The 114,447-nt window shown below is 64.4% G+C and carries 101 protein-coding genes, 2 other RNA genes and 3 pseudogenes (1 of these 106 only partly in view); 72 read left to right on the top strand and 34 right to left on the bottom strand.

Annotated elements, in window-relative coordinates; all coding sequences use genetic code 11:
* A protein-coding gene (locus LB535_RS16555; RefSeq protein ID WP_224632964.1) for a ribonuclease T2 family protein crosses the window boundary here: on the top strand, nt 1-744 show its 3' portion. It extends 267 nt beyond the left edge of the window; the window shows 744 of its 1,011 coding nt (coding positions 268-1,011); its start codon lies off the left edge, out of view; it ends in the stop codon at nt 742-744.
* 28 nt (nt 745-772) lie between these two features.
* Here LB535_RS16555 and LB535_RS16550 read toward each other — a convergent pair whose 3' ends face one another.
* Complete coding sequence (locus tag LB535_RS16550; protein WP_224632963.1) at nt 773-2,050, bottom strand: sensor domain-containing diguanylate cyclase; 1,278 nt, start codon at nt 2,048-2,050, stop codon at nt 773-775.
* 266 nt (nt 2,051-2,316) lie between these two features.
* On the opposite strand from LB535_RS16550, the gene ettA reads away from it, so the two are divergent.
* The 3 genes from ettA (at nt 2,317) to LB535_RS16535 (ending at nt 6,015) form a co-directional block, all read left to right on the top strand.
* Nucleotides 2,317-3,966: an energy-dependent translational throttle protein EttA gene (gene ettA / locus LB535_RS16545; RefSeq protein WP_140839641.1), complete on the top strand. Its 1,650-nt coding sequence runs from the start codon at nt 2,317-2,319 to the stop codon at nt 3,964-3,966.
* 40 nt (nt 3,967-4,006) lie between these two features.
* Nucleotides 4,007-4,774 (top strand): trans-aconitate 2-methyltransferase, encoded by a 768-nt coding sequence (tam, locus tag LB535_RS16540; RefSeq protein ID WP_224632962.1) that lies wholly within the window; start codon nt 4,007-4,009, stop codon nt 4,772-4,774.
* 119 nt (nt 4,775-4,893) lie between these two features.
* The gene (locus LB535_RS16535) at nt 4,894-6,015 is read left to right on the top strand and encodes a beta-ketoacyl-ACP synthase III (RefSeq protein WP_224632961.1); all 1,122 of its coding nucleotides are present in this window, start codon (nt 4,894-4,896) and stop codon (nt 6,013-6,015) included.
* Here the strand turns inward: LB535_RS16535 and LB535_RS16530 are convergent.
* Nucleotides 6,012-6,578 carry a methyltransferase family protein gene (locus tag LB535_RS16530; RefSeq protein ID WP_224632960.1) on the bottom strand — a complete coding sequence of 189 codons (567 nt, stop codon included), beginning with the start codon at nt 6,576-6,578 and terminating at the stop codon, nt 6,012-6,014. The two genes, LB535_RS16535 and LB535_RS16530, sit on opposite strands and share 4 nt — an antisense overlap.
* 184 nt (nt 6,579-6,762) lie before the next feature.
* On the opposite strand from LB535_RS16530, the gene LB535_RS16525 reads away from it, so the two are divergent.
* Complete coding sequence (locus LB535_RS16525; RefSeq protein WP_224632959.1) at nt 6,763-7,392, top strand: MOSC domain-containing protein; 630 nt, start codon at nt 6,763-6,765, stop codon at nt 7,390-7,392.
* A 40-nt stretch (nt 7,393-7,432) separates the two neighbouring features.
* On the opposite strand, the gene LB535_RS16520 is transcribed toward LB535_RS16525, so the two are convergent.
* The 3 genes from LB535_RS16520 to tsaA all read right to left on the bottom strand — a co-directional run bounded on the left by LB535_RS16520 (nt 7,433) and on the right by tsaA (nt 9,237).
* The gene (locus LB535_RS16520; RefSeq protein ID WP_224632958.1) at nt 7,433-8,275 is read right to left on the bottom strand and encodes an SDR family oxidoreductase; all 843 of its coding nucleotides are present in this window, start codon (nt 8,273-8,275) and stop codon (nt 7,433-7,435) included.
* Between the two features lie 144 nt (nt 8,276-8,419).
* Nucleotides 8,420-8,734: a DUF2293 domain-containing protein gene (locus LB535_RS16515; RefSeq protein WP_224632957.1), complete on the bottom strand. Its 315-nt coding sequence runs from the start codon at nt 8,732-8,734 to the stop codon at nt 8,420-8,422.
* Entirely contained in the window at nt 8,731-9,237 is a 507-nt protein-coding gene (gene tsaA, locus LB535_RS16510) for a tRNA (N6-threonylcarbamoyladenosine(37)-N6)-methyltransferase TrmO (RefSeq protein WP_224632956.1), read from the bottom strand. The genes LB535_RS16515 and tsaA overlap by 4 nt, the downstream gene beginning before the upstream one ends.
* A 139-nt stretch (nt 9,238-9,376) precedes the next feature.
* Here tsaA and LB535_RS16505 point away from each other — a divergent pair, with 139 nt between their 5' ends.
* Together LB535_RS16505 and metF are read left to right on the top strand one after the other, a co-directional pair.
* Nucleotides 9,377-10,399 carry an ArsR/SmtB family transcription factor gene (locus LB535_RS16505; RefSeq protein WP_095768972.1) on the top strand — a complete coding sequence of 341 codons (1,023 nt, stop codon included), beginning with the start codon at nt 9,377-9,379 and terminating at the stop codon, nt 10,397-10,399.
* Nucleotides 10,399-11,316, top strand: a complete 918-nt coding sequence (metF, locus tag LB535_RS16500; protein ID WP_224522885.1) for a methylenetetrahydrofolate reductase [NAD(P)H] — start codon at nt 10,399-10,401, stop codon at nt 11,314-11,316. The genes LB535_RS16505 and metF overlap by 1 nt, the downstream gene beginning before the upstream one ends.
* A 371-nt stretch (nt 11,317-11,687) precedes the next feature.
* Here the strand turns inward: metF and LB535_RS16495 are convergent, their stop codons facing one another.
* A complete protein-coding gene (locus tag LB535_RS16495) occupies nt 11,688-12,608 on the bottom strand; it encodes a DMT family transporter (RefSeq protein WP_224632955.1) in 921 nt (306 codons plus the stop codon).
* Nucleotides 12,609-12,824: 216 nt separating this feature from the next.
* Between LB535_RS16495 and LB535_RS16490 the strand changes: the two genes are divergently transcribed.
* A complete protein-coding gene (locus tag LB535_RS16490; protein ID WP_224544844.1) occupies nt 12,825-14,045 on the top strand; it encodes an alanine racemase in 1,221 nt (406 codons plus the stop codon).
* Between the two features lie 87 nt (nt 14,046-14,132).
* Here LB535_RS16490 and LB535_RS16485 read toward each other — a convergent pair whose 3' ends face one another.
* Entirely contained in the window at nt 14,133-15,311 is a 1,179-nt protein-coding gene (locus LB535_RS16485; protein ID WP_224632954.1) for a lytic murein transglycosylase, read from the bottom strand.
* 183 nt (nt 15,312-15,494) lie between these two features.
* Complete coding sequence (locus LB535_RS16480; protein WP_140839671.1) at nt 15,495-16,286, bottom strand: GH25 family lysozyme; 792 nt, start codon at nt 16,284-16,286, stop codon at nt 15,495-15,497.
* 234 nt (nt 16,287-16,520) lie between these two features.
* On the opposite strand from LB535_RS16480, the gene LB535_RS16475 reads away from it, so the two are divergent.
* Nucleotides 16,521-17,903 carry a serine hydrolase domain-containing protein gene (locus LB535_RS16475; protein ID WP_224632953.1) on the top strand — a complete coding sequence of 461 codons (1,383 nt, stop codon included), beginning with the start codon at nt 16,521-16,523 and terminating at the stop codon, nt 17,901-17,903.
* Nucleotides 17,904-17,913: 10 nt separating this feature from the next.
* Here LB535_RS16475 and LB535_RS16470 read toward each other — a convergent pair whose 3' ends face one another.
* Genes LB535_RS16470 through LB535_RS16460 form a run of 3 tightly spaced genes read right to left on the bottom strand, consistent with a single transcriptional unit; the run spans nt 17,914 to nt 23,539 of the window.
* A complete protein-coding gene (locus LB535_RS16470) occupies nt 17,914-18,579 on the bottom strand; it encodes a class I SAM-dependent methyltransferase (RefSeq protein WP_224632952.1) in 666 nt (221 codons plus the stop codon).
* Nucleotides 18,576-19,874 (bottom strand): DUF3419 family protein, encoded by a 1,299-nt coding sequence (locus LB535_RS16465; protein ID WP_224632951.1) that lies wholly within the window; start codon nt 19,872-19,874, stop codon nt 18,576-18,578. Before LB535_RS16465 ends, LB535_RS16470 begins: the two co-directional genes overlap by 4 nt.
* 32 nt (nt 19,875-19,906) lie before the next feature.
* On the bottom strand, nt 19,907-23,539 hold the full coding sequence (locus LB535_RS16460) for a hydantoinase B/oxoprolinase family protein (RefSeq protein WP_224632950.1): 3,633 nt from the start codon (nt 23,537-23,539) through the stop codon (nt 19,907-19,909).
* Between the two features lie 174 nt (nt 23,540-23,713).
* On the opposite strand from LB535_RS16460, the gene LB535_RS16455 reads away from it, so the two are divergent.
* From LB535_RS16455 to LB535_RS16425, 7 genes and pseudogenes are all read left to right on the top strand, one after another.
* Nucleotides 23,714-23,926 (top strand): hypothetical protein, encoded by a 213-nt coding sequence (locus tag LB535_RS16455; protein WP_095768981.1) that lies wholly within the window; start codon nt 23,714-23,716, stop codon nt 23,924-23,926.
* A gap of 131 nt (nt 23,927-24,057) precedes the next feature.
* Complete coding sequence (locus tag LB535_RS16450; protein ID WP_140839681.1) at nt 24,058-24,777, top strand: J domain-containing protein; 720 nt, start codon at nt 24,058-24,060, stop codon at nt 24,775-24,777.
* Nucleotides 24,774-25,541, top strand: a complete 768-nt coding sequence (locus LB535_RS16445) for an N-acetylmuramoyl-L-alanine amidase (protein ID WP_224632949.1) — start codon at nt 24,774-24,776, stop codon at nt 25,539-25,541. The genes LB535_RS16450 and LB535_RS16445 overlap by 4 nt, the downstream gene beginning before the upstream one ends.
* 185 nt (nt 25,542-25,726) lie before the next feature.
* The gene (locus LB535_RS16440) at nt 25,727-26,428 is read left to right on the top strand and encodes a lytic transglycosylase domain-containing protein (RefSeq protein WP_224632948.1); all 702 of its coding nucleotides are present in this window, start codon (nt 25,727-25,729) and stop codon (nt 26,426-26,428) included.
* A 136-nt stretch (nt 26,429-26,564) separates the two neighbouring features.
* Nucleotides 26,565-26,961, top strand: an RNA gene (rnpB, locus tag LB535_RS16435) — RNase P RNA component class A.
* Between the two features lie 157 nt (nt 26,962-27,118).
* Nucleotides 27,119-27,394 (top strand): type II toxin-antitoxin system ParD family antitoxin, encoded by a 276-nt coding sequence (locus LB535_RS16430; protein ID WP_224632947.1) that lies wholly within the window; start codon nt 27,119-27,121, stop codon nt 27,392-27,394.
* A gap of 78 nt (nt 27,395-27,472) precedes the next feature.
* Nucleotides 27,473-27,688: pseudogene (locus tag LB535_RS16425) on the top strand (type II toxin-antitoxin system RelE/ParE family toxin); the annotation flags it as partial.
* Between the two features lie 5 nt (nt 27,689-27,693).
* Here the strand turns inward: LB535_RS16425 and LB535_RS16420 are convergent.
* A complete protein-coding gene (locus LB535_RS16420) occupies nt 27,694-28,809 on the bottom strand; it encodes a cystathionine gamma-lyase (RefSeq protein WP_224632945.1) in 1,116 nt (371 codons plus the stop codon).
* Between the two features lie 388 nt (nt 28,810-29,197).
* On the opposite strand from LB535_RS16420, the gene mraZ reads away from it, so the two are divergent.
* The 21 genes from mraZ (at nt 29,198) to LB535_RS16315 (ending at nt 55,192) form a co-directional block, all read left to right on the top strand.
* Complete coding sequence (mraZ, locus tag LB535_RS16415) at nt 29,198-29,656, top strand: division/cell wall cluster transcriptional repressor MraZ (RefSeq protein ID WP_140839693.1); 459 nt, start codon at nt 29,198-29,200, stop codon at nt 29,654-29,656.
* Entirely contained in the window at nt 29,653-30,669 is a 1,017-nt protein-coding gene (gene rsmH / locus LB535_RS16410) for a 16S rRNA (cytosine(1402)-N(4))-methyltransferase RsmH (protein WP_224632944.1), read from the top strand. Before mraZ ends, rsmH begins: the two co-directional genes overlap by 4 nt.
* 4 nt (nt 30,670-30,673) lie before the next feature.
* Nucleotides 30,674-31,069, top strand: a complete 396-nt coding sequence (locus LB535_RS16405) for a hypothetical protein (protein WP_095768987.1) — start codon at nt 30,674-30,676, stop codon at nt 31,067-31,069.
* Complete coding sequence (locus LB535_RS16400; RefSeq protein ID WP_224632943.1) at nt 31,066-32,787, top strand: peptidoglycan D,D-transpeptidase FtsI family protein; 1,722 nt, start codon at nt 31,066-31,068, stop codon at nt 32,785-32,787. Before LB535_RS16405 ends, LB535_RS16400 begins: the two co-directional genes overlap by 4 nt.
* Before the next feature lie 54 nt (nt 32,788-32,841).
* A complete protein-coding gene (locus LB535_RS16395) occupies nt 32,842-34,296 on the top strand; it encodes a UDP-N-acetylmuramoyl-L-alanyl-D-glutamate--2,6-diaminopimelate ligase (RefSeq protein ID WP_224632942.1) in 1,455 nt (484 codons plus the stop codon).
* Nucleotides 34,293-35,726, top strand: coding sequence for a UDP-N-acetylmuramoylalanyl-D-glutamyl-2,6-diaminopimelate--D-alanyl-D-alanine ligase (locus tag LB535_RS16390; protein WP_224632941.1), 1,434 nt, complete (start codon nt 34,293-34,295; stop codon nt 35,724-35,726). Before LB535_RS16395 ends, LB535_RS16390 begins: the two co-directional genes overlap by 4 nt.
* A gap of 26 nt (nt 35,727-35,752) precedes the next feature.
* On the top strand, nt 35,753-36,835 hold the full coding sequence (gene mraY, locus LB535_RS16385; RefSeq protein WP_095768991.1) for a phospho-N-acetylmuramoyl-pentapeptide-transferase: 1,083 nt from the start codon (nt 35,753-35,755) through the stop codon (nt 36,833-36,835).
* A gap of 10 nt (nt 36,836-36,845) precedes the next feature.
* Nucleotides 36,846-38,246, top strand: coding sequence for a UDP-N-acetylmuramoyl-L-alanine--D-glutamate ligase (gene murD / locus LB535_RS16380; protein ID WP_224544827.1), 1,401 nt, complete (start codon nt 36,846-36,848; stop codon nt 38,244-38,246).
* On the top strand, nt 38,246-39,397 hold the full coding sequence (ftsW, locus tag LB535_RS16375; RefSeq protein ID WP_095768993.1) for a putative lipid II flippase FtsW: 1,152 nt from the start codon (nt 38,246-38,248) through the stop codon (nt 39,395-39,397). Before murD ends, ftsW begins: the two co-directional genes overlap by 1 nt.
* A 6-nt stretch (nt 39,398-39,403) precedes the next feature.
* A complete protein-coding gene (gene murG, locus LB535_RS16370) occupies nt 39,404-40,528 on the top strand; it encodes an undecaprenyldiphospho-muramoylpentapeptide beta-N-acetylglucosaminyltransferase (RefSeq protein ID WP_224632940.1) in 1,125 nt (374 codons plus the stop codon).
* A complete protein-coding gene (gene murC, locus LB535_RS16365; protein ID WP_140839709.1) occupies nt 40,525-41,931 on the top strand; it encodes a UDP-N-acetylmuramate--L-alanine ligase in 1,407 nt (468 codons plus the stop codon). The genes murG and murC overlap by 4 nt, the downstream gene beginning before the upstream one ends.
* A complete protein-coding gene (gene murB, locus LB535_RS16360; protein ID WP_224632939.1) occupies nt 41,928-42,893 on the top strand; it encodes a UDP-N-acetylmuramate dehydrogenase in 966 nt (321 codons plus the stop codon). The genes murC and murB overlap by 4 nt, the downstream gene beginning before the upstream one ends.
* Nucleotides 42,894-43,206: 313 nt before the next feature.
* On the top strand, nt 43,207-44,133 hold the full coding sequence (locus tag LB535_RS16355; protein WP_095768997.1) for a D-alanine--D-alanine ligase: 927 nt from the start codon (nt 43,207-43,209) through the stop codon (nt 44,131-44,133).
* Complete coding sequence (locus LB535_RS16350) at nt 44,121-45,065, top strand: cell division protein FtsQ/DivIB (RefSeq protein WP_224632938.1); 945 nt, start codon at nt 44,121-44,123, stop codon at nt 45,063-45,065. Before LB535_RS16355 ends, LB535_RS16350 begins: the two co-directional genes overlap by 13 nt.
* Nucleotides 45,062-46,369, top strand: a complete 1,308-nt coding sequence (gene ftsA / locus LB535_RS16345) for a cell division protein FtsA (protein ID WP_224632937.1) — start codon at nt 45,062-45,064, stop codon at nt 46,367-46,369. Before LB535_RS16350 ends, ftsA begins: the two co-directional genes overlap by 4 nt.
* A gap of 67 nt (nt 46,370-46,436) precedes the next feature.
* Nucleotides 46,437-48,098: a cell division protein FtsZ gene (gene ftsZ / locus LB535_RS16340; protein WP_224544820.1), complete on the top strand. Its 1,662-nt coding sequence runs from the start codon at nt 46,437-46,439 to the stop codon at nt 48,096-48,098.
* A 356-nt stretch (nt 48,099-48,454) separates the two neighbouring features.
* Nucleotides 48,455-49,402: a UDP-3-O-acyl-N-acetylglucosamine deacetylase gene (gene lpxC / locus LB535_RS16335; protein WP_140839717.1), complete on the top strand. Its 948-nt coding sequence runs from the start codon at nt 48,455-48,457 to the stop codon at nt 49,400-49,402.
* Between the two features lie 201 nt (nt 49,403-49,603).
* Entirely contained in the window at nt 49,604-50,473 is an 870-nt protein-coding gene (locus LB535_RS16330; protein WP_140839719.1) for an outer membrane protein assembly factor BamD, read from the top strand.
* An 8-nt stretch (nt 50,474-50,481) separates the two neighbouring features.
* Entirely contained in the window at nt 50,482-52,155 is a 1,674-nt protein-coding gene (recN, locus tag LB535_RS16325; protein WP_224632936.1) for a DNA repair protein RecN, read from the top strand.
* A gap of 137 nt (nt 52,156-52,292) precedes the next feature.
* Nucleotides 52,293-54,500: an NAD-dependent DNA ligase LigA gene (gene ligA / locus LB535_RS16320; protein WP_224632935.1), complete on the top strand. Its 2,208-nt coding sequence runs from the start codon at nt 52,293-52,295 to the stop codon at nt 54,498-54,500.
* Nucleotides 54,500-55,192, top strand: coding sequence for a DUF2461 domain-containing protein (locus LB535_RS16315; RefSeq protein ID WP_224632934.1), 693 nt, complete (start codon nt 54,500-54,502; stop codon nt 55,190-55,192). Before ligA ends, LB535_RS16315 begins: the two co-directional genes overlap by 1 nt.
* Nucleotides 55,193-55,216: 24 nt before the next feature.
* On the opposite strand, the gene LB535_RS16310 is transcribed toward LB535_RS16315, so the two are convergent.
* Complete coding sequence (locus LB535_RS16310) at nt 55,217-55,975, bottom strand: SDR family NAD(P)-dependent oxidoreductase (RefSeq protein ID WP_095769006.1); 759 nt, start codon at nt 55,973-55,975, stop codon at nt 55,217-55,219.
* Nucleotides 55,976-56,153: 178 nt separating this feature from the next.
* Between LB535_RS16310 and LB535_RS16305 the strand changes: the two genes are divergently transcribed.
* From LB535_RS16305 to LB535_RS16255, 11 genes and pseudogenes are all read left to right on the top strand, one after another.
* Complete coding sequence (locus LB535_RS16305; protein ID WP_224632933.1) at nt 56,154-57,563, top strand: aldehyde dehydrogenase family protein; 1,410 nt, start codon at nt 56,154-56,156, stop codon at nt 57,561-57,563.
* The gene (locus LB535_RS16300) at nt 57,541-58,380 is read left to right on the top strand and encodes an N-formylglutamate amidohydrolase (protein WP_224632932.1); all 840 of its coding nucleotides are present in this window, start codon (nt 57,541-57,543) and stop codon (nt 58,378-58,380) included. Before LB535_RS16305 ends, LB535_RS16300 begins: the two co-directional genes overlap by 23 nt.
* 71 nt (nt 58,381-58,451) lie before the next feature.
* A complete protein-coding gene (locus LB535_RS16295; protein WP_224632931.1) occupies nt 58,452-59,036 on the top strand; it encodes a helix-turn-helix domain-containing protein in 585 nt (194 codons plus the stop codon).
* 198 nt (nt 59,037-59,234) lie between these two features.
* A pseudogene (locus tag LB535_RS16290) lies at nt 59,235-59,900 on the top strand (ABC transporter ATP-binding protein); the annotation flags it as partial.
* Nucleotides 59,901-59,942: 42 nt separating this feature from the next.
* Nucleotides 59,943-61,097 (top strand): ABC transporter substrate-binding protein, encoded by a 1,155-nt coding sequence (locus tag LB535_RS16285; RefSeq protein WP_224632929.1) that lies wholly within the window; start codon nt 59,943-59,945, stop codon nt 61,095-61,097.
* Between the two features lie 16 nt (nt 61,098-61,113).
* Entirely contained in the window at nt 61,114-61,818 is a 705-nt protein-coding gene (locus LB535_RS16280) for an ABC transporter ATP-binding protein (protein ID WP_224632928.1), read from the top strand.
* A gap of 6 nt (nt 61,819-61,824) precedes the next feature.
* Nucleotides 61,825-62,724, top strand: coding sequence for a branched-chain amino acid ABC transporter permease (locus LB535_RS16275; RefSeq protein ID WP_224632927.1), 900 nt, complete (start codon nt 61,825-61,827; stop codon nt 62,722-62,724).
* Nucleotides 62,725-62,739: 15 nt separating this feature from the next.
* Nucleotides 62,740-63,837, top strand: coding sequence for a branched-chain amino acid ABC transporter permease (locus tag LB535_RS16270; protein ID WP_224632926.1), 1,098 nt, complete (start codon nt 62,740-62,742; stop codon nt 63,835-63,837).
* Nucleotides 63,838-63,859: 22 nt separating this feature from the next.
* Nucleotides 63,860-65,254, top strand: a complete 1,395-nt coding sequence (locus tag LB535_RS16265; protein ID WP_224632925.1) for a glutamine synthetase family protein — start codon at nt 63,860-63,862, stop codon at nt 65,252-65,254.
* A gap of 224 nt (nt 65,255-65,478) precedes the next feature.
* A complete protein-coding gene (locus LB535_RS16260; RefSeq protein WP_224632924.1) occupies nt 65,479-66,207 on the top strand; it encodes an AzlC family ABC transporter permease in 729 nt (242 codons plus the stop codon).
* Entirely contained in the window at nt 66,204-66,500 is a 297-nt protein-coding gene (locus LB535_RS16255) for an AzlD family protein (RefSeq protein WP_140806929.1), read from the top strand. Before LB535_RS16260 ends, LB535_RS16255 begins: the two co-directional genes overlap by 4 nt.
* Nucleotides 66,501-66,948: 448 nt before the next feature.
* Here LB535_RS16255 and LB535_RS16250 read toward each other — a convergent pair whose 3' ends face one another.
* The 3 genes from LB535_RS16250 to LB535_RS16240 form a co-directional block, all read right to left on the bottom strand.
* Complete coding sequence (locus LB535_RS16250) at nt 66,949-68,793, bottom strand: aminopeptidase P family protein (protein ID WP_224632923.1); 1,845 nt, start codon at nt 68,791-68,793, stop codon at nt 66,949-66,951.
* A 97-nt stretch (nt 68,794-68,890) separates the two neighbouring features.
* Complete coding sequence (locus LB535_RS16245; protein WP_224632922.1) at nt 68,891-69,763, bottom strand: 50S ribosomal protein L11 methyltransferase; 873 nt, start codon at nt 69,761-69,763, stop codon at nt 68,891-68,893.
* Nucleotides 69,764-69,842: 79 nt separating this feature from the next.
* A complete protein-coding gene (locus LB535_RS16240) occupies nt 69,843-70,427 on the bottom strand; it encodes an SCO family protein (RefSeq protein ID WP_224600803.1) in 585 nt (194 codons plus the stop codon).
* Nucleotides 70,428-70,656: 229 nt separating this feature from the next.
* Between LB535_RS16240 and LB535_RS16235 the strand changes: the two genes are divergently transcribed.
* From LB535_RS16235 to LB535_RS16225, 3 genes are all read left to right on the top strand, one after another.
* A complete protein-coding gene (locus tag LB535_RS16235) occupies nt 70,657-71,085 on the top strand; it encodes a CreA family protein (protein WP_224549666.1) in 429 nt (142 codons plus the stop codon).
* Nucleotides 71,086-71,149: 64 nt separating this feature from the next.
* Complete coding sequence (locus LB535_RS16230; RefSeq protein WP_224632921.1) at nt 71,150-71,818, top strand: DapH/DapD/GlmU-related protein; 669 nt, start codon at nt 71,150-71,152, stop codon at nt 71,816-71,818.
* Between the two features lie 297 nt (nt 71,819-72,115).
* Complete coding sequence (locus tag LB535_RS16225; protein WP_224522895.1) at nt 72,116-72,610, top strand: low affinity iron permease family protein; 495 nt, start codon at nt 72,116-72,118, stop codon at nt 72,608-72,610.
* 8 nt (nt 72,611-72,618) lie between these two features.
* Here LB535_RS16225 and LB535_RS16220 read toward each other — a convergent pair whose 3' ends face one another.
* Nucleotides 72,619-73,485 carry an SDR family NAD(P)-dependent oxidoreductase gene (locus LB535_RS16220; RefSeq protein WP_224626217.1) on the bottom strand — a complete coding sequence of 289 codons (867 nt, stop codon included), beginning with the start codon at nt 73,483-73,485 and terminating at the stop codon, nt 72,619-72,621.
* A gap of 171 nt (nt 73,486-73,656) precedes the next feature.
* Between LB535_RS16220 and LB535_RS16215 the strand changes: the two genes are divergently transcribed.
* The gene (locus LB535_RS16215; RefSeq protein ID WP_140626825.1) at nt 73,657-73,938 is read left to right on the top strand and encodes a hypothetical protein; all 282 of its coding nucleotides are present in this window, start codon (nt 73,657-73,659) and stop codon (nt 73,936-73,938) included.
* 3 nt (nt 73,939-73,941) lie between these two features.
* On the opposite strand, the gene LB535_RS16210 is transcribed toward LB535_RS16215, so the two are convergent.
* Entirely contained in the window at nt 73,942-74,517 is a 576-nt protein-coding gene (locus tag LB535_RS16210) for a TMEM175 family protein (RefSeq protein ID WP_140839754.1), read from the bottom strand.
* A 136-nt stretch (nt 74,518-74,653) separates the two neighbouring features.
* Between LB535_RS16210 and LB535_RS16205 the strand changes: the two genes are divergently transcribed.
* Nucleotides 74,654-75,862 carry an MFS transporter gene (locus LB535_RS16205; protein WP_224632920.1) on the top strand — a complete coding sequence of 403 codons (1,209 nt, stop codon included), beginning with the start codon at nt 74,654-74,656 and terminating at the stop codon, nt 75,860-75,862.
* 32 nt (nt 75,863-75,894) lie between these two features.
* Here the strand turns inward: LB535_RS16205 and LB535_RS16200 are convergent, their stop codons facing one another.
* From LB535_RS16200 to LB535_RS16190, 3 genes are all read right to left on the bottom strand, one after another.
* On the bottom strand, nt 75,895-77,367 hold the full coding sequence (locus tag LB535_RS16200) for an MATE family efflux transporter (protein WP_224632919.1): 1,473 nt from the start codon (nt 77,365-77,367) through the stop codon (nt 75,895-75,897).
* Nucleotides 77,368-77,470: 103 nt separating this feature from the next.
* Nucleotides 77,471-78,943: an esterase-like activity of phytase family protein gene (locus LB535_RS16195; RefSeq protein ID WP_224632918.1), complete on the bottom strand. Its 1,473-nt coding sequence runs from the start codon at nt 78,941-78,943 to the stop codon at nt 77,471-77,473.
* 274 nt (nt 78,944-79,217) lie between these two features.
* The gene (locus LB535_RS16190; protein ID WP_224632917.1) at nt 79,218-80,243 is read right to left on the bottom strand and encodes a LacI family DNA-binding transcriptional regulator; all 1,026 of its coding nucleotides are present in this window, start codon (nt 80,241-80,243) and stop codon (nt 79,218-79,220) included.
* Between the two features lie 196 nt (nt 80,244-80,439).
* Here LB535_RS16190 and LB535_RS16185 point away from each other — a divergent pair, with 196 nt between their 5' ends.
* From LB535_RS16185 to LB535_RS16165, 5 genes are all read left to right on the top strand, one after another.
* A complete protein-coding gene (locus LB535_RS16185) occupies nt 80,440-81,471 on the top strand; it encodes a Gfo/Idh/MocA family protein (RefSeq protein WP_224632916.1) in 1,032 nt (343 codons plus the stop codon).
* Complete coding sequence (locus LB535_RS16180; protein ID WP_224632915.1) at nt 81,468-82,376, top strand: sugar phosphate isomerase/epimerase family protein; 909 nt, start codon at nt 81,468-81,470, stop codon at nt 82,374-82,376. Before LB535_RS16185 ends, LB535_RS16180 begins: the two co-directional genes overlap by 4 nt.
* 106 nt (nt 82,377-82,482) lie before the next feature.
* Entirely contained in the window at nt 82,483-83,490 is a 1,008-nt protein-coding gene (locus LB535_RS16175) for a substrate-binding domain-containing protein (protein ID WP_224632914.1), read from the top strand.
* Nucleotides 83,491-83,566: 76 nt separating this feature from the next.
* The gene (locus tag LB535_RS16170) at nt 83,567-84,358 is read left to right on the top strand and encodes an ATP-binding cassette domain-containing protein (RefSeq protein ID WP_224632913.1); all 792 of its coding nucleotides are present in this window, start codon (nt 83,567-83,569) and stop codon (nt 84,356-84,358) included.
* On the top strand, nt 84,355-85,413 hold the full coding sequence (locus LB535_RS16165; RefSeq protein WP_318012306.1) for an ABC transporter permease: 1,059 nt from the start codon (nt 84,355-84,357) through the stop codon (nt 85,411-85,413). Before LB535_RS16170 ends, LB535_RS16165 begins: the two co-directional genes overlap by 4 nt.
* Before the next feature lie 9 nt (nt 85,414-85,422).
* Here LB535_RS16165 and LB535_RS16160 read toward each other — a convergent pair whose 3' ends face one another.
* On the bottom strand, nt 85,423-88,113 hold the full coding sequence (locus LB535_RS16160; protein ID WP_224632911.1) for an ATP-dependent helicase: 2,691 nt from the start codon (nt 88,111-88,113) through the stop codon (nt 85,423-85,425).
* A gap of 182 nt (nt 88,114-88,295) precedes the next feature.
* Between LB535_RS16160 and LB535_RS16155 the strand changes: the two genes are divergently transcribed.
* Nucleotides 88,296-90,608, top strand: coding sequence for a glucose/quinate/shikimate family membrane-bound PQQ-dependent dehydrogenase (locus LB535_RS16155; protein ID WP_224632910.1), 2,313 nt, complete (start codon nt 88,296-88,298; stop codon nt 90,606-90,608).
* Nucleotides 90,609-91,728: 1,120 nt separating this feature from the next.
* Here the strand turns inward: LB535_RS16155 and LB535_RS16150 are convergent.
* Complete coding sequence (locus LB535_RS16150) at nt 91,729-92,166, bottom strand: hypothetical protein (RefSeq protein WP_224632909.1); 438 nt, start codon at nt 92,164-92,166, stop codon at nt 91,729-91,731.
* Nucleotides 92,167-92,406: 240 nt separating this feature from the next.
* Between LB535_RS16150 and LB535_RS16145 the strand changes: the two genes are divergently transcribed.
* Nucleotides 92,407-93,309: a dienelactone hydrolase family protein gene (locus LB535_RS16145; protein ID WP_224632908.1), complete on the top strand. Its 903-nt coding sequence runs from the start codon at nt 92,407-92,409 to the stop codon at nt 93,307-93,309.
* Between the two features lie 9 nt (nt 93,310-93,318).
* On the opposite strand, the gene LB535_RS16140 is transcribed toward LB535_RS16145, so the two are convergent.
* On the bottom strand, nt 93,319-94,245 hold the full coding sequence (locus LB535_RS16140; RefSeq protein ID WP_411969576.1) for an EamA family transporter: 927 nt from the start codon (nt 94,243-94,245) through the stop codon (nt 93,319-93,321).
* 88 nt (nt 94,246-94,333) lie between these two features.
* Between LB535_RS16140 and LB535_RS16135 the strand changes: the two genes are divergently transcribed.
* The gene (locus tag LB535_RS16135; protein ID WP_224549736.1) at nt 94,334-94,810 is read left to right on the top strand and encodes an Lrp/AsnC family transcriptional regulator; all 477 of its coding nucleotides are present in this window, start codon (nt 94,334-94,336) and stop codon (nt 94,808-94,810) included.
* A 60-nt stretch (nt 94,811-94,870) separates the two neighbouring features.
* Here LB535_RS16135 and LB535_RS16130 read toward each other — a convergent pair whose 3' ends face one another.
* Nucleotides 94,871-95,068: a hypothetical protein gene (locus LB535_RS16130; protein ID WP_140839787.1), complete on the bottom strand. Its 198-nt coding sequence runs from the start codon at nt 95,066-95,068 to the stop codon at nt 94,871-94,873.
* A 145-nt stretch (nt 95,069-95,213) separates the two neighbouring features.
* Complete coding sequence (locus LB535_RS16125; RefSeq protein ID WP_224632906.1) at nt 95,214-95,699, bottom strand: thioesterase family protein; 486 nt, start codon at nt 95,697-95,699, stop codon at nt 95,214-95,216.
* Between the two features lie 151 nt (nt 95,700-95,850).
* Here LB535_RS16125 and LB535_RS16120 point away from each other — a divergent pair, with 151 nt between their 5' ends.
* Together LB535_RS16120 and LB535_RS16115 are read left to right on the top strand one after the other, a co-directional pair.
* Nucleotides 95,851-97,269, top strand: coding sequence for an FAD-binding oxidoreductase (locus tag LB535_RS16120; RefSeq protein ID WP_224632905.1), 1,419 nt, complete (start codon nt 95,851-95,853; stop codon nt 97,267-97,269).
* Between the two features lie 2 nt (nt 97,270-97,271).
* Nucleotides 97,272-97,769, top strand: coding sequence for a hypothetical protein (locus LB535_RS16115; RefSeq protein ID WP_224632904.1), 498 nt, complete (start codon nt 97,272-97,274; stop codon nt 97,767-97,769).
* 27 nt (nt 97,770-97,796) lie between these two features.
* Here LB535_RS16115 and LB535_RS16110 read toward each other — a convergent pair whose 3' ends face one another.
* A complete protein-coding gene (locus LB535_RS16110) occupies nt 97,797-98,765 on the bottom strand; it encodes a Dyp-type peroxidase (RefSeq protein ID WP_224632903.1) in 969 nt (322 codons plus the stop codon).
* 196 nt (nt 98,766-98,961) lie between these two features.
* On the opposite strand from LB535_RS16110, the gene LB535_RS16105 reads away from it, so the two are divergent.
* A complete protein-coding gene (locus LB535_RS16105; protein ID WP_224632902.1) occupies nt 98,962-102,882 on the top strand; it encodes an AsmA family protein in 3,921 nt (1,306 codons plus the stop codon).
* 36 nt (nt 102,883-102,918) lie between these two features.
* Here LB535_RS16105 and LB535_RS16100 read toward each other — a convergent pair whose 3' ends face one another.
* A complete protein-coding gene (locus tag LB535_RS16100) occupies nt 102,919-103,347 on the bottom strand; it encodes a MarR family winged helix-turn-helix transcriptional regulator (RefSeq protein ID WP_224522827.1) in 429 nt (142 codons plus the stop codon).
* Nucleotides 103,348-103,518: 171 nt separating this feature from the next.
* Between LB535_RS16100 and LB535_RS16095 the strand changes: the two genes are divergently transcribed.
* Nucleotides 103,519-105,324, top strand: a complete 1,806-nt coding sequence (locus LB535_RS16095) for a chloride channel protein (RefSeq protein ID WP_224632901.1) — start codon at nt 103,519-103,521, stop codon at nt 105,322-105,324.
* Here LB535_RS16095 and LB535_RS16090 read toward each other — a convergent pair.
* The 4 genes from LB535_RS16090 to LB535_RS16075 form a co-directional block, all read right to left on the bottom strand.
* On the bottom strand, nt 105,321-105,548 hold the full coding sequence (locus LB535_RS16090; RefSeq protein WP_140545388.1) for a ribbon-helix-helix domain-containing protein: 228 nt from the start codon (nt 105,546-105,548) through the stop codon (nt 105,321-105,323). The genes LB535_RS16095 and LB535_RS16090 overlap by 4 nt on opposite strands.
* 8 nt (nt 105,549-105,556) lie before the next feature.
* Nucleotides 105,557-105,754: a DUF4169 family protein gene (locus LB535_RS16085; RefSeq protein ID WP_224626165.1), complete on the bottom strand. Its 198-nt coding sequence runs from the start codon at nt 105,752-105,754 to the stop codon at nt 105,557-105,559.
* Between the two features lie 9 nt (nt 105,755-105,763).
* On the bottom strand, nt 105,764-106,294 hold the full coding sequence (locus LB535_RS16080; RefSeq protein ID WP_224632900.1) for an SspB family protein: 531 nt from the start codon (nt 106,292-106,294) through the stop codon (nt 105,764-105,766).
* A 116-nt stretch (nt 106,295-106,410) separates the two neighbouring features.
* Nucleotides 106,411-107,094: a TetR/AcrR family transcriptional regulator gene (locus LB535_RS16075; RefSeq protein WP_095764764.1), complete on the bottom strand. Its 684-nt coding sequence runs from the start codon at nt 107,092-107,094 to the stop codon at nt 106,411-106,413.
* A gap of 187 nt (nt 107,095-107,281) precedes the next feature.
* Here LB535_RS16075 and LB535_RS16070 point away from each other — a divergent pair, with 187 nt between their 5' ends.
* On the top strand, nt 107,282-108,487 hold the full coding sequence (locus LB535_RS16070) for a multidrug effflux MFS transporter (RefSeq protein WP_095764765.1): 1,206 nt from the start codon (nt 107,282-107,284) through the stop codon (nt 108,485-108,487).
* 47 nt (nt 108,488-108,534) lie between these two features.
* Here the strand turns inward: LB535_RS16070 and LB535_RS16065 are convergent.
* Both LB535_RS16065 and ssrA read right to left on the bottom strand, forming a co-directional pair.
* A pseudogene (locus LB535_RS16065) lies at nt 108,535-109,078 on the bottom strand (AAA family ATPase).
* Between the two features lie 100 nt (nt 109,079-109,178).
* Nucleotides 109,179-109,539, bottom strand: a transfer-messenger RNA (tmRNA) gene (gene ssrA / locus LB535_RS16060).
* Nucleotides 109,540-109,705: 166 nt separating this feature from the next.
* Between ssrA and LB535_RS16055 the strand changes: the two genes are divergently transcribed.
* The 6 genes from LB535_RS16055 to LB535_RS16030 all read left to right on the top strand — a co-directional run bounded on the left by LB535_RS16055 (nt 109,706) and on the right by LB535_RS16030 (nt 114,419).
* Complete coding sequence (locus LB535_RS16055) at nt 109,706-110,017, top strand: DUF2853 family protein (protein WP_042644091.1); 312 nt, start codon at nt 109,706-109,708, stop codon at nt 110,015-110,017.
* Nucleotides 110,018-110,160: 143 nt separating this feature from the next.
* Nucleotides 110,161-110,955: a thymidylate synthase gene (locus LB535_RS16050; RefSeq protein ID WP_095764767.1), complete on the top strand. Its 795-nt coding sequence runs from the start codon at nt 110,161-110,163 to the stop codon at nt 110,953-110,955.
* Between the two features lie 388 nt (nt 110,956-111,343).
* Nucleotides 111,344-112,138, top strand: a complete 795-nt coding sequence (modA, locus tag LB535_RS16045; RefSeq protein WP_224632899.1) for a molybdate ABC transporter substrate-binding protein — start codon at nt 111,344-111,346, stop codon at nt 112,136-112,138.
* 22 nt (nt 112,139-112,160) lie between these two features.
* Nucleotides 112,161-112,865, top strand: coding sequence for a molybdate ABC transporter permease subunit (gene modB / locus LB535_RS16040; protein WP_224632898.1), 705 nt, complete (start codon nt 112,161-112,163; stop codon nt 112,863-112,865).
* Nucleotides 112,862-113,974, top strand: a complete 1,113-nt coding sequence (gene modC, locus LB535_RS16035; RefSeq protein WP_224626156.1) for a molybdenum ABC transporter ATP-binding protein — start codon at nt 112,862-112,864, stop codon at nt 113,972-113,974. The genes modB and modC overlap by 4 nt, the downstream gene beginning before the upstream one ends.
* Nucleotides 113,975-114,062: 88 nt before the next feature.
* On the top strand, nt 114,063-114,419 hold the full coding sequence (locus LB535_RS16030) for a winged helix-turn-helix domain-containing protein (RefSeq protein WP_095764771.1): 357 nt from the start codon (nt 114,063-114,065) through the stop codon (nt 114,417-114,419).
* The last annotated feature ends 28 nt before the right edge of the window (nt 114,420-114,447 follow it).

Below are 114,447 nucleotides of genomic sequence, written 5' to 3'. Positions count from 1 at the left end.
TGCGGCCACGTCAACGGCGGCAGCGCTGCGACCATGCCGGCGCCTTCCGGCCAGGCCAAACCGTCGCCGTCAGCCTCCGGAAAACCCGAATATGTCTTTGCGCTGAGCTGGCAGCCGGCTTTCTGCGAGACCAAGGCGAGCAAGCCCGAATGCAAGGCACAGAGCCCGAGCGAGTTCGATGCCTCGCACTTCACGCTGCATGGGCTGTGGCCGCAGCCGAACGGCAATTTCTATTGCCAGGTCTCGGCGAACGACAAGGCCAATGACAATCCGGCGCATTGGGGAGACCTGCCGCCGGTCGAGCTCGACGCAAAGACGCGTGCCGAGCTCGACCAGGTGATGCCGGGCACTGCCTCCAAACTGGAGCGGCACGAATGGATCAAGCACGGCACCTGCTACGGCAAGAACCAGCAGGACTATTTCTCCGACGCGCTGAACCTGATGCGGGCGGTGAACGCCTCGGTGGTGCGCGATCTGTTCAACAAGAACATCGGCAAGCAGCTGACGTCGGATGCGATCCGCGGCGCCTTCAACCAGGCTTTCGGTCCCGGCGCCGGGGATCGCGTACGCGTGTCGTGTCTGGTCGATCCGTCGAGCGGCAGGCGTATGATCGGCGAGATCACGCTCGGCCTGTCCGGTCCGATCGGCCCGGACAGCAAGCTGGCCGATCTCCTGATGGCGTCGGCGCCGACAGCCAGGGCCGGTTGCCCGAAGGGCACGGTCGACGCGATCGGTTTTCAATAGGCGAGAATTTTGGTCAGCCCGTTCTTTGTCAGGCTGATCGGGAGGCCGCCTGCAGGATGATAGCCTCGCTGCCAGGTTCGCCGACCACGCGGTCGCGGCCGCTCAACTTCGCCTTGTAGAGGCGCTGGTCGGCCAGCGCGAAAATGTCGGCAAGACAGCGCGTCGTCTCGCTGACGGTGGAGACGCCGGCACTCACGGTGATGTTGTAGCGGCCGGTATGCGCCGAGGTCTTCGTGGCGTTCCTGATAGTCTCGCCGAGCAGCCTGGCCGGCGCGTGCGACTGTTGCGTCAGCACGGCGAATTCCTCGCCGCCGATGCGGAACACCTGTTCGTTGCCGCCGACGGTCTCGGCCAGCAGGGCAGCCATCGATTTCAGCACCTTGTCGCCCTCGGCATGACCGAAGCTGTCGTTGATCGACTTGAAATGGTCGACGTCGACAATGAGCAGGCTGAGCGGCTTGCCCATCCTGATGGCCGACGACACCGCGGACTCGCCGTCGGCATCGAAACTGCCGCGATGCAGCAGGCCGGTGAGGCCGTCGCGGCCGACATATTTGATCAGCGCTTCGTAGCGTTCGCGATAGGTGAGGGCGTCGAAAATGTCGGAGAGGCCGCGCGGCACAGCGACATCGTGGTCTTCGACCCATTTCAGATAGGCGACGAGCATACCGCTATAGGCAAGCGCGGCGCCCATCTTTGCGAACCAGCCGCCGAAGAAGACCTCGAGCGGCGCGCCGGCGACGAAATGCAGCGCGGTGAAGAAGCCGGCCTGATCGAAGGTGAGCACGCAGGCGACCGATGCGAGGATGCGCATGAATGGCCTAGCGCGCAGATAGCTGCCGAGCTTCTCGTAGAGCAGGATGATCAGGATGGAGTCGACGAAGAGCAGCGAGGTGCCCCAGACCATCAGCCAACCCATCTCGTCGATGAAGGCGATGTCGGGAAGCTTGCCGCTTGGAAGTGGAGCGATCGCGTGCAGGCGCAGGACCAGCACCAGCCCGATCATCACGGCGTTGCCAAGCAGCAGGCCGTAGATCGGCTGGCGAACCGTCGCCGCATCTTCCTTCATGTAGAGCAGAAGCAGCATGACGAGCTTGCCGGAGAAGAGCACGGCGGAGCCCGGCGACACCAGCCCGAACGGCAGCGCGACATAGAAGACGCTGGCAAGGTAGGTTTCGAGGAAATGCATGACGCCGAGCGCGCAGATGAACACGCCAAGCCCGATGCGGCGCCGGAAACGGAAAAGCGTGACCATGGCGCCGAAATAGAGAACCGCTTCGGCAAGGAGCAGGGCACCGTTCAGCACGTCGTCGATCCGATCCTTCCCCGAAACCGCAGCATGGCCGCGATTTCCCAACCTAACATCGTTTTGAAGGCGAATGGTTAAGCTCTGATTTCGCACGATCGCGAGAGCGCCGAAAAAGCCCTGAGTGAATTTGGGCGCCGCAAACCGGCGAATCCGCGCGGATTGGCGCGTTTCGCGCCGAAAGCGATTGCCGTTCGACGCTTCATCGCCTACATAGCGCCCAATCCCCATCCACCTTGACACTTCAGTTTCCAGGGAAAGCGCGCGTGGCTCGCCAGTTCATCTATCACATGTCCGGCCTGTCGAAGGCCTACGGCACCAAGAAGGTGCTCGATAACGTTCACCTGTCCTTCTATCCGGATGCCAAGATCGGCATTCTCGGCCCCAACGGCTCGGGTAAGTCGACGATCCTGCGCATCATGGCCGGGCTCGACAAGGAGTTCCAGGGCGAGGCATGGCTGGCCGAGGGCGCCACTGTGGGCTATCTGGCGCAGGAGCCGCAGCTCGACAACACCAAGACCGTGCGTGAGAACGTCATGGACGGCGTCGCCAGGAAGACCGCCATCATCGAGCGCTACAACGAGCTGATGATGAATTATTCCGACGAGACGGCGGACGAGTCGGCCAAGCTCCAGGACGAGATGGACCGGCTCAATCTTTGGGACCTGGAGCAGCAGGTCGAAATGGCGATGGATGCGCTGCAGTGTCCGCCACCTGACTCCGAAGTGACCAACCTGTCGGGCGGCGAGCGCCGCCGCGTGGCGCTGTGCCGGCTGCTGCTCGAGCAGCCCGACCTCTTGCTGCTCGACGAGCCGACCAACCATCTCGACGCCGAGACCACGCAATGGCTGGAAAAGCATCTGCGCGACTATCCCGGCTCGGTGCTGATCATCACTCACGACCGCTACTTCCTGGACAATGTGACCGGCTGGATCCTCGAGCTCGATCGCGGCCGCGGCATCCCTTACGAGGGCAATTACACCAAATATCTCGACGCCAAGGCCAAGCGCCTGATCCAGGAAGGCCGCGAGGACGACGCCCGCCAGAAGTCGATCTGGCGCGAGCGCGAGTGGATCCAGTCCTCGCCCAAGGCGCGCCAAACGAAGTCCAAGGCGCGTATCAAGGCCTATGAAGAACTGGTCGAGCAGTCGCAGAACCGCAAGCCGACCGACACGCAGATCGTCATCCCGTCGAGCGAGCGCCTCGGCAATCTCGTCATCGAGGTCGAAGGCCTCAACAAGGGCTTCGGCGACGAACTCCTGATCGAGAACCTTTCGTTCAAGCTGCCGCCGGGCGGCATTGTCGGCGTCATCGGCCCGAACGGCGCCGGCAAGACGACGCTGTTCAAGATGATCACAGGCCAGGAAACGCCGGATGCCGGCTCGATCCGCAAGGGCGAGACAGTGCGGCTCGGCTATGTCGACCAGAGCCGCGACGCGCTCGACCCGAACAAGACGGTGTGGGAAGAGATCTCCGGCGGCGCCGAAGTCATCAAGCTCGGCAAGCACGAGGTCAACAGCCGTGCCTATTGCTCGTCCTTCAACTTCCGCGGCGGCGACCAGCAGCAGAAGGTCGGCAACCTGTCGGGCGGCCAGCGAAACCGCGTCCACCTGGCCAAGATGCTGAAGGGTGGCGGCAACGTGCTTCTGCTCGACGAACCGACCAACGACCTCGACACCGAGACGCTGGGCGCGCTGGAAGACGCGCTGGAAGCCTATGCCGGCTGCGCCGTCATCATCAGCCACGACCGCATGTTCCTCGACCGCATGGCCACCCACATGCTCGCCTTCGAAGGCGACGCTCATGTCGAATGGTTCGAAGGCAATTTCGAGGAATATGAGAAGGACAAGCTGCGCCGCCTGGGCGCCGAAGCGGCGACTCCGCACCGCATGACCCACAAGCGGCTGACGCGGTAGGATCAGTCCCCAAGGGCGGCGAACAAAGCAGGGTTCTCACATGGCTGACTGGTCCGCCGCCCAATATCTCAAATTCGAGGATGAGCGCACGCGGCCCGCGCGGGACCTGGTGGCGCAGGTGCGGGTCGATTTTCCGCGCTGCGTCGTCGATATCGGCTGCGGTCCGGGCAACTCGACCGAGCTTCTGGTCGAGCGCTGGCCGGACGCCGAGGTGAACGGCTTCGACACCTCGCCCGACATGATCGAGAAGGCGCGGGCGCGGCTGCCGAATGTCAATTTCGAGCTGGCGGATGCCGCCGGATGGCAGCCCCAGCATCCCGTCGACGTCATCTTCGCCAACGCCGTCTTCCAGTGGCTGCCGGAGCATCCGGCGGTGTTCCAACGGCTGACGGGATTGCTTGCGCCCGGCGGCGCCCTGGCCATCCAGATGCCCGACAATCTCGGCGAGCCTTCGCACCGACTGATGCGCGAGACCGCGGCGGAAGTGCCGTTTGCGGGCAAGCTCGAGGGCGCGGCGCGCGCGCCGCTGCCGCCGGTGTCATTCTACTACGATCTTCTGTCGCCGCTCGCCGACCGGCTCGACATCTGGCATACCATCTACAACCATCCGCTGGCCGATGCCGAGGCGATCGTCGAATGGGTAAAGGCGACGGGGCTGAAGCCCTTCCTCGATCCGCTCGATGCGGATGAGAAGAAGCTGTTCCTCGACAGCTACACCGCCAAGATCGCCAAAGCCTATCCGAAAACGGCTACCGGCAAGGTGCTGCTGCGCTTCCCGCGCATCTTCATCGTGGCCAAGCGCGCTTGAGCATTCACCACCTGAATGCCAGCGGTGGTTGTCGAATTAAGCTGGAATAAACCGGGCAAATGCGACAAGTGTAGCGCCTCGCCTCGGCACAACTTGGCGCCCCCTCGGACGGATTGGACATGCATCGCGTCATCATCAGCGGCATCGGCGCCGAAATCCCTGAACCCGTCATCACCAATGAAGAGCTGGTCGCAAGCTTCAACAACTGGGTCGATACCGAGAATGCGCGCCGCGCCGACACCGGCGAGCCGCTTTTGCAAAAGTCGGACAGCGACTTCATCGTGCATGCCTCGGGCGTGAGAAGCCGTCATGTAATCGAGCGTGAGGGTATTCTCGACCCGACCCGCATGTCGCCGCGCATTCCGGCGCGGCCCGACGACGCGCTGTCGCTGGAGGCGGAGTTCGGCCTCGCCTCGGCCAGGAAGGCGCTTGCCCATGCCGGGGTCGACGGGTCGGACATCGACCTGGTGATCTGCTCGGCCTCGCACCACCAGCGGCCCTATCCGGCCATCGCCATCGAGATGCAGGAGGCGCTGGGCACCAAAGGCGCCGGCTTCGACATGGGGCTTGGCTGCTCTTCCGCCGCGGCGGCGCTGCATGTCGCGGTCAACCTGGTGAGGGCAGGGGCGCACAAGCGCATCCTGGTGTCGACGCCGGAGATCATCACCGGGCATCTCAACTTCCGCGACCGGCAGACGCATTTCATCTTCGGCGACGCCTCGGTCGCCATGGTCGTCGAGGGGCTGGCGCAAGGCGAGAAGCGGCCAGGACGTTTCGAGGTGCTCGACACGCGCACCTGGACGCAGATGTCGAACAACATCCGCACCAATCTCGGCTATTACACGCGCACCGCCCAGAACGATCCCTACATGATCAACCTGGAAGGCAACCTCATCAAGCAGGTCGGCAACAAGGTGTTCAAGGAAGTCACCGTCGCCGGCCAGAAATTCATCGTCGAGTTCCTGGCCGAGCACGGGCTGACGCCGGCAGGCATCCGCCGCTTCTGGCTGCATCAGGCCAATGCGCGCATGAATGCGATGATCCTGAAACTGTCCTTCGGTCACGACGTCGACCATGACCGCGCGCCGATGGTGCTGGAGCGGCTCGGCAACACCGCCGGGGCCGGCGCGATCGTGGCGCTGTCGGAGAACCATGCCGACATGAAGGCCGGCGATTTCGGCCTGATCTGCGCCTTCGGCGCCGGCTATTCGATCGGCGGCGCGCTGCTCAGGATGCTTTAAGCCGGCGCGAAGGGCACCAGCATCGGCACGCGCCTGGCGTAGTCGTCATAGGCCGGGCCGAGCTCGCCGCGCAGGAAGCTCTCTTCCAGCCGCGCCTTGACGACGACGCCGACGAGCAGCAGCGCGGCGCCGGCAATACCCCATACGGTGCCCTTGACGGCCATGGTGGCGAGGACAGACAGCAGCAGCCCGGCGTAGATCGGATGGCGGACCAGGCCGTAGGGGCCGGTATCGACCACGCGATGATCGGCCTTGGCCGTGACGTTTGCCGACCACAGGCGGCCGAGATGCAGGCGCGCCCACCAGGCGAAAGCGATGCCGATGGCGATCAAGGCGACGCATATCCAGGCTTCGGCAAGCGTCGGCGTCCACAGCCGCAGCCGGCCGGCATAGCCGTGCGCCGGCACGAACAGCAGGATGGTGCCGGCGAGCCAAAGGACCCGATAGCGCGCCTCCGACTTGAGATCGGCGCGCTTTTGCGCTGGATCTGCCCAGCTAGCGGCAAGGAGCCAGGATACCACCCAGAACAGCCAAAGCGCCGCTACAGCGTGTCCGACCTGCATGATCGAGCCTCCTCCCTCCCGATATAGCGCGCATCGTTTATGACGGCCGCACGGCGGCAATGCGACCCGTGTGCAGCGGGGCGGCGTTTTCTGGTAATAACGTCGTGATCGCCATCAAACGATGTGATCGGATCATCAGCGCTTTCGACTGGACCGCCTTCTCAGCGGCCTTTAGACCAGCGGCATGCAGGAAACGAACCTAGAGCTTTTTCCAGCGGCCGAACCGACAATCGACATCGTGCCCGGCCGCAAGCTGACGGCAAAGGCGGCGGCGCTCTATGCCGCTCCGCACGATCATTTCGAGACAAAACGGGTGGAGGAACTGCGGCTCGGCTTCGACGGCATCGAGGGCGATTTCCATGCCGGCGCAACGCGGCGGTCGGGCGGGCGCGAGCCTTGGTATCCGCGCGGCACCGAAATGCGCAACGAGCGGCAATTGTCGCTTGTGGCCGCGGACGAGCTCGCCATCATCGCGCAACGCATGGGGCTCGAGCAGATCAAGCCGGAGTGGATCGGCGCCAATCTTGTGGTCGAGGGCGTGCCGCATCTTTCGATGCTGCCGGCCGGCTCGCTGATGTTCTTCAAGGGCGGCGTGACGCTCAAGGTCGACGGCCAGAACAAGCCGTGCCGGTTCGCCGGGCAGTCGATCGCCGAGCATGTCGGCGCAGCGGATCAGGAGGCCACCGCGCTGCTCTTCCCAAAGGAGGCGAAACGGCTGCGCGGCCTTGTCGCCTGGGTCGAGAAGCCGGGCGTCATAAGAGCTGGCGAAGAGATTTCCATCCGGGTGCCCGAGCAGTGGACCTATCGAGCCTGAACAAAGAGGCCGCGCCGCTTTCGCGGCGCGGCGTTCGCGGTTAGGCCGCCTTGCGGTTCTTGTTGGCGCCCTGCGCCATTACCGAGACGTGATCCCATTTCTCCCAAGTGGCGATGCGGTTGGCATATTCCTGCCGGATCATCGGCAGTCCGCCGTCGCCGAAGAAGACCCTGAGCGGCGGCTCGGCGGCATCGACGATCGCCAGCATCGCCGGGCCGGTCGCTTGCGGATCGCCAGCGACGGAACGGCTGCGGCGCTCGGCCATCGCTGCGCGGACCGGCTCATAGGCGTCCAACGGCTTGGAGACCCTGGCCGACGGCCCGGCCCAGTCTGTGGAGAAGCCGCCCGGCTCGACCAAGGTCACGTGAATGCCGAACTCCGCGACCTCGAGGCTGAGCGACTGGCTGAAGGCTTCCAGCGCCCATTTTGAGGCGTGATAAAGGCCGAGCGAGGCAAAGGCGTTGACGCCGCCGATCGAGGAGATCTGGATGATGTGGCCTGAGCGTTGCGCCCGCATGACGGGAAGCACGGCCTGGGTCACCCAAAGCGCTCCGAAGACGTTGGTCTCGATCTGGTCGCGCGCCTCCTGCTCCGTGACCTCCTCGATGGCGCCGAAATGGCCGTAGCCGGCATTGTTGACGACCACGTCGAGCCGGCCAAAATGCCTGTGCGCTTCGGCAATCGCGGCGTCGACCGCCTGTTTATTGGTGACGTCGAGCTGCATGGCAGCAACCTTGTCGCCATATTTCTTCACGAGATCGGCAAGCGTGCCTGCGTCGCGCGCGGTTGCGGCGACGCGATCGCCGCGGGCGAGCGCGGCCTCGGCCCAGACGCGGCCAAAACCCTTCGACGATCCGGTGATGAACCAAACCTTATCAGTCATGATCTGCTATCCTTGCCCAGAGGGCGATGAATTCGGGGGTAAACGGAGGAATCTCCGTTTATCCCCATGTACGGCGCCGCCGCCGTTTTTCCAGAGGCGGCACCCGAATTAATTGGCGGGATGCGGCGTAGAGGGCGCAGACGCCTATTCGTCCTCTTCGTCTTCCTGAAGCAGGCGTGTAGCGCGCCAACGGGTGAGCACCTCATTGGTCCGCCCGATGACGAAGAAGCGCGCCGAATCCCGGTCATAGCCCTCGGCGAGCAACTTCTCATAATCTGTGTGGACATGGCGGACATGGGCGATGGTGGCCAGCCATACCGCGATCGTCGGGGGCAGGGTCTTCATATGCACGGAACCGGCGTCGGCGCGGATCTTTTCCATGTCGGCATAGGGCGCAAGCGGCAAAAGTGCGGTCAGCGCCTTGGCGATGGCACGGCGGCGGCCGGTGGGGGCGCTCATTTCTCGTCTCGCCCGGCAATCGTCGCTTCCGGGAAGGCATCCGTGGAAGCGTAATAAGGCTTGATGTCGATGACCGGTGTGCCGTCGAGCACATCGATGGCGTCGATCTCGATCCGACCGGCCTCGATGTCGAGCGCGGCGAGCTTCGCTACATGCAGGCCGACAGGGTTGGGCCGGGCAGGGGAGCGCAGCGAGAAAACGCCTTTCGCTTCAGCCGCGTGGCGCGGTTTCTGCACAATCAGATTCCGCGGCGCGTGATGGAGCCAGGACAGGATGACGACGTGGCTGGCGCGTTCCAGGTTTTGCAACCCCAGGCGATAGGGCTGGTCGATCAGGACTGTCGCGGTTCGCCCGGTTTGCCGGGCGGCGCGCATGTTCTTGGGGCAATCCTCGCGACTGGTCCATGGTGAGACGATGCGGCCGATGAAGACCACTTGGCCGTCCGGCGGCAACTGCGCCGGGTCGGCAGCAAGAAGCATTTCACCTTGGCGTGTCTCAAACATCCTGTTCATCCCGCCCAGAAACCGCCTGCCGGCGCGGATCGCGGCTGCGCCATTTTCTTGTCCGGAAGCGACATAGCGCTTGCCAGGGTATCAAAATCGACATAAACATATCTTTATATCTTTCAACGAGAGCCCGCTCATGCATGTCTCGCTCGACACAATGGTAGATACATTGAAGGCGGCGGCCGAATCCAGCCGGCTGCGCATCCTGGTGCTGCTTTCACGCGGGGATCTCACCGTCTCCGACCTCACCGAGATCCTCGGCCAGTCGCAGCCGCGCGTCTCGCGGCACCTCAAGCTGCTGCTCGATGCCGGGCTGATCGGCCGCTATCAGGAAGGGTCCTGGGCTTTTTTCAGGCTGACCGACATCGATAATTCGCGCGATTTCGTCCAACGTCTGGTCTCGGCCATAAGCGAGGCCGATCCGCAGGTGGTGCGAGATCTCGAGCGGCTGGCGGCGGTCAAGCGCAAGCGGCAGGACCGGGCTGCCGAGTATTTCTCCGAGAATGCCGCGAGTTGGGATCATATCCGCTCGCTGCATGTGCCGGACCGCGCGGTGGAAGCGGCACTCATCAAGCTCGTCGGCAAGCGGCCGTTCCAGTCGATGCTCGACCTCGGCACCGGCACGGGCAGGCTGCTCGAAATCTTCGCGCCGCTCTACCGGCGCGGCGTCGGCATCGACATGTCGCGCGAGATGCTGAGCGTGGCGCGCGCCAATCTCGACAAGGCCGGCATCGCCAATGCGCAGGTACGCCAGGGCGACATCTTTTCGCCGCCGGTCGAGCGCAACGCCTTCGATCTCGTCACAATCCACCAGGTGCTGCACTATCTCGACGATCCCGCGCGCGCCATCGCCGAGGCGGCGAGGCTGCTCAGGCCATCAGGCCGGCTGATCGTCGTCGACTTCGCGCCCCACGCGCTCGAATTCCTACGCGACCAGCACGCCCATATGCGGCTGGGCTTTTCCGACCGGCAGATGTCCGACTGGTTCGCCGAGGCCGGCCTCGATCTCGAGGACAGCCAGGAATTCGAGCCGCGTGGCGGTAACGAGGCAAGGCTTACGGTGAAGCTCTGGCTCGGCCGCGATCGGCGACTGCTGATCGCCGATCCATCCAATGACTCGCTACCCGCCAAGGCATATCCAATGGGGGAAACAGCCTGATGAACCAGTTCCGCTTTTCCCGCCGCCCCGACATCGGTGACAAGGTCCGGGTCTCGTTCGAATTCTTCCCACCGAAGACCGACGAGATGGAAGCAAGGCTCTGGGACACGGTTACAAAGCTGGAGCCGCTCAAACCGAAATTCGTCTCGGTGACCTACGGCGCCGGCGGTTCGACCCGCGAGCGCACGGCGCGCACGGTCAAGCGCATCTTGAACGAGACGACGCTGACGCCGGCGGCGCACATGACTTGCGTCGATGCCGCGCGCGATCAGGTCGACACGGTCATTCGCGAATTCGCGGATATGGGCGTCAAACGTTTCGTCGCGTTGCGCGGCGATCCGGCGGCCGGTGTCGGCGCAAGTTACCACCCGCATCCCGATGGCTATGCCAATGGCGCCGAACTGGTCGGGGCGCTGAAGAACGCCGGCGATTTCGACATCTCGGTCTCGGCCTATCCGGAAAAGCATCCGGAAAGCCCGGATTTTGCCACCGACATCGATATGCTGAAGCGCAAGGCCGACAATGGCGCGACGCGGGCGATCACCCAGTTCTTCTTCGACAACGACCTTTACGAGCGCTATGTCGAGCGGGCGCGCCGCGCCGGCATCTACATCCCGATCGTGCCGGGCATCCTCCCGGTGCATAACTTCACCCAGGTCGCCAATTTCTCGTCGCGCTGCGGCGCGCTGGTGCCGGCCTGGCTGGCCGAGCGCTTCGAGGGGCTGGAGAACGACCCGCAGACGCATGCCCTCGTGGCCTCCGCCGTGGCCGCCGAACAGGTGCTCGACCTTGTCGAGCGCGGCGTCGGCGACTTCCATTTCTACACGATGAACCGCGCCGATCTCGTCTTTGCCGTCTGCCACATGATCGGCATCCGCTCGCATGAGACGGAGGCGGCGGGTTCGGCCGCCGCATAGGGCAGGCTGCAACGGAAAAGGCCGGGTAGAACCCGGCCTTTTCGAACTGTTTGGACTATATCTCGGTACTGGTCTTCCCGGTTTTGGCGGGTCAGGGAAGAACACCTATGATAAGGGCACCGATGAATGCGAATGCGGCACAAATCATCAACGCGTTGATCGGCCTCGTCAGTCCCATGCCATAGCCTCCTCTTCAGAGCTATGGCCGGAATCTAGAGTCATTTGGGTTACAGGCAAGCGGAAAACGTGCTGCAATGCGACATGATTGTGGGATTTGCGACTTCCGATTTATCGTTAGCCGTTGAAACTCTTCGGCAAAAGCCGCCTCAAGCGTTGTGAATAAATTGTGGCGGAGCCGTGGCATGACACCGCTACCATCGCCCAAACAGGCGACCGTCTATGGTGACCAGGCCGAGTCCGATCAGCGTCATGCCGCCGATTTCGAACAGGGCCAGCCGTTCGCCGAGGAACAGGAAGCCGAGCAGCACCGCACTGACCGGCACGACCAGGGTGACCAGCGAGGCATTGGTGGCGCCGGCCGAGGCGACGAGGTTGAAATAGAGGATGTAAGCAAAGGCGGTTGAAAGCAGCGCCAGGCCCAAAACCGCGGCCCAGACGGGCGGCGAGACCGAGAAAAGCCCCGCGGGGCCATACGCAATCAGCACGAGCGGGATCATGATGATGGTCGATGCGGTCAGCTGTCCGGTGGCAATGACGGGCGATGGCGCGCCCTTGAAGCGGCGCGCGATCATCAGGGCGACGGCGTAGGAGATCGAAGCGCCGATCAGTGCGAACTTGGCCCACACCGGTCCGCCAAGCCCGGCAAGCAGGCCAGGTCCGATCATCACCGCGGTGCCGGCGACACCGAGCGCGATGCCGGCGAACTTGTTCCAGGACAGCTTCTCGTCGGTGGTGAGCGCATTGGCCAGGATCAGCGTCCAGAACGGCGTCGTGGCGTTGAGCACCGAAGCGACGCCGGCGCCGAGCTGCGTCTGGCCGGCGAAGATCAGCGAGAAGGGCACGACATTGTTGGTGAGCGCCAGCAGGAAGAACAGGCCGGCATGCGGGAAGGCGAGCCGGAACGAAGGGCCGCGGGCTGCCAGATAGAGGTGAAGTGCCGCCGCGGCGATGGCGACGCGAAACAGCACCAGCGCCAGCGGATGGATCTCGGAAACGGCGATGCGGGCAAAGAAGAACGAACCGCCCCAGATCGCGCCGAGCAGGAGAAGCTGCGCCCAATCCTTGAGCGTCATCGCTCCGCGCGTCGGCGCGGCGCCGGCCGTAATCGACATGTCCCGTTCCTCCCCGGGGCCGATCGCAACCTCGGCCCGTAAAGCATCTCAAGAACCGATATCGGGTTCGGCGGCAAGAGCCACCCGAAACATGACCGCTGGTTTAGCGTCGCCAAAATGTGCAGCAGGCCGCTCCGGATCGCCAAGACACAGAACTGTTTTCTTTGGCGGCTAGCTAGGATTAATTGTGCGCGCTCCAGACCTGAGGATTCGTCCATGCAGCGATTCGAAAATGCCCGTGAGGCGGCACTGGCGCTTCGTCCCGACGACCCGGTCTACTGTTTCCGCCCGCAGGTGTTGAAGGAGGATGCCCTGCAGTTCATGGGCATGTTTCCCGGCAAGACCGCTTATGCGGTCAAGACCAATGGCGAGCAGATCGTTCTCAAGACGCTGGTCGAGGCCGGCGTCAGCGCCTTCGATGTCGCCTCGCCCGGCGAGTTCGCCGCCGTGCGCGCCGTCTCGCCCGACGCCGAGATGCTCTACATGCACCCGGTCAAAGCGCAGTCGGACATCAAGCTGGCGCTTGAAAAATACGGCATCCGGGTGATCTCGCTCGACCATGAGGACGAGATCACCAAGCTGACGCGCGTCGTGCGTGCGCTCGATATCGACCCGGGCGCTCTCACCGTCTTCGTGCGCATCCAGACCAAGGGCCACGCGGCTTACGAGCTGTCGAAGAAGTTCGGCGCCGGGCCGGCCAATGCGGTCGAGCTTGCCGAGCGGCTGAATCGCACGGGCTACAAGGTCGGCCTCTGCTTCCATGTCGGCAGCCAGATCGAGGATCCCGATACCTATGAACGTGCGCTCGCCTCGGCGGACTGGGTGCGCAACCGCCTGACCTTCGACATTGCCGGCCTGGATGTCGGCGGCGGCTTTCCCGCCGAATACGGCCACGACCCCAATCGCAGGCACATCGAGATGCCGTCGCTCGGCCAATTGATGTCGCGGCTCGCCGGCGACCTGAAAGAATATCAGTTCGACCAGATGCCCCTGGTGGCCGAGCCCGGACGCGTGATCGTGGCGCGGTGCCTGTCGCTGATCGTGCGGGTGCTGTTGCGCAAGGGCAAGCGGCTCTACATCAATGACGGCATCTGGGCCTCGCTGTCGGATTCATGGACCGGCAAGATCACGCTGCCGGCCCGCTTCATTCCCGATCCCGCGATCCGTACCCGCAACGGCGACGAGAAAACCATCGTACCGTTCAAGGTCTGCGGCGCGACCTGCGATTCCGTCGATATCCTTTCCAGGCCATTCTGGCTGCCGGAAACGGTCGACACCGGCGACTGGATCGAGATCGGCCATATCGGCGCCTACTCGCTGTCGCTGAGGACCCGCTTCAACGGCTTCTTCCCAGACACATTTGTCGAGGTGACGACGCCGTTCGACGAGGGCGATGCACCGCAGGGCTTTGCCAGCCTGGAGACGATGGCGGATTAGGAGTAGGGAGTAGCGAATAGCGAATAGTGTGTAAGCGAAAGAAGCGCCGGCCAACCCTATTCGCTACTCTCTATTCGCTATTCGCTCTCACAATTTCGCCAAAAGCTCCGGCGTCGGCCAACCATCCACCGGCAGGCCAAGCCGCATCTGCTCCTTGCGGACCGCTTCGCGCGTGTTGGTGCCCAGAATGCCGTCGACGGTGCCGACGTCGTAGCCTTTGGCCTCGAGCTTGGTCTGCAGCGCCTTCATCTGGTCACCGCTCAGGCCTTGCTCGGGCGTGCGCGGATCGAATTGCGGCGCGCCGGCAAGGCGGGTCGCAAGCACTGCCGCCGTCAGCGCGTAGGTGAAGGACTGGTTCCATTCCAGATAGACGTCGAAATTGTCGTAGGTCAGGAAAGCGGGACCCTTGCGGCCCATCGGCAGCGCCAGACCAGCCTTGAGACCATTGTCGATGAGCGGGTTGCCGTTGGGTTCGGTGACACCCCATTGCGCCCATTGCGACAGCGGCAGCTTGTTGGTGCGGCCGGTCTGGTCCCATGGCATCTCGTCGGGGACGCGCACTTCCTGGACCCAGGGCTGGTCGCGCTTCCAGCCGCGCGACATGATCTTGTCGGCCGTGGTCATGATGACGTCCGGCACGCTGTTCCTCAGATCGACCTTGCCGTCGCCGTCGCCGTCGACGCCGCGCGCCAGATAGTCGGTCGGCAGGATCTGCGTCTGGCCGATCTCGCCGGCCCAGGCGCCCTTGACGTCGGCGGGCAGCACGCCGCGGTCGATCAAGGTAAGCAGCGGCACCAATTGCTGCCGAAACAGCTGGGGACGGCGGCAATCATACGAAAGCGTCACCAGCGCATTCAGCGTATGGAAGTCGCCCTGGACGGCGCCGAAGTCGGTCTCCAGCCCCCAGAAAGCAGCGATGATGGCCGGCTGGACGCCGAACTCCTTGTCGGCGCGGTCGAAGATTTCGGCATATTTCTTCAGATTGGCCGCACCCTGCTTCAGGCGGTAGGCCGAAATCATTCGGTTGGCGAATTCGGTGAAAGTCTGGGTGAAGACACCCTGGGCGCGGTCGCGCGCCAGCGCCCGCTGATCGATGGTGGCGTCCTCCAGCGCGTCGAGCCCGACGGCGCCGACGCCGGCTGCCTTGGCTTCTGCCGCGACGCCCTGTTTCCAAGCCTCGAAATCGCCGCCGCATTCCTGCGCCGCCGCGGGCATCGCAAGCGCGCCGACGAAGAGCGCCGCCAGGATTTCAACGCGCAATCGCATCGCTTTCCTTTCGAGACCGGCGCATGACCCGATCGCGACCCCGGACGGGATCGGACGGGCGCATGCGAGGATTTCAAAGCTCCGGAGCCTCGCCAGGCACTCGCACGAGTACGCCGCTCCAGATTACCAGCGGTTGCATGTTTCGCCGCCCGCCGTGTCGAAAAGCAGGCGCGGCGGCCGATGTCAACGGGTGTTCTGCCGCAGCCACTTCTTCCAGGCAGCTTCCGAGCCGTTGAAGACGTTGATGTCGGACTTGCCGGTCATGCCGGGCACGATGCCGGTGCCGGTGTACTGCCAGAAGGTGAAGGGGTGGCTGCCGTATTTCTCGCGCGGATGGCCGGCGACCGAGCGCAGCCAATAGGGATAGCCGCGGAAGGTCGCCAGTTGGTTGTCGTCGAAGAAGTCGACCGAGGTGTAGATGATCGGCTTCTTGCCGTAATAGCGCTCGACCATTTGCAGGAAGACGGTCATCTCGCTGCGCACCGTGGCCGGGTCGGGGCGCAGCCTGCAGGTCGGCGATTTCGGGTTCCATTCCATGTCGAGCACCGGCGGCATTGCCGACGGGTCTCTCGGGACATTGGCGATGAACCAGCGCGCCTGGGTTTCGGCCGGCGTGCAGAAATAGAAGAAATGATAGGCCGCGCGCGGGACGCCGGCGGCCCTTGTACGCGCCCAGTGCTCGTTGAAATAGTCGTCGAAACGATCGCCGCCCTCCGTCGCTTTGATGAAGGCAAAGGAGATGCCGCTGGCCTTGGCGGTCGGCCAGTCGATCGAGCTCTGGTATTTGGAGACGTCCGTGCCGTGGATGGCGTAGGTCCATGGCGCGCCGCTGTCCCACTCATGCGGCTTGGAGTCCTCGAATTTGGGCGCGCGCACGGCAACCGCCTGCGACGACGGCGACAATGGTGAGAGGTCCTCCACAGTCGAGCAGGCGCCCAGCAGCGTAAGCATCAGGATGGCCGCAAGACGGCGCATGATATTCCCCGAGCCGGGATCAGCCGGCCGCTGATGGGTCCTTCATCGATGGTGGTCGCTTACGCGGGCCCCCTCCAGACGATCGCCCCACAAGACCGTCCTAGTTGCTCATTTGATCGCCGAACATGGTTGATAATCCATTGACGGCGCTCGACGATGCTGGCGATTTTGCGGAAGCAATGGCGGCAAATCGATGACATAAATCGAGCCGGCGAATCTAAAAGGCGGGGAAAGATGCGGGCCGTCGTGAAGTTCATCAAATGGCTGCTTGGGCTTGTGATCCTGGCGGTGGCGGCGCTCTTCGCCTGGCTCTATTTCGCGCCGCCAGAACTCATCCGCGTCGGCTCCGGCTACTCGGCCAAGATCGTCTGCTCGAACGTCTTCATCGCCGGCCGGGACGCCAAAGAGGTCCTGGCCGTCGATGTGCAGGCACCAGGCCATCCGCTGCTGAAGCTAATGAAGGTCTCCGTCGATAAGGAAAGGGGACTGGTTTCGGCCGGCCTGCTTTGGGTTTTCGGCAAGAGTGTCGCGGTCGAGCGCGACGGCGTCGGTTGCGCGTCGGTTGCCGACGGCGACACCGGCAAGGCAAGGCAGACGTCGCTGCGCGCCGCGCCGCCGACCGCGGCGCAACCCGACGCGCTCTGGCCCGATGGCGAGCGGGTCGATGCTTCGCAGCACCCCGAAGTCGCGAAGATCGTCGACGATGTCGCCATGGCCGGCACCGGCATGCGCGCCATCGTGGTGGTGAAGAACGGCCGGATCATCGCGGAGCGTTATGGCGAGGGCTTTTCGGCCAAGACGCCGCTGCTTGGCTGGTCGATGACCAAGACGGTGAATGCCGCGATCGTCGGCACGCTGGTTAGGGACGGCAAGCTGGCGCTCGATAACAAGGGGCTCTTCGCACCGTGGAAGGCCGATGGCCGCGCCGCCATCAGCCTTGCCGACATGATGGCGATGTCAAGCGGGCTGGCGTTCAACGAGGATTACGGCGACGTCGCTGACGTGACGCGCATGCTTTATCTCGAACCGGACATGGCTCACTTCGCCGCGGCCCAACCTCTGACCGGCGAGGTGGGAAAAGTGTTTTCCTATTCGAGCGGTACGGCGGTGATGCTGTCGCGGCTGTGGCAGGACGCGATCGGCGACAAGGCGAAGGCGTTGGCATGGCCGCGTACGGCGCTGTTCGATCCGCTCGGCATGAAGAGCGCGGTGCTCGAGATCGACGAGCAAGGCACCTTCGTCGGCTCGTCCTATCTCTATGCCACGGCGCATGACTGGGCTCGCTTCGGCCAGTTCCTGCTGCAGGGCGGCGCCTGGAACGGAAACCAGATCCTGCCTGCCGGTTTCGTCGACTGGATGCGCGAGGCCGCACCGGCCTCAAAGGTGTATGGCAAAGGCCAGGTCTGGATCGAGGGGCCGGGCGATGAGGAAAATCCCGGCGCGGGCGTCACTGCAGGCCTGCCCAAGGACACCTATTGGATGGAAGGCCATGACGGCCAGACGGTGGCGATCATTCCGTCCGAGCAGTTGGTGGTGGTGAGGCTAGGTCTGACGCCGCGCAAGTTTGGCTATCGGCCACAAGCGATGGTCAGCGCGCTGGTGAAGGCCCTGCACTGATCGCGTTCTTTTATTTGCGGGATCCGATCACGGCCATCCAGGCGTACCCGCGATAAAGCGTTCTGAAGCGGAAGGTTGCGCCAGTGCGCTGCGATTCCGATTCAAGCACGTCGCGCAGCGAGGCGCGCGGCGCGACATGGAATTTCCGCAGCCAGCCGCGCAGCAGGGAGCGGAACCAGTGCGGCAGGCCTTCCTGTTGGCCGAAATCGACGACATGCAGCGAACCGCCGGGCGCGAGCGCCGCAAGGGCTGCCGAAACCGTCTTTTCCCAGCCGGGGATCATCGACAGCGAATAGGACACGAAGACGCGGTCGAACTGCGCGATGCCGAAGAGCGCCATGGCATCGAAGTCGGTTGCGTCGCCACGCGACAGCCTGACTTTGTCGGACAGGCCTTCGCGAGCAATGGCCGCGCTAGCCGTCTCCAGCATCTCGGCCGAGATGTCCAAACCGAAGAAGCGCGCATCCGGATAGCGGCGGGCGGCAAGCGCAATGTTGCGGCCGGTGCCGCAGCCAAGCTCCAGCACGGTGCCGCCTTGCGGCACGTCCAGCCCGTCGATCAGCCGGTCGCGGCCGAGCAGGTAGTATTTGCGGGTCAGATCATAGATATGGCGCTGCCAGCGGTAGACGCCGTCCATCAGTTCGGCATGGCTGGCCGGCAGCTCCGTCGTGCTCATGCCGGCCGCTTCACATAGAGATGGAAGCCGCCATAAATGGCCGAGCGGTCTTTTGCCGAAAATTCGCGCGAGGCGTCGGCCTCGTAGGTCCACTGGTCGAGCAGCGAACTGGAGACACGGCCGGGCAGGAGGCTAGGTTCGGCCGCGGTGCGGAAGATGACGCGCGCGCCGGCCGAGGCTGTGCGGGTGATCTCGGTCCACAGCGCGTTGAGCAGGTCGTCGGTCATCCAATCCTGGGCGTCGAGCAGGACGAAACGGTCGACGGTGCCGGCATCCTTGGCGGCCAGGAACTTGATCAGATTGGCGTGGTGGATGGCGACGCGATCGATGTTGTCGCGGATCGTCTTGTAATTGCGCTCTTCCAGATAAGCAGGCAGCGCCGCTTCGCCGGGTTGCGGGTAGCGGCGGGCAAAGGCCTGCCAGGCGAAATAGTTGTTCTTGAGCGGGAAATCGCAGGCGAGCTTTTCAAGGCGCGCCTTGAGCACGCTCGCCATCGAGCCGTCGCCAGAGGTGATCAGCGAGTCATACTGCGCCGGCGGGATGCCGAGGCCGAACAGCGAAGCTTTGCGCGAGGTCGCCCAGCGCAGCAGCTTCTTGTCGAAGACGGGTGCCAGTTCCTCATTGAAGAAGCGGCGCTGCTCGCTGATGTTCCCGGCCTTCATGATGCCGGCGGGATCGACGCCGAACAGTTTTGCGACGCGATGGCCCATGGCGATGAACAGGCCGAGCAGGCCGGTCTGGTAGAAGTTACGGTCGAAAACCGAGATGCGGCGCCGGCCGCGCCAGTTGCGGCGTTCCCAGTAATGGCGGCTGACCGGATCGAGATGCGGCGCGATGAAGCGATCATAGGCATCGGAATTGTGGCTGGTGCCGGCGGCGCCGAAGAAGCGGAACAGGTCGCCCTGCGACGGCAGGTGGCGCACCGCTTCCAGCTTCATGCGGTTCAGCGCGACATGCGCGGCATTGAGATCGACGGCGTCGATCTGGGCCGGCGTGCGGGTCAGGTAAGCCAGGATGTTGCAGCCGCCCGAGGCGATCGTGACGACTCGGTCCCCGGCGCCAAGTTGCATGGCCTCCATGTCGACATCGGGATCTTCCCAGATCTGCGGATAGACGAGGCCGGAGAACAGGAAGGCGAAGAGCCGCTCGGAAATGCCGTCCTTCGACAATGCCCGGTTCTGGTAGACGGCCTTTCCGACTTCCTTGCCTCGACGATAAACGAGTTCTCCGGATACGTCCGACATGGAAAGGTGATTCCCCATTTGCTTTGGCGCAAGCGGGTAGCGCAGCGGCATGACAGGCAGGTGACAGCCTGTTGACGCTGTTCTTACGCTTTTCCGAACGCTCCCGGTGTCGGCGTGGTGACGATGACGGCCTCGCCGGTATCGAGCGTGGTCTGGTCGCAGGCCTTCAGGATGTCGACCGAGCCGTCATTGCGCCTGACCTTGGTCGAGCCCGCCTCGCCGTCACCGCCGCCGTCGAGGCCCTGGGGCGGGCGATTGCGGTGCGAGGACAGAATCGCGCATTCCATCTTTTCGAGGAAGCGGATGGTGCGCCTGGTGCCGTCGCCGGCATTCCACTTGCCCTTGCCGCCGGAATCCTTGCGGATATGGAAGTCTTCCAGCACGACGGGGAAGCGCAGTTCCAGCACCTCCGGATCTGTGAGGCGCGAATTGGTCATATGGGTATGGACGCCGGACGTGCCGGCAAAGCCCCGGCCCGAATTCATCCGGCCGGCCGGCGAGCCGGAGCAGATCGTCTCGTAATACTGGTATTTCTTGTTGCCGAAGGTGAGGTTGTTCATCGTGCCTTGGGCGTTGGCCATCGCGCCCATCGCGCCGAACAGCGCGTTGGTGACATGCTGCGAGGTTTCGACATTGCCGGCGACGACGGCCGCGGGATAGGACGGCTTGAGCATGCAACCATCCGGAATAACGATGTTGATCGGCCTGAGGCAGCCGGCATTCATCGGGATCATGTCCTCGACCATGACGCGGAAGGCATAGAGCACCGCGGCGCGGGCGACGGGCTCCGGCGCGTTGAAGTTGTTCTTCATGACAGGCGACGTGCCGGTGAAATCGACGGTCGCCTCGCGCCTTTGCCGGTCGACGGTAATCTTCACCTTGATCACCTGGCCGGTGTCGGTGGGATATTCGTAGGCCGCGCTGTCGGGAAGCCGCTCGATCACGCGGCGCACGCTCTCGGCGGCATTGTCCTGTACGTGGCCCATATAGGCCTCGACCACATCGAGCCCGAAATGCGCGACCATCTTGCGCAGCTCCGCCACGCCCTTTTCGTTGGCGGCGATCTGCGCCTTCAAGTCGGCGATGTTCTGGACGGGATTGCGCGCCGGATAAGGATGGTCGGTCAGCAGCGTTTCCAGCTCCTTCTCGCGGAAGCGGCCGCGATCGACGATGCGGAAATTGTCGAACAGTACGCCTTCTTCGTCGACCGTTGTCGCAAGCGGCGTCATCGAGCCCGGCGCGGTGCCGCCGACATCGGCGTGATGGCCGCGCGAGGCCGCCCAGAACAGGATTTCCTTGCGGGCGTCGTCAAACACCGGCGTCACCACGGTGATGTCGGGCAAATGCGTGCCGCCATTATAGGGCGCGTTGAGCGCGAAGACGTCACCGGGATGGATATCGCCGGAGTTCAGGCGGATGATTGTCTCCACCGAACGGTCCATTGAACCCAGATGCACCGGCATATGCGGCGCGTTGGCGACCAGCGCGCCGTGGCGGTCGAACACGGCACAGGAGAAGTCGAGCCGTTCCTTGATGTTGACCGAATAGGCGGTGTTCTGCAGCGTCACGCCCATCTGTTCGGCGATCGACATGAAGAGGTTGTTGAAGACCTCCAGCATCACCGGATCGGCCTCGGTGCCGAGTGCCGCGGCACGCGTCTTTCTTTCTGTCCGGCGTATCACGACGTGATTGAGACCGGTGATTTCGGCGCGCCAGCCCGGCTCGACAACGATGGTCTGGTTCGGCTCGATGATAAGCGCGGGCCCGGCGACAGTGTGGGACGGCCGCAGGCCTTCGCGGCGATAGACGCCGGCCTCGTGCCAGCGGCCTTCGGTGTAGATGCGCCGGCTTTCCAAGGGTTTGGCGTCAATTCCTGCCGGTCCGGCGAGCGCCGGGGCTTCAGCCTTGTCCTGTCGGGCGACTTCCATGCCTTCGACGGCGACGGTCTCGACGACGATCGGCTTGTCGTCATAGACGAAACCGAACTGCGCCTTGTGCGCGGCCTCGAAATCGCTTCTGGCGCGGAAGATCGAGCCATGCTCGAAATTCACCGGCAGCGCCGTATCGGTGCCGTCATAGCGGATATGCAGGACAGGCCTCGTTGAAACCGCGTCCCCGGCAATGCCTTGCTCGCCGAGCTCGGTAATGACGTCGCCGCGCAGTGCCGCGATGAGTGCCTCGATCGCCGCGCGGGATTCTTCGGCAAGCGGCTGCAGCAGACCCTGTTGGCGCGAGGCGAAGACCGACGAGAGGCCGATGCCGTAAGCCGAGAGAAGGCCGGAGAAGGGATGGATGAGCACCGCTTCCATGCCGAGCGCATCGGCGACCAGGCAGGCGTGCTGGCCGCCGGCGCCGCCAAAACAGTTCAAAAGATATTCGGTGACGTCATAGCCGCGCTGCACCGAGATCTTCTTGATGGCGTTGGCCATGTTCTCGACGGCGATGGTGACAAAGCCTTCGGCGACCGCCTCGGGCGTCCGGCCGTCGCCGATTTCGGCGGCAAGCGCCGCGAATTTTTCGCCAACCGTGCCGATGTCGAGCGCTTGGTCTTGGCCCGCGCCGAAAATCGCCGGAAAGAAATCGGGCTGCAATTTGCCGAGCATGACATTGGCATCGGTGACGGCGAGCGGGCCGCCGCGCCGGTAGGCGGCAGGCCCGGGATTGGCACCGGCAGAATCCGGGCCGACGCGGAAGCGGCCCGCCTCATAGTGCAGGATCGAGCCGCCGCCGGCGGCGACGGTGTGGATGCGCATCATCGGCGCGCGGATGCGAACGCCGGCGACCTCGGTGTCGAAAGCGCGCTCATATTCGCCGTCATAGTGGGCGACATCGGTCGACGTGCCGCCCATGTCGAAGCCGATGACCTTGTCGAAGCCGGCGAGCTTCGCCGTCTCGACCATGCCGACGACGCCACCCGCCGGTCCCGAAAGCAGCGCGTCCTTGCCCTGGAACATGTCGGCGGCGGTGAGGCCGCCCGACGACATCATGAACATCAGGCGCGGTCCGGCGCCCAGTTCGCCGGCCACCCGCTGCACATAGCGCGACAGGATCGGCGACAGATAGGCGTCGACCACCGTGGTGTCGCCGCGGCCGACCAGCTTGATGAGCGGAGAGACCTCGTGAGAGACCGAGATCTGGCTGAAGCCGATCTTGCGGCAGACTTTCGCCACGGCCTTTTCGTGGTCCGGGTATTTCCAGGCGTGCATGAAGACGATGGCGACCGCGTCGATGCCGTCGGCCTTCGCCTGCTCGATCGCTGGGCGGCAGGCCGCGATGTCGAGCAGGCGCTCGACGCAGCCGTCGGCGCGCACGCGTTCATTGATCTCGATCACCCGCTCGTAGAGCTGCTCCGGCAGGATGATCTCCTTGGCAAAGATATCCGGCCTTGCCTGATAGGCGATGCGCAAAGCGTCGCGGAACCCCTTGGTGATGAGCAGCAGCACACGGTCGCCCTTGCGCTCGAGCAGCGCATTGGTGGCAACGGTCGTGCCCATTTTGACGTCGCCGATCGCGTCGGCGGAAATGGCGGCGCCGGCTTTCAGGCCCAACAGGTCGCGGATGCCCTGGATGGCGGCGTCCGCATACGCCTCGGGATTTTCGGACAGGAGTTTTCGGGGGTGCAGCCGGCCCCGCGGATCACGGCCGATGACGTCGGTAAAGGTGCCGCCGCGGTCGATCCAGAAGTCCCATTTCCCAGTTCCCACGGCTGCCGGCATTCTGCTTATCCATAATCTCTTTGGCGTATGTTGTGTTAGTTCGGGATTTCGGCGCCAGCAATCGCTAGTTGATGTTACACGTGGAAATGCAACGTTACGAAACCGGCAGCTGGCTGATGCATTTCCCCTGCGACCGCTCACCGAAATGTGAGCGTCTGTCGAAGGAGAGATAGCATGAAGAAGCTCATTCTGGCGTCGGTCTCGGCGCTCGCCCTGCTGGGGGTCGCGGCTTGTAGCGACAGTGGCACCGGCACTGACAATACCACCACCCAGAGCACCAATCCGCCGGCCAACGAACAGCCGATGAAACCGGCTTCGCCCGACGCTTCGAAGCCTGCTGAACCGGCTCCGGCAACAAAACCGGCTCCTACCGCGCCTGCGCAGTAAGGGCCGTCCCACAATCGAAGAAGGCCGGCACTGCCGGCCTTCTTTTTGCGCCGTCGATCCCGCGCATCGCCGGTCAACTGCGGCATCGTCCCGGCTTGATAGAACCGCCCGGTTCGCTCTATGAAGCCGACATGTCGATTTGGGACCGCCTTGGCGACTTCATCGCTCGTGTTTCGTCGTCGGCGTCCTCGGGCGTCGCGGACGTCGTTGAAGCTGTGCGCACCGTGTTTTCCGGCGATCCGGACTTGCGCCGGCGCGTAGCCTTTTCGGTGGCGATGATCGCGCTCTCGGCCAAGATGGCCAAGGCCGACGGCATCGTCACGCAGGACGAGGTGCGCGCCTTCCAGGACATCTTCGAGGTGCCGCCGAGCGAGACGCGCAACGTGGCGCGGCTTTACGACATCGCCAAGCAGGACGTCGCCGGGTTCGAGACCTACGCCCGGCGCATGGCGCAACTCTGCGGTTCCGGCCATGCCAACTGCATGATGCTGGAAGACATACTCGACGGCCTATTCCATATCGCCAAGGCTGACGGCCTGATCCATGAGAGGGAAGGGCAGTTCCTGCATCGGATCGCGGAGATCTTCCGGATCGATGAGGCGCATTACGAGACGATCCTGTCGCGGCACGTCAATCTCGGCGCCGCCGATCCTTACGTCGTGCTGGGCATCGAGCGCGGCAAGCCGTTCGAGGAAATCAGGAAGCGCTACCGCAAGCTGATCTCGGACAATCACCCCGACAGGTTGATCGCACGCGGCTTGCCGCAAGAATTCATCAAGATCGCCACGACCAGGGTCGCGGCGATCAATGCCGCCTATGAAATGATCGAGCGGGGCCTCAGGCACGCATGAGCGGTTTCCTGCCCGACCAGCCAGGTGCCGAGGTCCGGGTGTCGCCGAATTTCGGTCCGCGCCGCGAGACGCTGCGGCCCGACATGATCGTGCTGCACTATACCGGCATGGCAACCGGCGCCGGCGCCGAGGCGTGGCTGTGCGATCCAGCAAGTGAAGTGTCCTCGCATTATCTTGTCCACGAAGATGGCCGCATCATCCAGATGGTGCGCGAGAGCGATCGCGCCTGGCATGCCGGCAAGAGCTCCTGGCTCGGGCGCACCGACATCAATTCCTGCTCGGTCGGCATCGAGATCGTCAATCCCGGGCATTCACTGGGCTACAAGGCCTTTCCGAGGCGGCAGATCGACGCCGTGATCGATTTGTGCGCGGGCATCGTGGGCCGTTATTCCATCCCAGCGACAAGGGTGCTTGCCCATTCCGACGTGGCGCCGGGCCGCAAGGTCGACCCGGGCGAAAAATTTCCGTGGAAGGTTCTGTTCGCGGCCGGTATCGGTCACCTCGTACCGGCGGCGCCGATAAAACCGGGCGCCGCGTTGAAGGCCGGCGACACCGGCTCCGATGTCGAGGCGCTGCAGTCGATGCTGGCGCTCTATGGCTATGGTATTGAGATATCGGGTATTTACGACCGGCAGACGGAAATCGCGGTGGCGGCGTTCCAGCGGCATTTCCGGCGGCGGCTGGTGGATGGCGTGGCCGACAATTCGACGATCCGCACGCTGCAGAGGCTCCTGACTTCCGTTACGGCAGCCTCCGCCAAATAGTCGCGATAAGGTCATTAAATTACAACCCGTTACTTAAAGTGAATTGCGCCGCCTTCATTGCCGCCAATTCTGTCGCCAAATGCCTCTCCCGCAAGTTGTTGGACGTCTAGCCCCTCTGATGCTCCGATGTTGAATTGACACAACTGCGCGAAGTTCTTCGCGCGGTTCTAACAGAACAGGATTACATGCAGAAATTGACCGTTGTAGCGGCAGCCGTTGCTGCCGGAGTAATAAGCTTTGCCTTCAGTCCGGCAAACAGCGCCCCCTTAAGCCTTAGGGCAGACAATGGCCTTGCCGTCGCCCCTACGACCAAGGCTGCCCCGGCGAACAAAGCGCCAAAGATCAAGAGAGCCCCGGCTAAGGTGCAGAAGGCCGCCGCGACCAAGGCGGCGAAATCGACGGCCAAGCGCGCCAAGCGCGTCAGAAAGACGATCGATCTCACCACGACAGCCTCGATCCCCGCGGGCAAGATCGCTCTGGCGACACCCGCCGCACCCGGCGGCGGCCAGTATTCGTCGATCATTGCCCGCTATGCCGCGAGCTACGGCGTGCCGGTGTCCCTGGCCAGCGCCGTCATCAAGATCGAAAGCAACTACCGGCCGAATCTGGTCGGCAGCGCCGGGGAGATCGGCCTGATGCAGATCAAGCCGGCCACGGCGCGCATGATGGGTTACACCGGTTCGGCCAAGGGGCTGTTCGATCCCGACACCAATATCAAATACGGCATGAAGTACCTCGCGATGGCGCAGGGTCTCGGCGGTGGCACCACCTGCGGCACGATCCTGAAATACAATGCCGGCCACGGCGCGACGCGGATGAATCCGATTTCGGCCGCCTATTGCAGCAAGGTGAAGGTGCAGATGGCAGCGCTGGGTTCGCCGGCCTAAGCTCGTCCGCCGAAGTGGATTTGGGCGACGCGTGTCTGTTTCAAGCGCGTCGTTGTCCCAAACCGCTGCGCATTTGGGCGACGGCAACAGCTTTTTCGTTTGCGTTTTCAGGCGGGAATCCCTTTATACGCCCTTGTCAGCTGGCCGGGCGGCCGCGCCCGCGCGTGCCGAAAGGTTGCGGGTGAGGAAAGTCCGGGCTCCATGGAGACACGGTGCCGGCTAACGGCCGGCGGGGGCGACCCCAGGGAAAGTGCCACAGAAAGCAAACCGCCGCGGCTTCGGCCGCGGCAAGGGTGAAAGGGTGGGGTAAGAGCCCACCGCGCGACTGGCAACAGAAGCGGCAGGGCAAACCCCACCGGGAGCAAAACCGAATAGGGGCGGTGCGAAGGGAAACCTTCGAGGGCTGTTTCCGGCCCACCGTCCGGGTAGGTTGCGTGAGGCGCATGGCGACATGCGCCCAAGATGAATGGCCGCCACGTTCTCGCCGCGAGGCGAGGGCCATACAGAACCCGGCTTACAGGCCAGCTGGCATTTTTCTCGTAGCGATAGCTGAACGGGATCAGGAGGTTACGCCGAAAGGCGTGCCTTCCGATTCAAGCATTCTGCAAGACAGCTTCCCCGGCGTGGTCGAACCTGTCCTTGAAGCTGGTGCGATTAAATCGCACCTTCGGGGAAGAGCAGGAGTGCATCATGGGCCAGGTCGATAAACGCAGTATCACGCTTTCACCGGAACTGGCGGCCGCGGTCGACGATGTCGTCGCGGCTGGCGAATACGCCTCGGCCAGCGAGGTGATCCGCGAGGCGCTCAGGCAATGGAAGGAGCGGCGCGACTTGCTAGGATACAGCGTCGAAGAGCTGCGGAAACTGGTGCAGGAGGGGATCGACAGCGGGCCTGGCCGGTTCGTGTCCATGGAGGAGATCAAAGCTGAGGCGCGCAAGCGATTTCGGTCTGGCGGAACGGTATGACACTTGTTACGCATCGTTCGAACTTCGCACGCCGAAGAGGATTTGATCGCGATTGGGTAGTATGGTGCGCGTGATAGCGAAGCCGCAGTGGACCGACTGCTCGATCGCATCGAAAACCGTTGGCAACTCGCCATCTATCCGTCATCTGGTCCCTTACGCGACGATATCACTCCGGGCATTCGCCATCTCATCGTCGGCGAATATCTAACCTTTTACCGCATTGGAGAGGATGCGATCGAAATCCGCGTGCTGCACGGCCGGCGCAAGATCGAGGCTGACGATCTGATTAAGTAGGCGGACTAGGCGCCGATCTTGTCCAGAGATTCCTCGATCGCCTGCCAAAGCTCCTCGACCGGCTCGCAGCCGATGGCCAGGCGAACGAAGCCCGGCGGAACGGCGTCGCCGCGTTTCGAGCGCCGCTCGGCCGATGTGTGCACGCCGCCGAAGGACGTTGCCGATTCGATCAGCGCGCAACCGTCGATGAACGCCTCTGCCTGTTCTTCGGAGGCCAGCTCGAACGAAATCAGGAAGCCGAAGCGCTCCATCTGAGCGCGCGCCAGATTGTGCGAGGCATCGCCCTCGAGCCCGGGAAAGCGCAGGCCGCTGACGGCGCGATGACCCTTCAGCCGCCGCGCGATGGTTTCAGCCGACGAACACATGCGATCGAAGCGCACTTCCAGCGTTTCGAGGCCGCGATGCACCAGCCATGCCTCGAACGGTCCGGGGATGCCGCCGACCGTCTCGCGCCAATCCTTCACCCTGGCGACAATGTCGGGGTTGCGGCTGGCGACATGGCCGAAGAGAACGTCCGAATGGCCATTGATCGCCTTGGTGTCGGCCGAGACCACGATGTCGGCGCCAAGATCGAGCGGGCGCTGGCCGAAGGGCGTCATCGTCGTGTTGTCGACGATCAGGGTTCCGCCTTGCGCATGGACGGCGTTGGCGACGGCGGCGATGTCGCAAATGTCCAGTCGCGGGTTCGACGGACTTTCAACGAAAACCGCCCGGTAGCCGGCGAAGCCGCCATCGAGCATGCTTTCCGTCGGCCTCAGGTCATAAGCGACGCCGAGCGGTTTCAGAAAACGTTCGGCCAAGGCCCGTGTCGTGTGATAGCCGTCCGACGGCAAGAGGATGCGGTCGCCCGATTTGACGAGCGCGAACAAAGCCGCGGAAATCGCGGCCATTCCCGACGGAAAAATAATGCATTGCGCCTCTTCCAGATGGCCGAGCGCGTGCTCGACTGCATGCCAGGTCGGGTTGCTGAAGCGGCCATATTGATCGAAACCCGTCGCATCGCCCGGTGCGTGGAAGATCGAGGCCATGGTCAGCGGCAAGGGAATGGGATCACCCTTGGCGAAATCGGCGCTGCGCAAATGGGCAAGTGTTGCGGCGCGTGACTTCGCAGTGTCGGACATCGGCTCGATCCTTTGGGCAGAAAACTTCAACCGACGCTATGCGCGCCGGCTGTGCGCGGCAAGCTGGGTCTTTTTGGGCCAGAGGGCTCTAAACGCTTCGTTAGGCTTAATGGACGATAAAGACGAGACGTGTCTTCAGCCTGCGCTTTCTGGTTGTGCGCGTTTGTTTGTGATGCCTGCTCCCGTTGACGCCCATAGTGCCCCATGATATCCCATTCAGATCAAGCTTTCGTTCCGCGTCAGGGTGAAGCGTACGCCAATCGGGCAGCCGCGGCGGCTGCGCGTTTGTCGGTTTTCGCCCCGGTGAATGAAGCGATTTGCCGCAAATGCGGCAGGGGCGCGGAGAACAACATGAGGGGTGCAGCGGCAACAGCGGCTGTAGCGTTTATTGGACCGGTTTCTGTCAAACACGGTGAGCAAGATCGATGCGAAGGGACGGGTGTCCGTTCCGGCGCATTTTCGCGCCGTGGTGCAAAAACGCGGCTATTCGGAACTCTACGCGCTACGCTGCCTGGATCTGCCGGCCATGGATGTCGGCGGGCTCGACCTGCTCGACCGCTACGAGCAGCGGATCGCGCTGGAGGATCCCTTTCTGCAGACGGCGGACGACATGTCGTTCTTTTGCCATGGCGACGGGACATTTCTGAAGCTCGACCAGGACGGCCGCATCACCATGACCGATTTCATCCGCGAGCATACGGGCATCTCGAACGAGGTGGCCTTTGTCGGCCGCGGCAATTTCTTTCAAGTCTGGGAGCCCGGACGGCTTGCCGCCTATGGGGCGCAGGCGCGGGCCAGGCTTTTGCAGCTTCGGCAGGGGACGAAGCCCGGGGAGCGATCGGAATGATGGCTGGCCACGGCGATGACCCTCACGCCGTTGGCGGACCGGCCCGTCACATTCCGGTCCTCCTTGCCGAGGTGATCGACGCGCTTGCGCCGAAGGCCGGCGAGACGATCGTCGACGGGACATTCGGCGCCGGCGGCTACACCAGCGCCATCCTTGATCGCGGCGCCTCTGTCGTCGCCATCGACCGCGACCCGGACGCGATCGCGGCGGGCAGGGCGCTCGAACGACAGTCCGGCGGCAGGCTGAGGCTTGTCCAGGCGCCGTTCTCAACGCTGGACGAGCATGTCGAGGGCGCCGACGGCGTGGTGCTCGATATCGGCGTTTCCTCGATGCAACTCGACCAGGCGGAGCGGGGCTTTTCCTTTCGCGCCGACGGGCCACTCGACATGCGCATGGCGCAGGCGGGTCTCTCTGCCGCCGACGTCGTCAACACCTTCAAGGCGGGCGACCTTGCCCGCATCTTCGGCTTTCTCGGCGAGGAGCGCCATGCCGGCCGCATCGCGCGCATGATCGAGAGCCGTCGCGAGAAGAAGCCCTTCGAACGCACGCTCGATCTCGCCCACGCCATCGAAACCCATATCGGACGCGGGCCGAAGGACAAGATCCATCCGGCCACGCGTGTCTTCCAGGCGCTGCGCATATTCGTCAATGACGAGCTTGGCGAGCTCGCAAGGGCGCTGCTGGCTGCCGAGCGGGCGCTGAGGCCCGGCGGACGGCTAGCTGTGGTGACGTTCCATTCGCTGGAAGACCGCATCGTCAAGCGCTTCATCGCCGACCGCTCCGAGGCGGCCAGCGGCTCGCGGCACATGCCTGACGCGCCCGTGCGCATTGCGACCTTCCGCAAGGCCGGCGGCGGCGTGACGGCGGGAGAGGCCGAGCTGGACGCCAACCCGCGGGCGCGCTCGGCCAGGCTGCGCGCCGCGATCCGCACCGAGGCGCCGGCGCGCGCCGGCGATTTTTCGATTTTCGGCCTTCCAAAGCTTCCCGCCGTCGAGCGGCCGGGGGAGAGGTGAGCACGTGTTTCGTACCAGCGACATAGTCCTGATCGCCGTCATGGTCTCGGCCGCGGCGCTGACCTACAAAACGAAGCGCGAAGCCGAAGAGCAACAGGCGGCCGTGCAGAAGATCCAGGCGCAGATCCACTACGAGGAAGAGACCATCGATCTCCTCAAGGCGGACTGGAGCCTGCTCACTCAGCCGTCGCGACTGCAGAAGCTTGCAGACGTCTATAAGAGCCAGCTCGGGCTCGAACCGGTCAACGCGCACCAGATCGGCGGGCTCGACGACATTCCGGTGAAACCCGTGACCATCGAAGACCTCTCCTCGCAGCAGCTTGGCGGCATGGCCGACAATTCGGGCAAGGAGCCCTCGGACGGCAAGGATCCGGTGGTCACCGGGAGCACCGTTCAATGATCGGCCTTCCAAGGATCGGCGGCCTGCTGACGCGCCGGAAGAAGCAGGTTGAGGACGGCTCGATCGTCGTCGACGCCGCCCGCAAGGCGACTGGCGGCAAGGCCAAGACGCGCATCGTCATGACCATGGCGGTGTTCTTCACCATTTATTCGACAATCGCCGGCAGGCTCGTCTATCTCGGGCTGCAGAATCCCGATCTTTCGGGCGGCCCGGAGAACCGCGTCACTGCATCACGTCCGGATATCGTCGACCGCAATGGCGAGGTGCTGGCGACCGACATCAAGACCGCGTCGCTGTTTGCCGAGCCGCGCCGCATCGTCGACGCCGACGAAGCGATCGAGAGATTGTCGACCGTGCTGCCGGAGATCGACTACGAGCAGACCTATCGCAAGCTCAAGAGCGGCGCCGGCTTCGTCTGGTTGCAGCGCCAGCTGACGCCGAAGCAGCAGGCCGACATCCTGGCGCTGGGCGTTCCCGGCCTGGGCTTCCGCACCGAAAAGCGCCGCTTCTATCCGAGCGGCGAGACCTCGTCCTATATCGTCGGCCTCACCAACATCGACAACCAGGGCATCTCCGGCATGGAGAAGTATATCGACGAGCAGGGGCTGAGCGACCTGCAGGCGTCGGGGCTCGCGGTGGCCAAGGATCTCAAGCCGGTCAGGCTTTCGATCGATCTGCGCGTCCAGCATGTGGTGCGCGACGAGATCGCCGCAGGCCTTGAGCGCTATCGCGCCATCGGCGCCGGCGCCGTCGTGCTGAACATCAAGACCGGCGAAGTGATGGCCATGGCCTCGGTGCCGGATTTCGATCCGAACAATCCGTATAATGCGCAGGAGAAAGACCGGCTGAACCGCATGTCGGCCGGTCTTTACGAGATGGGCTCAACCTTCAAGAGCTTCACCTCGGCCATGGCGCTCGATTCCGGCAAGGCGACGATGACGAGCCGCTTCGACGCTTCGCATCCGATCCGGGTCGGCCATCAGGCCATCCACGATTTCCACGGCAAGAACCGCGTGCTGTCGCTGCCGGAAGTGTTTCTCTTTTCGTCCAACATCGGGTCGGCCAGGGAGGCCGAGCTGGTCGGCATCGAAGGGCACCGCGAATTCCTGCACCGCCTCGGCATTCTGGACCGGATGCAGACCGAACTGCCGGAGGTCGCCCGCCCGACCGAACCCAAGGTCTGGAAACAGGTCAACTCGTTCACCATCGCCTTCGGCCACGGCGTGTCGACGACGCCGCTGCAGGCCGCCGTCGGCTGCGCGGCGCTGATGCAGGGCTATCTGATCGAGCCGACATTCCTGGTCCGCAGCGAGGAGGAGGCCATGGCGGTGGCCAAGAGAGTGGTCAGCGACAAGACGGTCGAAGGCATGCGCTACCTCTATACGCTCAACGCCGAGAAGGGCTCGGCCAGAAACGCCAGGGCCCCCGGCTACCGGGTCGGTGGAAAGACAGGAACGGCCGAGAAGGTCATCAACGGCCGCTACTCCAAGGAGTTGAACTTCAACACCTTCGTCGCCGCCTTCCCGATGGACGATCCGCAATTTCTGGTGTTCACGATCGCTGACGCTCCTCATCCGGAAAAGCCCGGGATGACCGACGTCGCTGCCAACAATGCGGGAGTTATGGCTGGCAATATCATCAGGCGTTCTGCGGCCATGCTTGGCGTGAAGCCAGATTTCAGCCATGAAAATGGTGCAACGCTGGTTTCCTATCAGTGATTCTTGGGGCGCGCCGGCAACTGCGCGCTATTTTGTTGCGGTGAACGGGACTCAATGCATCTAAAAGATCTAGCCGGTATCCTGCCTGTCGAGGGAACAGCTTTCCCCGATCTGGAGGTGACCGGACTTTCCTCCGATTCCCGCGCGGTCAAGTCCGGCGTCGTCTTCTTCGCGCTTGCCGGCAGTAAGGCCGACGGCTCGGCCTATGCGGCCGACGCCGCGGCCTGCGGCGCCGCGGCGATCGTCACCGGCAAGGGCGCGAGCGTCTCCAGCCTGTCGATCCCGGTCCTTGCCGTCGATGATCCGCGCCTGGCGCTGGCGCTCAGCGCGGCGCGCTTCTTCGGACGCCAGCCGCAGACCATGGTCGCCGTCACCGGCACCGCCGGCAAGACATCCGTCGCCGCCTTCACCCGCCAGATCTGGGAGCAGGCGGGTTTTGCCGCCGCCTCGATCGGCACGACCGGCGTCGTAGCGCCCGGCCGCAACGAATATGGCTCGCTGACGACGCCCGACCCGGTGGCGTTGCACCGATTGCTCAAGGAGCTGGCGGATGCGGGCGTCACCCACGCCTCGATGGAAGCTTCGAGCCACGGCCTCGACCAGCGCCGCCTCGACGGGGTGAAGCTGGCGGCCGGCGCTTTCACCAATCTCGGCCGCGACCACATGGATTACCATCCGACAGTGGAGGATTATCACCGCGCCAAGCTGCGCCTGTTCGACACGCTGCTGCCGAAGGGCGCGCCCGCCATCGTCTTTGCCGACGATCCGTGGTCGGAGCCGACCATCGAAGCCGCGAAAGCGGCGGGGCTGGAAGTGCTGACCGTCGGCCGCCATGGCGATTTCCTGACGCTGAAGCGGGTCGAGCATGAGCGGCATCGCCAGCGCGCCGAAATCGTGGCCGACGGCGTGCTGCACGAGGTCGACCTGCCTTTGGCCGGCGATTTCCAGATCGCCAACGCGCTGGTCTCGGCCGGGCTTGCTATCGCGACTGGAACACCCGCGGGCAAAGCCTTGGCGGCATTGGAGAAATTGAAGGGTGCGCCGGGCCGGCTCGACCTCGTCGGCGCCACCGCGGCCGGCGCTCCCGTTTATGTCGACTACGCCCACAAGCCCGATGCGCTGGAGAATGTGCTGACCTCGGTCCGGCCTTTCACCACGGGCCGCGTCGTCGTGGTGTTCGGCTGCGGCGGCGACCGCGACCGGGGAAAAAGGCCGATCATGGGCGAGATCGCGACCCGGCTCGCCGATGTCGTCATCGTCACCGACGACAACCCGCGCACCGAAGTGCCCGAGACCATCCGCGCCGCGATCCTTGCTGCCGCGCCCGGCGCCATCGAGATCGGCGACCGCCGCAAGGCGATCCGCGAGGCGGTGGCGATGCTTCGCGCCGGCGACACGCTCATCGTCGCCGGCAAGGGACATGAGGAAGGCCAGACCGTCGGCACCGAAACCTTTCACTTCTCCGACCATGAGGAAGTGCGTGAGGCGCTCAAGGAGCGTGCCGCATGAACCTGCTGTGGACGTCGGAAGCGCTCGTCGAAGCCATGGGCGGCAGGCCGATCGGCTTGCTGCCGGAGGGCATCACCGGCATTTCGATCGACAGCCGCAGCCTGGAGCCGGGAAACGCCTTCTTCGCCATCAAGGGCGAAGCGATGGACGGCCATGATTTCGCGACAGCGGCGGTCAAAGCCGGAGCGGCGGTGCTGGTCGTCGCCGAGGGCAAGCTGCCGTCGCTCGGCCGGCTGACGGCGCCGATGATCGTCGTGCAGGACGTGCTTGCAGCGCTTGAGAAGCTCGGCGTCGCGGCCCGCGTCCGCTCGAAGGCCAGGACCATCGCGGTCACGGGATCGGCCGGCAAGACGACCACCAAGGAAGCGCTGCGCCATGTGCTGTCGGCGGTCGGCAAGGTGCACGCTTCGGCGCAGTCGTTCAACAACCATTGGGGCGTGCCGCTGACGCTGGCGCGCATGCCGCAGGACTGCGACTATGCTGTCTTCGAGATCGGCATGAACCATCCGGGCGAGATCCGGCCGCTGGTCAAGATGGTCAGGCCGCATGTCGCCATCGTGACCATAATCGCCGCCGCTCATCTCGGCTTCTTCAAGAATCTCGACGAGATCGCCATGGCTAAGGCCGAGATTTTCGAGGGAATCGAGCCGGGTGGCGCCGCGCTGCTCAACCGCGACGATCCACGCTGGAAGCTGCTCGGCAAAATGGCGAAAGAGGCGGGTGTCGAGCATGTCTTCGGCTTCGGCGAAAATGTCCGCTCGGCGTTCCGCCTTGTCGGCTGCGAGCTTCATGCCGACCATTCCGACATCGCCGTCAAGATCGGCAAGAGGGATCTGAGCGCCCGTGTAGGGGCGCCCGGCCGCCATATCGTGCAGAACGTGCTGGCGGTGCTGGGCGCCGCGCAGCTGGTCGGCGCCGACCTCGACAAGGTCGCGGCGGCACTGGCAGATCTTTCGGCCGAGCGCGGGCGGGGCCGGCGCCATATCCTGCATCATCCCAACGGGCCGATCACGCTGATCGACGAGAGCTACAACGCCAATCCGGCGTCGATGGCGGCGGCAATGGCGCTGCTCAACGCCACGCCGGTCGCGGGCGAGGGCCGGCGCATCGCCGTGCTCGGCGACATGCTGGAGCTCGGCAGCCATTCGGCAGATCTCCACGCAGCGCTTGCCAAGCTGATCGTCGGCACGGGCACGCGCAACGTCTTTCTCGGCGGGCCGGAAATGCAGGCGCTGGCCGAGGCCCTGCCGTCAGACATTGCAACCGAGTATCGATCGGGAGCGGAAGAACTGAAGCCGATCGTGATCGCCGCGCTCAGGCCCGGCGACGTGGTGATGGTCAAGTCGTCGAAGGGCATCGGGTTTTCAAAGCTGGTCGAGGCATTGCTCGGCAAATTTCCGGCGGAAGCCACAAACATTAAGCCGGCCTAGGTCGGGCTCCGGGGGACGGAAGGACCATGTTCACACTGCTCGTCGATTTCGCGGACAAGATCTCGTTCTTCAACGTCTTCCGCTACATCACTTTTCGTACAGGTGGCGCGCTGATCACGTCTGCGCTGATCGTCTTCATCTTTGGGCCGACGATCATCAATTCGCTGCGCCTGCGGCAAGGCAAGGGCCAGCCGATCCGCGCCGACGGCCCGCAGACGCATTTCAAGAAGGCCGGAACGCCGACCATGGGCGGGCTGATGATCCTGTCCGGCATCATCGGTTCGTCGCTCTTATGGGCAAACCTGTCCAGCATCTATGTCTGGGTCGTGTTGCTGGTCACCGTCGGCTTCGGCTCGATCGGCTTCTACGACGACTATCTCAAGGTCACCAAGCAGTCGCATCTGGGCTTCTCCGGCAAGGCCCGCCTGGCGATCGAGTTCGTCATCGCCGCCATCGCGGCCTGGGTGATCATGCATAACGGCCAGGCGCCGTTCTCGTCGTCGCTGACCTTTCCCTTCGCCAAGGAATTCCTGATCAACCTCGGCTGGTTCTTCGTGCCGTTCTCCTGCTTCGTCATCGTTGGCGCCGGCAATGCGGTGAACCTGACCGACGGCCTCGACGGCTTGGCGATCGTGCCGATCATGATCGCGGCGGCGTCCTTCGGCGTCATCGCCTATCTTTCGGGCAACGCGGTGTTCGCCGAATATCTGCAGATCCATTTCGTTCCCGGCACCGGTGAGCTCGCCGTCGTGCTCGGCGCGGTGATTGGCGCGGGCCTCGGCTTCCTTTGGTTCAACGCGCCGCCGGCCGCGATCTTCATGGGCGACACCGGCTCGCTGGCGATGGGCGGGCTGATCGGCACCATCGCGGTCGCTACCAAGCACGAGATCGTGCTGGTGATCGTCGGCGGCCTGTTCGTGGTCGAGATCCTGTCGGTCATCATCCAGGTCGGCTATTTCAAGATGACCGGCAAGCGGGTCTTCCTGATGGCGCCGATCCATCACCATTTTGAAAAGCTCGGCTGGACCGAAAGCCAGGTGGTGATACGCTTCTGGATCATTGCCGTCATCCTGGCGCTGGTCGGCCTGTCCACCCTCAAGCTCAGATAGGACTCGCTGCTTGATCCCCGCTGCTTCCTTTTCAGGCAAACGCATTTCGCTCTTCGGGCTTGGCGGCTCGGGGATCGCCACCGCGCATGCGCTGATCGCAGGCGGCGCCGAGGTGCTGGCCTGGGACGACAATCCGGACAGCGTCGCCAAGGCAGCGGCCGCGGGGATTACGACCGGAGATCTGCGCGCGGCCGACTGGCCGCATTTCGCCGCCTTCGTGCTGTCGCCGGGGGTGCCGCTGACGCATCCGAAGCCGCATTGGACGGTGGAGCTGGCGCGCGGCGCCGGCGTCGAGGTGATCGGCGATATCGAGCTGTTCTGCCGCGAACGCAACAGCCACGCGCCGGCAGCACCCTTCATCGCGATTACCGGAACCAACGGCAAGTCGACGACGACGGCGCTGACGGCGCATATCCTGAAGTCGGCGGGCCGCGACACGCAGATGGGCGGCAATATCGGTCGTGCCGTCATGACGCTCGATCCGCCCGAGCCGACGCGGCACTATGTGGTCGAGTGCTCGTCCTACCAGATCGATCTCGCGCCCTCCATCAATCCGACCGCCGGCATCCTGCTCAACCTTACGCCAGACCATCTCGACCGGCACGGCACGATGGCGCATTATGCCTCGATCAAGGAGAGGCTGGTCGCCGGCAGCGACACCGCGATCGTCGGCGTCGACGATTCCTGGTGCGCCCAGATCGCCGACCGACTGGAGCGCGCCGGCCGGCAGGTCATCCGCATTTCCAAGCGCCTGCCTTTGACGGACGGCTATTTCGCCGACGGTACCAATCTGATGGAAGCCGTGCACGGCCGCTACAGCCGCGTCGCCTTCCTCGAAGGCATCGGGTCGCTGCGCGGCCAGCACAACGCGCAGAACGCGCTGGCCGCCGTCGCCGCGTGCCTGAGGATCGGCCTCGATCTCGGCGAGATCCAGGCCGGCCTCGAGAGCTTCCCGGGGCTGGCGCATCGCATGGAGCAGGTCGGCCGCAAGGACCATGTGCTGTTCGTCAACGATTCCAAGGCGACCAATGCCGATGCGGCCGCACCCGCGCTGTCGAGTTTCAACCGCGTCTACTGGATCGCCGGCGGCCTGCCCAAGGAAGGCGGCATCGAGCCGCTGCGCGGCTTCTTCCCGCGCATCGCCAAGGCCTATCTGATCGGCGAGGCGGCGCCAGCCTTCTCGGCGACGCTCGGCGAGGCAGTACCCTACGAAATATCCGGAACGCTGGCGGCGGCGGTCGAGCATGCCGCCAACGACGCGGCAAAGGACACCGGCGGCGAGGCCGTGGTGCTGCTTTCGCCGGCTTGCGCCAGTTTCGACCAGTTCAAGAATTTCGAAGTTCGCGGCGAAGCCTTCAGGCAAGCTGCGACTGCTATTGATGGGGTGAAATCCATCGGAGGGCCACGTTGATGCAAAGCCGTCTCGACAAAAGTCCTGTCGCCACCTGGTGGTGGACGATCGATCGCTGGTTCCTGGCGGCATTCCTGTCGCTGATGGGACTGGGCATCGTGCTGTCCTTCGCCGCAAGCCCGGCGGTGGCCGAGCGCATCGGCCTCGACAGCTTCCACTTCGCCACACGCCAGATCATCTTCACCATCCCGGCGCTTATCGTGATGCTGGCAGTCTCTTTCCTGGAGGCGCGGCAGATAAGGCGCATGTCGCTGGTGATGATCTGCATCATGCTGGTGCTGATGGTGGCGGTGCTCTACATCGGCGTCGAGGTGAAGGGAGCACGGCGCTGGGTGTCGCTTGCAGGCCTTTCCATCCAGCCGTCCGAGTTCCTGAAACCGGCCTTCGTCGTCATCTGCGCCTGGCTGTTTGCGGAGCACAGGCGCCAGCCCGACATTCCCGGCAATCTGTTCGCCATGCTTTTGCTGGCGCTGGTCATCTCGCTTCTGGTGGCTCAGCCCGATCTCGGCCAGACCATGCTGGTGCTGGGCACCTGGGGCGTGATGTTCTTCATGGCCGGCCTGCCCTGGTTCTGGATCGTCGCGCTGGGGGCTGCCGGGGTCGGCGGCGTGTTCGCGGCCTATACGGTATTTCCGCACGTCGCCGCGCGCATCGACAAGTTCATGACCGGCGAAGGCGACACCTTCCAGGTCGATATGGGCCGCGAGGCGCTGATCAATGGCGGCTGGTTCGGCGTCGGCCCGGGCGAGGGCACGGTGAAGCGGGTCATCCCCGATAGCCACGCCGACTTCGTCTTCTCGGTCGCCGGCGAGGAGTTCGGCCTCATAATGTGCTTCTTCATCATGTCGATCTTCGCCTTCATCGTGCTGCGCGGCCTGAGCATCGCGCTCAAGGAACAGGACGATTTCACCCGCTATGCGGTGGGCGGCCTCGTCACCGTCTTCGGCCTGCAATCGGCCATCAACATGTGCGTGAACCTGCAGCTGATGCCGGCCAAGGGCATGACGCTGCCCTTCATCTCCTATGGCGGCTCCTCGCAGATCGCCATCGCCGTCTCGATGGGCATGGTGCTCGCCTTGACGCGCAAGCGTCCGGAAAAGCGCAAGCAGATGGGCTTCGTCCTTTCGCAGCGCGCAATGCCGGCGGAATGAGGCAGGATGGCGAAGGGTGTCATCCTGCTTGCGGCCGGCGGAACGGGCGGACATCTGTTTCCGGCCGAGGCGCTGGCGCATGAGCTGATCGAGCGCGGCTGGAAGGTGCATCTTGCCACCGACAATCGCGCCGAGCGCTATTCCCGCCATTTCCCGGCAGCCGACATTCACACCATCCCCTCGGCAACGCTGGGTTCGAAGAACCCAGTCGCCATGCTCTCGGCCTTCTGGAAGATCTGGCAGGGCGTGCGGGAGGCCGGCGGTGTAATCGCCAGGATCAAGCCGGAGGCTGTCGTCGGCTTCGGCGGCTATCCGACGCTGCCGCCGCTCTATGCCGCGACAAGGCGAAAAGTGCCGACGCTGATCCATGAGCAGAACGCCGTCATGGGCCGCGCCAACAAGGCGCTTGCCGGCCGCGTGGATGCGATTGCCGGCGGTTTCCTGCCGGAAGGCGCAAGCGCTGACGGCGCAAAGACGGTGACCACCGGCAATCCGGTCAGGCCGCAGGTCCTCGATGCGGCGAAAACGCCTTACGTGGTTTCGAACGAGGGCGAGCCGTTCCGCTTCCTGGTGTTCGGCGGCAGTCAGGGCGCGCAGTTCTTTTCCGATGCCGTGCCGGCGGCGATCGCGCTGCTGCCGCAAGACCTGCGCAAGCGGCTGGTCATCACCCAGCAGGCGCGCGCCGAGGATGTGGCGCGGGTGAAGGCGGCCTATGCCGATCTCGGCGTCGACGCCCAGGTTTCGCCCTTCTTTACTGACATGGCGGCGCGCATCGGGGCGGCGCATCTGGTGATGTCGCGTTCCGGCGCCTCGACGGTTTCGGAAATCGCCGTCATCGGCCGGCCGGCACTGCTGGTGCCTTATCCGCACGCGCTCGACCACGATCAGGCGGCGAATGCGGCAGCCCTTGCCGCCGCCGGGGGAGCCGAGCTCCATCCGCAGTCGACGCTGTCGGCGGCGCGCATCGCCGAGCTGGTCGGCGGGCTGGTCAAGGACCCGAACCGGCTGGCGACCATGGCCGCCGCCGCCCGCTCGGCCGGGAAACCGAACGCGGCGCGGTTGCTCGCCGATCTGACAGAGGCTATTGCGTCCGGCAAAACGGTTTCGGACTACAGGAGGACGCGCCCATGAAGATGCCGCAGACGATCGGCCTTGTGCATTTCATCGGCATCGGCGGCATCGGCATGAGCGGCATCGCCGAGGTGCTGCACAATCTGGGCTACAAGGTGCAAGGGTCCGACCAGGCCGACGGCGCCAATGTGCAGCGGTTGCGCGACAAGGGCATCGAATGCTTCGTCGGCCACAAGGCCGAGAATGTCGGCGATGCCGAAGTCGTGGTTGTTTCGACCGCGATCAAGAAGTCCAACCCGGAGCTCAAGGCCGCGCGCGAGAAGCTTTTGCCGATCGTGCGCCGGGCCGAGATGCTGGCCGAACTGATGCGTTTCCGCCAGGCGGTCGCCATCGGCGGCACGCATGGCAAGACGACGACCACCTCGATGGTGGCGACGCTGCTCGAGGCCGGCGGGCTCGACCCGACCGTCATCAATGGCGGCATCATCAACGCCTACGGCACCAATGCCCGCATGGGCGACGGCGAGTGGATGGTGGTCGAAGCCGACGAGAGCGACGGCACCTTCCTGAAACTGCCGGCCGACATCGCCGTCGTCACCAACATCGATCCCGAGCATCTCGACCACTATGGGAGCTTCGACAAGGTGCGCGAGGCGTTCCGCCAGTTCGTCGAGAACGTGCCGTTCTACGGTTTCGGCGTGATGTGCACCGACCATCCGGAAGTGCAGGCGCTGGTCGGCCGCATCGAGGATCGGCGCGTCATCACCTATGGCGAGAACGCGCAGGCCGACGTGCGCTTCACCAATCATCGCATGCAAGGCGCGATTTCCGAATTCGATATCGTCATCCGCGATCGCAAGGGGCGGGGCACGACGTCGATAAATGACCTGCGCCTGCCGATGCCCGGCCGGCACAACGTCTCCAACGCGACGGCGGCGATCGCGGTGGCGCATGAGCTTGGCCTCTCGGCCGAGGCGATCAAGAAGGGCCTTTCGTCCTTCGCGGGCGTCAAGCGGCGCTTCACCCGTACGGGCTCGTGGAACGGTGTCGAGGTGTTCGACGATTACGGCCACCACCCGGTCGAGATCGCGGCGGTGCTGAAGGCCGCGCGCAGCGCGACCAAGGGGCGTGTCATCGCCATCGCGCAGCCGCATCGCTTCACCCGGCTTCACGATCTCTTCGAGGAATTCTCGGTCTGCTTCAACGACGCCGACACGGTCATGGTGGCGCCGGTCTACGCGGCCGGCGAGGAACCCATCGAAGGCGTGACTTCCGACGCGTTGGTGTCGCGCATCCGCTCCGGCGGCCACCGCGACGCACGCTATATCGATGGTCAGGCAGCAATCGCGCCCGCCATTCGCGAGCTTGCCAAGCCCGGCGATTTCGTCGTCTTCCTCGGCGCCGGCAACATCACGCAATGGGCCTATGCGCTGCCCAAGGAACTTGGTGGGACGCCCTCATGATGCGCGGCCAGGACCTGATCGATAAACTCGGCGACAAGCTTGCCGGCCTGCGCGGCCGTATCACGCCGAACGCCGAGATGGACAAGATCACCTGGTTCCGGGCCGGCGGCCTCGCCGAGGCGCTGTTCCAGCCGGCCGACGAGGAGGACCTCGCGGCCTTCCTGCGCGCGGTGCCGGAAGAGATACCGGTCGTGGTGGTCGGCGTCGGCTCGAACCTTCTGGTGCGCGACGGCGGCATTCCGGGTTTTGTCGTCAGGCTCTCGGCCAAGGGTTTCGGCGAGGCCGAGACCACCGGGCCGATCACGATCAAAGCCGGCGCGGCGACGCCGGACAAGCGCCTCGCGGCGGTGGCGTATGAAGCCGGCATTGGCGGCTTCCATTTCTATCACGGCATTCCTGGCGCTGTCGGCGGCGCGCTCAGGATGAATGCCGGCGCCAACGGCGTCGAGACGCGTGAGCGGGTCGTCGAGGTGAGGGCCCTGGACCGCAGGGGCAATCTCCATACGCTGAGCAATGCCGATATGGGCTATGCCTATCGCCATTCGTCCGCGCCTGCAGGACTGATCTTCACCTCGGCCATTTTCGAAGGGTTTGCGGAAGACAAGGCGGCGATCAAGGCGGCAATGGATGCCGTGCAGAACCATCGCGAGACGGTGCAGCCGATCAGGGAGAAGACCGGCGGCTCGACCTTCCAGAATCCGGAAGGCACCTCGGCGTGGAAGGAGATCGACAAGGCCGGCTGCCGCGGGCTGATGATCGGCGGCGCGCAGATGTCGCCGATGCATTGCAACTTCATGATCAACACCGGCACGGCCACCGGCTACGACCTCGAATATCTGGGCGAGACGGTGCGGGCGCGGGTGCTCGAGAATTCGGGCATCCGGCTGCACTGGGAGATCAAGCGCCTCGGCAATTTCAGGCCCGGCCATGCGGTGCAGGAGTTTCTCGGGCAGCTTCTTTAGCTTAGGCTTAAGTTCATGTGATGCTTGAACTTCCAGTGATCTGAAACAGCCGTAGAACCGTTGCCTCAAAGACTCACAATTCACTTTTTGCGGCTGTTTTCGCGGAAAGTGAATCTCTCGGAATCATAGGTACTTGCCAGCGAATCAACTCTCTGATTCTCTGCCCTAAAGCGTTTCCTGATTTGAGTCGTTCGACGCGTTAAGCCGCGTTTTCCGTCTGGGGGGGGCAACCTGCCGGAGCGCTCGGACTCAATGTTTGGAAATGCGGTGCGGGAATATCGGTTGCAGGCCCGGCGTGAGAGGGGATGACGGGATGAAGAAGAAGCATGTGGCTGTCCTCCTGGGTGGATTCTCCTCGGAGCGGCCCGTGTCTCTGTCCTCGGGGAAGGCGTGTGCGGATGCGCTCGAGAATGAAGGCTATCAGGTCACCCGGGTCGATGTTTCGCGCGATGTCGGGTCTGTGCTTGCCGAGCTCAAGCCTGACGTCGCCTTCAACGCGCTGCACGGCCCGTTCGGCGAGGACGGCACCATCCAGGGAATTCTCGAGTATCTCGCAATTCCCTACACCCATTCGGGTGTGCTCGCTTCGGCCTTGGCCATGAACAAGGAACAGGCCAAGAAAATCGCCAAGGCGTCCGGCATTCCGGTTGCGGAGTCGAAGGTGGTCAACCGCTTCGCCGTCCAGAACAAGCATCCGATGAAGCCGCCTTATGTGGTCAAGCCGGTCAATGAGGGGTCGAGCTTCGGCGTGGTCATCGTGCATGAGGGGCAATCGCATCCGCCGCAGGTGATCGGCTCCACGGAATGGCAATATGGCGAGATCGTCATGGTCGAGCGCTACATCCACGGACGTGAATTGACCTGCGCGGTGATGGGCGATGTGGCGCTCGGCGTCTGCGAGATCATCCCGACTGGGCATTCCTTCTACGATTACGATTCAAAATACGTTCCCGGCGGATCAAAACACGAAATCCCTGCTAAAATTTCACCGAATATTTACCAAAAAATACAGACACTGGCCCTCAAGGCTCATCTTGCCATTGGTTGCCGGGGCGTTTCCCGATCGGACTTCCGTTACGACGACCGTCACTCCGAAAACGGCGAGGTTGTCTGGCTCGAGGTCAACACTCAGCCGGGCATGACGCCGACGTCTCTGGTGCCTGAAATCGCCGCGCAAGCGGGGCACTCGTTCGGCGATTTGTTGAGTTGGATGGTGGAGGACGCTTCGTGTCTGCGTTGAGGTTGGGACAGGGTAATGGCGTCGGCGCGGCTGGTCTCGCGCTGTTCGGTATGTCGCTGTCATTCGACCGTCTCGTGCTGCCGCGTCAGCTTCGCCGGCCGATGCGCGTGCTGGGGCGTTTGTGCGGCGGCGAGTATGAGGCGCCGCGCTTTTCGGCGGCGATCCTTTCCGCTGCGCTGATCGCGTCCAGCAGCGCCTACGGCGCCTATCTCGGCGGCTACGCCGACAGCATCGTGCAGGGCGTGACGGCGCGCACCGGCTTTGCCGTCGACCAGATCAAGGTGGTCGGCAACCGCCAGACCTCCGAGATCGATGTGCTCGACCGGCTCGGCCTCGACGGCTGGACCTCGCTGATCGGCTTCGACGCCGAGGCCGCGCGCGAGCGCATCGCGACACTGCCGTGGGTCGAGGGAGCCGCGGTGCGCAAGATATACCCGCATACGCTGGAAGTACGCATCGAGGAGCGCCAACCCTTCGCGCTTTGGCAGCAGGGCACCTCGGTGTCGGTCATCGAGCGATCGGGCGAGACGATCGCGCCGTTCTCGGGCGGCAAGCAGGCGCTGCTGCCGCTGATCATCGGCACCGGCGCGCCGGCCATGGCGCCGGCGTTCCTCGCCAAGATCGAGCGCTATCCCGAGCTTGCGGCGCGGGTCAAAGGCTATATCCGGGTCGGCGAACGGCGCTGGGACCTGAGGCTGGAAAACGGCATCACGATCAAGCTGCCGGAAGACGGCGAGGACCAGGCGATCGCCGAGCTCGTCAAGATCGACCATGACAACGGATTGCTGACCCGCGACATCGCCGCCGTCGACATGCGGCTTTCCGACCGGCTGGTCGTGGAGCTGTCGCCGGAAGCGGCGACACAGCGCGAAGCAGCGCTCAGCGACAAGCCGAAGTCCCTGGCCACGCGCAAGGTGGAGAGAAAGATATGAGCTGGCTTGGCGGCGGCAGCGACGCTTCTTCGCGCCGGTCGGGCACGCTCACGGTGCTCGATGTCGGCTCCAGCAAGGTTTGCTGCGTCGTGGCGAAGCTGAAGCCGAATGAGGACGGCAAGCTGCTGCGCGGACGTTCGCATCGCATCCAGGTGATCGGCATCGGTCACCAGAAATCGCAAGGCGTGAAGTCCGGCGTGGTGGTCGATCTCGATCGCGCCGAGCATGCCATCCGGCTTGCCGTCGATGCGGCCGAGCGCATGGCCGGGCTCACCGTCGATTCCCTCATCGTCAACATGACGGCCGGCCGGCTGAAGAGCGAAGCCTTCTCGGCGACTATCAATCTCGGCGGCCATCAGGTCGAGGAAGTCGACATCAAGCGCGTGCTCGCCGCCGGTGCCAAACAGGCGCTCAGGGCGGAGCGCGAGGTGATCCATTCGCTGCCCGTCGGTTTCTCGCTCGACGGCGAGCGCGGCATGCGCGATCCGCGCGGCATGATGGGCGATGCGCTTGGCGTCGACATGCATGTGCTGACGGGCGACGCGGCGCCGATGCGAAATCTGGAGCTTTGCATCAATCGCTCGCATCTGTCGGTCGAGCGCATGGTGGCGACGCCCTATGCCAGCGGGCTTGCCTCGCTGGTCGACGACGAGCTCGAAATGGGCGCAGCCTGCATCGATATGGGCGGCGGCACGACGACCATCTCGGTCTTCTCGGAGGGCAAGTTCGTCCATGGCGACGCGATCGCCATCGGCGGCAACCATGTGACGCTCGACATGGCCAAGGGCCTGTCGACCTCGCTCGATGCCGCGGAACGGCTGAAGGTGATGCATGGCTCGGCGCTGCCCGGCAGCGCCGACGACCGCGACCTCGTCTCAATCCAGCCGATCGGCGAGGAAGGCGATGTGCCGCTGCAGATCCCGCGCTCGGTAATGACGCGCATCATCCGCGCCCGTATCGACGAGACGCTGGAGCTTCTGCGCGACCGGCTGAACAAGTCCGGCTACGGCAATGCCGTCGGCAAGCGGGTGGTGCTCACCGGCGGCGCAAGCCAACTCGCCGGCCTGCCGGAAGCGGCGCGCCGCATTCTCGGGCGCAATGTGCGCATCGGCCGGCCGCTCGGCGTCGCAGGCCTGCCGGAGGCGGCCAAGGGACCGGCGTTCTCGACCCCGGTCGGACTGATGATCTATCCGCAGATGGCGAGCTTCGAGAGCCATTCGGCGAAAGGACTTTCCGGTTTCAGGATGACCGGAACGGGCGGAAAACTGCATCGCGTGAGTCAGTGGTTGAGAGACAGTTTTTAATTTGACGGGGACAGCCCCATAGGCGGCCGCAGCGGCGAGGCGGCGGGAAAGGCAAAGGACGGAGACAATGACCATCAATCTGCAGAAGCCGGACATCACCGAGCTCAAGCCACGCATCACCGTGTTCGGTGTCGGCGGCGGCGGCGGCAATGCCGTGAACAACATGATCACAGCCGGCCTGCGCGGCGTCGAGTTCGTGGTGGCCAACACCGACGCGCAGGCGCTGACGATGTCCAAGGCCGAGCGGCTGATCCAGCTCGGCGCGCATGTCACCGAAGGCCTCGGCGCCGGCTCGCAGCCGGAAGTCGGCCGCGCGGCGGCGGAAGAGTGCATCGACGAGATCATCGATCATCTCTCCAACACCCATATGTGCTTCGTAACCGCCGGCATGGGCGGCGGCACCGGCACGGGCGCCGCTCCGGTCGTTGCCCGCGCGGCGCGCGAGAAGGGCATCCTCACCGTCGGCGTCGTCACCAAGCCGTTCCATTTCGAGGGTCAGCGCCGCATGAAGACGGCCGACATGGGTATCGAGGAACTGCAGAAATGCGTCGACACGCTGATCGTCATCCCCAACCAGAACCTGTTCCGGCTGGCCAATGACAAGACCACCTTCGCCGATGCCTTCGCAATGGCCGACCAGGTGCTCTACTCGGGCGTCGCCTGCATCACCGACCTGATGGTCAAGGAAGGCCTGATCAATCTCGACTTCGCCGACGTCCGCTCGGTGATGCGCGAGATGGGCAAGGCGATGATGGGCACGGGCGAGGCTTCGGGCGAGGGTCGCGCGATGGCCGCCGCTGAAGCCGCCATCGCCAACCCGCTGCTCGACGAGACCTCGATGAAGGGCGCCAAGGGCCTGCTGATCTCGATCACCGGCGGCCGCGATCTCACCCTGTTCGAGGTGGACGAGGCCGCGACCCGCATCCGCGAGGAAGTCGACCAGGACGCCAACATCATCCTGGGCGCCACCTTCGACGAAGAGCTGGAAGGCGTGATCCGCGTGTCGGTCGTCGCCACCGGCATCGACAAGTCGGCGGCCGAAATCGCGGCTGCGCCGATCTCGATCCGCGCGCCGCAGAAACCGGCCGCCCGCCCGGCGGCGGCTCCGGTGGCCGAAATCCGCCCCGCTCCGGTTCAGCCGCAGGCCTATGAGCCGCGCGCGGCCGATCCGGTCGCGGAGGCGATCCAGCTTGCCGAGGCAAATGCCGCCGCCATGGCGCACCCGCGCGCCGTGCCGATGGACGACTTCCGGCCGCAGAGCAAGATCTTCCAAGCCCCGCCTGCGCAGCCGCAGCCGCAGCCGGTGGTGCCGCAGCAGGTCATGCAGCAGCCCGCGCCGCAGCGCGAGATGCCGCAGCCGGTGGCCGCGGCGCCGCAGCGTATGCCGCGCGTGGAAGACTTTCCGCCGGTGGTAAGGGCTGAAGTCGAAGCCAAGAGCCGGCCGGCGGACCATGAGAACAGCGGTCCGATGGGGCTGATCAAGCGGCTGACCAACGGCCTTACCCGCCGCGAGGAAGAGCCGGCCCGGCTCCAGCCGGCGCAGCCGCGCGAGCCGAAGCTGCGTCAGGCCGCGCCCGAGATGCGCCGTCTCGCCAGCCAGGATCCTGCGCTCTATGCGCCGCGCCGCGGCCAGCTCGACGACCAGGGCCGGCTCACGCCGCAGGCCCGCACAGTCCAGGAAGACGACCAGCTGGAAATCCCGGCCTTCCTGCGCCGCCAGGCCAACTGATCGATACGGCGGACCGCCAATCGTTAACGGTATATAACAGTTGTTAACAGGCAGACGAGAAATCGTCTGCCTGTTGCTTTTGCAAAAGACATTTAAAACAAGGCTTTACGAGCTGTTTCTGACGCATTTCCGTGGTTACACGGGGTAAGAAACCGTGATTTGGAGTCTCCAGGGCAGGCCATTATCTTCGCCACGGACTAAAGTCGGTTTGCCGGGATTCGGGGAGTAACCCTGCCTGCCGATTATACAGAGCCGCATGCTCTTGCTTATTTTGCCGCCTTTGCGCGAGCGTCAGACCATCAGTCTGGCTGCAAGATACCCAAGGCCGATGGAGCGGACGCAGGCATTCAGGGCGTATGGGGTTACTCTTGCACGACTATCAGACGACAGTGAAATCGCGCGTGACGCTGGCTGGCATCGGCGTCCATAGCGGCAAAACCGTGACCGTTCATTTCCTGCCGGCCGATGCCGATACGGGCATCGTCTTTCATCTTTCGAATGGCGGCGAAGCCCGCGAGCTCCGCGCCCTGGTCGCGGAAGTCGGCGCCACCGATCTCTGCACTATGCTTGGCGATCCGGCCGGCGATCATATCGGTACCGTCGAGCATCTGATGGCCACAGTGTTCGGTCTCGGCATAGACAATTTGATCATCGAGATCGACGGTTCGGAAGTCCCCATTCTCGACGGCAGCGCCATGGCCTTCGTCGAGGCCATCGACCAGGCCGGCATCGAGACGCTGGCGGTGAGGCGTCGCTACATCCGTGTCGTCAAGCCGGTGCGCGTGGAAGCCGGCGCGTCCTGGGCGGAGTTCCGCCCCTATGACGGCACGCGGTTCGAGGTCGAGATCGATTTCGAGAGCCCGGCAATCGGCCGCCAGCAATTCGCCTCCGACATCAATCCCGACATCTTCCGCCGCGACATCGCGCGGGCTCGCACATTCGGCTTCATGAAGGACGTCGAGAGGCTTTGGGCCGCCGGCTACGCGCTCGGCTCGTCGCTCGAAAACTCGCTTGTCATCGGCGACGACAACCGCGTCATCAATGTCGGCGGGCTGCGCTATCCCAACGAATTCGCCCGTCACAAGACGCTCGATGCGATGGGCGATCTGGCGCTGGCCGGCGCGCGCTTCATCGGCTGCTTCCGCTCCTATCGCGGCGGCCACCGGATGAATGCCTCGGCATTGCGCCGGCTGCTTTCCGACCGGACGGCCTTCGAGATCGTCGAGACGAGACGTCGCGAGCGCGGCCGCGTCGCCGAGATGATCGCCGTCAGCGGGCCGGTTTACGCGCCCTGGGTGATCTGATTCTTAACCGTTTTCTGGCTTTGTGGTCAGGCTTGTGTTGCATGGCTGCATCACAGGGCCGCCAAAATGCGCGGCTTTGGCCATAGCGTCGGCCTGCCACAAAAATGTGCGATTGGCCGGACATAGCGTTGCCGGGCAAGGGGATAATGGTTTATGGCTTCGGCCCGGACCGAAACGACGCCGAAGGGGCGGAATCCAAACATGTTTTTTTCGCGAGTTGGTCAATCGGTAGCGCCGCGTCGGGGTGTTTTGCTGGCGCTGTCGGTGGTTGCTCCCGCGCTCGTGCTGTCGGCCTGCATGTCCTCCGAGAAGGATGTCAACCTGGCGACCTATGTCGACCAGACCGAGCCGGCCGACGTTCTCTACAACCAGGGCCTGGCCAACATGAATGCCGGCCGCCTCGATGAGGCGAGCAAGAAGTTCGACGCGGTCGACCGCCAGCATCCCTATTCCGAATTCGCACGCAAATCGATGGTGATGGGCGCTTTCGCCGATTATCGCGCCGGCAATTACGACGAGGCGATCGGTTCGGCCAAGCGCTACCTGACCCTCTATCCCTCGACAGACGACGCGGCTTACGCACAGTACATCATCGGCCTCTCCTACTATCGGCAGATCAAGGACGTCACCCAAGATCAGAAGGAAGCGCGCCAGACCATCCAGACCATGCAGGATCTGGTGACACGCTGGCCGAACTCCGAATATGTCGGCGACGCCAAGGACAAGATCCGCTTCGCCAGCGACCAGCTCGCCGGCAAGGAGATGCAGGTCGGCCGCTACTATCTCGAGCGCCGCGAATACATCGCCGCCGTGAAGCGTTTCCGCACGGTGGTCGAGAACTATTCCAACACCCGCCATGTCGAGGAGGCGCTCGCGCGCCTGACCGAGTCCTACTATGCGATGGGCCTGACCTCGGAAGCGCAGACGGCAGCGGCGGTGCTTGGTCACAACTATCCGGACAGCCCGTGGTACAAGGATTCCTACAAGCTCCTGCAGAGCAACGGGCTTGAACCCCGCGAAAATGCCGGATCGTGGATTTCCAAGGCCGGGAAGCTGATCACCGGCGCCTGAAACTTGCGATGCTGTCCAGACTGTCGATCCGCGATATCGTCCTGATCGAGAAGCTGGACATCGACTTCCTGCCTGGGCTTTCGGTGCTGACCGGCGAAACCGGCGCCGGTAAATCCATCCTGCTCGATGCGCTGTCGCTGGCGCTTGGCGCGCGCGGCGATGCCTCGCTCGTTCGCCATGGCGCTGCGCAAGGCCAGGTCATTGCCGTGTTCGACGTGCCGCGCAACCATCCGGCACGCGCGTTGCTCGCCGGAAACGACATCGAGGACGATGGCGACATCATCCTGCGCCGCGTGCAGACGGCCGATGGCCGCACCCGCGTCTTCGTCAACGACCAGCCCTCCAGCGTCACCCTGATGCGCGATGTCGGCCGCGCCCTCGTCGAGATCCATGGCCAGCATGACGAGCGGGCGCTGGTCGATCCCGGCGCGCATCGCGAATTGCTGGACAGTTTCGGCGGCCATCTGGGCGCCGTGCGCGGCACGGGCGAAGCCTGGCGGTACTGGCGAAACTGCGAGCAGGAGCTTTCCCGGCATCGCGCCAAGGTCGAGGCGGCGGCGCGCGAAGCCGATTATCTGCGCGCTTCCGTGGCCGAGCTCGCAAGACTCGACCCGCAGCCGGGCGAGGAAACGGAGCTTGCGGAGTTGCGCGCGACGATGATGCGCGTCGAAAAGATCGCGGCCGAGATCCATGATGCGCAGGATGTGCTGTCGGGGCCGTCCTCGCCCTTGCCGCAACTCGCCAGTCTGTTGCGGCGGCTGCAGCGCAAGTCCAGCGAAGCCCCCGGCCTGCTCGACGACGTGGTGAAATCGCTCGACGACGCGATGATCTCGCTCGACGCCGCGCAGTCCGGCGTGGAAGCGGCGCTTCGCGCCACCGAATATGATCCGCAGCGTCTGGAGAAGGCGGAAGAGCGTCTGTTTGCGCTGCGCGCCGCCTCGCGCAAGCACAGTGTCGCGGTAGACGATCTGGCGCAGCTGCGCGACACGATGGTGGCCGATCTTGCCGACCTCGATGCCGGCGAGGAGCGGCTGCACGCGCTGGCCAAGCAGGCCGCCGCGGCGCGCGAGGCCTACGATATTTCCGCGGCGCAGCTGTCGTCGCTGCGCCATGCGGCGGCGGCGGGCCTGACCAAGGCTGTCATGGCGGAACTGCCGGCGCTCAAACTCGAACGGGCCGAGTTCATCGTCGAGATGGGAAGCGATACCGAAAGCCGCATGGAAGAAGGCATCGACGAGGTCGAATTCTGGGTGCGCACCAATCCGGGCACCCGGCCGGGACCGATGATGAAGGTCGCTTCCGGCGGCGAGCTCTCGCGCTTCCTTTTGGCGCTGAAGGTGGCGCTGGCCGATCGCGGCTCGGCGCCGACCCTGGTGTTCGACGAGATCGACACCGGCGTCGGCGGCGCGGTGGCCGACGCCATCGGCCAGCGGCTGGCGCGGTTGTCAAAGCGGGTGCAAGTGCTTTCCGTGACGCATGCGCCGCAGGTCGCTGCGCGCGCCGCCACGCATTTCCTGATCTCGAAATCCGACGGCAAGGACCGCGTCGCCACCGGCATTGCCGAAATGGACCGCGCGGCGCGCCAGGAGGAAATCGCGCGCATGCTGGCCGGCGCCACCATCACCGACGAAGCGCGCGCGGCAGCGGAGCGGTTGCTGCGCGAGAATACGGCTGCCGCATAGAAGGTTGGGCCTCTTCGGTTCCAATCCGAGTCAGCAGGTGGCTGCATCGTGCTGTTCAGCAATGATTTTTGCGCAAGCCCACTCCCTGCCGTCAAATCCTGATTTATAGTGGCGCGCCACAATCCAAGGACTGATGCATGTCGGAAAAACCCGTCGATTCGTTGAGCGAAGGCGAAGCCGCGGATGAGCTGAAACAACTGGCGGCGGAGATTGCCGAGCATGACCGGCGTTATCACACCGAGGACGCGCCGACGATCACCGATGCCGAGTACGATGCGCTGCGCCGGCGCAACCTCGCCATCGAAGAGCGCTTCCCCGATCTCGTGCGCGAGGATTCGCCGACGCGGCGGGTCGGCGCCCCGCCCGCGGAGGGCTTTACCAAGGTGCGGCACGCGGTGCCGATGCTGAGCCTCGCCAAGGCCTATACCGACCAGGACGTCGCCGATTTCATCGAGCGCGGAAGGCGCTTCTTCGACCGCGACAAGGAGCTCGACATCGCCTTCACCGCCGAACCGAAGATCGACGGGCTGTCGGCCTCGTTGCGCTACGAGAACGGCGTGTTCGTGCAGGGCGCGACGCGTGGCGACGGCACGGTCGGCGAGGACATCACCGCCAATTTGAAAACGATTGCCGACATTCCTAAGAAGCTGCAGGGTTCGGGCTGGCCGGAAATCATCGAGATCCGCGGCGAGGTCTACATGACCTATGCCGAATTCGAGGCTTTGAAGCAGCGTTCAGCGGCGGTCGGCGGCCAGGATTATGTCAATCCGCGCAACACGGCTGCAGGGTCGCTGCGCCAGAAGGATCCATCGGTCACCGCCAGCCGCAATCTGAAATTCTTCGCCTATGCCTGGGGCTATACGACAGCGGACCCAGCGCCGACGCAGTTCGATTCCGTACAGAAGTTCAAGGAATGGGGCTTCAAGGTCAGTCCGCTGATGGTGCGGGCGAAGTCGATCGACGACTTGATCGCGCATTACCACCGCATCGAGGAGCAGCGCTCCTCGCTCGGCTACGACATAGACGGCGTCGTCTACAAGGTCGACCAGCTCGAGCTGCAGCGCCGCTGGGGTTTCGTCACCGGCGAGCCGCGCTGGGCGGTCGCCCACAAATTCCCGGCCGAGCAGGCGATGACGACCGTCGAGAGGATCGACATCCAGGTCGGCCGTACCGGCACGCTGGCGCCGGTGGCGCGGCTTGCGCCGGTCACGGTTGGCGGCGTGGTGGTCGAGAATGTCACGCTGCACAACGAAGACTATATCAAGGGCTTCGACAGCAACGGCCAGCCGATCCGCGACGGCATCGACGTGCGTATCGGCGACACGGTGGTCATCCAGCGGGCAGGGGATGTCATCCCGCAGATCGTCAGCGTCGTCATCGATAAGCGGCCCGCTGGCGCGGTGCCCTATGAATTCCCGCATACCTGCCCGGTCTGCGGCTCGCCGGCGACGCGCGAGATCAACGAGAAGACGGGCAAGGAGGATTCGCGGCGGCGCTGCACCGGCGAGATGATCTGCGCCGCGCAGGCGGTCGAAAGGCTGCGTCACTTCGTGTCGCGCGGCGCGCTCGACATCGAAGGCCTCGGTGCCGAAAACATCGACCTGTTCTTCAATTCGGGGCTGGTGAAGACCGCCGCCGATATCTTCACGCTGAAGGACCGAAGGCCCGCCGTCACCAGGGCGCTGGCCGAGCGACGGGAGGAGCAGGCGCGGCTGCGCGAGGAAGCCTCGGGCAAGGCGCGCAAGAATGTTCGCAGCGTCGAGGAGCGTAATTATGAAGGTCTCGACAAGTTGTTTTCGGCCATCGACGCGCGCCGCGAGCCGGAGCTCGACCGTTTCATCTTCGCGCTCGGCATCCGCCATATCGGCGAGACGACGGCGGCCGTGCTTGCCCGCCAATTCTCGACCATCGAGGAGCTGATCCGTATCGGCAAGGAGACGGCGAAGGCCGGGGATCCGCACAGCGTCTTCCCGTCGATCAACGGCATCGGCGATACGGTGATCAACGCGTTGCGCGACTTCTTCGGCAATGAGCGCAATGACGACGTGCTGGACGCCTTGCTGGCGCAGGTTCATCCGAAACCCTACGTCATGGAAATCTCGGCCGGCAGCGAAGTCTCGGGCAAGACGGTGGTGTTCACCGGCTCGCTGGAAAAGATGACGCGCTCGGAAGCCAAGGCGATGGCGGAGCGGCTCGGCGCCAAGGTCGCGGGCTCGGTTTCGGCCAAGACCGACCTGGTGGTGGCGGGTCCCGGCGCCGGCTCGAAGCTGAAAGTTGCGAGCGATCTCGGCATCGAGGTGATCGACGAGGATACCTGGCTGCAGCGCATCGGCAGGGGCGGCTAATGACTGGCGCGTTCAAGGGTTTTGGGCCGAAGGCCATTCCGTTCCTGAAGGCGCTCGACTTCCACCAGAGCCGTGAGTGGTTCCAGGAAAACCGCGACCTTTACGACAGCGAGCTGCATGGGCCGTTCTGCGATCTGGTCGAGACGCTCACAGAGCGTTTCGAGGCGGCCAAGCTCGGCTTGCGCGGCGACCGCAAGAAATCGCTGTTCCGCATCAATCGCGACGTGCGCTTTTCCAAGGACAAGCGGCCCTACAACCGGCATCTCTCGGCGATTCTGTCGCCCGACGGCACCAAGATGGAGCAGGGGGTCTTCTATGTGCATATCGGTCTGGAGCGCTGCTTTGCCGGTGTGGCCTGGTGGCAGCCGGCGCCGGAACTGCTGCAGGCGATGCGCAAGGCCATCGTGACCAAGCCGGCCGCGTTCCGCGGCATGGTCGCATCGCTCAAGAAGGCCGGCCTCGCGCTCGATGCGGAAGACCGCCTGAAGCGGGTGCCGCGCGGTTTCGAGGATGTCGGTGACGAGGATCTCGCCGAGGCGGTGCGCAACCGGCATTTCGTGGTCCGGCACGACCTCGATCCGGCGACGATCCATTCGCCGGCGCTGGTCGACGATCTCGTCGGCTTCACGCTTGGCGCCAAGCCGCTGCTCGACTGGGGCCGGGCGATCCAGGGGACGGCTGTCGCGGCCTGACGCCGCCTCCGGCTGTCGCCGGGCTTACATCCGCATCAGCAGGCCGCCGTCGACGGCAAGCTCTATGCCGGTGATATAGCTCGCGGCGTCCGAGAGCAGGAAGAGCGCGGCGTTTGCCATGTCCTGCGGCGTGCCGATGCGGCCGAGCGGCGTATAATTCGCCACGGCGGCGCGCTTTTCTTCGGTGTCCCAGCGCGCCTGCAGCGGCGTCAGCGCCATGCCGGGGCAGATCGCGTTGGAGCGGATGCCGTCGCCGGCAAGCTGCATGGCAAGCGACTTCGACAGCGCGCAGACGCCTGCCTTCGAGGCCTGATAGGCATCCTGAGGCTTCGGGTCGCCGCGATACCACTGAATGGTCGAGAAATGCACCATGGCGCCGCCGCGGCCGCCGGCGCGCATCTGCGGAACGACCGCGCGTGCGGTGTGCACGAAGGATTTCAAGTTGATGTTGAAGACCTGATCCCAGACATCGAGGTCCATTTCGAGCGCCGATTTGTCGCGGCCGAACCACAATACGCCGGCGACATTGGCGAGATAGTCGATGCCGCCACGCTCGCGGCCCGCCGCACCGATGGTCCGTTCTACGAAGGCCGCGTCGGTCAAATCGCCCTGGGCGAAGGTGAGCCGGTCGTCATACGAGGCGAGGGAGGCCGGACGCGGCTTGATGTCGATGGCGGTGACGGAGGCGCCGGCATCGAGCAGCGCCAGCGCGATCGCTTCGCCCATCCCGCCGCCAGCTCCGGTGACGACCGCATGCCGGCCCGTGAAATCATAGACGACCATTCATTTCCCTTCGGTTCTTGCTGCAAGGCGCGGCGCTATCTCTGCGCCAAGGCGCGATGGCGGGACAATAGGGGCCGACAAAAAATCCATCAAGCCGTATTCGAAAAAATTTGCCAAAATAGAAAATCACGATATCGTGCCGTGGCTGACAGCTTCCTTTTGGGTGGATTCCAAGACCATGACCCTGCATTCCGGCGCGCGGACCTTCTCGGTGACCTCTCCTGTCGACGGCTCGATCTATGCCCAGCGCAACTATGCGGACGGGGCCGCGATCGAGGCGGCCGTCGCCCGCGCTCGCGCGGCGCTGCCGGGCTGGCGGCGCACGCCGCTGGCCGAGCGCCTGGCGATCCTTCTGCGCTTCGGCGAGGAGATGAAGGCGCGCGCCGCTCCGCTGGCCGAGGCGGTGGCGTGGCAGATCGGCAGGCCCTTATGGCAAGCCGACGAGACGCCGCGCTTGGCGCTGATCGGCGAATTGCTTGCCGGTGCCGCGCCCGAGACGCTGGCCGACACGCCCTATCCGTCGGACGAGAACATCCGCCGCTATGCCAAGCCGGTGGCCGGCGGCCTACATCTTTCGATCTGCGCCTGGAACTACCCGACCGCCATGCTCGGCTATCTGGTCACGTCGCCGCTTGCCGCGGGCAATGTGGTGATCTTCAAGCATTCGCCGCAGACGCCGCTGATCGCGGAGCTCGCCGAGGAGGCTTTTCGCGCGGCCGGCGGGCCGGAAGGGGTCTTCCAGTGTCTGCACCTCGACCATCCGGATGCGGAGCGGCTGATCGCTTCCGGCATCTTCAACGCCGTCAATTTCATCGGTTCGGTCAATGGCGGCCGGCGCGTGCATGCGGCGGCGGCCGGCAACTTCACCCAGGTCCATCTCGAGCTTGGCGGCAAGGATCCGACCTATGTGCGCTCCGACGCCGACCTCGAGGCGGCGGTTCCGCTGATCGCAGAGGGCACCTATTCCAACGCCGGCCAGTCCTGCTGCTCGGTGGAGCGAATCTATGTCGACGGCCTGATTCACGACCGTTTCGTCGAGGCGCTGGTCGCCGAGACGGCGAAGTGGTCGATCGGCCATCCGATCGCTGAAAAGCCGATGGTCGGCCCGGTGGTGCGCGCGGTCGCGGCCGACACCATCCGCGACCTGACCGAAGGCGCGGTGCGAGCAGGGGCGAAGCGCCTGATGCCGCAGGATGGCGCGCGCAAGGCGGCAAGCCTCGGGACCGCCTATGTCGCGCCGGAGGTGCTGACCGGCGTCGACCACAGCATGCCGATCATGCGCGACGAGCTGTTCGGGCCGGTGGCCTGCGTCCAGGCCGTCGGCGGCGACGACGAGGCGATCGGCCTGATGAACGACAGCGACTACGGCCTCAGCGCCTCGATCTGGACGCGCGATGTCGAACGCGGCGTGGCCTTGCTCGACGAAGTCGAGGCCGGCACCGTCTATCTCAACCGATGCGATCACGCCGACCTTTATCTGCCCTGGGGCGGCATCAAGAATTCCGGTCTTGGCCGCGCCAACGGGCGCGCCGGCCTCATCGAGGCGACGGCGGCGAAGGCTTATCATGTCCGCTCCGTCATCGCCTGACCGCCAGCGGCATCCGGTCGTGCGGGACCTTGAAAAGCTTGGCGACGAGGCCGTCGCGGCGCTTGCCGCGGCCGGGGTGGAACGATTGCTGCCGGATGCGGCCAGCCCCTATCTTCTGATTGCCGAGCATGCCGGCAACGTCGTGCCGGCGCCGTGGCGCGACCTTGGCCTGGCGGAGCCTTATCTCGGCACGCATTTCGCGGTGGACATCGGCGTCGGCGCGCTGACGCGCCGGCTCTCGCGAACGCTGCGGGCGCCGGCGGTGATCGCGCGCTATTCACGGCTGTTCCTCGACTATAACCGCCCCGCCGAGGAGTGGGACTTCATGCGTCCCGACCTCGGCGGCATCCCGGTGCCGGGCAATCTCGCTGTGGACGCGGCGGATGCGAGGCTGCGCAAGCTCGTCGCCTGGGCGCCGGTCGAACGGGCAATCATCGAAGCCGCTGCCGGCAGGCGGGCGCTGATCTCGGTTCACTCCTTCACGCCGGTGATGGGCGGCGTGAAGCGCAATGTGGATATCGGCGTGCTGTGGCGGGAACAGTCGCCCTTCGTCGCCTCGGTGCTGAAAACGCTCAGGGCCCAAGGCCCGGAAGCAGGCTTCAGAATCGGCGATAATGAACCTTACGACTGGCGCCAGGCTGTCGGCTACACCTTGAACCGGCACGGGCTGCAGCAGGGCCGGCCCTGCCTCTACCTCGAGCTGCGCAACGACTTGCTTGCCGATCCGGAAACTTTCGAACGCGTCAGCCACCTCCTGGAGGCTGCCTTTGCCACCGTCGCGATATCCCTATGGCCGCAATCAGCCGTAGCCGTCTGAAGGCTGGACGCTCAAATATCGGAACGCTAGAGCTTGTCGAATTGGAAACACGGCAGCCAAGGGCGTGGACGATGCAAGGCAATGTGGGCAGCAAGATCCGCGACGCGCGCAAGCAGCAGAACATCACCTTGCGCGATCTCAGCGAGCGCTCCGGCCTTTCCGTGTCCCAGCTCTCGAAGCTGGAGAACGGCAAGGCCAGGCTGACCGTCGACATCGCGCTGATGATTGCCGGCGTGCTGCACGTGCCGGTGGCCTCCTTCCTGTTCAGCCCGAAGCCCGGGCCGCAGGCGCGCCGCTCGATCACGCGCGCCGGCAGCGGCATCCTGCACGAAGGCAACGCTATGGAATTCGAGGTCTTGTGCAGCGATTTCCGCGACAAGACCAATATTTTCTGGCGCGTGACGCTGCGCGCCAGAACCTTCGAGGAAAACGGCGGCTGGCGCAGCCATTCGGGTGAGGAGTTCATCCATGTGCTAAGCGGCAGCCTGCAGCTCCACACGCTCCACTACGACCCGACCGTCCTGCAGCCCGGCGACAGCATCCTGTTCGACGGCGAAATGCAGCACGCCTATGTGGCGCTCGGCGACGAGCCCGTCATCATGCTGATGTCGAACACGGTGCCGCGCGACGGGCTGCCGCCGGGAGCAGGCGTCTGACCGACGGGCCCCAGTCCTTCCGCTCAAGAATTTTTCTAGAATGGAAAAAAATACTTGTTATGGAAAAGTCGGGGGACTAGCATCCTTTTGACCGGCCGACAGGAGAACAGCCAGCGGCGGGAATGGGAGAGATGACCGATGCTATCGGTTGGGGCAGTCAGCAAGACATTCGGCGGCGTGCAGGCGTTGCGCAGCGCCTCGCTGACCTGCGAAGCGGGCGAGATCCTCGGTCTCATCGGTCCGAACGGCGCCGGCAAATCCACCCTCGTCAACGCCATTTCGGGCGTGCTCAAGCCGGACAGCGGCAGCGTGCGCCTCGCGGGCGAAGAGATCACCGGCCGCAGCCCAGAGCATTGCGCGCGGGCAGGGGTCGGCCGCACCTTCCAGACCATCAGATTATTCAAGGACCTGACTGTACGGCAGAATGTCGAGGTCGCGCATATCACTTGTCGGGCCGTGCGCCCCGATGCCGCCATGCGCATCGGCGTCGATCAGCTTCTGCAGCAATATGAGCTCGCAGGCTTCGCCGACAGCCCGGCCGGAACGCTGCCCTATGGCAGCCAGCGCCGGCTCGAGATCGCACGCGCGCTGGCGCTTGGGCCGTCGCTGTTGTTGCTCGACGAACCGGCCGCCGGTCTCAACGAGGCCGAGTCGGAGACGCTGGCCATCGCCATCGAAGGCATTCGCCGCGACGTCGGCTGCGCGACCATCGTCATCGATCACGACCTGCGCTTCATCAACCGGCTCTGCGACCGGCTTTGCGTGATGGACCAGGGCCAGGTGATCGCTTCGGGCGAGACGGAAGACGTGTGGCGCGATCCGCGCGTCATTGAGGTCTATGTCGGGCAGTCAGAGACGTCCTGAAGGCCCGGAAGAACAACCGCAATGAGAGGAAGGAGGGGTAGAATGGAAAAGATTTTGCTGGGAGCCGCGGTGCTGACCGCGGGACTGCTGCAGGCCGGGCATGCAGGCGCCGCCGATCTGAAGATCGGGCTTGCGGTCGCCATGACCGGCGCCTACGCGCCCTATAGCGAGGCCGAGGGCGCGCGCTGCATGGCCGACAGGCTGAACAAGGCCGCAAGCGCGAACGATCCCAAGGTCGAGCTGATGATCGAGGACAACCGCTCCGATCCGCAGCTTTCGGTCTCGCTCGGCCAGAAATTCCTCGATGCCGGCGCGCAGGTGATCACCGGCGTGCCGTTTCCCGATGCGCTGATCCCGATGGCGCAGACCGCGCAGCCTTATGGCGCCACCGTGTTCTCGGCGCCGAACACGCAGCTCGAGATGCAGCAGGCTGGGCTCGACAACTTCATCGCCGGCGCGGTGCCCGATCCGATCAATGCCTCGGCCACCGCCAACGCGCTTTACGGCAAAGGCGCGCGGACCGTCGCGCTGATGGTGTCACCCGATGCCGGGTCCTACTCGGAGAAGCTGCCGGAGTGGTTCGGCGAGGTGTTCGAGCATCTCGGTGGCAAGGTGGTCGGCAAATTCAACTATTCCTACGGCACCACCGACTGGTCCCCGCAGATCGCCTCGATCAAGGCGTTGCCACAGAAGCCGGACGCGATCCATATCTGCGCAGTGCTGCCCGATGTCGGCATCCTGATCCGGCAATTGCGCGCCAACGGCTACGAGGGGTGGGTGGCGGGCTGCGATGCCTTCGACGACAAGTCGCTGGAAGGCACGGTCGGCGATCCGAAGTCGCTGGAAAAGGTGATGTTCGCGACCCATGGCGCGACCGGCGTCGACGGCCCGATCGACAAGTTCCTCGCCCAGTGCAAGGCCGATGGCTACAAGATCAACGGCATCTTCGACGCGCTCGGCGCCGACATGGTGCAGATCAGCTACGAAGCGGCGAAAAAGGCCGACACCGTCGACCCCGCCGCCTTACGCGAGGCGATCCGCGCGCCTGGCGGCTATCCGGGCACCACGGCGCCGACGATCTCCTTCGCCGAGAAGAAGGGCTATCCGGTCAAAGCTGTGCCGGTGATGGGCTTTGCCGACGGCAAGCGAGTGCTGATCACCGACACGCCGCCGACCTTCGTTCCGGCGCTGAACTAAGCGGGGCCGGGAACACGTGCTGAAGGTCGAGAAGCTTGTCGTGCGCTATGGCGCCGTCACGGCGGTGCGTGAGTTGTCGCTCGAGGTCGGGCAGGGCGAGCTTGTCGCCCTGCTCGGGCCCAACGGCGCCGGCAAGAGCTCGACCATTAACACGCTGACCGGTCTGGTGACGCCGGCTTCGGGCCGCATCGTGCTCGACGGCAAGGACATCTCGCATGTCCGCACCGAGGACCGCATCCGCGGCGGACTGACCGCGACGCCGGAAGGCCGGCACATCTTCTCCAACCTGAGCGTCGGCGAAAACCTGCGGCTAGGAGCCGCGACAAGGCGCGACCCCGCCGGCGTGCGCCAGGACATCGAGCGGTTCCTGTCGCTGTTCCCGGTGCTGTCCGAACGCTTCGGCCAGGCGGCCGGCACGCTTTCGGGGGGCGAGCAGCAGATGCTGGCGATCGCCCGTTCGCTGATGTCGCGGCCGAAGCTGCTGCTGCTCGACGAGCCGTCGCTCGGGCTCGCGCCCAAGATCGTAGCGCGCATCTTCGATTTCATCGGCGAACTCAAGGCGCAAGGGCTGACGCTGCTGGTGGTCGAGCAGAACGCCAAGCAGGCGCTGCGCTTCGCCGACCGCGTCTATGTCGTGAGCTCGGGCACGCTGCGCTATGCCGGACCGCCGGCCAGGCTCGCCGACGAGCACGGCCTGTTCAACCTTTATATCGGCGGGTAGGCGGCGATGGATTACGCCTTGCAGCAACTCCTCAACGCGCTCGCCTTCGGTGCGGAATATTCCCTGGTGGCGCTCGGGCTCGCCGTCGTCTTCTCGATCATGGGGCTGGTGAATTTCGCCCATGGCGAGATCATCGGGGTCTCGGCCTACAGCGTGTTCCTGGCTGCCGCGCTCGGGCTGACCTCGCCCTTCGTCGCGGTGCCGCTTGCCGTCGGCATGGCGGCGCTGGCGGCGGTGGTGTTCGAACGCGTCGCCTTCCGGCCGGTGCGCTATGCGCCTACCACCACCGGGCTGCTCACCGCCTTCGGCGTGTCGATCGTGGTGCAGAACCTTTTCATGCTTTTGGTCTCGCCAAAGCCGCAGTCGGTCTCGATCCTCAACGGCTTGAACCAGATGTGGTTCTTCGGCCCCTTCGCCGTCTCCTCGCTGCAAGTGATGGAACTGATCGTGTCGGGCCTGACCATCCTTGCGCTCGTGCTCTTCCTCAACCGCTCGACGCTCGGGCTCGCCATTCGCGCTGCCGCGCGCGACTTCGCCACCGTGCGGCTGATGGGGATCAAGGCAAACCGGGTGATTGCCACGGCGTTTGCGATTTCGGGCGCGCTGGCGGGCATCGCCGCCGTCTTCATCCTGGCGCGGCGCGGCAGCGTCTCACCCGATCTCGGCTTCGGCCTGGTGCTGAAGGCCTTTGTCGCCTGCGTCATCGGCGGCTTCGGCTCGCTGCCGGGTGCTGCGGTCGGCGGCATGCTGCTCGGCTTCATCGAAGTCGGCCTGCTCGTCGCGCTGCCGCAGGAATATGCGGGCTTCCGGGACGCGCTCACCTACGCCATCATCGTCGCGCTGCTCGTCTACCGGCCGGAAGGCCTGCTCGGCCAGCGCATCGAACTCGGCGACAAAGAGATTTAGGGCGGGAGATCTGACGTGGCAGGCTCCGAACTCTCGCAAGCGGTCGAAAAGATGGCGGCCCCGGCCGCCACCGCGCAGCCCGGCAACGCGATCCTCCGCTCGCTGATCGGCGGGCTGGTGACAGCGCTGCCGGTGCTGGCGATCGGGCTCCTGGTGCTGAACTTCGCGCCGACCTACTACACCTTCCTCGCACTCGGCGCCTTCGTAAACCTGATCGTCGTGGTCGGCCTGCAAGTGTTCATGGGCAATTCCAACATCGCCAATCTCGGCCACAGCGCCTTTGTCGGGCTCGGCGCCTATAGCGTCGCCATCCTGTCGACGCCGCTTGCCATGAAGAAGCTGTCGATCCCCAACGCGCCGTTCGGCTTTGCGACGCTGGAGCTCGATCCGGTTTCGTCGGCGCTCATTGCGCTCTTGGTGGTCGGCATCGTGGCGCTGGTCAGCGGCAAGGTGATCAGCCGGCTGTCGGGGGTCGCTGCGACCATCGTCAGCCTGGCGCTGCTGATCATCGTCCATTCGGTTTTCCTCAACTGGACCAATCTGTTCAAGGGCAACCAGGCTTTCTTCGGCATTCCGAAAGTGGTCGGCCTGCCGTGGATGCTGGTCTTCGCGGTGATGGCGATCGTGGCGGCGCGACTGTTCAAGGACAGCCGCTGGGGCTTGCAGCTGCGGGCCAGCGCGCAGAGCCCTCAGGCTGCGGCTGCGCTCGGCATCGATGCGAAGAAACTGCGGCTCATGTCATGGGTGCTGTCGGCGCTGATCTGCGGGCTCGCCGGCGTGCTCTACGCCTATTTCGCCGGCACGATCAGCCCAAAACTGTTCTATTTCCAGATGATCTTCAACACGCTGGCGATGCTGATCCTCGGCGGCATGGCAACGGTGACTGGGGCGGTCACCGGCGTCATCGTGCTTTCGATCGGGCTGGAATTCATCCGCAGCATTGAGTCCGGCGTGACGGTCGCGGGTATCCAGATGCCGCAGCTGCTCGGCCTGTCGGGCGTGGCGCTCGGCGTTGTCATCGTGCTTTGCATGGCGTTCCGGCCGAGCGGCATCAGCGGACGGCACGAGCTCGACGAGCTGCTCTCGCTTCTTTTGCGGCGCAGCGCCAAATAGCTTTTCCTGGTGGAGGTTGAACGTGGAATTTGAGGACAGGGTGGCGGCGTATGCGCCGAAGCTCGAGGCGCTGCAGGCCGAGCTTGCATCGCGCGGCGTCGAATTCGTCGAGGTGCATACGGTCGACACGTCGGGCGTCGTACGCTCCAAGATCGCGCCGCTGAAGCTCTCCACAGCCGGTGAGTCGATCAATGCCATCCTCTATTGCGTCACGCATGGCGACGGCCAGCCGATGGGCGACGTCGCCTTCGCCTCGCCGAGCGCCAATGAGGAGAACGGCTTTCCTAATATCAAGGGTATCATCGATCCGGACACAGTGGTGCAGCATGGCTGGAAGCCGAAATTCGCCTCCGCCATCACGCGCTCCTACATGCTGGACGGCTCGATCTGCCCGTATGATCCCCGCGGCGTTCTGGCGCGCGTCGAGGAGCGCGCGAGGGCGCTTGGCTATGAGCCGAAATTCGCGCTCGAATACGAGTTCGGCATTTTCCACGCCGACCATGATCTGATGCGCGCCGGCCGTTATCGCGAGCTGAAGCCATGGGGCCATTCGCTGATCAACTACGACCTCGTGCGCAGTGGCGAATACCAGGATTTCGCCGCCGAGTTCATTACGCGCATGAAGAGCATCGACATCGGCGTCGCCTCGCTGGTCACCGAATATGGCTACGGCATGTATGAATACGCGCTGACGCCGAAGAGCGCGTTGGCGGCGGCGGATGCCGCGATGCGCGCCAAGCTGCATCTGCGCGAGCTGTGCGCCGAGCGTGGCTTGGTGGCGACCTTCATGACGCGCTTCCAGCCGCCGGGCAAGGAAAGCGCCTGCGGCGCGCACCATCATGTCAGCCTGTGGCGGGACGGCAAGCCGGCCTTCGCGGCTGGACCGAACCGGCTGACGCCGGTCGGCGAGAAATTCCTCGCCGGCGTGCTCAACCGCATGCAGGAGACCCATATTTTCTTCCGGCCGACGGTCAACTCCTACCGCCGCTTCGATCGCGGCGCGTGGTCGCCGGAAGACGTCGCCTGGGGCTTCGAGAACCGCACCGCGCCGATCCGCGCCATCACCACGCCAAACGATGCCGCGTGCCGGTTCGAGCACCGGGCGCCTGGCGCCGACGTCAATCCCTATCTCTCGATCGCCGCGATCCTGGCGGCCGGCTGCGAAGGCATCGAGAAGGATTTACCGCTCGAGGCGTCGGTGACGAGCAACCTCGCCAATCTCGACAAGCCGAAGCTGCCGCGCACGCTGAATGCTTCTATTGAAGCCTTCGCCGCATCCGATTTCTGCGCCGAGGCGTTCGGCGAAGCGTTCCGCGACAACTACGCCGAAAGCCGCCGCGCCGAGCAGGCGGCCTTCGATGCCTGGCAGGCCTCGCACATCACGGACTTCGAGTGGCAGCGCTATTTCGTCAGCTGAGCTGCCTAAAGATTCCAACGTTTCGCAACCCGGCGATCAGTTCCGCTGATCGCTGGGTCAAGCGAATTGGTGTGACATTGGAGGCGACGCTCTCTAAATCAACCCGCTCTTAAAGCGCGTCGCGCTGAACGAATCCAGGCGACGCGCTTTAAGTCTTTTGTTGATGCATGTCGTTGTCCCAGAACCGCTGCGCACTTCTGGGCGACATGCACGAGGAGCGGCGCATGGCAGCGGAAGCAATCTCTGAAGGCAGAACGGGCGGCGATTTCTGGGACGGCGTGCGGCTTTCAATGCCGGTGGTCGTCGCCTCCGCGCCGTTCGCGATCCTGTTCGGCACGATCGCCGTCGACAATGGGTTTTCCGTCCTCGAAGCCTTCCTGATGAGCGCCATGATCTATGGCGGCGCCAGCCAGATGGTCGGCATCGAACTGTTCGGCCAGCATGTCGCGCCATGGCTGATTGTGCTGTCGATCTTCGCGGTGAACTTTCGCCACGTGCTCTATTCGGCCGGCATCGGCAGGCGCATCGCGCATTGGCCGGTGCTGCAGCAGGCGCTCGGCTATTTCATCCTGACGGATCCGCAATTCGCCATCGCCGAGGCGAGGGCGGAGTCCGGCCGTCCCGTCGGCTTCGTCTGGTATCTGGGGCTAGGCCTGCCGGTCTATGTGTTCTGGGTTATCGAAAGCGGATTGGGTGCGGTGTTCGGCAAGCTGATCCCCGACACGCATGCGCTGGGCATCGATTTCCTTTTGCCGATCTATTTCCTGGGCCTGGTGCTCGGCTTTCGCAAACGGCCGCTCTGGGCGCCCGTCGTCGCCGCCAGCGCCGTCGCCTCGATCATCGCCTACAGAACTGTCGGCTCGCCCTGGCATGTCTCGATCGGCGCGGTCGCCGGCATCGTCCTGGCGGCGATCCTGCCGCCGCATCACAGCGGCGTGGGCAAGCGGCCATGAGCACGACCTTCTGGATCATCCTGGCCGGCGCCGTCGCCACCTATCTGACCCGCGTCGGCGGCCACCTCGTCATCTCGCGCTTTGAGACCATCCATCCGCGCGTCGAAGCTGGGCTCAACGCCGTGCCGGCCGCGGTGCTGACGACCTTGGTGGCGCCCGAGCTGCTGCATGCCGGGCCCGCTGAGTGGGCGGCGCTGATCGTCACCGTGCTGGTGTCGCTGCGCGGCGGCCTGATGGCGATGTTTCTGGCTGGGGCCGCTGTCCTGATTCTGGCGAGGCAGTTCGTTGGATAGCTTTCCATCCTGAATGGCTGGCGCTGCCCCTCATTGTCCTGCCCGTCCTCCGCAGCAGCTTCGGAGGATGAACTGGGCATTTCTCGCTGTGGAGCGCTAGGGGATGCACACATTTCCCAAGCGGCTGGTCTTTGGACGATAGCGTGCATAGCAGCTTGGCGCATGCATTGTCTTACGCTGCGCTGGTCGACCTCCACTCCGTCTCGGCTTCGCCGAGCCACCTCTCCCCCGATCGACGGGGGAGAGGAAGGGCGCCGAGCTTTTTGCCGCCAACGCTCGTCCAGCAAGGCTCCCTTCCTTTCCCTCCGGAGGGGGGAAAGGTGGCGCTGCGAAGCAGCGACGGATTGGGGGAACCACGTGGCAATCAAGGCTTCGGCCTGATCAGTCGCGCCAGTCACAGAAGATGTGTGCATGGCGTAGCCGTCGAACCGGGAGACAGAAGCTCACCTCAAATCTTCGCATCGTGCGGCAGCGGTGCTGTCGCCTTCTCCAGCCAGGCCAGCGTTTCGCCGTCGACCATCGGGCCGATCTCGGCCAGCACCCGGGCATGATAGCGGTCGAGCCACTGCAATTCGTCCCGGTGCAACAGATCGGTGCGGATGAGCCGCTTGTCGATCGGCGCCAGCGTCAGCGTCTCGAAGCCGTGCATGGCGATGTCGCCGCCCTCGATCTGCTCCGCCGGCGTGACCAGGATCAGGTTCTCGATGCGGATGCCGTAGGCGCCTTCCTTGTAGTAGCCCGGTTCGTTGGACAGCATCATGCCGGCAAGCAGCTTTTCTGTGCCGGTGCGGGCGATGCGCTGCGGCCCTTCATGCACGGCGAGGTAGGAGCCGACACCGTGGCCGGTGCCGTGGGCGAAGTCGCAGCCATGCTTCCATAGCGCCACGCGGGCAACGGCGTCGATCTCCGAACCGCGCGTGCCGGCGGGGAAACGCAGCGTCGAGATGCCGATCATGCCCTTCAGCACGAGGGTGAAGCGCTCGCGCATCTCCTCGCTCGGCTGGCCGATCGGCACGGTGCGGGTGATGTCGGTCGTGCCGTCCTGATACTGGCCGCCGGAATCGAGCAGGAACAGCTCGCCGCTCTCAAGCTTGCGGCTGGTGGCGCGCGAGACGCGGTAGTGCATGATCGCGCCGTTCGGGCCGGCGCCGGAAATCGTGTCGAAGGAGACGTCGCGCAGCGGCATCTGCGTTTCCTCGCCGGTCTGCCGGCGCACCTCCTCAAGCTTGGTGACGACGGCGATTTCGTCCAGCGTGCCGGGCTTCTGGCGGTCGAGCCAGCACAGCAGCCTGGCGACCGCGGCGCCGTCGCGGCGATGCGCGGCGCGGCTGCCGGCGATCTCGGCCTGGTTCTTGGTCGCGCGGGGGATACGCGCCGGGTCGGCCGCCAAGACGACCGTGCCGCCATTGTCCTCGATCAGCATGCGGAGCTTCTCCGCCGCCAGCACCGGATCGAGCGCGATCTTGGCGCCGTCCTTGGCTAGCGCGACGATGGCGGCTTCGAACTCGCCCGGATCATGCGGATCGGCAAGCTGGGTGAGATAGGCTGCGACCTGGCGCGGGAATTTACGCTGGTCCATGAACAACTGATGCTTGCTATCGGCGGCGAGGATGGCGAAGCCGAGCGCCAGCGGCGTATGCGGCACGTCGCCGCCACGGATGTTGAAGGCCCAGGCTATCGAGGACGGATCGGTCAGCACCGCATGGGTGGCGCCGTCCTTTTCGATCGCGCCCGCCAGCCGCTTGAGCTTGTCCTTGGCGAGCTCGCCGGCAAGATTCTGCGGATGGATCTCGACAGGCGCGCGCGGCGGGTCCGGCTGATCCGTCCAGATGATGTCGATGGGATTCCTGTCGAGCGGCACCAATGTCGCGCCGGATTGCTCGGCCGATGCCTTCAGCGCCTTGATCTCGCCGATCGTGTGCAGCCAGGGGTCGAAGCCGAGCCTTGCGCCCTTGCCGAGATTGTCCTTGATCCAGCTGGCCGGCGGATTGTCGACAAGGCTTTCGACGGTGAAGATCGACAGGTCCACCTCGCCCCGCACCTGCAGCGTGTAGCGGCCGTCGACGAAGATGAATGCGCGGTCGCGCAGCACGATCGCGACGCCGGCCGAACCGGAAAAGCCGGTCAGCCACTTCAGCCGCGCCGAGCGGTCGGCGACATATTCGCCCTGGTGCTCGTCCGCGCGGGGAACAAGGAAGCCATCCAAACCATTCTCAGCCAGCCATTGCCGCAGCTGCGCCACACGCGGCTTACCGACGGCAGGATCACCAGCGGAATCAAAGGTCTGGAACATTTTTGGCCTCTCTTCGATGCTGTTGCGAGCGTAGCGCATGACCCCGGAAATCGGAATCGATTTCGGCAGGGCCAGATCGGCTGGATGCAACCCGGCCTCAGCGCTTGAGGTGGATGGTCACCCAGCCCTCGCGATGCAAGGTGCGCACGTGGCGGAAGGCTTGGCCGACATAGGCCGAGATCACCGCGTCGCGCTGCCGGTCGAGGATGCCGGAGAGCACCAGCGAGCCGCCGAGACTGATGTGCTTGGCCATTTCGGGCGCGAGCCGCATCAGCGGCCGGGCCAGGATGTTGGCGACGATGAGGTCGAAAGGTGCGCGCCTGGCGAAGATCGGATGATGGAAGCCGGGCGCCGTCACCGTCTCGACCAGCGCCTTGACGTGATTGAGGCGGGCATTGGCGGCGGCGACGCGGACGGCGACCGGATCGATGTCGGTCGCCAGCACCGGGATATGCGCGAGCTTGGCCAGCGCGATGGCGAGCACGGCGCTGCCGGTGCCGAGGTCGAGCGCGTTGCGCGGCCGCTCGCGCAGCACCACCTGCTCCAGCACTTCGAGGCAGCCGGCGGTGGTGCCGTGGTGCCCGGTGCCGAAGGCAAGGCCCGCCTCGATCTCGATGGCGAGGTCGCCACTGCGACGCTTGGCCCGGTCATGCGAGCCGTGGACGAAGAAGCGTCCGGCGCGGACCGGCTTCAAGCCTTTCAGCGAGCGCGACACCCAGTCGACGTCGGGAAGGACCTCGCGCTCGATCGCCTTCGGCAGGCCGAGACCGGCGAGGACATCCCTGACCCGCGCCTCGATGGGATCGATGTCGCCATCGGCATAGAGCGACACTTCATGGATATCTTTTTCCTCGTCGAGCTCCAGCACGGCGATCGGCAGGCCGTCATCCTCGAACGCTGCGTCCAGCGCCGCGAAGATGCGGTCGGCTTCAATCTTGTTGGCGGTAAGATGGAGTCTGGTTTGCCCCATCAGAAAGATTCTTGTTTGAACATGATCTTTTCCGAAAACCGGTTCCTACTTTTTGCGGTCGCTGACCTTCGGTTCGGGATCAGGTTTGCCCACCCGCAGCCAGCCGCTTCAGCTTGGCTATCGCGGTGTCGGCGCTCTCCCCATAGGCGATGGTGCCGGCGAAATCGCCATTGGCGTTGAGCAGCAGCACCGAGGCCGTGTGGTCCATCGTGTAGTCGCCGTCGCCAGTGTCGACCTTCTTCCAATAGATACCGAAGGCCTTGGCCATGGCATGCACCTTGTCCGGCTCGCCGGTGATGCCGGTGATCCGGTCGGAGAAGTTGCTGACATAGGTGTTCATCGTCTCCGGCGTGTCGCGTTCCGGATCGACGGTGACGAAATAGGCGCTGAGGTCCTTGCCGCTGTCGCCCATCGTCTTCAGCCAGCCGGCGAGCTCAAACAGTGTCGTCGGGCAGACTTCAGGGCAATGGGTGAAGCCGAAGAACACGACGCTGGGGTGTCCCCTGAAGGCGGCTTCGGTGATCGGCGCGCCTTTGTGGTCGACCAGCGTGAAGGGCGCGCCGAAGGGCTCGCCGCCATAGTGGCCCCGGTACCAGTCGAATGTCAGCCAGCCGATGCCCGCCGCCATCAGGACGAGAATGCCGACCAGGATTGAGCGCATCATCAGTGAATGTCCGTTGCTTTGGCTGGAAGCCAGTTCGGCGACAGTCTTAGCGGGTCGGCGCCGGGCGCGCAAAGATGTCGCGTTGCCGCAAGCCGCCGGGCGGGCCGATCGGCTTGCAAACGCCACGATCCTGTCCCACCTGACGTCGGCAAACTGAACCGAGGAGGTTTCCTTGCGAAAACTGATCGGCTTGTTCGCCGCCTGTCTTGCCCTGAGCGCCGGCGCGGCCATGGCTGACGAAGTGGGTAAAGTGGGTGTCGACTGGGTCGGCAACGACATCATGGTCGATGCGATCAAGGACCCGAAGGTCGACGGCGTCACCTGCCATGTCGCCTATTTCGACCGCAGCATCATCGACCGGCTGCATAAGGGCAACTGGTTCGAGGATCCTTCCGATTCGTCGATCTCCTGCCGCCAGACCGGGCCGATCACCATCGGCGACATCGACATGGGCGAGGGCGGCGAGGAGGTGTTCAAGCAGGGCCTCAGCCTGATCTGGAAAAAGCAGGTGGTGAACCGCATCTACGACAAGAAGAACGAGACGCTGATCTATCTGTCGCATTCGCGCCAGGTGCAGAACGGCTCGGCGAAGATGTCGGTCACGACCGTGCCGCTTTACGGCCAGAACGTGGTGTGGGCCAAGGGCAAGCCGCAATAGGCGATAGGCTTGGCGGGGGCAGGCCGCGCTTGCAGGGCCGTCCCCGCCGGCGTAAAGCCCCCTCATGGACCGTCCTGAAACCCTCGTCCTCAAGGATCCCGAGCCGCGCATCCATCCGACCGCGGAGCTGAAGGCATGCAAGCTTGGCCGCTATGCCTCGATCGGCGAGCGGGTGATCCTGCGCGAGGTGAGCGTCGGCGACTTTTCCTATTTCGAACGCCATTGCGAGGCGATTTACACGACGATCGGCAAGTTCTGCTCGATCGCCGCGAACAGCCGCATCAACGCGCTCGAGCATCCGATCGAGCGGCTGACACAGCACAAGGTCAGCTACCGGCCGAACGAGTATTTTCGCTGGCTGGGCGTCGACACGGCTTTTCGCGCGCGACGGCAAGCGAAATCGGTCAGCATCGGCCATGATGTCTGGATCGGACACGGCGCGGTGATCATGCCGGGTGTCGCGATCGGCAACGGCGCGGTCATCGGCGCCAATGCGGTGGTGACACATGACGTCGCGCCCTACACGATCGTCGCAGGCGTTCCGGCAAAGCCGCTGCGCCGGCGGTTCTCCGCCACCGTCGCTGCGCGCATCGAAGCCCTCGCCTGGTGGGACTGGCCGCCCGAGAAACTGGCGAGCGCAATCCCCGACATGCAGGCCATGCCGATCGAAGCCTTTCTCGATCGCTGGGAAGAAACGCTCATCGACACGGGCAGAACGCAGTCGGACACATGACCGGCGCTGACTGACCGGTGCCTTCCACTCTCGGAACTAAATGCCCCTTCCGCCATGCGGGGGTGGCGCAGCGGAAGGGGCTGGAGGTAAACCGCCGTGAAGCGGAAGGAACAGGCTTTCGGCCTGCACCGGCACTATTGCAAATAAACGGATAAGGTGTTTTTTCGCGAAACTGCGCTTTCTGCGTGTAGCCGATTGCGTACACGTGTCGGCACAAAATTCGATCCCGCGGAACCGGAGCGGGCGGCAGCTTGTTTCTTCGCAAATGCCAGCACATCCACGGTTCGAGGGACTTGCATGATCGAGAAGGTTTTTACGCGGATAGCCAACCAGGTGGCACATCTGGCGGGGCTGCCGCCCACCTTCGCCATCTGTGTGGCGATCGTGGTTGTATGGGCGTTGAGTGGACCGCTCTTCGGGTTCTCGGACACCTGGCAATTGGTCATCAACACCGGCACCACCATCATCACCTTTCTGATGGTGTTCCTGATCCAGAACACGCAAAATCGCGATGGCGCGGCGATCCAGGCCAAGCTGGACGAACTGATCAGGGTCAGCCGCGCCCATAACCATTTCATCGGAATCGAACACCTGACTGAGTCAGAAGTGGAGGAGATCCGCTCGAAATGCGAGGCGGCGGCAAAACGGCATGACAGCGAGATCGCCGAAAAGGCGGCCAAGAAGGCCGTCGCCGGAAAGAACGGTACCAGGCATGCGCCGAAGACCGCCGGCGCGGCCACAAAGAAGACCGCGGCCGGGAAGAACGCATCCAAGAAGAAAGCCGCGGCTTGACAGGGCCGTCAGCGGTTCATGAAGGCCGCGAAGGCATCCTTGTGATCGGGATGCCAGCGCGACAGGGCAGGGCGGTTCTCGATGATGTCTCCCATCGCCCAGGCCATTCGCTTTTCGTCGATCGGCCGCGTCACTTCGTTGTCCGGGCAGAGTATGTAGAAGTCGTCCTCCATCAGCGATGTCAGCATGAAGTCGATCACCTGTTCGCCGGTCCAGGCGCCGGCGGGCTTTTCCGTCGCGCCTTCGGTCAGGCCGGTATAGGTGAAGCCCGGGATCAGCAGATGCGCCGACACCTTGGCTCCCGGCTCGTTGCGCAGCGCATGCGCCAGTCCTTCGGTAAAGGTCTTCACGCCGGCCTTGGAGACGTTGTAGGCGAGATTGCCGGGCGGCGTGGTGATGCCCTGCTTGGACCCGGTGTTGATGATCAGGCCCGGCTTTCCGGCGGCGAGCATGCGCGGCGCGAAGGCTTCGACGCCATGCACGACGCCCCAGAAATTGATGTCCAGCAGCCGCTTCCAGGCGTCGCGGTTCTCCCACGGCTTGCCCGGATTGTTGCCGACGCCGGCATTGTTCATCAGCACCGACACCGCACCGAAGGCACCGTAAGCGAGCTCCGCGAGCCGGTCGACCTCTTCCGCCCTGGAGACATCGGTCGGGATTGGGAGGACGGCATCCTCGCCGCCGATCGCGGCGACCGCCTGCTTCGCTTGGTCGAGGCGCATGCCGCCGATGTCGGCAAGCACCACCTTCATGCCCATTGCCACGAACCGTTTTGCGGCGGCAAGGCCGATGCCGCTGGCGCCGCCGGTGATGACGGCGACATTGCCGGAGGCGAAGGCGGGCAGGGCGGTCTGGATCTGGGCGTCGCTGGTCATGAGTTCCATCCTTGTTCGGGTCGGGCCGAACTTAACGCCAGGCGCCGCCGAGGCAAGGCCGGTTCGTCCGGTGATTACGGCGAAAGCCGCAACGGGTTGACGGCGAAAGCCGCAACGGGTTGACCATCGCAGCGCACGCCGCGCATGTTGTCCCAAAAAGGAGTTCGGCATTTGACCGACTGGATCGGAATCCTGAAGGAGCAAACCGTCAACGGCGACCAGATGAGCCGCGAGGTGCCGAAGATGCTCGCCAATCCCGACATCAGCGAGACGCAGGTGAAGACGCTGTTTGCGGCGCTGGAGAAGCAGGCGGATTTCGCCGAGAAGCTAAGGCTGGCGCTGGAGAAATTCGGCCATGACTTTCCGATCATCAAGGCGGCCGAGAGGCTGGAGGAGCGCTATGCCGACCTTGCCGCCTCGGCGGCGGAAAAGCTGAAAACCATGCGGAAGTAAGCGTTATTTCTCGACCAACCGTTCGAAGCGCTTGTCCGGCACAAACCAGATGGTCGCTACAAGCACATAGATCGCCACGCTTATCCACTGGTTGAGGAAGCTGAGCAGGACTGCGGCGATATAGAGCGCCAGCGAGATCTTGCCTTTGTTGTCACGGCCGACGGCCTTGGCGAAAGTCGTGTCGGCGCCGTGCAGATGGCGCAGCTTGAGGACCAGGATGGTGTAGGCGACGGCGCAAAGCGCGAGGTCGATGCCATAGACGGCGACCGGTACGGGCGCGAAGTGGTTCTCTCCCATGAACGCGGTGGTCACCGGCATCAGCGACAGCCAGAACAAAAGGTTCAGGTTGGCCCACAGCACGCGTCCATCGACCCGCTGCACGGTGTGGAACATGTTGTGCAGGTTGTTCCAGTAGATGCCGACATTGATGAAGGACAGCACATAGCAGAAGAAGACCGGCCACAGCGGCAGAAGCGCTGAGAAATCTTCGCCATGCGGCACTTTCAGCTCCAGCACCATGATGGTGATGATGATGGCGACGACACCATCGGTGAATGCCTCGACCCGTCCCTTGCCCATGGTTCCTCCTCGTCGCCGACAAAAGCTACGCGAGGATTTCGCACAAGACCATCCTGTCAGGATTGTCAGGAGGACATTCGGTGGCTGGAACAGCGCCATTATATAGGCGTTGGGCTTGCAACCCCCGGAGGTTGCCATGACCAGCTACGCTCAAACCATGACGCGTGACAATGAGCTTGGCGGCGGCGCCGCAATGGCCGTCGTCGCCGCCATGATCGCCGCGCTTTTTGCTGGCAGCACAGCGCTGACGCCGCTTTACGTGATCTACAAGCAGGCCTTCGGCTTCTCGCAGGTCACGCTGACGCTGGTTTACGCCGTCTATGTGGTCGGCAATCTGGCGGCGTTGCTGTTTTTCGGCCGCCTGTCGGATGTCGTCGGCCGCCGCCCCGCCGCGCTAGCGGCGATGGGCGTTGCCGTGGTCAGCGCGTTGTTTTTCCTCTTCGCCGAAAACCTCGCCTGGCTCGACATCGCCCGTATTCTCAGCGGGCTCGGCATCGGTGTCGGCGCGGGGGCGGGCACCGCCTGGCTGGCCGAGCTGATCGAAGGCAAGGACAAGTCGCGCGCCGCCGTCATCGCCACCAGCACCAACTTTGTCGGTCTCGGGGCCGGCGCACTCATGTCGGGGCTGCTCGCCCAATATGCGCCCTGGCCGCTCAGGCTGACATTCGCCGTCTATCTCGTCCTGCTTGCGCTGGTGACCCTGCTGATCTGGCGCACGCGGGAAACCGTCTCCAGGCCCGGACGGTTTTCCGAGGTCTCGCTGCGGCCGCGGCTTTCGGTTCCGGACGATATCCGCGCGCAGTTCGTGGCGCCGGCGGTGACCGGCTTCGGCGCCATGGCGCTGGTCGGCTTCTACGCGGCGCTGGCGCCGAGTATCCTGGCGCAGCAGGTGCATGTGACCAATCATGCCGAGGCTGGCGGGCTTTTCTTCGAGCTGTCGATTGTGGCGGCCATCACCATCGTCGCCACCACATGGCTCTCCAGCCGCTCCACCATGCTTGCCGCGCTGGTGCTGATGATCCCGACCGTGGCGCTGATCGTGGCGGCGCAGGTCTATGCCTCGATGGTCCTGATGATCGTTGCGACGGCGCTCTGCGGCGCGGCGGCGGCGCTCGGCTATCGCGGCGGCCTGCAAGTGGTGAATCAGATCGCGCCCGCCGACCGCCGCGCCGAGGTGGTCTCGGCCTTCTTCATCTGTTGCTTCTGCGGCAACGCGCTGCCGGTGATCGGCATCGGCATCCTGTCGAGCCTGGCGAACGCAACCATCGCAAGCCTGGCCTTTGCCGGTATGATCGTCGTCTTCTCGCTGGTGGCGCTTGGCTTCGGCGCCAAATACGCGCGGTAGCGGATTTTCACGTTTTCCTGTCGTCGCGGATTTTAGCCGTTCGGCGTCTCCGGCAGGAGCTGCGCGCGCTGGCGCGGCACGCCGAGGCCCGTGTCGGGCGGCTCGCCCGCCGCCGGCCGGTCCTCGATCATGTGCATCGTGCGCCAGCGGCCGAAGCGGTAATAGGCGGCGGCGAGCGCCAGCGAGGCGATCGAACCTGCCGGAAAGCTCCACCACAGCGCCTCCTGGCCGATGACGCTGCGCATGGAATAGGCAAAGCCGGTGCGAATGATCAACACCGAGATGATCAGGATGATCAGCGGCGGCATGACAGCGCCGGTGGCGCGCACCGTGGCGAACAGCACGATCGTGACGCCGAACAGGATGAACGACCAGGATGCCACCTTGTTTATGTGGGCGGCGATGTCGATCGCGGCGCTGTCAGTGCTGAGAAAGAGACTGAGCACCGCGCGGTCGAAGATGAAAAGCAGCGCCACCAGCGCGCCGGTCAGCACCAGGTTGAAGCCGACGCCCGACGCCGCGACCCTGCCGATGCGGTCCCAGCGCCCGGCGCCGACATTCTGCGCCGCCATCGAGGAGACGGCGGCGCCGATCGCCAGAGCCGGCATCTGGATGTAGGTCCAGAGCTGCGCGGCGATGCCGTAAGCGGCGGCTACCTGGGAGCCGTAGGAATTGACGATGCCCATCACGGTCAACGCCGCCGCCGAGATGACGATCATCTGCAGCCCCATCGGGATGCCCTTGGAGACGACGATGCGCAGCAATTTCGGGTCGGGCCGCAGCAGCGCGAGATCGCTGCCCGCCAGCCGCAGCGGATGTTTGCGCACATAAAGCACAATCAGGATGGCGATCACGCCCACCGTCTGGCCAACAAGCGTCGACATTGCCGAGCCGGCAATGCCGAGCTCGGGAAAGGGGCCGATGCCGCGGATCAGCAGCGGATTGAGCACGACGTCGAGCACGACCGCCAGCGCCATGAAGACGAACGGGGTTCGCGAGTCGCCGGCGCCGCGCAGCACGGTCATGACGAAGGATAAAAGGTTCATCATCGGCACGGCGACGAAGATGATGCGCAAATAGGCGCGCGCCAAAGGCAAGGCATCGGCCGGCGTGCCGAGCCCGGTCAGGATGGCGTCGACCCAGATCCAGCCGCAGACGGCGAACACGACCGAGACCAGAAAGAAGAAGGTGGCGCTGGTCCCGACGATGCGCTTCGCCTCGGGCAGGTCGTGGGCGCCGACCGATTGCGCTACCAGGATGGTTGCCGCCATGCCGATGCCGAAGACGGTGCCGAGGATGAGGAACAGCACCAGATTGGCGTTGGAGGTCGCCGTCAGCGCCGCCTCGCCGAGGAAGCGGCCGACCCAGACCGCGTTGATCGAGCCGTTGAGCGACTGCAACACGTTGGAGCCCAGCACCGGCAGGGCGAACAAAAGCAGCGTGCGCGGAATGGGACCGCTGGTCAGGTCGCCGGTCCGCCGGCGGGCGGGCTTCTTGTCATCCATGACAGCACCGAAAATGAATCAGGCCCGCGATGCTATCGCAGGCCCGATGCTCATGCATCCCTTCAGAAAAGGGTCGGCTGCCGCGGCAGCCGACCGCATCCCATTACTGAGTGGTGTTTCCAGAAAGGCCGGGCAGGGTGACCTGATAGACCAGGAAGGTGGTGTCGACATCGGCGCCGTCCTCGGCTTTGTACGTAGCGCCGACCTGGAAGCCGTCCTGGGTGAGAAAGTCGTTGTCGTTGGCGACGAACAGGAAATAGTCGTCGGGCAGCTTCGGATCGAGCACCGGCGCCAGCGACATAGCCTCCCACTTCTCCGAGAGGTTGTCCTTGTCGTTCGGCGCGCCATTGTGCAGGCCGAAACGGCCGAGCTCGCCCTTGTCGTTGATGTCGATGAACGAGGTGAGCTTGGCCGGCGTCACCGACGCATCGAGCATGCCCTTCGGCGCGACCGGCTTGTCGGCGGCGTCGAACGGTCCGTTGGCGATATCGGTGGCGGCGGAGAGGTCGACGATCTCGATCTTGCGATAGAGCGACTCGTCGCCCTTGACGCCCTGGCCGTTGCCTGAGTCGCGCGCCAGCATCAGAAAGCTCTTGTCGGAGAGTGCGACGATCTCGCTCTGAGCGGCCACCTTGGTCTTGCCCTTGGCATCCTTGAATACCGGCAGCGGCACGACATATTCATGCGCCAGCTTGAGATGGGCGAGATCGGAAGCGTCGTAAACCAGCGCGCGGGTGTTCTGGCGGGTCGAGCCGGAATCGCCGCCGTCCTGGCGGGGCGCCGACTGCAGCACGGCGATCAGGAACCTGCCGTCCGGCGTCATCGACATGCCTTCGAGGCCCTGGTTGTTCTGGCGGCCGGTTTCGGGATCCTTCGGATCGGGCTCGGCAGCGCCCGGGCCCGGGTTGTCGGACGCGAAGTTCGGCTTGCCGTGGCGCATCGGCACCAGAGCCGCGGGCGGTTGGGTCGCCGACATCAGACGGCCTTCGGCCGAGAAGCGGTAGATGTTGGGACCATATTCGTCGGAGATGAACATCGTGCCGTCCGGCAGCCGCACGATCGCTTCGTCATCGAGCGCCAGCTTGCCATTGGCCCCAGGCAGCATCGGCATGTCGCCGGCGGCGGCGCGCACGCCGTTCAACGGATCGAGGCCGGTGGCGTCGGCGCCCTTGTCGTCGGTCAGAAGCATCGTGTCGGCGAGCGTCGCTTTGACGCCCGACTGTTCCTGTCCGGCAGCGGGCGCTGCGCCAGGAGCGGTCGGGGCCAGCTCGATCGAGATGGTGTTGAGGCGCGGGCGATAATCTGTGGTTCCGACGACATTGTAGCCGCGGTCCGGCAGCAACCAGAGCGAACCCCTGTAGGTGGCCCCTTCACGCGTCCAGGATTTGGTATCGATCGCCATGCCGGAACCTGAACCGAAGGTCTCGCCGAACTTGTCCTTCTGGTTGGCCGGGATGCGGCCGATGCCGACGAGCCCCTTGTTGACGTAAGCGACGCCGTCGGCGAGCGCCGGGGTCAGGGAAGTGAACAAGGCGAGTGCCGCGCCGAGCGCGACGGTCCGGTTGAAATGTTTCATCGATATCCCCTTCTTGACGAGCAGAGCGGCCTGGAAGGAACGCGCATCGGCGATGCGGCGAGCCGGTTCCCGTCGAGCGGTCTAGGACGTGAACGTGATGGTTGCGTGACAGTTTCCTTCTCCCCTTGTGGGAGAAGGTGGATCGGCGCGTAGCGCCGAGACGGATGAGGGGTGCTCCAGCGGAGTGAGACGCCGGCTTTCCCTGGAACACCCCTCATCCGACCGAGCTTCGCTCGGCCACCTTCTCCCACAGGGGGAGAAGGGAAAGGGGTGCTCAATCGCTCTCTCTTGCGATCAGCTCCAGCGGCCAGACTTCGCGGATGATGCGTGTGCCCTCAGGGCCGGCGAATGCGGGAAGCGAAGCGAGCAGCAGCTCGGCCAGCCGCCGGCCCATGGGCTCCAGCGACGGACGGAAGGCGGTCAGCGTCGGCGAGAAGTAGCGGCAGAGCGGCGTGTCGACGATGACGATCACGGCCATGTCGTGGCCCGGCTTGATACCCATCTCGGCCAGCGCCTTGCAGCCGCCGAGCGCCATCGCGTCATTGTTGAAGATGATCGCCGTCGGCGGGTTTCTGGAGCGCATTACTTGCGGCGTCACCTGGTAGCCGCCGGTCTCGTTGATGAAGCCGTCGGCGATCAGGTCGGGGTCGACCTCGATACCGTGCCGCTTCAGTGCCTTGCGGTAGCCGTCGAGGAACAGGTAGCCGAAGTTGAGATCAAGCGAAGGGCGGATAGCGGCAATGCGGCGGTGGCCGCGCGCGACCAGCCGGTCGACGGCTTCATCACCCGCCCTCTCGAAATCGATATCGAGTGAAGGATACGTGTCGCCGCCGGACTGACTTCGGCCAAGCGTGGCGAAGGGAAAGCCGGCCTTGCTGAGATAATCGATCCGATCGTCTTCCCTTCGCGTATTGGCCAACACGACCGCGTCGGCCCGGCGCGTCTCGACCACGCGGCGCAACCGCTCCTGCTGATATTGGCCCGGCTCACCCATGACGACCATCAGATCCAGGTCATGCTCGGCGAGCCGCGCCTGCAGGCCCGTTAGGAACGGGATGAAGAACGGCTCGCCATATTGCTGGTCGCCGGGATGCGGCTGCAGCATGAAGGCGATCGAGCGGGTGGCGCCTTGCCTGAGACTGCGGCCTGACTGATTGGGCGAATAGTTCAGCTTCCTGGCTGCTTCGAGCACGCGCTGGCGTGTGTCGGCATTGACGTCGGCACGGCCGTTCAGCGCGCGCGACACGGTGCCGATCGAGATGTTCAGGTGACGCGCGAGATCGTGGATGCTTGACGCCAAGGACGGATTCTCCCCCTGCCTTGGCTAGCACCGGCTGCCGCTCAGGCCAAGGCTTCGGGACGATTTTTGCAAGCAGCCGGTTGACATTCTACGCCATCGGGTGTGTTCTCGTAAACGTTTACGGAAAAACGTTTACGGCGACGCCGTGGACGCCGTGACGTCCGGTCTGGAGGGACCGGCGGAGGAGGAGCGCTGGATGATGAGGGTCGTCCTGGCCGGGTGCGGAGCGATGAGCAAGCACTGGCTCGATGCCGTGAAGCAGATCGACGGGCTCGCCATTGTCGGCCTCGTCGACCTCGATGCCGAGCGGGCTCAGGCGAGGGCGCGCGAATACGCGCTGTCCAACGCCGTCATCGGCACCAACCTCGACGCCGTCCTCGACCAGACCAAGCCCGATGCCGTGTTCGACGTCGTGGTTCCCGCCGCCCGTCGCGAGGTCGCGCTTTCGGCCTTCGCCCACAACTGCCATCTGCTCACCGAGAAGCCGCTGGCCGACAGCCCCGAAAATGCGCGCGCCATCGTCGAGGCAGCGCGCAAGGCGAGGCGCATCCATGCAGTCGTCCAGAACCGCCGCTATGTCGCCAATGTCAGGCGCATCAGGCGCTTCCTGGATTCCGGCGTCGTCGGCAAGCCGACCAGCATCCATGCGGACTTTTTCGTTGCGCCGCATTTCGGCGGTTTTCGCGAGGAGATGGCCCATGTGCTCTTGCTCGACATGGCGATCCACACGTTCGATGCCGCGCGTTACATGGTCGCCGGCGAGCCGGCCAGTGTCTATTGCCAGGAATGGGAACCCGTGAATTCCTGGTACAGGCAGGGGTCGTCGGCCAGCGCCGTCTTCGACCTCGGCGGCGGCAAGGTCTTCACCTATGCCGGCTCCTGGTGCGCCGACGGTTTCCGCACGAGTTGGGAGGGAAGCTGGCGTATCGTCGCCGAGCGCGGCAGCCTCTTGTGGGACGGCCATGACGGGCTGAAGGCGGAGGTGATTGCGTCCGGCCGCGACGGGATCATCGACAAGACCCAGCCCATCGAAGTGCCGCCGCTCGATCCCGCCGACCGCGTCGACGGCCATCTCGGCATCATCCGGGATTTCATGCACGCGATCGAGACCGGCGCCGAGCCGGAGACGCGCGGCGCCGACAACATCAAAAGCCTGGCCATGGTCTTCGGCGCCATCGAGAGCGCGGAGAGCGGGCGGCGCGTGACAATCGCCAAGGAAGCACAATGATGGCAAACCCGCTTCTCGATATCAGGATCGGCACCATGGTGCGGGCCAATCTCGACGATCCGGCGGCCTATATCAGACAGATCCTGCCGCTCGGCTTCGAGAGCATCCAGCCCTTCTTCTGGCAGACGCTGGGCGGCAAGGACCTGAAGCGCCTGGCGGGCGAGATCCGCGAGGCGATCGGCGATGCCGATGTGACCGTGTCCTCGATCGGGGTGTTCGGCAACCCGCTCGAGAATGGAGAGGTCGATCGCGGTGTGCTGGCGGCCTGGGAGACGGTGATCGACAATGCGCATCTGTTCGGCGCGTCGACGGTGAGCGGCTTCACCGGCCGCATCCGCGGCAGACCGCTGACCGACAGCCTGCCGCGCTTCCGCGAGGTGTGGGGCCCGCTGGCCAGGCGTGCCGCCGACAAGGGCGTGCGCATCGCTTTCGAGAATTGCGCCATGGACGGCAACTGGGCGAGCGGCGACTGGAACATCGCGCATAACCCGGACGCCTGGGAGCTGATGTTCAACGAATTGCCAAATGACAATCTCGGGCTGGAATGGGAACCCTGCCATCAGCTGGTCTACCTGATCGATCCGATCCCGCAGATCCGCAAATGGGCGCCGCGCATCTTCCATGTCCACGGCAAGGACGCGACGGTGCGCTGGGACGTCATCCGCGAGCATGGCGTGTTCGGCCGACTGCCTTTCGTGCAGATGCGCACGCCGGGCTTCGGCGACAGCGACTGGACGCGGGTGATCAGCGAGTTGCGGCTGGCCGGCTACAAGGGCGCCATCGACATCGAGGGCTGGCACGACCCGGTCTATCGCGGCGACCTCGAGATTACCGGACAGGCGCGTGCGCTCGACCATCTGAAGCAATGCCGGGGAGGGAACAGCTACGTGCCCAATCCGGCCTGAGGCCAGATTCGATGTGAGGATTGGCCGGCGGGAGGAGCCGGCCGACCGAGGATGCAGATCAATTCGAAACCCTCCATCGGGAGGGGGCTAAAAGGGAGGAACGTGCATGACGACCAGAAGGACTGTTCTGCGCTCGACCGTCGTGGCGGCTGCCACGGCGCTCTGCGCCTCGATCTCTGCCTTGCCGGCGCACGCGCTCGACGCGCAATGGTGCAAGGACGTACACATCCGCTTCTTCGTCGGCGGCGCCGAGGGCGACGCCTTCGGCACCATCGTCTATAATGGCGCCAAGCAGGCGGCGGCCGATCTCGGGCCGAAGGTCGACTACATCTTCTCGCAGTGGGACGTCGAGAAGATGGTGCAGCAATTGCGCGAGGCGGTCGCGGTCAAGCCGCAGGGCATCGCCATGATGGGCCATCCGGGCGACGCGGCGATCATGCCTTTGGCCGAGCAGGCGCACAAGGACGGCATCAAGATGATGTACCAGAACGTTCCGGTGCCGAAGGTGGTGGCGGCGTTCGGCGGCGGCTATGTCGGCGCGCAGCAGGAGCAGCAAGGCCGCGCGCTCGGCGCCGAGGCGTTCAAGCTCGGCAAGCTCAAGGCGGGCGACAAGGCGATCATGATCGGCCCGTTCGAGAACGAGAATCGCGGCGCGCGCGAGCGCGGCACGGTGGCGGCCCTGAAAGAAGCCGGCGTCGAGGTGATCCAGTTGTCCTCACCGCCGAGCGGCGAATGGGCGTCGGATCCCAACCTCGCCATTCCGGTGATCACCGCGGCGCTGCTCAACCACCCCGACGTCAAGGCGGTCGGCTACCCCGGCGGCCAGATGCTCGGCAATGTCGCCACCTATATGCAGGCGGCGGGCCGCAAGCCCGGCGACATCTTCAACTTCGGCTTCGACACCAGTCCGCAGATCGTCGAAGGCTTCAAGGGCGGCTGGGTGCAGCTGACGGCCGACCAGCAGCCGTTCCTGCAGGGCTATCTGCCGGTTCTCAGCCTCTGCCAGCAGGTGGTGCTGGGGCTGGCGCCGATAAATGTCGACACCGGCGCCGGCTTCGTCACGCCGCAGAACTACGAGATCGTCTCCGAGCTAGCCAAGCAGGCATTGCGTTGACCTCCCAAGCCGCCGGCCGGGATTATTGCCCGGCCGGCGAGATGACCGGCAGACAGACAATTCCAGCGAGGATCGCATGGGCGAACGCATCATCGAACTGCGCGACATCAAGAAATCCTACGGCCAGGTCTATGCGCTGGGCGGGGTCAACCTCAGCGTCGACCGCGGCGAGGTGGTCGGCCTGATTGGTGACAACGGCGCCGGCAAGTCGACGCTGATCAAGATCCTGTCCGGCGTGGTCAAGCCGACCAGCGGCGAGATCCTGGTGCGCGACAAGCCGGTCACCGGGTGGAGCGCGGCGCGCTCGCGCGACGCTGGCATCGAGACGGTGTTCCAGGACCGCGCGCTGGCCGTGCAGCAGACCATCGTGCGCAACATCTTCATGGGCCGCGAGCTGACCGGCTTCATGGGTTGGCTGAAGGTCAACAAGGAGATCGAGGAAGCGAGCCGGCTGATGCGCGAGATCGGCTTCACCTCGAAAGTGTTCACGCCGCATTCGATCGTCGGCCAGCTTTCGGGCGGCGAGCGTCAGGGCGTCGCGATCGCGCGCGCCATCTACAAGCAGGCGGAGCTGATCATCCTCGACGAGCCGACGACGGCGCTGTCGCTGACCGAGACCGCCAAGGTCTTTCACTTCGTGCGCCAGGTGCGGGCGAGCGGCCGCTCGATCCTGTTCATCGGCCACAACATCCACCATGTCTTCGATATCGCCGACCGCTTCGTCGTGCTCGACCGCGGCAAGGTGGCGCTGACGGCCGACCGCACCGAAGTCAAGTCGGCAGAAGACCTCATCAACTTCATGGAAGACGTAGCACACCCCGGCGGGTTGCCGGGACTGCACGAGAACGCGGAGCAGGGAGCGCAATGAGTAACGCGATGGAACCCGATCTGCAAACTCCTCTAGGAAGAACAGGCGGCCAGGTAGCCAAGAAGCCAGCCAAGGAATGGAGCCATCCGTCCAACCACTGGCTGCGCGGCTTCGTCATCGACAATCGCGCATCGCTGGGCACACTTGCCGTGTTCATCGTCATGATGGCGGTGTTCATCATCGCCAACCCGACCGTCTTCACCACATGGTATCTCTACAGTTCGGTGCTGACGACGCTTCCCGTCGCGCTGTTCGTGGTGGTGCCGCTGGTCTTCGTCGTCACCTGCGGAGAGATAGACCTGTCGTTCCCGGCGACGATGGGCTTCGCCTCCTGGGTCTTCGCGCTGGTCGTGCAGGCCGGCTACGATCCGTTCCTCGGCATCACGGCGGCGCTCGTCACCGGCACGCTGCTCGGCTTCCTGGTCGGCTCGCTGGTCGTCTATGGCGGGCTGTCGTCGCTGATCGCCACGCTCGGCATGAACTTCCTGCTGCGCGGGCTGATCCAGATCATCAACGAAGGCAGGTCGACGGCGCTGACCGGCCTTGCCGACAGCTCGGCCTACAAGATCTTCTCCAGCCAGGTCTGGGGCATCCCGGTGCAGGTCTTCTGGGCGATCGCCTTCGTCGTCTTCTCGGCGCTGCTCTACAACCGCCACCGCTTCGGCGCGCAGGTGAAAGTGGTCGGCGACAATCCCGACAGCGCGAGGCAGATGGGTATCGACGTCAAATGGGTTCGGGTGAAAGTGTTCGTCTTCGTCGGCATCGGCGCGGCGATCGCCGGCACCTTCTCGGTGATGATCAATTTCACCTGGTGGCCGACGGCGGGCGACGGCTATCTGCTGCCGGTGCTGGCCTCGGTGTTCGTCGGCGGCACGCCGACCTGGGGCGGCATCGGCACGGTGGTCGGCGGCGCGATCGGCGCGGTCACGGTGTCGTTCATCCAGACCGGCGTGGTCGCGGCGGGCCTCAGCGGCTTCTACGTGCAGTTCTTCAACGGGCTGATCATCATCCTGTCGCTGCTCGGCCATAAGTGGAACCAGGCAAGGTACAGGTGAGGAGGCCGGTCACACCGGCGCGACAAACCCGTCCAGCACGCGTTTCTGGCCGGCCTTGTCGAAATCGATGGTGAGCTTGTTGCCGTCGATGGCCGCGATGTTGCCGTTGCCGAATTTCTGGTGGAAGACGCGGTCGCCGACATTGAAGGCGGATGGCGTGTCGGCGACGGATTTGGCGACCAGCTCGCCCTCGATGGTGCGGCCCTTCACGCTGGTGCGGCCGGCGCCGTAGCCTGAATCAGTCTCGCCATAGCCGATGCGCTCGACTTGATGGCCGGAGCGGGTGCCCCAGTTGCGGTCGGTCGCCTCGGTGCGGTTGGCCTGCGCGCGTTGCCAGCCGGGCGTGGCATAGGTGTTGGAGAAGCTGCCCTGGTCCTTGGCGCCGATATTGTCGAAGCGCGAGGCGCCGTAGGGGTTCTGTCGTCCGCCGCCGCGCCCGGAAGCGAACGAGCCGCCGCCATAGGGATTGCCGTAGCCGCCGTAGCTGTTGCCGCTGTCGGCGATATCGATATGGGTTTCGGGCAATTCGTCGACGAAGCGCGACGGGATCGTCGATTGCCACAGGCCGTGAATCTGGCGGTTGGAAACGAACCAGATATGCAGGTTCTTCTTGGCGCGCGTCAGGCCGACATAGGCGAGCCGGCGCTCTTCCTCGAGGCCGGAGCGTCCGCCTTCGTCCAGCGCGCGCTGGTGCGGGAACAGGCCTTCCTCCCAGCCGGGCAGGAAGACGGTCTCGAATTCGAGGCCCTTGGCAGAATGCAGCGTCATGATCGAGACCGCATCTTGCGACTCGCCCTGCTCGGCCTCCATCACCAGCGCGACATGCTCGAGGAAGGAACGCAGCGATTCATACTCCTCCATGGAGCGGATCAGCTCCTTGAGGTTTTCCAGCCGCCCGGGCGAATCCGCCGAACGGTCGTTCTTCCACATGTCGGTGTAGCCGCTTTCCTCCAGGATGGTCTCGGCAAGCTCGGTATGCGGGGTGGTTTCTAGCGCCTTCTGCCAGCGCTCGAAATTGGCTGCGACCTCGCGCAGCGCCGCGCGCGGCTTCGGCTTCAGCTCGTCGCTTTCGGCGAGCGTTGCGGCGGCCTCCAGCATGGGGACGCGCATGGCGCGGGCCGTGTCGTGAATCTGGCGGATGGTGGCTTCGCCCAGCCCGCGCTTCGGCACGTTGACGATGCGTTCGAAGGCAAGGTCGTCGCCGCCATTGGCGACGACGCGGAAAAAGGCCAATGCATCGCGGATTTCCAAGCGCTCGTAGAAGCGCGGGCCGCCGATGACGCGGTAGTTCAGGCCGAGCGTGATGAAACGGTCTTCGAAGGCGCGCATCTGGAAGGAGGCGCGCACCAGGATCGCCATGTCGTTGAGGTTATGCTTTTGCCGCTGATAGGCCTCGATGGCGTCGCCGATGGCGCGGGCCTCTTCCTCCGAGTCCCAGGCGGCGTGGACGTGAACCTTGTCGTCCTCGGGGTCGTCGCGGTCGGTGAACAGCGTCTTGCCGAAGCGGCCCTCATTGTGAGCGATGAGGTGGGAGGCGGCACCCAATATATGCGCGGTGGAACGGTAGTTGCGCTCCAGCCGGATGATGGTGGCGCCCGGAAAATCCTTGTCGAAGCGCAGGATGTTGTCGACCTCGGCGCCGCGCCAGCCGTAGATCGACTGGTCGTCGTCGCCGACGCAGCAGATGTTTACGGGGGACTTGCTTCGGCCCTCGGAGGGAGAGCGCCCAATCTCCCCCCTTGAAGGGGAGATGTCGGCGGAGCCGACAGAGGGGGGTGGTGCCCCACCGGCCTGTCGGCGCGAGGCGCCCCCCTCTGTCCTGCCGGACATCTCCCCCTCGAGGGGGGAGATCGGCTTGCCTTCCGGCCTCTGCGCCAGGAGCCGCAGCCACATGTATTGCGCGGTGTTGGTGTCCTGATACTCGTCGACGAGGATGTATTTGAACTTGCGGTGGTAGTCCTTCAGCACGTCCGGATAGGCGCGGAAGATGCGGATCGGGTGATAGAGCAGGTCGCCGAAGTCGCAGGAATTCAGCGTCTGCAACCGTTCCTGGTAGGCCTTGTAGAGTTGGCGGCCCTTGCCGTTGCCGAAGCTGCGCGCATCGCCTTCCGCTATTTCGTCCGGGCCAAGGCCCTTGTTCTTCCAGTTGTCGAGCATCTGGGCGAAGGTCTTGGCCGGCCAGCGCTTGTCGTCCAGCCCTTCGGCCTGGATCAGTTGCTTGATCAGCCGCACCACGTCGTCGGTGTCGAGAATGGTGAAATCCGATTTCAGCCCGGCCAGCTCGGCGTGGCGCCGAAGCAGCTTCACGCCGATCGAGTGGAAGGTGCCGAGCCAGGGCATGCCCTCAACCTGTTCGTGAATCAACAGGCCGATGCGCTGCTTCATCTCGCGCGCGGCCTTGTTGGTGAAAGTCACGGCCAGGATTTCTGAAGGCCAGGCCTTTCCGGTTTTGAGGATGTGGGCAATGCGCGTGGTGAGCACCCGCGTCTTGCCTGTGCCTGCGCCGGCCAGCACCAGAACCGGGCCTTCGGTGGTCTCGACGGCGAGGCGCTGCTCCGGGTTCAGGCCCTTGAGATAATCGGGCGCGCTGTTCTGCCCGCTGCGGGCGGCCATGGCGCGCGCGGCTATGCCGGATGGGGCCGCAGCGGGCCGCGCATTCGGTTCATCGAAAAAAGGCATCTCTTCGGAAAAGCCCGACATCGCTCCCGAATGTAGTGATTCGGCAGCGAAAGACCAGAACTGTCTACGTTTTGTTCTAGTTTCGCGTGTCTGGCCGCAACTTGACAGCCGGAGCGGGTGAGGGAAAGCTGCCGGCAGGGCAGGGACGGCTCGCCGTCGCCTCAGAGCGGCCGCAAAGGCGCAACAGTCGAAGGAGCACCGTCTTGGCTGTCACCATCACCTCCCTCGTCCTTTTCCTCATCGGTCTCATTCTCGGCGGCGGCGGCATCTGGCTCATCGCGCTGGGCGGCAGCTGGTACTACCTGATCGCGGGCCTGGTCTTGCTGATCACCGCCTGGCTGTTGTTCAGGCGCAGGTCGACCTCGCTCTGGCTCTACGCGCTATTCGTGCTCGCCACTTTGTGCTGGGCAGTCTGGGAAATCGGCTTCGACTGGTGGCAGCTCGGTCCGCGCGGCGGCGTCATCGTGCTCATTGCCCTGTGGCTTTTGACGCCGTGGGCAAGGCGGGGGCTGCGGGGGCCGGACGGACGCGCGCCGCTGATCCTGGCCGTGCTCGCCTCGCTCGCGGTCGCCGGTTATTCGATGACCGCCGATCCCATGGATATCGGCGGCACGCTGGGCACCGAAAAGGCGGCGACGGCCGCCAATCTCGGCGGCGACATGCCGGCCGGCGAGTGGCAGTTCTACGGCCGCACGCCCTTCGGCCAGCGCTATTCGCCGCTCGACCAGATCACACCGGACAACGTCGCCAAGCTGCAGCCGGCCTGGACCTATCGCACCGGCGACGTGAAAGGCCCCGACGATATCGGCGAGACGACCTATCAGGTGACGCCGCTGAAGATCGGCGATACGCTGTTCATTTGCACGCCGCATAATTTCGCCATCGCTATCGATGCCGCGAGCGGCAAGGAGAAGTGGCGCTACGATCCGAAGATCAAGCTCGACCCCAACCGCCAGCACCAGACCTGCCGCGGCGTGTCCTATTATGCCGACGCCAAGATCGCCGCCGGCCAGCCTTGCGCCGCGCGCATCTATCTGCCGACCTCCGACGCCCGGCTGATCGCGCTCGATGCCGCGAACGGGCAGGTGTGTCCGTCCTTCGCCGAGGCCGGCACGCTGAACCTGATGGCCAACATGCCCTATCCGAAGTCGGGCTATTACTATTCGACGTCGGCGCCACTGATCGTCGCCGGCAAGATCATCGTCGGCGGCGCGGTCAACGACAATTATTCGACCGAGGAACCGTCCGGCGTCATCCGCGCCTTCGACGCCGGCACCGGCGCGCTCCTATGGAATTGGGATTCCGGCAATCCGGACGTGACGACGCCGCTGCCCGCTGGGCAAACCTACACCCACAACTCGCCCAACATGTGGTCGACGGCGAGCGCCGACGAGAAGCTGGGACTGCTCTACGTTCCGCTCGGCAACCAGACGCCGGACCAGCTCGGCATGGGCCGCAGCGCCAATGTCGAGAAATTCTCCTCCTCGATCACCGCGCTCGATCTCAACACCGGGCAATTGCGCTGGGTCCGGCAGACCGTGCATCACGATCTGTGGGACATGGACGTGCCGGCGCAGCCGTCGCTGGTCGACATCACCACCGCGAACGGCGTCGTGCCGGCGCTGGTCGGGCCGACCAAGCAGGGCGATCTCTACGTGCTCGACCGGCGCACCGGCGAGCCGATCATTCCGGTGAAAGACGTGCCGGCGCCCGGCGGCGCGATCGAGGGCGATCATGCCTCGCCGACGCAGCCGGCCTCGGACCTGTCCTTCAATCCCAAGCCGCTGACCGGCGCCGACATGTGGGGCATCACCATGTTCGACCAGCTGGCGTGCCGGATCGAATTGAAGAAGCTGCGCTATGAGGGACGCTACACGCCGCCGTCGCTGCAGGGCTCGCTGATCTATCCCGGCAATTTCGGCGTCTTCAACTGGGGCGGCGTCGCGGTCGATCCGGTGCGGCAGGTGATGTTCGGCATGCCGACCTACCTCGCCTTCACCTCGAAGCTCATCCCGCGCGCGGACGTGCCGCCGCCGGGCGACACCAAGGGCAGCGAGCAGGGGCTGAACCGCAATGAAGGCGCGCCTTACGCGGTGGTGATGGGACCGTTCCTGTCGCCGCTCGGCATTCCCTGCCAGGCGCCGCCCTGGGGCTATGTCGCCGGCGTCGACCTCAAGACGGGAAACATCGCCTACAAGCACCGCAACGGCACCGTCTACGACATGACGCCGCTGCCTTTGCCGCTCAAGGTCGGCGTTCCCGGCATAGGCGGGCCGATGATCACGGCTGGCGGCGTCGCTTTCCTAGGCGCCGCGGTGGACGACTATCTGCGCGCCTACGACCTCACCACCGGCAGGCAGCTCTGGCGGGCGAGGCTGCCGGCGGGCGGCCAATCGACGCCGATGACCTATACGGTGGCCGACGGCCGCCAGTTCGTCGTCATCGTCGCCGGCGGTCATGGCTCGGTCGGCACCAAGCCGGGCGATTACGTGATGGCCTACACGCTGTCGAAATAGGACAGGGCGAGGCCGGCCTGCTACGAAAGCAAGAAGCCGGCCAGCAGGACGGTCAGGAGAAGCGACGCGGGCACGGCGAGAAGCCAACGAGCCTCCAGGACACTGTTCCGATAGTCTTCCATTTTCTTGCTCCAATCTTTTAAGACGGCTCCAGCGCGTAACCCGCCAGCGCTGGAGCCTCTGCTTTGTGCTCAACCGCTGTAGCGGGAGCTTCCAGCAGTGGGGCAACGGAGGGTCGGTTGGTTCGTTCCTGGCGCAAGTCCCCAGTCGGGCTATCGGTTCCGACTGAAGTCGCACATGACAAGCATTGGTCCCAAGGACGAAACATATAGCCCGCTATCTCATTGTGTCCCCGACTGGCGGACATGAGTCCCTTCATCGCCAGTTTATGGATGTCCGTCACCCCCCAGGATGACGGGCATCCGTTGAGGGGCGGGCAAGAGGTGGACGGTGTCGATTTCCAATGAGTTGCGGGACGTCAGCGTCCGTTACGAGTGCCCTAACTGCCACTCGCCGATCCATCAAAACCGGTTCATGGTTCAAGGCGGTAAGCATCTTCAGGTGCGATGACTGCAAGACCAAATTGCGCCTTGGCTACTCGGCTAAGCTGGCCCTTTTCCAAAGGCACTGCCAGTCGGCGTAGGTCGGGAGCTCTCGCCGACATTTTGGACAATGGTCGCGGCGGCATCGACGTTGATGACCTGATCGCACTGTCCTTTGTCACGTCGGATGAGCGTTAAGGAAAATACGAAATGGGACCGGAGGCGTCAGCGATATTGGTTTTGCTTTCGTGCAGTCCGGGGTGGGCTTGTCGGCCACTCGAAATCGCGCCTCAAATCTACTCCGCCGATGAATGCAGAGCGGCCTTGGCGGATCGTTTGGCTAAGTCCCCTGTCGGCGAAGTTATTGGCCGATGCAGGGAGGTTGACGCCACGGTTACCAATTCGCCGCCGCCTGGATATTCCGCCCTAACAGTCACCCGAGGCACAAAAACTACGAACTATCTTGTTCCCCATAAGGTGGACTAATCGATTTCGCCGGTGGGAGGCCTTCGGTCGCCAGAAAGCGGATCAGCTTTGCCGTCGAAAGGCCGAGCCGTTCAAAACCGGTTCGGAATGCTTCAAAGCCCGAGATGACCCCGCAAGCTGGGCACCTGGTCCAGCACCTGGTTGGTCAGATCAGGGCCGGCGGCAACCTCGGCCTGCTTGATCAAGATCTCGCCGGCCTGACGGATCTGCGCCATATCGAGGCCGGACGCCTTGAGCGCGGCGATGCCGTTGATCAGCGCGCCGGCCTTTTCGCCCAGAACGCCGCCCAGCGCGCCCTGCAGTGACGACAGAAGTCCGCCGCCCGAATTGGCCGTCGCGCCGGCGGCCATCACGTCATATTTCTGGGCCAACTCACCGGCGCCGGGGATCTGGTCGAAGAAGGACGAAATGCTGGTGCCTTCAGCCTCATGCTCGAGCACGGAAAAAATGGTGCCGACAACCTTCTCGGTGGTCGGCTCGTCGAGGCCGGCCTTCGAGGAAACGGTGTTGATGATATCCTGGATGTTCATGGCATTCCCCTTTTCGTCATTCGTTTCGGTAGGGCGCTCAGGCAACTTCACGTCCTAATGTGACAGCACCATCAAGCCTTTCGGAAATGACCAAAATGTGATGAATCGCGCTGGCTTGTCGGCGCGACGGCGGGTTGGCTCCACCAGGGTTCCGCCCATATGGGTCGTCACCGGGGCGTGACTGGACCATGCGATACTCGACCCTATCTTGCGGTCCACCGCCAACCGTCGAGGAAAATCATGACCAGCCCCGTTGCCAAGCCCGTCGTCACGCAGCCTGTCATCACGCAGGCGATGATCGATGCCTATGACGATTACACGCATCTGACGCTCGACCGCCGCCGCTTCATGGAGCAGTTGACGAAGCTGGCGGGCTCGGGTGCCGCGGCGGCGGCGATCGCGCCGATGCTGGCCGCCAATTCCGCTCAAGCGGCGATCGTCGCCGAAGACGACAGCCGCGTTAAGGGAGGGGACATCACCTATCCCGGCTCAAGCGGCGAGATGAAGGGCTATCTGGTCAAGCCCGCGAACCAGTCAGGCAAGCTCGGCTGCGTCATCGTCATCCACGAGAACAGGGGGCTGAACCCGCATATCCGCGATGTCACCCGGCGCGTGGCGCTGGAGGGGTTCATCGCGTTGGCGCCGGACTTCCTGTCGCCGCTTGGCGGAACGCCCTCCGACGAGGACAAGGCGCGCGACATGTTCACCAAGCTGGACGTGGCCAGAGTCGCCGCCGACGGCGTGGCGACGATCGCCTATCTCAAGGGCCTCAAGGACGGCAACGGCAAGGTCGGCGCGGTCGGCTTCTGCTGGGGCGGCGGCGCGGTGAACCAACTCGCCGTCCATGCGCCCGACCTCAGCGCCGGCGTCGCCTATTACGGCATGCAGCCCAAGGCCGAGGACGCTCAAAAGATCAAGGCGCCGCTGCTGCTCCACTATGCCGGGTTGGACGAACGCACCAACGCCGGTATCGACACCTACAAGAAGGCGCTCGACGCCGTCCATGTCGAATACAAGGTCTATGTCTATGAGGGTGCCAACCACGCCTTCAACAACGACACCTCGGCCGCGCGCTATGACAAGAAAGCCGCCGATCTCGCCTGGGGCCGGACGGTGGCGTTTCTCAAAGAGAAGCTCGCCTAGTCGAACAATTCATGTATTTGCCACCGGCTTATGCATGGCCACCCCGGCGATCACCAGCGCAATGCCAAGGCAATCGGTGAGGCTTGGTACCTGGCGCAGCACGATGACGCCGATCAGCGTTGCGGTGAGCGGCAGGAGCGAGAGCATCAGCGCGAAGCTCGAGCGCGGCAACCTCGCCATGGCGAGCTGGTCGCAGATATAGGGGATGACCGAGGAGCAGATGCCGACGCCGATCGCGGCGCCGAGCAGCTGCGGCGACGCGAAGGCGGGCAGCGCCTCGCGAAAGCCGATTGGCAACACGATGAGGAAAGCGACCGCCATGGCGGCGCCGAGGCCAGCGATGCCGATACCTGCCTGGGCGACGCGGTGACCGATCACGATGTAGCCGACGAAGAGGGCGCCGTTCAAAAAGGCCCAGAACAAGCCGACCGGATCGCTGGACCATTTCACGTCGATGAGCAGCAAGGTGCCGACCACGGCAACAGCGAGCGCGGCAAAGTTGCGCCGCCTGCGCATGCCGACCAGCGCGACCGCGATCGTGCCGATGAATTCGATCGCCGCCACCAGCGAGATCGGCAACCGGTCGAGCGCCAGATAGAACGAGCAATTCATCACCGCCAGGCAGATGCCGAATGCGAGCAGCAGAAGTCGTTGAGCGCGATCGGCGCCGGCGAAAACGCGCCAAGGCCTGGTCAATGGGGCGAAGATGAGAGCGGCGGCGGCGATGCGTAGCCAGGCCATGCCGAGCACGCCGACCTGAGCGAAAAGCAGCACGGCGAAGGCCGGCCCGAGATAATGGAACACCGCGCTGACGCAGAACCAGACATGCGGCGGCAACGCGTTGGCCATTCCAGCAAGCATGGTGGGGCCAGCGAGGGCGGGGTGCGCATCGGCGGCGGCCCGGTTTGCAGCTGGAATTTGCGTTTGCGTTTTCATGCGAGCATTATCGCAGGCGAAACTCGCGGATTACATGTGTGATGAATGGCCTGATTGACGGTTTGCTTTCTGATGGAAGAGGTTCGGCTTGAAAAACCTTCGAAGTGAAAATGTCGATCTGGACGCGATCGATCTAAAGCTCCTGCGGTTCCTGGAAAAGGATGCGCGCATCAGCACGGCGGAACTGGCGCGCGCGGTCGGGCTGTCGGCGCCGAGCGTGGCGGAGCGCATCCGCAAGCTGCAGGATAACGGCGTGATCGAAGCCTATACGGTCAGGATCAATCCCGCCGCTCTCGGCATGAAGCTGTCGGCATGGCTCAGAATCCGGCCGGTGCCGGGACAGCTTTCCGTTGTGGCGGACATCATCCGCGAGCTGCCGGAAATCGCGCAATGCGACCGGGTAACCGGCGAGGACTGCTTCATCGCGCTCGCCCATGTCGGCTCGGTGAGCGAGCTCGAGCGGGTGATCGACCGGATCATTCCCTATGCAATGACCAACACCGCGATCATCCAGTCGTCACCGGTCAAGCCGCGCTCGCCGCTGGGCGGGTTCAAGCAGCCCTGATTCGGCGGTTATGACTCGGCAGCTATAGCTGGTCAGGGAGGATGAGGCAGCGACGATGGATCAAGCGTGGCCGCGCTTCATGCGCGCCTGCTTCAGAATCATGCGCCAGCGGATCATGTCGAACGGGATGGGTTCGTTGTTGTTGGCGATGTGGAAGATCTCATTGTTGACGTTCTTCAGCGATCGCCAGAAATCATAGTCGGTGATGCGTGGATCGGCCGCCAACCGTTCCACTTCGACCTTGATGTCGGTTTTCATGCACTGTCCTCGCACCGCATTCCGCCAGCCGCCCCCGCGCAAACCCGGTACGGCGGTTTTCGAACGCGCCAGTGAGTCGTTCAACGGACTCAACCGACTTGTTCACGTTAAAGCCTTGGTAAGGTTAACGCGGGCGTCCGAGTTTTCAAGCGCCCTTGCGCTTGATGCCGATCGAGCGGCCGGCGCGCTCCGGCATCGGCAGTCCGGCATGGGCGGCGCGCATGGCCTCGACCTGGGCCATCACGTCGGCGGGGAAGGGAGCGACCTTCGGTCCTTCCATGTCGACATGCAGCGACAGCGATTCGGACGTCGCCGCCAGCCAGCCGTCGACGTGGCGGATTTCCTGATAGGCACGCAGCCGCTTCTCGTCATGATCGATCAGCTGGAACGAGACGTTGACTTTGTGGTCGAGGTGCAGCTCCTGCACGTAGCAGACGTGAACTTCGGCCGTGTAGATGGTAAGGCGTCGCTCCTTGGCGTAGTTCGGCCCCATGCCCATCAGCTCGAACGCCTGGTCCGAGCAGCGGTCGAACAGCACGTTGTAGTAGGCCATGTTGAGATGGCCGTTATAATCGATCCATTCCTTCTCGATGGCCATTGGGCCGGAAATGATCGGTGCGGGGATCGTCATTTTGGTTTCCTCGATGGTCGCTGCAAAGGGCGGACGGACGGCTACGGTGAAGTCGCCGAGCTAATCGCTTGGCACTTTTCCTAGGATTGCTTTAGGCATCATTCATAGCTGCACTACAAGCGTGGCTGCTGGTCCATTCGCGGAGGAATTCATGGCTTTGAGCGACCTCAACCCCGTCGAACGCAATGAGGAAGGCATCGCCGCGGTGCTCGGCATTCTCAAGCAGCGCTTCGGCGAGCGCTTCCAGACCGGCGACGCGATACGCGGTCAGCACGCGCACACCACCACCTACATTCCGACCCAGGCGCCGGACGGCGTCGCGTTCGTCGAGACGAGCGCGGACGTGCAGGCGATCGTGCGCGCCTGCGCCGCACACCGCGTGCCGGTGATCGCCTTCGGCGTTGGCTCCTCGCTCGAGGGCCACACCAATGCGCCGGGTGGCGGCATTTCCATCGACACGTCGCGCATGAACCGGATCCTCGCCGTCAACCCGCAGGATCTCGACTGCACGGTCGAGCCCGGGGTGACGCGCGAGGACCTCAACCGCCACCTACGCGACACCGGTCTGTTCTTCCCGATCGATCCCGGCGCCAATGCGTCGCTGGGCGGCATGGCAGCGACCAGGGCTTCCGGCACCAACGCGGTGCGCTACGGCACGATGCGTGAAAACGTGCTGTCGCTCACCGTCGTCATGGCCGACGGCGAGACGGTGACGACAGGTAAGCGGGCGAAGAAAAGCTCGGCCGGCTACGACCTGACGCGGCTTCTGGTCGGGTCGGAAGGCACGCTTGGCGTCATCACGTCGCTGACGCTGAGGCTGCAGGGCATTCCGCAGGCGATCTCCGGCGGCGTCTGCCCGTTTCCGAGCCTCGAGGCCGCCTGCAACACGGTGATCGCTACCATCCAGATGGGCATTCCGGTGGCGCGTATCGAGCTGGTGAACGCGCTGCAGATGCGGGCGATGAAAAACTATTCCAAGCTCGACTATCCGGAGAGCCCGTGCCTGTTCGTCGAGTTCCATGGCAGCGACGCCGGCGTCGCCGAGCAGGCCGAAACGTTCGGCATGATCGCCGAGGAGCAGGGTGGCGGGCCGTTCCTGTGGACCAGCGTCGCGGAAGAGCGGACAAAGCTCTGGAAGGCGCGGCACGACGCCTATTGGTCGTCACTGACGCTGCGCCCCGGCGCCAAGGGGCTGTCGACCGACGTCTGCGTGCCGATCTCGCGGCTTGCCGAATGCGTCACGGAGACCGAGGCCGACATTGCCGAGATGGGGCTGATCGCGCCGATCGTCGGCCATGCCGGCGACGGCAATTTCCACGTGCTGGTGCTGATGGATGTCGACAATCCTGGAGAGATCGCGCTTGCCGAAAAATTCGTCGCCCGGCTCAACATGCGCGCCATGGCCATGGAAGGCACCTGCACCGGCGAGCACGGCATCGGCCAGGGCAAGGTCGGCTTCCTGCGCCACGAGCTCGGCCATGGCGTCGAGATCATGCGCACGATCAAGCAGGCGCTCGATCCGCTCAACATCATGAACCCGGGCAAGATCCTGCCGGGCGCCGGACACTAGCCATGGCCGCGGCAGAAGCTCTGCTGCCGATCGACCTGCCATCGGCATCGGCGGGCGCTCCGTTGCCGCATGTTTTCGCGGATGAACAGCGGCTGCTGGTCGCCTACATCGCCAATGGCCCCGACCCGTCCTTCGACGTCACCAGTCCGCGCTCGGTTTCAGCAGTTGCGGAGGAGGAGGCCGTCGCAATCCTGACGGTGGACCCTTATGTCGCATTCCAATTCGGCCCGCCAAACGACGAGGCGCTCAGCGGGCATCGCCTCTACGCGCTCGGCCTGCAGCCATATTCCGCGTTCGAGGTCCTCAATTCGTCGTGGATTGCTTCTCTGGAAAAAGCGAACCGGGTTCACCCGCGCCATGTGCCGGAGCTGTTTTTCGGTCGCCGGCACTTCATTCTCACGTTCCACGATTCGACCCTGGAATTCATTGCGCGAGATTTCCAGGTAGGCCTGCGAAAGGGAGCGGTGTTGAAGGCTATGATCGAAGCGATGAACGACTGATCGACCCCCCCAGCGCCTTGCGGTCGCTTATTCCTGTGCCCCCTCGGCCAGCTTCTGCAGCATCGGCCGCGTCGGCGCGAAGAAGGTCGTGCCGGTATGCGGGGTCGAGAAATCGAGCAGCCGGTCATAGGCGCCGGGGGGCTCGCCGACATACATGCGCTGCAGCATCTTTTCGATCACCCACAGATAGCGCGTATAGCCGATGAAATAGGTTCCGAACTCGTTCTGCCCCGGACGGCCGAACGGCATGTTGTCGCGCAGGATGTCGTATTCGTTGCCGGCATCGTCCTCGATGGTGGCCAGCGATTTGTGAGACTTTCGCGGCTTGTCGTCGTCATCGATCTCGATGTTGTCGATCTTGGTGCGGCCGATGATCTCTTCCTGGACATGCGTCGGCGTCTCTTTCCAGGCTGCCATGTTGTGCAGGTATTTCTGCACGACGACATAGCTGCCGCCGGCAAAGTCGCCGTCCTCGTCGCCGATCAAAGCAGAGGCGGGCAGGTCGAGGCCGGTCGGATTTGCGGTGCCGTCGACAAAGCCCAGGAGGTCGCGCGCGTCGAAATAGCGGAAGCCGGACACCTCGTCGGCGACGGTCACGCTGCCGGCCAGGCGATCCAGCAGGATGCGCTCGAGCTCGAAGCACATGTCGGGCCGCTTGGCGCGGATGTGGAAGAGCAGATCGCCCGGCGTCGAAGGCGCCGAATGCGCCGAGCCCTCGATCGGCGCGAAGGGTTTCAGCTCGCGCGGCCGGCGGCCGGGCGACAGCCGGTTCCAGAGCCCGGCGCCGATGCCGGCGATGCAGGACAGCCGGCCCGACAAGTCGCGGAAGCCGACATTCTTGACGAGATCGTCGAGCTCGCCCAGCACCGAAGCGACGTTCGAAAGCGCGGCCTCGTCGCTGCCGACGGTCACAACAAGGAAAATCGCAGCCGTCGAGAGCGGAGCGTCGACGCTCTGCGCGTCGATCGGCACTCTGTCCCAGTTCTTGCCTGACATCGGGAACGCTCCGTATTGGGTTCGGATTTTGGGTGGTCACGAACGTGACCGGAAGGGCAGGGGATTTGCAAAAGAGATATCGCGAGCGCGAGCCTTCGCGCAACTGGAGACGTTGGCCGTTGCCGCGCGTTGAATTGCCTCTTTATCGACACGCGGATGCGGGTAGAGTGCGGCTGACTTTCAACCCGGGAAACAGATGCTCGCCCGCCTGTTCGTGATCTTCGGTGGCCTGTTCGTGCTGGTGCTGTGCGCGGCGCTGGTGGTGCCGTATTTCATCGACTGGACGGGTTACCGGGGCGATTTCGAGCGCGAGGCGAGCGCCGTCCTCGGCCGCAAGGTGACGGTGAAGGGTGACGCGACAGCGCGGCTGCTGCCGTTTCCGTCGGTGACCTTCTCGAATGTCGAGGTCGCGGGCGGGCCGGAAGGCCAGCCGGCGATGACGGTCGAGACCTTCTCCATGGATGCGGAGCTCGCGCCGTTCCTGCGCGGCGAGGTGCTGATCTTCGATATGCGGCTGGTGCACCCGAAAGCCGTCATCAATATCGCCGGTGACGGCACCGTCGACTGGACGCTCCGGCCCTCGGCTCCCTTCGATCCGGGCCAGATCGCGATCGAGAAGCTGTCGGTGAGCGAAGGGGAGATCGAACTGCGCCATGCCGCCGGCGGGCGCAGCCATCTGATCTCGGAGATCAACACGACGATTTCGGCCAAGGCGCTCACCGGCCCGTGGCGCATGGACGGAACGCTGCGGTTCGACGGCCTGCGGGCCGACGTCTCGGCTTCCACCGGCAAGGTGGAGCCGGACGGCCAGATGCGGCTCCGGCTGAAAGCGGATCCCGACGCCTATCCGCTGATCATCGAAGCCGACGGCAATGCCGGCATCGTCAAGGGCGCCGCGGTCTATTCCGGCCAGTTCAAGATTTCGGGCGACGACAGGAATTCGGCCCAACTGCGCGGCAACGAGGGCGAGCCGGTCAAGGTCAGCACCGGCAAGCCGGACCCGGGCTTCCGCCTGAACGGCAAGTTCGCGCTCGACCACCAGAAGCTCGATGTCGAAGAGTTCCGTTTCGAGACCGGGCCGCTCGACAATCCCTATACCGCCGACGGCAAGGCATCGGTCGATCTCGGCCTGAAGCCGCATTTCTCGGTCGAGGCCAGCGGGGCGCAGGTGCAGTTCGACGAGGCCGTCGGCGGGGCCACCGGCTCCGGCTTCACGCTCGACCAGCGCATTGCGGCGTTCGAGCGGACGCTGCAGCACATGCCGAAGCCGACCATACCGGGCAAGGTCGAGGTCAGGCTGCCGGCGGTGGTGGCGGGCGACACGACGGTGCGCGACGTGCGGCTGTCGGCCGAGCCGGCCGAAGGGGGCTGGTCGGTCAAGTCGCTTGCCGCGACGCTGCCGGGCCGCACAACGCTCGAAGCCGACGGCATGTTGAGCGTCGAAGATCATTTCGGCTTCACCGGCTCGTTGCTGCTGGCCGTCGGACAACCTTCCGGCTTTGCCGCCTGGCTGTCGAAGGATGTCGACGAGGCGATCCGCCGGCTCCCGGCGGCAGGCTTCAAGGCCAAGGTCGATCTCAGCGAGAACCGGCAGTCGTTCAGCGATCTCGAACTCATCCTCGGCAAGGCGAAATTTTCGGGTAGCATCGATTCCAGCCAGCCGGACGGCGCCAGGCCATCGGTGCTGATGCGGCTGACGGGCGGCGAGATGGATCTGGACGGGCTCGCGGCGTTCGCCTCGATCTTCATCAGCGACAAGGGCGCCAACCGCTTTTCGGATCGCGATCTCGATTTCCAGATCAAGGCGGGTCCGGTCAGTGCTGGCGGGTTCAGCGCCGATAGTGTCGACACGGCGCTGCGGCTGCGCGAGGGCCTGCTCGAGATCGACCGGCTCTCGATCGGCGGCCTGGCCGGCGCCTCGATCAGCGCCACGGGCCGGATCAAGGATTTCCCGCAAAGCCCGACGGGCAAGCTCAACGCTTCCGTGGTGGCGGTGGACCTCAAGCCGCTGATCGATGTCGCGGCCCAGCACTATCCCGGCAATGGCGCGCTCAAAGGCCTGGCCAGCCGTGCGGCGGCCTATCCCGAACTGTTCCAGGACGCGCGCATCGATCTCTTGACCAGCGCCGCCGACAATGGCGACGGCACCACGGGCCTGGCGCTTTCGGCCCAGGGCAAGGCCGGCGGTTCGGCCTTTTCGGCTTCGCTTTCCGGCAAGGGAACCGCGGACAAGCTCTCCGAGGCGCCGGTATCGATCACCTTCAACGCCCGCAACGACAATGCCGTCACGCTGCTCGCGCTTTACGGCCTGCCGGCGCTGCCGCTCGGGATGCTCGGCCACGCCAACACCGAGGTGTCGGCGAAGGGCTCGGTCGCCGGCGGTCTCGCGACCAGCTTCAACCTGACGGCCGACGACTTCAGGGCAAGCTTCGACGGAACCGTCGCCGAGACGGCGCAAGGCGCCACCGCCAAGGGCAAGGTCAATCTTAGTGCCGCCGATATCGAGCCGTGGCTTATGACGACGGGGGTAGGCTTGCCCGGCATGGGAACGGGAACATCGACGTCGCTGGCGGCCGATGCCGATTTCGGCAATGGGCTACTGGTGCTGAGCGGCCTCACCGGTTCGATCAACAAGGCGGCGGTGTCCGGCGACGTCAACATCGACGCCAAGGACGGGCTGCCGCATGTTGCGGGAGCGCTGGCGCTCGACGAGCTCGACCTCGATCCGCTGGCGGTCTCGCTGTTCGGCGACCAGTCCTTCGCGCCCGCTAAGGGCGGATGGCCGACGACGCCGTTCAGCCAGAAGTCGACCTTGCCCTTCAACGCAGACCTCGATCTCAACACATCGGCGCTCGCCGTCGGGCCCTTCGCGACGGCGCGTGACGCTTCATTCTCGCTGAAGCTCGATCGCGAAGGCATCCACGTCTCCGACCTCAAGGCGAAGCTTTATGGCGGCGCTCTGACCGGCCTGTTCGACCTGAAGAACACGGAGGGCACCGGCCTGTTCTCCGCCCAGATGAGGCTGGCCGGCAGCGATCTTTCCGCAGTCCTGCCAGGCGCCGGCATCGGCGGCAGCGGCGATCTTTCGGCGGCGTTGTCGACCAGCGGTAAATCTGTCGATGCCATGATTGCGGCCCTGTCCGGGTCCGGCACCGCGGCGCTGAAGGGATTGAAAGTGGACGGCATCAATCCGGACGGCTTCGGCGCCATCATCGCCAAGGCCGATGCGATCGGACGCGATATCGACACGGCCAAGACCGCGGAGTTCGCGCCGCAGGTCGCAAGCGACGGCAGCTTTGCCGCCGGTGACACCGATGTGGCCTTCACCATCGCCAATGGGACACTGCGCGTGCCGCCGGTCAGCCTCGATAATCCCGGCGCGACCTTGTCCGCCGACGTGACCGCCGATCTCAACACGAGCACCGTCACGGCAAAGGGGACGCTGACCTATCGTCCCGGCGAGGAGGCACTGGTCGGTTCCGAGCCGGCCGTCAATTTCAGCCTGGCCGGTCCGCTCGGGGCCGCGCCCCAGTTCGACAGCGGCCCTCTGGCACAGTTCCTGACGCAGCGCGCTCTGGAGAAGGAACAGCAGCGGGTCGAGGCGATGCAGGCAGCGCTGCTGGAGAAGCAGCGGCTGCGGCGCGAGGTACGCTATTACGCGGCGCTGCAGACGGAGCGCGACAAGGCGGCCGAGGAGCTGCGCCGGCAAGAGGAGGAGGCGCGGCAGAAGGCCGAGGCGGAAGCCAAGGCAAAAGCCGAGGCTGAAGCGCAGGCACGAGCGGAGGCCGAGGCAAAAGCCAGGGCCGACGAAGAGGCGAGGGCCAAGGCGGAAGCCGACGCCAAGGCTCAGGCCGAAGCGGACGCCAAGGCTCAGGCCGAAGCACAGGCGAAGGCCGAGACCGAGCAGCGGGCCGCGGATGAGGCGGCCAAGGCGCAGGCCGAAGCCGATCGCAAGAAGGCGGAGCAGGAGAAGCTGGAGGCGGAGCGCAAGGCGGCCGAGCCGAAGACCGATCGGTCGCTGCCCGGTGTCAACGGCGGTGCGACCCCGGCGCCGGCAAAGCCGAAGGCCAACCCGTTCACGATCGACAATCTGTTGAAATCGCTCGACGGCGGCTGAGCTTCACGTCACACGTAGCGAAACCAGCCACCGCGCCTAGGACTCTTCCTGGCGCGAGAGCAGGCGCCGCAGCATCGGCTCGATGCGCGAAAGCTCGTCGAGATGCGCGGCCGACAAGTCGGCCAGGCGATCGTCAGCCAAAGGGGTGAGCTGCAGCAGCACGCGGCGGTGATCGCTCTTGTCCTGATCGCGTATGACCAGGCCGGCCTCGGCGAGGCGGTTCACCAGTTCCACCGCGCTGTGGTGGCGAATGCGCAGCCGCTCGGCAAGGTCGCCCACCGCCACCGGTCCGCCGCCTGGAAATCCCTTGATCGCCAGCAGCGCCTGGTGCTGACGCGGCGTGAGGCCCGCCTCGTTGGCCTGGACCTGGCTGAATTCGAGGAAGCGGCGGATCAGATAACGGAACTGCGATAGCCGCTGGTAGTCGGCCTGGCTGATGGCGGGACGTGGTTTTGGCGGCGTCATTTCCCGACTTATGGTCTTTTCGTGCAAAAGCTCAACTGGCCGTCGCGATCCCTGTCCAAAATGACGCGGCGCAGCGATTGAAAACAGCCTTGCAGATTTATATCGTGGTACGATATGAGGCCCCCTGAAACCGGGCGGTCTAGGTGCCGTCAGAAAGTTCAGGCTCCCAAAATGAAATCCGCTCGTGCCGGCAACGGCCATCTTCGCGACTTCACGACCGATCCGCGCGTGCTGATTATAGCAGCCATCGCCGTAGTGGTGGCGACCGCCGGGCTTCTTGCCGGCATCGTGCTCCTGCAGCTCATCCGGCTTGCCACCAACATCGCCTATTTCGGCCAGTTCTCGCTGGCCGAGCTAAGGCTCGAGGACACCCCGCTTGGGCTCGCCGCGGTGATCGTGCCGGTGATCGGCGCGCTGATCATCGGCTTGATGGCGCGCTTCGGCAGCGAGAAAATCCGCGGCCACGGCATTCCCGAAGCCATCGAGGCAATCCTGCTCGGGCGCTCGCGGCTCGACGCCAAGGTCGCGGTGCTGAAGCCGCTATCGTCGGCGATCTCGATCGGCTCGGGCGGACCGTTCGGCGCCGAAGGCCCGATCATCATGACCGGCGGCGCCATCGGCTCGCTGATCGCGCAGATGCTGCCGGTCAGCGACAATGAGCGCAAGACGCTGCTGGTGGCGGGTGCAGCGGCCGGCATGACGACCGTGTTCGGCACGCCGATCGCCGCCATCATGCTTGCGGTCGAACTGCTTCTGTTCGAATGGACGCCGCGCAGCTTCATCCCGGTTGCCGTCGCGGCAATCGTTGCGGAAGTCGAGCGCAGCCTGCTTCACCTGCCGAGCCCGATCTTTCCGTTCTCGGGCAGCATGGATTCATCGATCGCCGGGCTGGGCGGCTGGGTGCTGATCGGCATTGCCGCCGGACTTCTTTCAGGACTGCTGACGCAATTGGTCTATGCTTGCGAGGATGCCTTCCTGAAGCTGCCGATACACTGGATGTGGTGGCCGATGATCGGCGGCCTGGTGGTCGGCATCGGCGGACTTATCGAGCCGCACGCGCTTGGCGTCGGCTACGACAACATCGCCAACATGCTCGACGGCCGCACCGTCGCCACCGCCGCGCTGCTGCTTTTGGTGGTGAAGGCCGTCATCTGGTCGGTTGCGCTGGGGTCTGGGACCTCGGGAGGCGTGCTGGCGCCGCTGCTCATCATGGGCGGCGCGATGGGCGCGGTGCTTTCGGGTATCCTGCCCCAGGCAAGCCCCGGCTTCTGGCCGCTGCTGGCGATGGCCGCGACCATGGGCGGCACCATGCGCGCGCCGCTGACTGCGACCTTCTTCGCCACCGAGCTCACCGGTAACACGCATGTGCTGGTGCCGCTGATCGCGGCCTGCGCCACCGCGCATGCGGTCACCGTGCTGTTGATGAAGCGCTCGATCCTGACCGAGAAAGTCGCGCGCCGCGGGCATCACCTCGTGCGCGAATACCGCGTCGATCCTTTCGCCCTGACCAGGGTCAAGGAAGTGATGACAACCAAGGTCGAGAGCGTGCCGGGAACGATGACGCTACATGGCGCGGCAACCTTCCTGACCGCTCCGGACACGCGGCATCCGAGCTTCCCGGTCATCGATGAAGCGGGGCATGTGCTCGGCGTCATCGATCCGCCGGCGATCCTGCGCTGGCGCCGTAACGGCAAGCACCGCAAGGCGACGCTGGGCGAATTGCTGGCCGGCAGCAAGATCACGCTGGCCTATCCGGACGAATATCTCGAAGCGCTTTCCGACAAGCTTTTGCTCGCCAATGTCTCGCATCTGCCGGTCGTCTCACGCGAGGATGAACGGCTCGTCGGCTATATCGGCTGGAAAGACATGATGCGGGTAAGGTCGAAAAAGCAGGCGGAGGAGCGCGGCCGCACTGCATTGCTGAGCTTCGGCGCGAAGCGCAAGGCGCAACAAAACGTCGGCGATAGCGCGGTCTAGGGCGCTGCGGCGCCGCGTTTAGCCCAGGCCAGCACGTAGAGCCTCAGCGCCGATGACAGGTTCGCGTCGCGGGTCCGAGTCTCGTCGATCTCCGCGACCAAGGCCGCGAGCGACAGCGAGCGCTCAGCGGCGATGGCGATGAGGTCGTCATAGAAGGGCTGTTCCAGGGAAAAGCTGGTGCGGTGACCGCGGATCGTTACCGAACGTTTCTCGACCGCGGCCATTGCAGGACTCAGCGCTCGCCAGGGTCGTCGGGTTTTTCCCGGCGATGGCCGGCCACGAATTTCTCGGCCTTCTGCGATGTCAGCCTGTCACGCTCGCGCTCTGTCTTCGAGCGGCCGTGCAGCGCCCGGTTCTCGCCGGCCCGGCGTTCCTTCTCGGTGCGCGCTTTATGCTTGCGGGCCTGGCGGAGATTGATGACCTCGCCCATGGCGCCGGGCTACTTCTTGCGGAAGGCGTCGAGCGAAACGACGTCGGCGCCCTTGGCGCCGGTCTCGGCGACCGCCTGCTTCTTTTCGGCCTCGGCGGCCTTCTTCTTGGTTTCCGCCTTCTTCTCGGGAACGACGGCGACCGGTTCGGGGACCGGAGCCGCGGCCTCGTCTTCGGCGCTTTCCGTCTTGACGTCGAATTCGAGCTCGAAATTGACCGACGGATCGTAGAAGCCGCGCACGGCGGAGAAGGGGATTTCGAGCTTTTCCGGCACGTCGGAGAAGGAAAGCCCGACCTCGAAGCCGGCATCCGTCACCTTGAGGTCCCAGTACTGGAACTGGATGACGATGGTCATCTGCTCCGGATAGCGCTCGCGCAGCCTGGACGAAATGCGCACGCCCGGCGCGCCGGTCAGGAAGGTGATGAAGAAATGATGATTTCCCGGGAGGCCGGTGCGCGCGACCTCGGCCAGGACCTTGCGCATGACACCGCGCAGAGCCTCCTGGGCCAGAATGTCGTAGCGGATATGGTCGTCGGCCATCTGATGGTCGGGTTCCGTTGAATCGTCCGCATAGCTGTAATCAAGCTTGAGCGCGGCGTAAACCGCATATAGGCGCAAAGCCGTGAGGCCAAGAGGGGTGCCGGCGATTTGATGGCTCAGGCGTGAGCGAGCGCAGCCTGCTTGGCGGCTGGCGATTTCCTTCTGGCGAAGGCGCCGAGAAAGGTCCGCACGCCGTTCGTGGCCGAGCGCAGCACCTCTTCCTCGGTGGGCACGCCGCCCAGCATGAAAGTGATCTGAAGCTCGGCGTTGACGAGGGCGAAGAACTGACGCGCCGCGACGTCGGGGTCGCCGATCGACAGGTGGCCGGCGAAGGCAAGCCGGGCAAAGCGCGCGGCAAGCGCCGACCAGGTACGGCCCGGGCCTTGCTCGCGCCATTCGGCAAACAGTTCCGGATAACGCTCGCCTTCGGCCTGGATCAGCTTGCGCAGGAAACGGCCGTCGCGGTTGCAGATGCAGTTGCGATTCATGCGCACGGCGAAGGCGATCAGGTCGGCTTCCAGGTCCGTGGGCTGATCGGGAAAGCTGGCGATGGTGGCGAAGATGCCGGCATTGCAGCGCTCCGTCAGGTCGCGTACGACCGCGACGAACAGCTTTTCCTTGTCGCCATGGTGGTTGTAGACGGTCTGCCGTGAAACGCCGGCCTCGGCCGCGATCAGGTCGATATTGGCGCCGGCATAGCCTTCGCGGCAGAAAACGGAAGCGGCGGCGTCAACCACCGACACGCGCTTGGCCTCGTGGCTGCGTGGCGGGAAAGTGTCAGGAGAAACGCCGTGCTTCATGAAAAATCTATATAGCGGTGATTGACGAATTGGACAAGCCTGTCTAAATTTGTGGACACAATAAAGGAAGTCCGCACGGAAGGAGCGAAGAAATTCGCCCTTGGGCGTAGGATTTCCGCGGGATGGAACGTCCTGGGTTCAGACGCCGGCATTTTGCGGCGGCAACCAGATCCGAAAGAGCCTTATCATGAGTCCCAAATTCCTCCGCATCGCGGTCGTGCTCGGCTTGTTGTCCGCGATCGGCCCATTTGCGATCGATATGTATCTTCCTGCGCTGCCTTCGATCGGCCAGGACCTGCATGCCGGCACCGCCGCCGTGCAGATGAGCCTTCTGATCTTCTTCCTGTCGATGGGTTTTGGGCAGATCGTCGTCGGCCCGATCTCCGACATGGTCGGCCGCAAGGCGCCGCTTTACGCCGGCCTAGCGCTGTTCATGGTCGGCGGCGTCGGCTCGGCGATGGCGCCGACCATCGAGTGGCTGATCGCCTTCCGCTTTCTGCAAGGTCTCGGCGCCAGCGCCGGCATGGCGGTGCCGCGCGCCATCGTGCGCGACCTGCACACCGGCAACGAGGCCGCCAAGCTGATGTCGCTCTTGATGCTGGTCTTCTCGGTGTCGCCGATCCTGGCGCCGCTGACCGGCAGCCAGATCATCGAGAGCTTCGGCTGGCGCGCCGTGTTCTGGACGGTGACGGGCGCGGCCGCTTTGGCCACCATCCTGCTTGCCACCTCGCTCAAGGAGACGCGGCCCGTCGAAGAGCGCGCCGGCTCATCGTTCGGCACGGCGCTTGCCGGCTACCGCTACCTGATGGGCGACCGCAACTTCCTCGGCCTCGTGGCGATCGCCGGCTTCGGCATTGCGAGCTTCTTCGTCTATCTGTCGAGCTCGTCCTTCATCCTGATCGACCATTACGGCCTGTCGCCGTCGGTCTACAGCGTCTTCTTCTCGATCAACGCGGTCGCGTTCATCGGCATGTCGCAGCTGACCGGGTTGCTGGCTGATCGCTTCGGGTTGAAGCGCGTCGTCTGGGTGGCGGTCACCGGCTATGCCACGGTGATGGTGGCGCTGTTCGCGATCATGGCCTCCGGCGTCGACCGGCTCGACGTGATGGCCGCGCTGCTTTTTGTCGGCTACGGTTTCCTCGGCCTCGTCATCCCCACCACCTCGGTGCTGGCGATGGAAGAGCATGGCGAGATCGCCGGCACGGCCTCGGCGCTGATGGGCACGCTGCACTTCGCCATCGGCGCGCTGGCGATGGGCGTCGCCGGTATCTTCTTCGACGGCACGCCGCTGCCGATGGTGGCGGGCATCGCGCTGTGCGCCGTGATCTCCTTCACTCTGGCCAAGCTGACGCTCGGCCGCGCGCGCGAAGCGGTCGAAGCGCCGGCGGAGTAGGACAGCCGTTGAGAAGATAGAAAAGGCCGGGTCGATCCCGGCCTTTTTCATGTTCCTGGCGAAGCTGTTTGATCGAGGACGAAGCGCACCCGTTCATCGACCGGAGCGAGAGGCAACGGCACCAGGTCGTAGCCGAGCTCCGCATAGACGCCGGTCACCGAACGGAATGTGCGCTCGGCTTCCTCGAGCGTTTGCCTGCGCTCGTCGTCCTGGGTGAAAATCTCCGGCCACGGCGGGGCGACAAGACGCGGCGCGCGTAGCGGAATTTATCAGCCGCGCTCGTGATGTGGTCCGGCACCGGCAGAGGTAGCCGATCGTGTCGGGCGCGCCGCGGTCGAAGAACACCCGGCCGGGTTCGGTATGCGCGGCGTGCCAGGAGCGCAGCTCCCAAGACAGCATCAGCTCGGCAAAGAACGCGCGGTCCTGCCAGGGAAGGGCAGGGCCGCCGATGGCCATCTGGTCGCGGATGATGCCGCGCCCGGCTTCGGGCGCGGTCGCGAAGCCTTGGGCCCGCAGCGCCTCGATCAGCGTGGTCTTGCCGGAGCCGGGGCCGCCGGTCAGCACGAAAAATCGATCGGTATCGTCTTGCATCGCCTGTCCATGGATGATGGGCGGCAAGGCTGTGCCCGCGCATCAGGCGCCGGACGAGCCTTGGCCGTTCGGTTGATTGGGGAGAAGCAAGGAGGGGGAAGGTGGAGGTTTCTGTTGCCAGGTACCTCCGAACCCCGCCTAGAAGTGCGAACCCCTAGGGCTTGATTTGAAGCGTTCGCGCCGCATTAAGCAGCGAGACGAGCTTCCGCATAGTTGTCGTTGGCAACTATAAGTTTAGCCCGATAACGGTGGTACAATGCCGGGCAAAAGTACGATCTTTACACCTTCGTCGATCCTATTTCGCCCCCAGCAAAAGCCGCTCCGTCAGCCAGAGCGGTTTTTGGTGGAGGCGCCGGGTACCGCCCCCGGGTCCGAACGGCTTATTTCATCGCCTGTTTATCGCCATAGTCGGTCAATCCGACGAACCGTATATAGGGAGCGGCGAAGGAAAAATAAAGGCCAAAACCGGCGCTTAACCGGTTGTGCCAAACGGCAGCCAGGGTTGACTTGCGCGCCTACTCAATCAAATCTCGCTGCCGGTGAGGAGTCTCTGACCTAGCGCACAGGTTGCGCGGCGCGCCACAACCCTCATCGATCGGATCCGTGGCGCCGACGAGGGGAAGTTTGATGGCCGACTATCTTGCGGATGTGAAGAAATATGATGCCGGCGCCAGCGCCGACGCGGTCGATAAGATCGTCAAGCATCTGGGCATTGCGCTCAGGAACCGCGATTCCTCGCTGGTGTCCTGCACCGACCCGAAGGAACTCGATCGCGTGCGGGAGAACTGGATCGGCAAGAAGCTCGGCATCGCCGATGCCGCAAAGGCGAATGCCTCGATCGAGAAGACCTGCAAGGCGATGCAGGCCGACAACACCAAGAGCCGCGTGACCTTCTATTATCTGGTTGCGAAGGATCTCGGCAAACTCGGCTCGCTGTAGGGCATAGCCATTCCGGTGGCCGGCACGAAACAGTGCCGGCTCCGTGGGCTTTTGGCGCGATCCGCATTTGCCGCCCGCTTTGCGGTGTTCGACCGGCTGTCGGTCGGGTATGATTGCCTGTCATCCGAATCGAGGCGGAGCCGATGCGCCAATATCTCGACCTGTTGAAGCATGTGCTGGAGACCGGTGCCGACCGTGGCGACCGTACCGGGACAGGCACGCGCTCGGTGTTCGGCTACCAGATGCGCTTCGACCTTTCGCGCGGCTTTCCGGTTACGACCACCAAGAAGCTGCATCTGAAGTCGATCATCCACGAGCTTTTGTGGTTTCTGGCCGGCGACACCAACATCAAATATCTCAACGATCATGGGGTCACCATCTGGGACGAATGGGCCGACGAGAACGGCGATCTCGGACCGGTCTATGGCAAGCAATGGCGCTCATGGCCGGACGGGCGTGGCGGCGAGATCGACCAGATTGCGGGCCTTTTGAAGGAGATACGCCGGAATCCCAACTCGCGCCGGCTGATCGTATCGGCCTGGAACCCGGCCGAAGTCGAGGCGATGGCGCTGCCGCCCTGCCACTGCCTGTTCCAGTTCTATGTTTCGGAAGGCCGGCTCTCGTGCCAGCTTTACCAGCGCTCGGGCGATATTTTCCTCGGCGTGCCGTTCAACATCGCCTCCTATGCCTTGCTCACCCTCATGGTGGCGCAGGTCACCGGGCTGAAGCCCGGCGACTTCGTTCACACGCTGGGCGATGCGCATCTTTATTCGAACCATTTCGAGCAGGCGCGCGAGCAGCTGCGGCGCACGCCCAAGGCCTTGCCGACGATGTGGATCAATCCGGAAGTGAAGGACCTCTTCGCCTTCCGCTTCGAGGATTTCCGCCTCGAGAATTATTTCGCGGATGCAAATATCAAGGCGCCCATCGCGGTATGAGCCAGTTTTCGGCCTGGTCGATGCCAACCATGACGTCCGAGGCCTTGATCATCGCATAGCCCCCTGCTTGCCCTTCTCGAGCGCGAGGTCGGCGACCGCTTGGTGATTGACGCGGTGACTGACGCGTCGCCGCCGATGTCGATCTGACATGCGAAGCGGTGGCTTCCCTTGACGATCTCGGTCACCTTACCCCCTGAGGTGTTGCAGGCGCTGATCTTCATGCGTCTTTCCTTGAGCTTCGCCCCTTCCATTTTGCATTCACCGTAGGCTGAGATCGCGCCGGCGCACAAATGCCGCGACAGGTGAAAAGCCTTCCCTTGTTATGTTCATACGGATATATCGGTCCAAGGCGTTTGGCGGTACGGATTTGAAACCAGGGAGAGACTTCATGACGGGCAAGGGTTTCGGGTTGAAGACGATCGCCATTGGCGGTCTGGCGGCAATGCTGATGACGGCGGTGCCGGCGGCCCATGCCGACGACAAGGTCGTCGTGTTTGCCGCGGCCAGCCTCAAGGAAGCGCTCGACGCGGTCAACAAGGCCTGCGAGCCGGAAGTCGGCGAAGCAGCGACCATTTCCTACGCGGCGAGCTCGGCTCTGGCCAAGCAGATCGAAGGCGGCGCGCCGGCCGATATCTTCGTCTCGGCCGACCTCGACTGGATGAAATATCTCTCCGACAAGAAGCTGACCAAGCCTGATACCGAAGTGAAGCTGCTCGGCAACCAGATCGTGCTGGTGGCGCCGAAGGATTCCGCGGTCGAGACCAAGATCGAGAAGGGCTTCGACCTCGCCAAGCTGATCGGCGACGGCAGGCTTGCCATGGGCGATTTCAAGGCCGTGCCGGCCGGCAAATACGGCAAGGCGGCGCTGGAATCGCTCGGCGTCTGGTCGTCGGTCGAGGGCAAGATCGCGCAGGCCGAGAATGTGCGTGCAGCTCTCAAGCTGGTGTCGACCGGCGAGGCGGCTCTGGGCATCGTCTACGCCACCGACGCGCATGCCGAAAAGGGCGTCAAGGTCGTCGGCACCTTCCCGGAAGATTCGCATCCGCCGATCATCTACCCGATTGCCCAGACCGCCGATTCGAAGGACAAGGATGCGGCGGCCTTCCTGAAATGCGTCGAGTCGGCCAAGGCCGCCGACCTGTTCAAGGAGCAGGGCTTCACGGTGCTCGCACCGAGCAACTGAGAAAGACCGCGCAAACACAATCATGAACTGGCTGCTGGACCTCACTCCCGACGAATGGAATGCGGTGCGGCTGTCGATCAGGGTGGCCACGGTGGCGATGATCGCCAGCCTGCCGCCGGGCATCCTGATCGCGCTCCTGCTCGCGCGGGGGCGTTTCTGGGGCAAGACGCTGCTCAACGGGCTGGTGCATCTGCCTCTGATTCTGCCGCCGGTGGTGACCGGCTATCTGCTCTTGCTCACCTTCGGCCGGCGCGGCCCGGCCGGCGCTTTCCTTGCCGAGCATTTCGGCATTGTCTTCTCGTTCCGCTGGACGGGCGCGGCACTGGCCTGCGGGGTCATGGGCTTCCCGTTGATGGTGCGCGCCATCCGACTGTCGATCGAGGCGGTCGACCGCAAGATGGAGGCCGCCGCCGGCACACTCGGCGCCAACCCGCTCTGGGTGTTCGCCACCATCACGCTGCCGTTGATCCTGCCCGGCCTGATCGCCGGCGCGATCCTTTCCTTCGCCAAGGCGATGGGCGAATTCGGCGCCACCATCACCTTTGTCTCCAACATCCCCAACGAGACACAGACGCTGCCCTCGGCGATCTACACCTTCACGCAGGTGCCTGGCGGCGACGAAGGCGCGCTCAGGCTGACGCTGATCTCGATCGTCATCTCGATGGTCGCGCTAATCGCCTCGGAAGTGCTGGCGCGCCGCGTCGGCCGGCGGATGGACATCGAATGACGGTCTCCGTCGATATCCGCCATCAGCTGGGCGAATTCGCCCTGGAGACGCGTTTCGAGAGCGCCGGCCGGCTGACGGCGCTGTTCGGGCCATCGGGCTCGGGCAAGTCGACGCTGATCAACCTGATCGCGGGCCTGATCCGTCCGGACACGGGGCGCATCTCGGCCGACGGCAACGTGCTGGTCGACACCGCCGCGCGGATCTTCGTGCCCATGCACAAGCGGCGCATCGGCATGGTGTTCCAGGATGCGCGGCTGTTCCCGCATATGAGCGTCGCCGGCAATCTGCGCTACGGTCGCTGGTTCACGCCGGCGTCCGAACGCTACGCCAAGATGGATGCGGTGGTCGACCTGCTCGGCATCGGTCACCTGCTCGACCGTCGGCCGGCGAAACTGTCGGGCGGCGAAAAGCAGCGTGTCGCGATCGGCCGCGCGCTGCTTGCCAGCCCGAAACTGCTTCTGATGGACGAGCCGCTCGCATCGCTCGACGAAGCGCGCAAGGCCGAGATCCTGCCCTATATCGAACGGCTGCGCGACGAGACGAAGATCCCGATCGTCTATGTCAGCCATTCCGTCGCCGAGGTGGCGCGGCTCGCGAGCGACGTCGTGGTGCTTTCGCAAGGCAAGGTCGCGGCCGCGGGGCCGACCGAGGCGATCATGCAGCGGCTGGATCTGCTGCCGGCGGAGGAGCGCGGCGAGGGCGGAGCGGTGCTCGACACCAAAGTCCTGCGTCACGACGAGGTCTTTGGCATGACGGTGCTTGCCTCGCAGGCCGGCGAAATCCGCGTGCCGAAACTGGCGCGGGCGGCGGGCGCTCCGGTGCGCATTCGCATCCGGGCCCGCGACGTGATGGTCGCCACCGAGAAACCCGCCGGCCTCAGCGCGCTCAATATCCTGTCGGGAACGATCGTCGGCATGAAGCCGGGCGAGGGGCCCGAGGTCGAGATCGGCATCGATTGCCATGGCGCGGTTGTGATCGCGCGGATCACCGAGCAATCGCGGCAGGCGCTTGGCCTCAAGCTGGGAAACCAGGTCTTCGCGGTCATCAAGACGGTGAGCTTCGATCGCGCAAACACCGGCGCCGGCCTGCCTGCCGAAGTCGGCGTTTGAGGATCTCGATCATGTCGCTATGTATATTTGGAATAGCGCGTCCTTCCCATAGGGACTATTGTCGTGCGGTGGAATCCGAGGAGATGAAATGCCGTCGCTCAGCCTGCGGATAAACCTCGACCCCGATGGCCGGATCGGCCCGGGCAAGATCGAATTGCTGGAGCAGATCGCCGCCTTCGGCTCGATCTCGGCCGCGGCGCGCGGCATGGAGATGTCCTATAAGCATGCCTGGGATCTGGTCGAGGACATGAACCGCGTGTTCGGCAAGCCGCTGGTCGCGGCGCAGACCGGCGGCCGCAAGGGCGGCGGCGCGCAATTGACATCGGCGGGTTTGGCGGTCGTCAGCCGGTTTCGCGCCATAGAGCGCGCCGCTTCATCGGCCGCCGCCGTCCATATGCAGGCTCTGCAGGCGGAGATCGATGCTGGAGTAGGGAGTAGGGAGTAGGGAGTAGGGGAGTAGGGGAGTAGGGGAG

Source organism: Mesorhizobium sp. CA10 (assembly GCF_020165285.1).
Lineage (GTDB): Bacteria > Pseudomonadota > Alphaproteobacteria > Rhizobiales > Rhizobiaceae > Mesorhizobium.
This window is presented reverse-complemented; position numbering and strand designations above follow the sequence as displayed.

Coding starts and splice junctions, on each gene's coding strand:
- tam (WP_224632962.1), top strand. CDS start 4,007: ATGGCTGACTGGTCCGCCGCCCAATATCTCAAATTCGAGGATGAGCGC.
- LB535_RS16535 (WP_224632961.1), top strand. CDS start 4,894: ATGCATCGCGTCATCATCAGCGGCATCGGCGCCGAAATCCCTGAACCC.
- LB535_RS16530 (WP_224632960.1), bottom strand. CDS start 6,578: ATGCAGGTCGGACACGCTGTAGCGGCGCTTTGGCTGTTCTGGGTGGTA.
- LB535_RS16525 (WP_224632959.1), top strand. CDS start 6,763: ATGCAGGAAACGAACCTAGAGCTTTTTCCAGCGGCCGAACCGACAATC.
- LB535_RS16520 (WP_224632958.1), bottom strand. CDS start 8,275: ATGACTGATAAGGTTTGGTTCATCACCGGATCGTCGAAGGGTTTTGGC.
- LB535_RS16515 (WP_224632957.1), bottom strand. CDS start 8,734: ATGAGCGCCCCCACCGGCCGCCGCCGTGCCATCGCCAAGGCGCTGACC.
- tsaA (WP_224632956.1), bottom strand. CDS start 9,237: ATGTTTGAGACACGCCAAGGTGAAATGCTTCTTGCTGCCGACCCGGCG.
- LB535_RS16505 (WP_095768972.1), top strand. CDS start 9,377: ATGCATGTCTCGCTCGACACAATGGTAGATACATTGAAGGCGGCGGCC.
- metF (WP_224522885.1), top strand. CDS start 10,399: ATGAACCAGTTCCGCTTTTCCCGCCGCCCCGACATCGGTGACAAGGTC.
- LB535_RS16495 (WP_224632955.1), bottom strand. CDS start 12,608: ATGTCGATTACGGCCGGCGCCGCGCCGACGCGCGGAGCGATGACGCTC.
- LB535_RS16490 (WP_224544844.1), top strand. CDS start 12,825: ATGCAGCGATTCGAAAATGCCCGTGAGGCGGCACTGGCGCTTCGTCCC.
- LB535_RS16485 (WP_224632954.1), bottom strand. CDS start 15,311: ATGCGATTGCGCGTTGAAATCCTGGCGGCGCTCTTCGTCGGCGCGCTT.
- LB535_RS16480 (WP_140839671.1), bottom strand. CDS start 16,286: ATGCGCCGTCTTGCGGCCATCCTGATGCTTACGCTGCTGGGCGCCTGC.
- LB535_RS16475 (WP_224632953.1), top strand. CDS start 16,521: ATGCGGGCCGTCGTGAAGTTCATCAAATGGCTGCTTGGGCTTGTGATC.
- LB535_RS16470 (WP_224632952.1), bottom strand. CDS start 18,579: ATGAGCACGACGGAGCTGCCGGCCAGCCATGCCGAACTGATGGACGGC.
- LB535_RS16465 (WP_224632951.1), bottom strand. CDS start 19,874: ATGCCGCTGCGCTACCCGCTTGCGCCAAAGCAAATGGGGAATCACCTT.
- LB535_RS16460 (WP_224632950.1), bottom strand. CDS start 23,539: ATGCCGGCAGCCGTGGGAACTGGGAAATGGGACTTCTGGATCGACCGC.
- LB535_RS16455 (WP_095768981.1), top strand. CDS start 23,714: ATGAAGAAGCTCATTCTGGCGTCGGTCTCGGCGCTCGCCCTGCTGGGG.
- LB535_RS16450 (WP_140839681.1), top strand. CDS start 24,058: ATGTCGATTTGGGACCGCCTTGGCGACTTCATCGCTCGTGTTTCGTCG.
- LB535_RS16445 (WP_224632949.1), top strand. CDS start 24,774: ATGAGCGGTTTCCTGCCCGACCAGCCAGGTGCCGAGGTCCGGGTGTCG.
- LB535_RS16440 (WP_224632948.1), top strand. CDS start 25,727: ATGCAGAAATTGACCGTTGTAGCGGCAGCCGTTGCTGCCGGAGTAATA.
- LB535_RS16430 (WP_224632947.1), top strand. CDS start 27,119: ATGGGCCAGGTCGATAAACGCAGTATCACGCTTTCACCGGAACTGGCG.
- LB535_RS16420 (WP_224632945.1), bottom strand. CDS start 28,809: ATGTCCGACACTGCGAAGTCACGCGCCGCAACACTTGCCCATTTGCGC.
- rsmH (WP_224632944.1), top strand. CDS start 29,653: ATGATGGCTGGCCACGGCGATGACCCTCACGCCGTTGGCGGACCGGCC.
- LB535_RS16400 (WP_224632943.1), top strand. CDS start 31,066: ATGATCGGCCTTCCAAGGATCGGCGGCCTGCTGACGCGCCGGAAGAAG.
- LB535_RS16395 (WP_224632942.1), top strand. CDS start 32,842: ATGCATCTAAAAGATCTAGCCGGTATCCTGCCTGTCGAGGGAACAGCT.
- LB535_RS16390 (WP_224632941.1), top strand. CDS start 34,293: ATGAACCTGCTGTGGACGTCGGAAGCGCTCGTCGAAGCCATGGGCGGC.
- mraY (WP_095768991.1), top strand. CDS start 35,753: ATGTTCACACTGCTCGTCGATTTCGCGGACAAGATCTCGTTCTTCAAC.
- ftsW (WP_095768993.1), top strand. CDS start 38,246: ATGCAAAGCCGTCTCGACAAAAGTCCTGTCGCCACCTGGTGGTGGACG.
- murG (WP_224632940.1), top strand. CDS start 39,404: ATGGCGAAGGGTGTCATCCTGCTTGCGGCCGGCGGAACGGGCGGACAT.
- murC (WP_140839709.1), top strand. CDS start 40,525: ATGAAGATGCCGCAGACGATCGGCCTTGTGCATTTCATCGGCATCGGC.
- murB (WP_224632939.1), top strand. CDS start 41,928: ATGATGCGCGGCCAGGACCTGATCGATAAACTCGGCGACAAGCTTGCC.
- LB535_RS16355 (WP_095768997.1), top strand. CDS start 43,207: ATGAAGAAGAAGCATGTGGCTGTCCTCCTGGGTGGATTCTCCTCGGAG.
- ftsA (WP_224632937.1), top strand. CDS start 45,062: ATGAGCTGGCTTGGCGGCGGCAGCGACGCTTCTTCGCGCCGGTCGGGC.
- ftsZ (WP_224544820.1), top strand. CDS start 46,437: ATGACCATCAATCTGCAGAAGCCGGACATCACCGAGCTCAAGCCACGC.
- lpxC (WP_140839717.1), top strand. CDS start 48,455: ATGGGGTTACTCTTGCACGACTATCAGACGACAGTGAAATCGCGCGTG.
- LB535_RS16330 (WP_140839719.1), top strand. CDS start 49,604: ATGTTTTTTTCGCGAGTTGGTCAATCGGTAGCGCCGCGTCGGGGTGTT.
- recN (WP_224632936.1), top strand. CDS start 50,482: ATGCTGTCCAGACTGTCGATCCGCGATATCGTCCTGATCGAGAAGCTG.
- ligA (WP_224632935.1), top strand. CDS start 52,293: ATGTCGGAAAAACCCGTCGATTCGTTGAGCGAAGGCGAAGCCGCGGAT.
- LB535_RS16315 (WP_224632934.1), top strand. CDS start 54,500: ATGACTGGCGCGTTCAAGGGTTTTGGGCCGAAGGCCATTCCGTTCCTG.
- LB535_RS16310 (WP_095769006.1), bottom strand. CDS start 55,975: ATGGTCGTCTATGATTTCACGGGCCGGCATGCGGTCGTCACCGGAGCT.
- LB535_RS16305 (WP_224632933.1), top strand. CDS start 56,154: ATGACCCTGCATTCCGGCGCGCGGACCTTCTCGGTGACCTCTCCTGTC.
- LB535_RS16300 (WP_224632932.1), top strand. CDS start 57,541: ATGTCCGCTCCGTCATCGCCTGACCGCCAGCGGCATCCGGTCGTGCGG.
- LB535_RS16295 (WP_224632931.1), top strand. CDS start 58,452: ATGCAAGGCAATGTGGGCAGCAAGATCCGCGACGCGCGCAAGCAGCAG.
- LB535_RS16285 (WP_224632929.1), top strand. CDS start 59,943: ATGGAAAAGATTTTGCTGGGAGCCGCGGTGCTGACCGCGGGACTGCTG.
- LB535_RS16275 (WP_224632927.1), top strand. CDS start 61,825: ATGGATTACGCCTTGCAGCAACTCCTCAACGCGCTCGCCTTCGGTGCG.
- LB535_RS16260 (WP_224632924.1), top strand. CDS start 65,479: ATGGCAGCGGAAGCAATCTCTGAAGGCAGAACGGGCGGCGATTTCTGG.
- LB535_RS16255 (WP_140806929.1), top strand. CDS start 66,204: ATGAGCACGACCTTCTGGATCATCCTGGCCGGCGCCGTCGCCACCTAT.
- LB535_RS16250 (WP_224632923.1), bottom strand. CDS start 68,793: ATGTTCCAGACCTTTGATTCCGCTGGTGATCCTGCCGTCGGTAAGCCG.
- LB535_RS16245 (WP_224632922.1), bottom strand. CDS start 69,763: ATGGGGCAAACCAGACTCCATCTTACCGCCAACAAGATTGAAGCCGAC.
- LB535_RS16240 (WP_224600803.1), bottom strand. CDS start 70,427: ATGATGCGCTCAATCCTGGTCGGCATTCTCGTCCTGATGGCGGCGGGC.
- LB535_RS16235 (WP_224549666.1), top strand. CDS start 70,657: ATGGCTGACGAAGTGGGTAAAGTGGGTGTCGACTGGGTCGGCAACGAC.
- LB535_RS16230 (WP_224632921.1), top strand. CDS start 71,150: ATGGACCGTCCTGAAACCCTCGTCCTCAAGGATCCCGAGCCGCGCATC.
- LB535_RS16225 (WP_224522895.1), top strand. CDS start 72,116: ATGATCGAGAAGGTTTTTACGCGGATAGCCAACCAGGTGGCACATCTG.
- LB535_RS16220 (WP_224626217.1), bottom strand. CDS start 73,485: ATGACCAGCGACGCCCAGATCCAGACCGCCCTGCCCGCCTTCGCCTCC.
- LB535_RS16210 (WP_140839754.1), bottom strand. CDS start 74,517: ATGGGCAAGGGACGGGTCGAGGCATTCACCGATGGTGTCGTCGCCATC.
- LB535_RS16205 (WP_224632920.1), top strand. CDS start 74,654: ATGACCAGCTACGCTCAAACCATGACGCGTGACAATGAGCTTGGCGGC.
- LB535_RS16200 (WP_224632919.1), bottom strand. CDS start 77,367: ATGGATGACAAGAAGCCCGCCCGCCGGCGGACCGGCGACCTGACCAGC.
- LB535_RS16195 (WP_224632918.1), bottom strand. CDS start 78,943: ATGAAACATTTCAACCGGACCGTCGCGCTCGGCGCGGCACTCGCCTTG.
- LB535_RS16185 (WP_224632916.1), top strand. CDS start 80,440: ATGATGAGGGTCGTCCTGGCCGGGTGCGGAGCGATGAGCAAGCACTGG.
- LB535_RS16180 (WP_224632915.1), top strand. CDS start 81,468: ATGATGGCAAACCCGCTTCTCGATATCAGGATCGGCACCATGGTGCGG.
- LB535_RS16175 (WP_224632914.1), top strand. CDS start 82,483: ATGACGACCAGAAGGACTGTTCTGCGCTCGACCGTCGTGGCGGCTGCC.
- LB535_RS16170 (WP_224632913.1), top strand. CDS start 83,567: ATGGGCGAACGCATCATCGAACTGCGCGACATCAAGAAATCCTACGGC.
- LB535_RS16165 (WP_318012306.1), top strand. CDS start 84,355: ATGAGTAACGCGATGGAACCCGATCTGCAAACTCCTCTAGGAAGAACA.
- LB535_RS16160 (WP_224632911.1), bottom strand. CDS start 88,113: ATGTCGGGCTTTTCCGAAGAGATGCCTTTTTTCGATGAACCGAATGCG.
- LB535_RS16150 (WP_224632909.1), bottom strand. CDS start 92,166: ATGAACATCCAGGATATCATCAACACCGTTTCCTCGAAGGCCGGCCTC.
- LB535_RS16145 (WP_224632908.1), top strand. CDS start 92,407: ATGACCAGCCCCGTTGCCAAGCCCGTCGTCACGCAGCCTGTCATCACG.
- LB535_RS16140 (WP_411969576.1), bottom strand. CDS start 94,245: ATGAAAACGCAAACGCAAATTCCAGCTGCAAACCGGGCCGCCGCCGAT.
- LB535_RS16130 (WP_140839787.1), bottom strand. CDS start 95,068: ATGAAAACCGACATCAAGGTCGAAGTGGAACGGTTGGCGGCCGATCCA.
- LB535_RS16125 (WP_224632906.1), bottom strand. CDS start 95,699: ATGACGATCCCCGCACCGATCATTTCCGGCCCAATGGCCATCGAGAAG.
- LB535_RS16120 (WP_224632905.1), top strand. CDS start 95,851: ATGGCTTTGAGCGACCTCAACCCCGTCGAACGCAATGAGGAAGGCATC.
- LB535_RS16115 (WP_224632904.1), top strand. CDS start 97,272: ATGGCCGCGGCAGAAGCTCTGCTGCCGATCGACCTGCCATCGGCATCG.
- LB535_RS16110 (WP_224632903.1), bottom strand. CDS start 98,765: ATGTCAGGCAAGAACTGGGACAGAGTGCCGATCGACGCGCAGAGCGTC.
- LB535_RS16105 (WP_224632902.1), top strand. CDS start 98,962: ATGCTCGCCCGCCTGTTCGTGATCTTCGGTGGCCTGTTCGTGCTGGTG.
- LB535_RS16100 (WP_224522827.1), bottom strand. CDS start 103,347: ATGACGCCGCCAAAACCACGTCCCGCCATCAGCCAGGCCGACTACCAG.
- LB535_RS16095 (WP_224632901.1), top strand. CDS start 103,519: ATGAAATCCGCTCGTGCCGGCAACGGCCATCTTCGCGACTTCACGACC.
- LB535_RS16090 (WP_140545388.1), bottom strand. CDS start 105,548: ATGGCCGCGGTCGAGAAACGTTCGGTAACGATCCGCGGTCACCGCACC.
- LB535_RS16085 (WP_224626165.1), bottom strand. CDS start 105,754: ATGGGCGAGGTCATCAATCTCCGCCAGGCCCGCAAGCATAAAGCGCGC.
- LB535_RS16080 (WP_224632900.1), bottom strand. CDS start 106,294: ATGGCCGACGACCATATCCGCTACGACATTCTGGCCCAGGAGGCTCTG.
- LB535_RS16075 (WP_095764764.1), bottom strand. CDS start 107,094: ATGAAGCACGGCGTTTCTCCTGACACTTTCCCGCCACGCAGCCACGAG.
- LB535_RS16070 (WP_095764765.1), top strand. CDS start 107,282: ATGAGTCCCAAATTCCTCCGCATCGCGGTCGTGCTCGGCTTGTTGTCC.
- LB535_RS16055 (WP_042644091.1), top strand. CDS start 109,706: ATGGCCGACTATCTTGCGGATGTGAAGAAATATGATGCCGGCGCCAGC.
- LB535_RS16050 (WP_095764767.1), top strand. CDS start 110,161: ATGCGCCAATATCTCGACCTGTTGAAGCATGTGCTGGAGACCGGTGCC.
- modA (WP_224632899.1), top strand. CDS start 111,344: ATGACGGGCAAGGGTTTCGGGTTGAAGACGATCGCCATTGGCGGTCTG.
- modB (WP_224632898.1), top strand. CDS start 112,161: ATGAACTGGCTGCTGGACCTCACTCCCGACGAATGGAATGCGGTGCGG.
- modC (WP_224626156.1), top strand. CDS start 112,862: ATGACGGTCTCCGTCGATATCCGCCATCAGCTGGGCGAATTCGCCCTG.
- LB535_RS16030 (WP_095764771.1), top strand. CDS start 114,063: ATGCCGTCGCTCAGCCTGCGGATAAACCTCGACCCCGATGGCCGGATC.